Here is an 80,768-nt window from a genome sequence, read left to right as displayed (position 1 = left end):
TTAGCGCGGTGGTCCCACCTGACCCCATGCCGAACTCAGAAGTGAAACGCCGTAGCGCCGATGGTAGTGTGGGGTCTCCCCATGTGAGAGTAGGGAACTGCCAGGCAACAATTAGAAGAACCCCGTACCGAAAGGTACGGGGTTTTTTGCTTTTGTTTTTCCCTCTTCCCCTCCTTGAAACTTTCTCACCTTCTGCTTGCAGACTCGACATTCAAACTATTTCTGGGTATCGTTAGCTGTCTGGATGTCTAAACGTTTATACGTATGCTGTGAGGATATAAAGTTATGCCGATTCGGGTGCAGGACGAGCTACCAGCCGTCAATTTCTTGCGTGGAGAAAACGTCTTCGTTATGACGGCTTCGCGTGCGACAGGTCAGGAAATTCGCCCGCTGAAGGTGCTTATTCTCAATCTGATGCCAAAAAAGATCGAAACAGAAAACCAGTTCCTGCGTCTTCTGTCGAACTCCCCTCTGCAGGTTGATATTCAGCTGCTGCGAATCGATGCCCGTGAGTCACGTAACACGCCTTCTGAGCATCTGAACAACTTCTACTGTAACTTCGATGATATTCAGGGGGAAAACTTCGACGGACTGATCGTGACCGGCGCGCCGCTCGGTCTGGTGGAATTTAACGATGTCGCTTACTGGCCGCAGATCAAACAGGTTCTGGAGTGGGCAAAAGATCACGTTACCTCCACATTGTTTGTCTGTTGGGCGGTACAAGCCGCGCTGAATATTCTTTATGGCATCCCCAAGCAAACCCGTACTGAAAAGCTCTCCGGCGTATACGAACATCACATTCTTCAACCGCACGCGTTGCTGACGCGCGGTTTCGATGACTCCTTCCTGGCCCCGCATTCTCGCTACGCCGATTTCCCTGCCCAGCTGATTCGTGATTACACCGATCTGGAGATCCTGGCCGAAACGGAAGATGGAGATGCTTATCTGTTTGCCAGCAAGGATAAACGCATTGCTTTTGTGACCGGGCATCCTGAGTACGATCCGCATACCCTTGCGTCAGAGTATTTCCGTGATGTCGAAGCGGGTCTAAATCCGGATGTACCGTACAACTATTTCCCGAAAGACGACCCGCAAAACAAACCGAGAGCAACCTGGCGCAGCCACGGGAATTTGCTTTTCACTAACTGGCTCAACTATTACGTCTACCAGATAACGCCATACGATCTGCGTCACATGAATCCGACGCTGGAGTAATCTTCTGCACTAGACGATCCTAAAGCGTTTCAGCTATTCAAATCAGGCACCTTCGGGTGCCTTTTTTATTTTCGAAATGTCGCTCACCATTCAATAAAACTTTAATTCCAATAAAATCAGACAATTAATTGCAATTAACAATTAAAATGGAAATTGTTTTTGATTTTATAAGAAATATAGATAGTCTTAATTCTGCTGAGCGAAAACTACCCAACGATCTTTCGTTCGCATCGGGGGCGTGATTTTGGATCTTTGATGAGGAGCAGAGTAATGACTCAACAGGCAACGACGGTCGATGAACTGGCCTTTACCCAGCCGTATGGCGAACAGGAACAGCAGGTTTTGACGGCGGAAGCGGTAGAATTTCTGACTGAACTGGTGACTCGCTTTACGCCGCAGCGTAATAAGCTGCTGGCGGCACGCATTCATCAGCAGCAGGAAATTGACGATGGCAAGTTGCCTGGCTTCATTTCGGAAACCGCTTCCATTCGTCGCGGTGAGTGGAAAATCCGCGGCATCCCTGAAGATTTACAGGATCGTCGCGTTGAGATCACCGGTCCGGTAGAGCGCAAAATGGTGATCAACGCCATGAACGCCAACGTTAAAGTCTTTATGGCCGATTTTGAAGACTCACTGGCGCCTGACTGGCGTAAGGTCATCGAGGGGCAGATCAACCTGCGCGACGCCGTGAACGGCACCATCAGCTATACCAACGAAGCCGGCAAAATTTACCAGCTCAAACCGAACCCGGCGGTGCTGATCTGTCGCGTACGCGGCCTGCATCTGCCTGAAAAACATGTCACCTGGCGTGGGGAAGCCATTCCGGGCAGCCTGTTTGATTTCGCGCTCTATTTCTTTCACAACTACAAGAATCTGCTGGCAAAAGGCAGCGGCCCTTATTTCTATCTGCCAAAAACGCAGGCCTGGCAGGAAGCGGCCTGGTGGAGCGAAGTGTTCAGCTACGCGGAAGATCGTTTCAACCTGCCGCGCGGCACCATCAAAGCCACGCTGCTGATTGAAACACTGCCTGCCGTGTTCCAGATGAATGAAATTCTGCACGCCCTGCGCGACCATATTGTCGGCCTGAACTGCGGACGCTGGGACTATATTTTCAGCTACATCAAAACTCTGAAAAACTATCCCGATCGCGTACTGCCGGATCGCCAGGTCGTGACCATGGATAAACCGTTCCTGAGCGCCTACTCGCGTCTGCTGATCAAAACCTGCCACAAGCGCGGCGCCTTTGCGATGGGCGGCATGGCGGCTTTTATCCCGAGCAAAGACGCAGAGCGGAACAATCAGGTGCTCAACAAGGTGAAAGCCGATAAAGAGCTTGAAGCCCGTAACGGTCACGACGGCACGTGGATTGCCCATCCCGGCCTGGCCGATACGGCGATGGAGGTCTTCAACCGCGTTCTCGGCGACAATAAAAATCAGCTGTTCGTCACGCGTGAAGACGATGCCCCAACGGCTGAAGAACAGCTGCTGGCACCGTGCGCGGGCGAGCGTACGGAAGAGGGCATGCGTGCCAATATCCGCGTCGCGGTCCAGTACATCGAAGCGTGGATCTCCGGCAACGGCTGCGTACCTATCTACGGCCTGATGGAAGATGCCGCGACGGCGGAGATCTCACGTACCTCCATCTGGCAGTGGATCCACCATCAAAAAACGCTCAGCAACGGCAAGCCGGTGACCAAATCTCTGTTCCGCCAGATGCTGGCCGAAGAGATGCGGGTGATCCAGGACGAGCTGGGCGAACACCGCTTCAGCAGCGGACGTTTTGACGACGCTGCGCGCCTGATGGAGCAAATCACCACATCAGATGACTTAATCGACTTCCTGACCCTGCCGGGCTACCGCTTCCTGGCGTAACTCACCACATAACAATATGGAGCATCTGCACATGAAAACCCGTACCCAACAAATCGAAGAGTTAAAGAAAGAGTGGACACAACCTCGCTGGGAAGGCATCCGCCGTCCTTACAGCGCGGAGGAAGTGGTGAAATTACGCGGCTCGGTCAATCCGGAATGCACGCTGGCACAGAACGGTGCGGCGAAAATGTGGAAGCTGCTGCACGGTGGCTCTAAAAAGGGCTACATCAACAGCCTCGGCGCGCTGACCGGCGGTCAGGCGCTGCAGCAGGCGAAGGCCGGTATTGAAGCTATCTATCTTTCCGGCTGGCAGGTCGCGGCGGATGCCAACCTGGCGTCCAGCATGTACCCGGATCAGTCGCTCTATCCGGCTAACTCCGTGCCGTCGGTGGTGGATCGGATCAACAACACCTTCCGCCGTGCGGATCAGATCCAGTGGGCTGCCGGTATCGAACCTGGCGATCCGCGCTTTACTGACTACTTTCTGCCGATCGTCGCGGATGCGGAAGCAGGCTTCGGCGGCGTGCTGAACGCCTTCGAGCTGATGAAATCGATGATTGAGGCCGGTGCAGCGGCCGTTCACTTCGAAGATCAGCTGGCATCAGTGAAGAAATGCGGACACATGGGCGGTAAGGTGCTGGTTCCTACACAGGAAGCCGTACAGAAGCTGGTTGCCGCGCGTCTGGCTGCTGACGTGCTCGGCGTGCCGACGCTGGTGATTGCCCGCACCGATGCGGACGCGGCAGACCTGATCACCTCTGACTGCGACCCGTACGACAGCGAATTCATCACCGGCGAGCGTACCAGCGAAGGCTTCTACCGCACCCATGCCGGCATTGAACAGGCGATCAGCCGCGGCCTGGCGTATGCGCCTTACGCGGACCTGGTCTGGTGTGAAACCTCCACGCCGGATCTGGCGCTGGCAAAACGCTTTGCCGACGCCATCCACGCGAAATACCCGGGCAAGCTGCTGGCCTACAACTGCTCGCCGTCCTTCAACTGGCAGAAAAAGCTGGATGACAAAACCATCGCCAGCTTCCAGCAGCAGCTGTCCGACATGGGCTACAAATACCAGTTCATTACCCTGGCAGGTATCCACAGCATGTGGTTCAACATGTTCGACCTGGCGCACGCCTATGCGCAGGGTGAGGGCATGAAGCACTACGTTGAGAAGGTGCAGCAGCCGGAGTTTGCGGCGGGCAAAGACGGTTACACCTTCGTGTCTCACCAGCAGGAGGTGGGGACCGGCTACTTTGACAATGTGACCACGATTATTCAGGGCGGCACCTCCTCCGTCACTGCCTTAACGGGTTCAACGGAAGAAGCACAGTTCTAAACTTTTCCCCCTCTCCCCTCTCGGGGAGAGGGTTGGGGTGAGGGGGAATATATGTCGCGTGGCCTGGAATTGCTGATTGCCCAAACTATTTTGCAGGGCTTCGATGCCCAGTATGGTCGTTTTCTTGAAGTGACATCCGGCGCGCAGCAGCGCTTCGAACATGCAGACTGGCATGCGGTTCAGCAGGCCATGAAGCAGCGTATCCATCTCTATGACCACCACGTGGGTCTGGTGGTGGAGCAGCTGCGCTGTATTACCGACGGTAAAAGCCCGGACGCGGAATTTTTACTGCGCGTGAAGGAGCACTACACCCATCTGTTACCCGATTACCCGCGCTTCGAGATTGCGGAGAGCTTTTTCAACTCCGTCTATTGCCGGTTATTTGACCACCGCTCACTATCTCCTGAGCGGTTATTTATCTTCAGCTCCCAGCCCGAGCGACGCTTTCGAACCATTCCCCGTCCGCTGGCGAAAGATTTCTTTCCCGATCGCGGATGGGAAAAGCTCCTGCACCGCGTGCTAACGGATCTGCCGCTGCGCCTGCCCTGGGAGAATAAAGCCCGGGATATCGGTTATATCCACGCGCATCTCAACGAAACCTTCGGCGCGGAGGTGCTTAGCCATAGCCATTTGCAGGTGGCCAACGAGCTTTTCTACCGCAATAAAGCCGCCTGGCTGGTCGGCAAACTGGTTACGCCGACCGCCATTGTGCCTTTTCTGCTGCCCATTCACCGTACCGACGACGGGGAACTGTTTGTCGATACCTGCCTGACCACCGGCGCCGAGGCCAGCATCGTGTTTGGCTTCGCCCGCTCCTATTTCATGGTGTACGCCCCGCTGCCTGCCGCGCTGGTGGAGTGGCTGCGAGAGATCCTGCCGGGCAAAACCACCGCCGAGCTGTATATGGCCATTGGCTGCCAGAAGCACGCCAAAACGGAAAGTTACCGGGAGTACCTGCGCTATGTCACCACGGCCGATGAGCAGTTTATCGAAGCGCCAGGCATTCGCGGCATGGTGATGCTGGTCTTTACGCTGCCGGGTTTCGACCGGGTCTTTAAGGTGATTAAAGACAGATTCGCGCCGCAGAAAGAGATGACCGCCGCGCACGTTCGCGCCTGCTATCAGCTGGTCAAAGAGCACGATCGCGTCGGGCGCATGGCGGATACTCAGGAATTCGAAAACTTTGTGCTGGATAAACAGCAGATTGACCCAGCGCTCATGACGCTGTTAATGCAGGAAGCACCTGCGAAAATCACCGATCTGGGTGACAAAATCGTGATTAGCCATCTCTACATTGAGCGCCGCATGGTGCCGCTGAATATCTGGCTTGAGCAGTCCGAAGGCCAGGCGCTGCGGGATGCCATTGAAGAATACGGCAACGCGATTCGCCAGCTTGCCGCCGCCAATATTTTTCCGGGCGACATGCTGTTTAAAAACTTCGGCGTCACCCGTCACGGGCGCGTGGTGTTTTACGATTACGACGAAATTTGCTACATGACCGAAGTGAATTTCCGCGATATACCACAGCCCCGCTACCCGGAAGATGAGCTTTCAGGTGAGCCGTGGTACAGCGTCTCGCCGGGCGATGTGTTTCCGGAGGAGTTTCGCCACTGGCTGTGCGCCGACCCGCGCATCGGGCCGCTATTCGAAGAAATGCATGAGGATCTGTTCCGCGCCAGCTACTGGCGCGGGCTGCAAACGCGGATCAAAAATGGGCATGTCGAAGATGTGTACGCTTACCGCCGCAAGCAGAGGTTTTGCATTAGGTTTGCACCTTCTCTCGCAGGATGAGGACATCATGTTTGCACCCTCTCTCGCAGGGTGAGGGCATCATGTTTTCTCCCTCTCCCTGTGGGAGAGGGCCGGGGTGAGGGCATCAGGCCACAGTGTAACCCCATCGCCCGGTGGCGCTGCGCTTACCGGGCCTACGGTTCGAATGTTCGCCGGAACCCAACTTAGCGAATCCCACCATACGCCAGCGTTACCTCTTTCGCCGCCTTAATCACCAGCGCACCCAGCTCGGTCACGCGGTCGTCGGTCATCCGCGAAATCGGCCCGGAGATGGAGATAGCGGCAAACGGCTCGCGGTGCTCGTCAAAAATGCAGGCCGCGAGGCAGCGCAGGCCCAGGGCATGTTCTTCATCATCAAACGAATAGCCACGCTTGCGGGTCAGGGCCAGATCTTCTTTCAGATGCACGGGCGACACCAGCGTGGCGTGGGTGTAGGCGTGCAGCCCTTTACGGTGCAGCAGCCCCGTCACCTGCTCTTCGCTCAGCTGCGAGAGAAACGCTTTCCCCGCCCCGGAGGCATGCATCGGCAGCTTGCCGCCAATCGGTGCGGACATACGCATCAGCTGCGTGCACTGCACCTGGTCGATAATAATCGCCTGATGGTCGCTTTGGTCCAGCACCGCGAGGTTGACCGTCTCGCCGGACTCCTCCATCAGCTTGCGCAGAATCGGGTGCACAATCGCCAGCAGGTTGCGGCTCTGCAGGAAGCTGCTGCCGACGATAAACGCATGCGCGCCCACCGCCCAGTGCCCCAGCTCGCCGACCTGGCGGACAAAGCCCAGCTGCTGCATGGTGGTCAGCAGGCGATGCGTCGTGGAGTTCGGCAGGCCAGCCTGCTGGGCCAGCTCCGTCAGGGCCACGCTGCCGTGCGACTCGGCTATCCACTCCAGCAGCTTCAAACCGCGCGTGAGCGATTGAACCTGTCCGCCCTGTTGTGCGGCGGCGGCGGTGGCAGCAGGTTTTCTGCCGCGTTTAGCGGGAACGCTCGCGACCATGACGATCTCCTTTTTCTGTATCGTGGAAATCATTTTCGTTTTATTTGGTGAATTTGCAACCGTTATCCTGACTGATCGGAGGAGTGATGGTGAACATGTCTCATGTTACCGCTGTGCGGCTTTTCCACCCTGCGAGATTGTGCCAGTATGGAACGCAGCCTTTTGGCCTTGTTGAGCGTTGTCGGGAGCAAGTGTGAGCAGCAAAGTAGAGCAACTGCGTGCGCAGTTAAATGAACGAATTCTGGTGCTGGACGGCGGCATGGGCACCATGATCCAGGGGTATCGTCTGAGTGAAGACGATTTCCGCGGCGAGCGCTTTGCCGACTGGCCCTGCGACCTGAAAGGGAACAACGATCTGCTGGTGCTCAGCAAGCCGTCAGTTATTAAGGATATCCACAACGCCTACTTCGAAGCGGGTGCGGATATCGTTGAGACCAACACCTTTAACTCGACAACCATCGCCATGGCGGATTACCAGATGGAATCCCTGTCGGCGGAAATCAACCTGGAAGCCGCGAAGCTGGCGCGCGCCTGCGCCGACGAGTGGACGGCACGCACGCCGGACAAGCCTCGCTACGTTGCCGGGGTGCTTGGCCCGACGAACCGAACCGCGTCGATTTCACCGGACGTCAACGACCCGGCGTTTCGTAATATCACCTTCGATCAGCTCGTTACGGCCTACCGTGAATCGACCAAAGCGCTGGTGGAAGGCGGTTCCGATCTGATCCTGATTGAAACCGTATTCGACACCCTCAACGCCAAAGCCGCGATTTACGCGGTGAAAGAGGAGTTTGAGGCGCTGGGCGTTGACCTGCCGATCATGATTTCCGGCACCATCACCGACGCCTCCGGCCGTACTCTGTCCGGTCAGACAACCGAAGCGTTTTATAACTCTCTGCGCCACGCCGAAGCGCTCTCCTTTGGCCTGAACTGCGCGCTGGGGCCTGATGAGCTGCGCCAGTACGTGCAGGAGCTTTCCCGTATCGCGGAATGCTACGTCACCGCCCACCCGAACGCCGGTCTGCCGAACGCGTTCGGTGAATACGATCTCGATGCCGACACCATGGCGGCGCAAATCCGCGAGTGGGCCGAGTCTGGCTTCCTGAACATCGTCGGTGGCTGCTGCGGCACCACGCCGGAGCACATCGCGGCCATGAGCAACGCCGTCGCCGGACTGCCGCCGCGCAAGCTGCCCGAGCTTCCGGTTGCCTGTCGTCTGTCCGGCCTTGAGCCGTTGACCATCGGCGACGACAGCCTGTTTGTGAACGTGGGTGAGCGTACTAACGTCACAGGTTCTGCAAAGTTCAAGCGCCTGATCAAAGAAGAGAAATACAGCGAAGCGCTGGACGTTGCCCGCCAGCAGGTGGAAAGCGGCGCGCAGATTATCGATATCAACATGGACGAGGGGATGCTCGACGCCGAAGCGGCGATGGTGCGTTTCCTCAACCTGATCGCCGGTGAGCCGGACATCGCCCGCGTGCCGATCATGATTGACTCCTCCAAGTGGGAGGTCATCGAAAAAGGGCTGAAGTGCATTCAGGGTAAAGGCATCGTCAACTCTATCTCAATGAAAGAGGGCGTTGATATCTTTATTCACCACGCGAAGATGGTCCGCCGCTACGGTGCCGCCGTGGTGGTGATGGCCTTTGACGAGGTGGGCCAGGCGGATACCCGCGAGCGTAAAATTGAGATATGCCGCCGCGCGTACAAGATTTTGACCGAAGAGGTGGGCTTCCCGCCGGAAGACATTATCTTTGACCCGAATATCTTCGCCGTCGCGACCGGGATTGAAGAGCACAATAACTATGCCCAGGACTTTATCGGGGCATGTGAGGACATCAAGCGCGAGCTGCCGCACGCGCTGATCTCCGGCGGCGTATCGAACGTGTCGTTCTCGTTCCGCGGTAACGACCCGGTGCGCGAAGCGATCCACGCCGTGTTCCTCTACTACGCCATCCGCAACGGCATGGACATGGGGATCGTTAACGCCGGCCAGCTGGCGATTTACGACGATCTCCCTGCCGAGCTGCGCGACGCCGTAGAGGACGTGATCCTTAACCGCCGCGACGACGCCACCGAGCGCATGCTGGACCTGGCGGAGAAATACCGCGGCAGCAAATCGGATGAGGCGGCAAACGTTCAGCAGGCCGAGTGGCGTTCCTGGGACGTGAAAAAGCGTCTGGAATACTCGCTGGTCAAAGGCATCACCGAATTTATCGAGCTCGATACCGAAGAGGCGCGCCAGCAGGCAGACCGCCCGATTGAGGTGATCGAAGGCCCGCTGATGGACGGCATGAACGTGGTCGGCGATCTGTTCGGTGAGGGCAAAATGTTCCTGCCGCAGGTGGTGAAATCCGCCCGCGTGATGAAGCAGGCGGTAGCGTATCTTGAGCCCTACATCGAAGCCAGCAAAGAGAAAGGTTCCAGCAACGGCAAGATGGTTATCGCCACCGTGAAGGGCGACGTGCACGACATCGGCAAGAACATCGTCGGCGTAGTGCTGCAGTGTAATAACTACGAAATTATCGACCTCGGCGTGATGGTCCCGGCGGACAAAATCCTCAAGACCGCGCGCGAAGTGAACGCCGACCTGATTGGCCTCTCCGGCCTGATTACGCCGTCGCTCGACGAAATGGTCAACGTGGCAAAAGAGATGGAGCGGCAGGGCTTCACCATTCCGCTATTGATTGGCGGGGCGACCACCTCAAAAGCGCACACGGCGGTGAAAATCGAGCAGAACTACAGTGGCCCGACGGTGTACGTGCAGAACGCCTCGCGCACGGTGGGCGTAGTCTCCGCGCTGCTCTCCGACACCCAGCGCGACGATTTTGTGGCGCGCACCCGCAAAGAGTACGAAACCGTTCGCATCCAGCACGGCCGTAAGAAGCCGCGCACCCCGCCTGTTTCGCTTCAGGCGGCGCGCGACAACGATCTGGCCTTCGACTGGTCCAGCTATACGCCACCGGTGGCACACCGTCTGGGCGTGCAGGACGTGACGGCCAGCATCGAGACGCTGCGTAACTACATCGACTGGACGCCGTTCTTTATGACCTGGTCGCTGGCGGGCAAATATCCGCGCATCCTGGAAGATGAGGTGGTCGGCGAGGAGGCGAAGCGCCTGTTTAAAGATGCCAACGACATGCTCGACACGCTGAGCGCAGAGAAAACCCTCAACCCGCGCGGCGTGGTGGGCCTGTTCCCGGCGAACCGCGTGGGCGACGACATCGAAATTTATCGCGATGAAACCCGCACCCACGTGCTGGCGGTCAGCCGGCATCTGCGCCAGCAAACGGAGAAAGTGGGCTTTGCCAACTACTGCCTGGCCGATTTCGTCGCGCCGAAGCTGAGTGGTAAAGCCGACTATATCGGCGCCTTTGCGGTAACCGGCGGTCTCGAAGAAGATGCGCTGGCGGACGCGTTCGAAGCGCAGCACGATGATTACAATAAAATCATGGTGAAAGCGATTGCCGACCGCCTGGCGGAAGCCTTTGCCGAGTACCTGCACGAGCGCGTACGTAAGGTGCACTGGGGCTACGCGGCGAATGAGAACCTCAGCAATGAGGATCTGATCCGCGAAAACTACCAGGGGATTCGCCCGGCGCCGGGCTATCCGGCCTGTCCGGAGCACACCGAAAAAGGCACTATCTGGAAACTGCTGGATGTGGAAGCCCATACCGGCATGAAGCTCACCGAGTCGTTCGCCATGTGGCCAGGCGCGTCCGTCTCAGGCTGGTACTTCAGCCATCCGGACAGCAAGTACTTTGCCGTGGCGCAGCTGCAGCGGGATCAGATTGAAGATTACGCCCTGCGCAAAGGGATGAGCGTGTCTGAAGTGGAGCGCTGGCTGGCGCCAAATCTCGGCTACGACGCAGACTAAAATCACTTTTCCTTACAACAAACAGGGCGCTCATTGGGCGCCCTGTCTCTTTCTTACGTTTAAACCCTTATACTGGAAGAAGGTTCTTATCTTTTGCCCGGTGGCGCTGCGCTTACCGGACCTGCGCGTAGGCCGGATAAGGCGTAGCCGCCATCCGGCAAGACAATGCGCAACAAACCTCAGGAAAACACATAACGATAAGGAGGAAAAACTTCCGTGCTGACGTTGTTACACCTGCTCTCTGCAGTCGCACTGCTCGTATGGGGCACCCATATCGTCCGTACCGGCGTGATGCGCGTATTTGGCGCGCGCTTACGTACCGTTCTCAGCAGCAGCGTTGAGAAGAAGCCGCTCGCCTTCTGCGCGGGCATTGGCGTAACGGCACTGGTTCAGAGCAGTAACGCCACGACCCTGCTTGTCACCTCCTTTGTGGCGCAGGATCTGGTGGCGCTGGCCCCGGCGCTGGTGATTGTGCTGGGGGCGGATGTAGGTACCGCGCTGATGGCGCGTATCCTGACCTTCGATCTCTCCTGGCTGTCGCCGCTGCTGATTTTTATCGGCGTTATCTTCTTCCTCGGCCGCAAGCAGACGCGCGCCGGACAGCTCGGGCGCGTAGGGATAGGCCTGGGGCTGATCCTGCTGGCGCTGGAGCTGATTGTGCAGGCGGTCACGCCAATCACCGAGGCCAACGGCGTGCAGGTCATCTTCGCCTCCCTGACCGGGGACATCATGCTTGACGCGCTGATTGGCGCGGTGTTTGCCATCGTCAGCTACTCCAGCCTGGCGGCGGTTCTTCTGACGGCGACCTTAACCGCCACAGGGGCGATCTCCTTCCCGGTGGCGCTGTGTCTGGTGATCGGGGCCAACCTCGGCTCCGGCCTGCTGGCGATGCTCAATAACAGCGCGGCCAACGCCGCAGCCCGCCGCGTGGCCCTCGGCAGCCTGCTGTTTAAGCTGGTGGGCAGCCTGATTATTCTGCCGTTCGTTCACCCGCTGGCGAACCTGATGGACAACCTACCGCTGCCGAAGGCGGAGCTGGTGATCTATTTCCACGTGTTCTACAACCTGGTGCGCTGCCTGGCGATGGTGCCGTTTGCCGCGCCGATGGCCCGCTTCTGCGAACGCCTCATTCAGGACGAACCGGAGCTGGATGCGCGCCTGAAGCCGAAGCACCTGGATACCTCCGCGCTGGATACCCCGGCGCTGGCGCTGGCGAACGCCGCGCGCGAGACGCTGCGCATGGGCGACGCAATGGAAACCATGCTCGAAGGCTTGCAAAAGGTGATGCACGGCGAGCCGCGTGAAGAGAAAGAACTGCGCAGACTGGCGGACGATATCAACGTGCTCTATACCGCCATTAAGCTTTACCTGGCGCGTATGCCGCAGGACGAGCTGGCGGAGGAGGAGTCCCGCCGCTGGGCGGAAATTATCGAGATGTCGCTTAACCTTGAGCAGGCCTCGGATATCGTGGAGCGTATGGGCAGCGAGATCGCCGACAAATCCCTTGCCGCGCGTCGTGCGTTTTCAGGTGAAGGCCTGAAGGAGCTGGAAGCGCTGCACGAACAGCTGGTCAGCAACCTCAAGCTGGCGATGCTGGTCTTCTTCTCCAGCGACGTGCCGAGCGCGCGCCGTCTGCGTCGCAACAAGCATCGTTTCCGTATTCTGAACCGCCGCTACTCGCATGCCCACGTTGAGCGTCTGCACCAGCAGAACGTGCAGAGTATCGAGACCAGCTCCCTGCATCTGGGGCTGCTGGGGGATATGAAGCGTCTCAACTCGTTGTTCTGCGCGGTGGCGTACAGCGTGATGGAACAGCCGGATGAAGACGACGAGCGGGATGAGTATTAATCTCCGGAAGCGCCTCGCAAAACCGTTTTGCGGGGCGTGACACCTTATAAAGCGCCATTTACTCTTCAGACCTTACATTTTGAAGGGAATAGAAAATGCTCGTTTATTACGCTACACTTCGCCAATTCATGCGCATTCCGATGGGAGTTCTCATGCGCGCTACTCATGGCATCAAAAAATCAGTCAATGTGTCGTTAGCACCAGAAATCCTTGAAGAGGCGCGTCGGCTTAAACTTAATCTCTCTGCTGTACTCACGGCTGCGCTGCAAGAGCAGTTTCGGGCGCATCAGCGCGCAGAGTGGTTAGCAGAAAATAAAGCTTCTATCGAGGCCATTAACCAGTGGGTTGATGAAAACGGCTCCTTTAGTGATTCTCAGAGATCGTTCTGATGGAGCAATATTTTGCTTATGAGAATGAAGGTAAGGGGAAAACTGCCTATCCCTGGCTAATCAATATGCAGCATCCCGTGGCCAATGTGATGAAGCATGTCCTGGTCGCACCAGCAGTTGAGCTTAGCAACCTGGGAGGCATTCAGCCGCCTGCGAAAGTGTGCCCTGTCGTTGAGATAGCGGGTAAGCCCTGCGTGGTCATGATGCACATGATGGCTGGCATATCGCCAAAAGAGTTAGGTGAGCGTGTTGCCGATCTTACGCAAAACCGGGCTTCATTGCGGGATGCACTCGATTTTTTGATCAACGGCTACTAACACTTTTTTGTCAGCCGCAAGGTAAGGTATATTTCGCCCTTCACAGGAGAAACTATGCTGCCAACTCAATCAACCCGATTAAACAAATACATTAGCGAGAGCGGGATCTGCTCACGTCGCGAGGCTGACCGTTACATTGAACAAGGTAACGTGTTTCTTAACGGCAAACGCGCCACCATCGGCGACCAGGTGGTGCCTGGCGATGTAGTTAAAGTGAATGGTCAGGTCATCGAACCGCGTGATGCTGAAGACCTGGTGTTTATCGCGTTGAACAAACCGGTTGGGATTGTCAGCACCACGGAAGACGGTGAGCGGGACAACATCGTTGATTTCGTGAACCACAGCAGCCGTATCTTCCCGATTGGCCGTCTGGATAAAGACTCACAGGGGCTGATTTTCCTCACCAACCACGGCGATCTGGTCAACAAGATCCTGCGTGCCGGTAACGACCACGAGAAAGAGTACATTGTGACGGTGAACAAGCCGGTCACGGACGAATTTATTCGCGGCATGGGCGCCGGCGTGCCGATCCTCGGCACCGTCACGAAAAAGTGTAAGGTGAAGAAAGAAGCGCCGTTCGCGTTCCGCATTACGCTGGTTCAGGGCCTGAACCGCCAGATCCGCCGTATGTGCGAGCACTTCGGTTATGAAGTGACGAAGCTGGAACGCACGCGCATCATGAACGTCAGCCTGTCAGGCATCCCGCTGGGCGAGTGGCGCGATTTAACGGATGACGAGCTGATTGAACTCTTCAAGCTTATCGAGAATTCCTCGTCCGAAGCGAAGCCGAAGGCCAAAGCAAAACCGAAAACCCAGGCGATTAAGCGCCCGGTGGTGAAGGCGCCGCAGGCGGAAGATAAGGGGCGAGGCAAGCCGGGTAATGGAAAACGCTTTACCCAGCCGGGACGCAAAAAGAAAGGGCGCTGATTAGCGCCTTCCACGTGTAGACGTTGTGGCCGACCAGGAAAATGTCGCCTCTGCATCGGGTTTATAAGCCTGCTCTTTTTTCAGCTTGCGGGCTTTTTTCGCCGCGGCGTCACGCTGCGCCATCAGCTTATCGATGTACTCTTTTTTCACCTGATTGGTTTCGGCGTTCGTCAGCGTGCGGCCATGTGCGATACGGGCGCGGTCGAGAAGCGTTTTCAGTTCGCGCTGCTCGGCTTCCGTCATGTCTTTCTGGGTCAAACGTGGTGTAGCCATTGCTGAAGCCTCCTGATAGAGAGGCTTCAGTGTAAAGCAAGCCGCGCAAATTAACCCTGCTTCACCGCATCTTTTTTCGTTTGTTCATCAATCGGTTTGCCGGACCAGTATCCCGCCAGTAGCGAGCCGGAGAGGTTATGCCAGACGGAGAACAGCGCGCCAGGCAGGGCCGCCAGCGGGGAGAAGTAGATTTTACCGAGCGCCGCCGCCAGGCCGGAGTTCTGCATGCCTACCTCGATTGCCAGCGTGCGGCAGGTAGATTCGTCAAAACCGAACAGCTTCCCACCCCAGTAGCCGCCCAGCAGGCCAATCGTGTTATGCAGCACCACGGCGATGATCACCACAAAGCCCACGGAGGCAATGTGCGATGCGGAACCCGCCACCACGGCGCTGATGATCGCCAGAATGCAGACCATCGAAAACGCGGGCAGGTACGGCTCAACGGCCTTCACCACGCGCGGGAAAAGATGGTGAATGACCAGCCCCAGCGCAATCGGGATCACCACAATCTGCAGAATGCTGAGCAGCATGCCCATCACGTCCACCTGAATATGCGCGTCCACGTACAGGCGGGTTAACAGCGGTGTGGCAACGACGCCCACCAGCGTCGAAACGGACGAGATCGTGACGGAGAGCGCCACGTCGCCTTTCGCCAGGTAGATCATGACGTTGGACGCCGTGCCGCTGGCCACGCTGCCCACCAGCACCATCCCGGCCGAGAGATCGGGCGGCATCTTAAAGGCCATCGCCAGCAGCCACGCCGCAAGCGGCATCACCAGGTAGTGCAGGAAGATCCCTGCTGCGACGGGCGCAGGGCGAGACAGCACGCGTTTAAAGTCGTCAATTTTCAGATGCACGCCCATACCGAACATGATCAGCATCAGCAGCGTGGCGACCCACGGACCAATGCCCGTGAACGTGGCGGGGGTGTAATACGCGAGTACGGAGAGCAGCAGCGCCCATAACGGGAACAGCCGCGTAACGGCGGATAACATAGTGGATTCCTTGCAGTATTGTCGTGTTGTTTAGTTATGAAAAAGCCGGGTCTGTGCCCGGCTTATAGGTATTGTTTATCGTGCTAACGAATTTTATTCAAACAAATTCTGATGAAGTTTCTGCACGACCTGCTCGGCCTGATCGGCAGGCACCAGGAAGCAGAGGTTATAGCTGGATGCGCCGTAGCAGATCATGCGGATGCTGAACGGGTCGAGCACGCCGAACACCTCTTTACCCACGCCGCAGGCGCGCGACAGCTTGTTGCCGATGATGGCAACCAGCGCCAGGTCTTCTTCCACTTCCACGCGGCACAGCTCAGACAGCTCAATCAGCAGCGACTGCGTCAGCAGCGTGTCGCCGGTGGAGGTCGAGCCGGTGGTGTCCAGCGTTAGCGCAATGCTCACTTCAGAGGTGGTGATCAGATCGACTGAGATATTATGGCGCGCCAGAATGCCAAACACTTCCGCCAGGAAACCGCGGGAATGCAGCATATTGTGGCTGTGGAGCGTCACCAGCGTCTGACGACGGCGCAGGGCCAGGGCGCGGAACAGCGGTGGGTTTTCCGTTTTCTTGCAGACCAGCGTCCCGCCCGCTTTCGGATCTTTACTGGAACCCACGAAGACCGGAATATCGCTGCGCACTGCCGGCAGCAGCGTTGCCGGGTGCAGCACTTTCGCGCCGAAGGTGGCCATTTCCGCCGCTTCTTCAAAGGCGATCACATCAATACGTTTAGCCGCGGAAACGACGCGCGGGTCGGTGGTGTAAATGCCCGGAACGTCCGTCCAGATATCCACGCGCGTTGCATGCAGGGCTTCGCCCAGCAGCGCGGCGGTGTAGTCGCTGCCGCCGCGGCCAAGCGTGGTGGTGCGGCCTTTCGCTTCACTGCCGATAAAGCCCTGGGTGATCACGATACCGTCTGCCAGGCGTGGTGCCAGCTGCTGATTGGTCAGCTCCGCCAGCGCCTCAACGTCCGGCTCGGCACGACCAAAGCGATCGCTGGTACGCATCACTTTACGCACGTCAAACCACTGCGCCTGAACGTTACGCTCGCGCATGATTTCGACAAACAGCAGGGTGGACATCAGCTCGCCGTGGCTGACCAGTTCGTCGGTCAGGGCGGTGGAGGTGGCCAGAGAAGCCGCTTCTGCCAGAGTGGTAATATTTTCCAGCAGACGCTCCACTTCCTCGCGGATGACGTTCGGGTTCTGCAGACGCTCAAGAATGTCGAACTGAATTTTGCGCAGTGCATCCAGCTTCACGAAACGTTCTGTCGCTTCCAGTCCTTCAGACAGAGAAACCAGCAGGTTCGTCACGCCGGCGGATGCTGAGAGCACCACCAGGCGGGTATTCGGATCGGCCAGCACCACATCGGCGCTGCGGTTCATGGCATCGTAATCAGCCACACTGGTGCCGCCAAATTTGGCGACCACAAAACTCGTCATAACAACCTCGTGTCAGGGAATGAATAAGCGACCTTGGCACAAGAGTGAAACGAAAACAGGTGCAGGCGCAAAATACGGCCCTATAAATAAAATGCGGGGGAGGTCCTGTCAATGCTGGGATTATGCGGATTTTTTATGGGGGGGTACCCCTGAGAAACAGGACTTATAACAGGGCCAGATTTTATGCTCCGTTTTAGGGCATTTTGACCGACATTTATCCGCTCCGGGAGGGCGCTTCAGCAGCTATACTTTTCGGGTCTTTTCACCTGTGTTTGATGCAGGCCAGGGCAATGGCATAAAAACCATCACAATTTTTATTTGCAGGCGCTACAATCGACCGCAGTCACAATTCTCAAATCAGAAGAGTATTGCTAATGAAAAACATCAACCCAACGCAGACCGCTGCCTGGCAGGCACTCCAGAAACATTTTGATGAAATGAAAGACGTCACCATCGCGGATCTGTTCGCGAAGGATGCCGATCGTTTCAACAAGTTCTCCGCGACCTTCGACGACCTGATGCTGGTGGATTTCTCTAAAAACCGCATTACCGAAGAGACGCTGGCAAAGCTGCAGGATCTGGCGAAAGAAACCGAGCTGGCGGATGCCATCAAATCCATGTTCTCCGGCGAGAAGATCAACCGCACCGAAGACCGTGCAGTGCTGCACGTGGCCCTGCGTAACCGTAGCAATACCCCAATCATCGTTGACGGCAAAGACGTCATGCCGGAAGTGAACGCGGTGCTGGAAAAGATGAAAGCGTTCTCCGAAGCGATTATCTCCGGTAGCTGGAAAGGCTACACCGGCAAACCGATCACCGACGTGGTTAACATCGGTATCGGCGGTTCTGACCTCGGCCCGTTCATGGTGACCGAAGCGCTGCGTCCGTATAAAAACCACCTCAACATGCACTTTGTGTCTAACGTCGATGGTACCCACATCGCCGAAGTGCTGAAGAACGTGAACCCGGAAACTACCCTGTTCCTGGTTGCGTCTAAAACCTTTACCACTCAGGAAACCATGACCAACGCCCACAGCGCGCGCGACTGGTTCCTGAAAACCGCGGGCGACAACAAGCACGTGGCGAAACACTTCGCGGCGCTGTCTACCAACGGTAAAGCGGTCAGCGAGTTCGGCATTGATACCGCGAATATGTTCGAGTTCTGGGACTGGGTCGGCGGCCGCTACTCCCTGTGGTCTGCGATCGGTCTGTCCATCATCCTGTCCGTGGGCTTCGACAACTTCGTTGAGCTGCTCTCCGGCGCGCACGCGATGGATAAACACTTCTCCACTACCGCACCAGAGAAAAACCTGCCGGTGCTGCTGGCGCTGATCGGTATCTGGTACAACAACTTCTTCGGCGCTGAAACCGAAGCGATCCTGCCGTATGACCAGTACATGCACCGCTTCGCAGCCTACTTCCAGCAGGGCAACATGGAATCCAACGGTAAATACGTTGACCGTAACGGCAACGCGGTGGATTACCAGACTGGCCCAATCATCTGGGGCGAGCCGGGCACCAACGGTCAGCATGCCTTCTACCAGCTGATCCACCAGGGCACCAAAATGGTACCGTGCGATTTCATCGCCCCGGCTATCACCCATAACCCGCTGTCCGACCACCATCCGAAGCTGCTGTCGAACTTCTTTGCGCAGACCGAAGCGCTGGCGTTCGGTAAATCCCGCGAAGTGGTTGAGCAGGAATACCGTGACCAGGGTAAAGATCCGGCAACCCTGGACCACGTTGTGCCGTTCAAAGTGTTCGAAGGCAACCGCCCAACCAACTCCATCCTGCTGCGCGAAATCACGCCGTTCAGCCTGGGCGCGCTGATTGCCCTGTACGAGCACAAGATCTTCACGCAGGGCGCCATCCTGAACATCTTCACCTTTGACCAGTGGGGCGTAGAGCTGGGCAAACAGCTGGCAAACCGTATTCTGCCAGAGCTGGGTGACGATAAAGCGATTGCCAGCCATGACAGCTCGACAAATGGTTTGATCAACCGTTATAAAGCATGGCGCGCGTAATTAAAACGTCATGAAAACGTGCCGGCTTAATGCCGGCATTTTTTTATCGGATAATTCCTGATGTCTGTTAGTTAACTCAAATTCTGAATCTGAGTTTAATCCGAAAAAGACGCTTAACCCGTTAATTGCTGCGGTTTATTTTAAGAAAATACGCAGTAATCCATTAATATCTTTATATTATAAATTGTTGATTTTTATAATTTATGTATTAATGCTATTTGCCTTTCATTTCCATTTTAACCATTAGTCCGAAAACCCCCTCCCTATTTCCCCTTACGGCAAACCCACGGCACTAGTTGTGTATACTCGATTCCGCCTGAAATTCTTTTCGGGCAAATCTCCATTCATTCATTGAAGGGAAATTGTTATGAAGAAAGTACTGTATGGCATTTTTGCCATATCTGCGCTTGCGGCGACATCTGTCTATGCAGCTCCGGTTCAGGTCGGGGAAGCGGCAGGTTCGGCTGCGACGTCTGCGTCTGCGGGTAGTTCTACCGCAGCCAGCGCCAGCACCGTAAGTTCAGCCGTGGGTGTCGCGCTGGCGGCAACCGGTGGCGGTGATGGCTCCAATACCGGAACCACGACCACCACGACAACCAGCACCCAGTAATAGCGGGTGTTTTAATCATAACCACACTTCGGTGTGGTTATTTCGCCCCTTCGGAGAAGAGTCGTGAAGCGACCTGCAATCATTCTGATTTGCCTGCTGCTGCAGGCGTGCTCGGCCACCACCAAAGGGCTGGGAAACTCACTGTGGGAAAGCATGTTCGGCACGCCGGGCGTGCATCTGACCGATGACGAACTTCAAAACATGCCCTATGCCAGTCAGTACATGCAGCTTAACGATGGCCCGCAGCTGTTTGTGGTGCTCGCTTTCGATGAAAACGGGCAGCAGAAATGGGTGACGCAGGATCAGGCCACCATCGTGACGCAGCATGGCCGTATCGTGAAAACCCTGTTGGGCGGCGATAACCTGCTGGAGGTGAATAATATCGCCGACGACCCGCTAATCAAGCCGAACCAGATCGCCGACGGCGCAAGCTGGACGCGCACGATGGGCTGGACCGAACATAAGCAGGTGCGTTACGCCACGGCACGCTCGACCTTCCGCTGGGACGGCACGGACAGCGTGAAAGTCGGCAGCGACGAAACCCGTGTCCGCGTGCTGGATGAAGAAGTCACCACCGACCAGGCCACCTGGCACAACCGCTTCTGGATCGACGAGGAAGGGCAGATCCGCCAGTCCCTGCAGTATCTCGGTGCCGGATTCTTCCCGGTGAAAACCACCCTGATCAAGGCGGCGAAATCATGAAAACGCTCATCCACGTTGCGCTTCTCGCCAGCCTCGCCGCGCCGCTGGCATGGTCCGCAGGGACTGTGAAGGTCTACACGCCGGACAGTGAAAAACCCAAAACCTTAACTCACGCCGAGCATCTGCTCGATCTCGTCGGACAGCCAAGGCTCGCCAACAGCTGGTGGCCGGGGGCAGTGATCGCTGAACGTCAGAAGACCGCTGAAGCGGAACAACAGCACAAGGCGCTCCTTGCCAGGCTGACGGGGTTAGCGGAACAGGAAGATGGCGACGACGCGGCGGCGATTAATAGCGTTCGTCAGCAGCTGCAGACGCTGAAGGTGACGGGCCGTCAGAACGTGAACCTTGATCCCGACGAAGTGCGCGTTACGGAAAAGGGTAATCCCACGCTTGAAGGGGAGTATACGCTCTGGCTGCCGGAGAAGCCGACGACGGTGACCGTAATGGGGCTAATCAGCAGCCCGGGTAAAAAGCCCTTTACGCCCGGTCGTGACGTGGCGAGCTACCTCGACGAGCAGAGCCTGCTGAGCGGTGCCGATAAAAGCTACGCCTGGGTGGTTTACCCTGACGGGCACACGCAGAAAGCCCCCGTCGCTTACTGGAATAAACGGCATATCGAACCTATGCCAGGCAGCATCATTTTTGTCGGTTTTGCCGACCATTTCTGGACGAAGGCGTATGACGGGCTTAACGCCGATATCCTTCACTCCCTGATTCAGCGGATACCGGAATAATGAAAAAAACCTATCTCTACAGCATGCTGGCGCTCTGCGTGAGTGCCGCCTGCCATGCAGAAACGTATCCGGCACCCATTGGCCCGTCTCAGTCAGACTTCGGCGGCGTCGGTTTACTGCAAACGCCCACCGCGCGTATGGCGCGCGAAGGGGAAATTAGCCTTAACTACCGTGATAACGACCAGTATCGCTACTACTCCGCCTCGGTACAGATGTTCCCGTGGCTTGAAACCACGCTGCGCTATACCGACGTGCGTACGAAACAATACAGCAGCGTAGAGGCGTTCTCCGGCGATCAGACCTACAAAGATAAAGCCTTCGACGTCAAGCTGCGCCTGTGGGAAGAGAGCTACTGGATGCCGCAGGTGTCCGTGGGCGCCAAAGATATCGGTGGTACCGGTCTGTTTGATGCGGAATACATCGTGGCCAGCAAAGCCTGGGGACCGTTCGACTTCTCGCTCGGCCTGGGATGGGGCTATCTCGGCACCAGCGGTAACGTGAAAAACCCGTTTTGCTCCTACAGCGACAAATACTGCTATCGCGATAACAGCTATAAGAAAGCGGGCTCCATTAACGGAGACCAGATGTTCCACGGTCCGGCGTCGCTGTTTGGCGGCGTAGAGTATCAAACGCCCTGGCAGCCATTACGCCTGAAGCTGGAGTATGAAGGGAATGACTACTCGCAGGACTTCGCCGGGAAGATTGAGCAGAAGAGCAAGTTTAACGTCGGCGCCATTTATCGCGTCACCGACTGGGCCGACGTTAACCTCAGCTACGAGCGCGGCAATACGGTGATGTTTGGCTTCACGCTGCGCACCAACTTTAACGACATGCGGCCGCACTACAATGATAACGCGCGCCCTGCTTACCAGCCGGAGCCGCAGGATGCGATTCTGCAGCACTCCGTGGTGGCAAACCAGCTGACGCTGCTGAAATACAATGCCGGCCTGGCGGATCCGAAGATTCAGACCAAGGGCGACACGCTTTACGTCACCGGCGAGCAGGTAAAATACCGCGACTCACGGGAAGGGATCGAACGCGCCAACCGGATCGTGATGAACGATCTGCCGGAGGGGATCCGAACGATCCGCGTGACGGAAAACCGCCTCAACCTGCCGCAGGTCACAACCGAAACGGACGTTGCCAGCCTCAAGCGCCATCTGGAAGGCGAGCCGCTCGGGCATGAGACCGAGCTGGTGCAAAAACGCGTAGAGCCGATCGTGCCGGAAACCACCGAGCAGGGCTGGTATATCGACAAATCGCGCTTCGATTTCCATATCGATCCGGTGCTGAACCAGTCCGTCGGCGGGCCTGAAAACTTCTACATGTATCAGCTGGGCGTCATGGCGACGGCGGATCTGTGGCTCACCGACCACCTGCTGACCACCGGCAGCCTGTTCGGCAACATCGCCAACAACTACGACAAATTCAACTACACCAACCCGCCAAAAGACTCGACGCTACCGCGCGTGCGCACCCGCGTGCGTGAGTATGTGCAGAACGATGCTTACGTGAACAACCTGCAGGCCAACTACTTCCAGTACTTCGGCAACGGCTTCTACGGCCAGGTGTACGGCGGGTATCTGGAAACCATGTACGGCGGCGCGGGGGCGGAAGTGCTTTATCGTCCTGTCGACAGCAACTGGGCGTTCGGGGTGGATGCCAACTACGTCAAGCAGCGTGACTGGCGCAGCGCGCAGGACATGATGAAGTTCACCGACTACAGCGTCAAAACGGGCCATCTGACCGCCTACTGGACGCCGTCGTTCGCACCTGACGTGCTGGTGAAAGCCAGCGTCGGTCAGTACCTGGCGGGCGATAAGGGCGGCACGCTCGATATCTCTAAACACTTCGACAGCGGCGTCGTGGTGGGCGGCTACGCCACCATCACCAACGTCTCGCCGGACGAATACGGGGAAGGGGACTTCACTAAAGGGGTCTACGTGTCGATTCCGCTGGATCTGTTCTCGTCAGGCCCAACCCGCAGCCGCGCGGCGATTGGCTGGACGCCGCTGACGCGTGACGGGGGTCAGCAGCTTGGACGTAAGTTCCAGCTTTATGATATGACGAGCGATAAGAACATTAACTTCCGCTGATGCTTCACGCCGGGCGGCACCGCGTTTGCCCGGCCTGCTATTTTGTAGGCCCGGTAAGCGCAGCGCCACCGGGCGAATCACAAGCGGCGTAGTAGCCTCGCCGGGTTACCGGCATAGACACCTTTCTCGACGATCGATTTTGTTACCACGCTCCCTGCTCCAATCACCGCACCATCGCAGATGGATACCGCCAGAATGGTCGCTCCACTGCCTATCGAAACATCATTCCCCACGGTAATATGGCCCCAGCTCTCACGGTCAGCGTTCGGTTTCCCCTCCCGAAACATATCGTTGGCAAACATCACGCCATGGCCAACAAAGCAACGCTGACCAATAGTGACATACTCGCAGATGAAGGTGTGCGACTGGATTTTGCAGTCGTCACCGATGCGCGTATTGCCCTGGATTTCAACAAACGGGCCGACGAATACGCCGTTGCCCAGCACACAGTCGTAAAGGTTAGCAGGCTCATATACGATCACATTGTCGCCACAGGTCACGTTGCGAACCCCGGTTTGTTTACGCTCCATCGGTTTTCTTCCTACATAAAACATAATTAAAAAATATAGATCCCCGTCACATTTTTGCGTTATACAGGAACCTCGCCCTGGAGAATGAGGTGCTGTATGACATCCCTGACTCGCCCGCGCGTTGAGTTCATCTCAACTATCCTCCAGACCGTGCTGAACCTCGGTCTGTTGAGCCTTGGCCTGATACTGGTCGTCTTTTTGGGTAAAGAGACGGTGCATCTTGCGGATGTACTGTTCGCCCCTGAACAAACCAGCAAATATGCGCTGGTGGAAGGCCTGGTGGTCTACTTTCTCTACTTTGAATTTATTGCCCTGATTGTGAAGTACTTTCAGTCCGGATTTCACTTCCCGCTGCGTTATTTTGTCTACATTGGGATCACTGCGATAGTGCGGCTGATCATCGTCGATCATAAATCCCCGCTCGACGTGCTGATCTACTCGGCGGCGATACTGCTGCTGGTGATCACCCTCTGGCTGTGTAATTCGAAGCGGCTGAAACGCGAATAAAAAAATGGCGCTCCGAAGAGCGCCTAACAACAGTCACAAGTTTACTCTTCATATTTTACGCTGCTGATGCGTTGGCTGCGTTCGCTCACCCCAGTCACTTACTTTAGTAAGCTCCTGGGGATTCACTCACTTGCCGCCTTCCAGCACCGCAAAATATTTTGAGTATTGGGTCAATACAATACGTCTAAAGTTGAGGGTTGCAGTGGCATAACAAAATGAAACTTAACCTTTCACACCGCCCGCCGTCAGGCCGTTGACCAGCCAGCGCTGCGCCAGCAGGAACACCACGGTAATCGGGATGGCGGAAAGCACGGCCGCCGCGGCAAAGTCGCCCCACAGGTAGTTTTGCGGGTTGAGGTATTGCTGCATACCTACGGCCAGGGTGTAGCTGTTCACATCACGCAGTAACAGTGAGGCAACCGGTACTTCGGTGATCGCAGCGATAAACGACAGGATAAACACTACCGCCAGAATCGGCACCGACAGCGGCAGCAGCACCAGGCGGAACGCCTGCCACGGGGTTGCGCCATCCAGCGCGGCCGCTTCTTCCAGCGAGCCGTCGATAGTTTCGAAATAGCCTTTAATGGTCCATACATGCAGTGCGATACCGCCAAGATAGGCGAAGATCACGCCGCCGTGGGTGTTCAGGCCGATAAAGGGTACGTACTGGCCCAGACGGTCAAACAGGGCATACAACGCCACCAGCGACAGCACGGCCGGGAACATCTGGAAAATCAGCATCCCTTTCAGCAGCGTCGCTTTGCCCGGGAAACGCATGCGGGCGAAGGCGTAGGCGCAGGTGGTGGAAAGCGCCACGATACCGATGGCGGTAATACCTGCGATTTTCACCGAGTTCCACAGCCACAGCAGCACCGGGAACGGCGGCGGCGTGACGCGGCCATCCGCGTGTTCCACGCTGAAGCCCAGCGCGAGCTTCCAGTGCTCCCAGGAGATTTCGTCCGGGATCAGGCTCCCCGTCGCGAAGTTACCCGAACGCAGGGAGATGGCGATAACCATCAGCAGCGGGAACATGATCGCCGCGATGAAAATCAGCAGGCCTAAGTGCGTCGCCAGGAGGCGCAACTTCTGAGATTTGGGTTGTACCATAGCCATGATTGATGCCTTCCTTAATCAAATTTCATACGTGTGGCTTTCAGGTTCACAATCGCCAGAGCGCCTACCAGCAGGAAGATCAGGGTGGCAATCGCTGCCGCCAGACCGAAGTCCTGGCCGCCGCCGCCTTCGAAGGCGATACGGTAGGTGTAGCTCACGAGCAGGTCGGTATAGCCTGCTGGCGTCGTGGTGCCAAGGCGGTCCGGGCCGCCGTTGGTCAACAGCTGAATCAGCACGAAGTTGTTAAAGTTAAAGGCGAAGCTGGCAATCATCAGCGGCGTCAGCGGCTTAATGAGCAGCGGCAGCGTAATTTTAAAGAAGTTCTGGAACGGGCCCGCGCCGTCCATCGCTGAGGCTTCGTACAGATCGTCCGGGATAGCCTTCAGCAGGCCCATGCACAGGATCATCATGTACGGATAACCGAGCCAGGTGTTCACGATGATAATCATCGAGCGAGCGGTGGTCGGGTCGCTGAACCAGGCTGGTTTGATGCCGAACAGGGCGCTCAGCATCATGTTGATTTCACCGAAGCTCTGGTTAAACAGCCCTTTGAAAATCAGAATCGAGATAAACGACGGCACGGCATACGGCAGAATCAGCAGCACGCGGTAAATCGCTTTGCCCTTCAGGTATTCCCACTGGACCAGACAGGCCAGAACCATGCCCACGGCAACGGTCAGTATTACCGTCAGCACCGAGAAGACCACCGTCCAGACAAAGATGGCGAAGAAGGGTTTCTGAATGCCTTCGTCGGTAAATACGCGGGTAAAGTTGTCCCAGCCGATGGTGACTGTGTAGCCCGGGCTGAGCTTGTCATCACCCCATTTGCCGTCGGCAGTAATGGACTGATAGAAACCAATGTCGTTATTCGGACGGTACTTCACGCCGCTCTGGTTGTTGGTCAGCGTGCCGTCGTCCGCCAGGGTATACAGCGGCTGCGTGCCGGAGAACTGACGCAGCGAGCTCATGGTCACCTTGCTTTCGTCTGGCAGCACGGCGGTGAGCTGGGTCAGCGCCTGGCGGTTCTGGGTAATGACGCGCAGGTTGGCACGTTCACCTTCCGGCAGAGCCTGTGCCTCTTTTAAGGCCAGCTTCTGCTCGCCGCCAAATTTGAAGGCGTCAGAGACGAAGTATTTCCCGCTTGCTTCGTCAGTAAGCGCTAACTTCCACTCGTTCCCGGCAGGATAGAGGCCGAAGTTAAAGGTCTTGCCTGCCTGATATGAGCGATCCAGCAGGACCTGCTGCGCGCGTTCCTGCGCAAGCTGGTTGGTGCTGCTGTAGTTGGTGAACGCAATGGCGATGGTACAAATCAGCGGGAACAGAACAAACAGCCCCATCCCGGCCACGCCCGGGTAGACATAGCGCCAGGCATAGGCTTTACGATTAGCGAAAATATACAGGCCAGCAGAGCTTAAAATCAGCGTCATGATGGCAAACAGATATTCCCCTTGTACGTACATTAAAACAACAAGGTAACCCACCAGCAGACACAGCAGACCTATCGCTGACCACTTCAGCGCGTCGCTTTGCCACCAGCGTTTCTTTTTAATGACATCCATGGGGTTTTTCCTCTACAACGTTTGATCTTTTCTCCCTCTCCTGGGGGAGAGGGCCGGGGTGAGGGCGTGCGGATAGCGCCAACCCTCACCCTAACCCTCTCCCAAAGGGAGAGGGGACTACGTCATTACTTAGTAATACGACCCTGAGCATCTTTCAGCGCGGCATCGACAGTCTGACGACCGCTTGCAGCGTTGATGACCGCGGTACGCGTGGCGTACCAGAACGCGGCCATCTGTGGGATGTTCGGCATGATTTCGCCTTTCTGGGCGTTATCCATGGTGGCCGCGATACGTGCGTCTTTCGCCAGCTGATCCTGGAAGGATTTCAGCGCGACGGCGCCCAGCGGTTTGTCCTTGTTCACTTCATCCAGACCCTGATCGGTCAGCAGGTAGTTTTCCAGGAACTCTTTCGCCAGCTCTTTGTTCGGGCTGGCGGCGTTGATGCCCGCGCTCAGCACGCCAACGAACGGTTTAGACGGCTTGCCTTTGAAGGTTGGCAGCAGCGCTACGCCGTAGTTGACTTTGCTCTTGTCGATGTTGGTCCAGGCCCACGGACCGTTGATGGTCATCGCGGTTTCGCCTTTGTTGAACGCCGCTTCCGCGATGGAGTAATCGGTATCCGCGTTCATATGTTTGTTCTTGATGAGGTCAACCAGGAAGGTCAGACCCGCTTTCGCGCCAGCGTTGTCGACGCCCACGTCTTTTACGTCGTATTTGCCATTTTCAAACTTGAACGCGTAACCGCCATCGGCAGCAATGAGCGGCCAGGTGAAGTACGGCTCTTGCAGGTTGAACATCAGGGCGGATTTACCTTTCGCCTTCAGCTCTTTATCCAGTTTCGGGATCTCTTCCCAGGTTTTCGGTGGGTTTGGTACCAGGTCTTTGTTGTAAATCAGAGACAGGGCTTCAACCGCGATAGGGTAAGCGATCAGCTTGCCGTTATAGCGAACGGCATCCCAGGTGAACGGGAACAGCTTGTCCTGGAAGGCTTTATCTGGCGTCACTTCTGCCAGCAGGCCAGACTGCGCGTAACCCCCGAAACGGTCATGCGCCCAGAAGATGATGTCCGGGCCGTCGCCGGTTGCTGCAACCTGCGGGAACTTCTCTTCCAGTTTGTCCGGGTGTTCTACGGTAACTTTGATGCCGGTATCTTTTTCGAATTTTTTGCCCACTTCGGCAAGGCCGTTATAGCCCTTGTCGCCGTTAATCCAGATTACCAGCTTGCCTTCTTCAATTTTGGCGAGCGCTGGGGCGGAAACCATCATTGCTGCAAGGGCGGACAATGCGAAAACGCGTGCGCCAGTCTTGATATTCATATCTGCCATCCTTTTTGGTGATGTGCTCGTGGATACATAAGGTGGTTCAACGTGACTCAGTCTCCTTATTTGACATCCTCTTTCCATCCTCCCAACCCCTACGCCCCACCCCCCGTTTGTGTGATCTCCGTTGCATAAATTTAAGTTATGAGTGCTGGCGCACATAAAAACCCACCGAATTTTGCAGGCGGCTTCACGAATTTTGCCTCAGCCCGCCCGCGGCGGTCGCAGAGCCTGCTCCCTCATCCTCCCGCCTCCTCCCCCATAAAAAAGGCGGGGGGTGGAGGATTCGGGAAAGTAATGGATACCCCATAGTGAACTTATCTTGAATGTTTCTGTCGGTGACAGGTTGTAACGAAGGGAGAAGGGCATGGCGAGCGTACAGCTGCGTAATGTAACGAAAGCCTGGGGTGACGTTGTGGTGTCGAAAGACATCAATCTGGACATCAACGAAGGCGAATTCGTGGTGTTTGTTGGCCCATCAGGCTGTGGTAAATCTACTCTGCTGCGTATGATTGCCGGTCTTGAAACGATTACCAGCGGCGACCTGCTGATTGGTGATACCCGAATGAACGACATCCCGCCTGCCGAACGTGGCGTCGGTATGGTGTTCCAGTCTTATGCACTCTATCCACACCTTTCCGTTGCCGAAAATATGTCCTTTGGCCTGAAGCTGGCCGGCGCGAAGAAAGAAGTCATTAACCAGCGCGTGACGCAGGTGGCGGAAGTGTTACAGCTGGCCCACCTGCTGGAGCGTAAACCAAAAGCGCTTTCCGGTGGTCAGCGTCAGCGTGTGGCGATTGGCCGTACCCTGGTGGCCGAACCGCGCGTGTTCCTGCTCGATGAACCTCTCTCTAACCTGGATGCCGCCCTGCGCGTCCAGATGCGTATTGAAATCTCCCGTCTGCACAAGCGTCTTGGCCGAACGATGATTTACGTCACTCACGATCAGGTGGAAGCGATGACCCTCGCCGACAAAATCGTGGTGCTGGATGCCGGCCGCGTGGCGCAGGTGGGTAAACCGCTGGAACTGTACCACTACCCGGCTGACCGCTTTGTTGCGGGCTTCATTGGCTCGCCAAAGATGAACTTCCTGCCCGTCAAAGTGACCGCGACAGCCATTGAACAGGTACAGGTGGAGCTGCCAAACCGCCAGCAGGTCTGGCTGCCGGTCGACAGCGCCAACGTACAGGTCGGGGCAAACATGTCCCTCGGTATTCGCCCTGAGCATCTGCTGCCGAGCCACATCGCTGATGTGACCCTGGAAGGTGACGTTCAGGTCGTCGAACAGCTTGGTCACGAAACACAGATTCATATCCAGATCCCCGCCATCCGTCAGAACCTGGTCTACCGCCAGAACGACGTGGTGTTGGTAGAAGAGGGTGCCACATTCGCTATCGGCTTGCCGCCAGAGCGTTGCCATCTGTTCCGTGAGGATGGCACTGCATGTCGTCGGTTGCATAAAGAGCCAGGCGTTTAAGCAATCCCAAAAGAAGACACGAAACCGACAGGTCAAGTGTTCAAAGAAAAGCAATGATCTCAGGAGATAGAATGATGATTACTCTGCGCAAACAAGTCCCTCTGGCAATCGCCGTTGCGGCAGGCATCCTGTCTGCCCAGGCAGGCGCCGTGGACTTTAAAGGTTATGCTCGTTCCGGCATTGGCTGGACCGGGAGTGGCGGTGAACAACAATGTTTCCAGACCACCGGTGCGGATTCTAAATATCGTCTTGGTAACGAGTGTGAAACCTATGCGGAAGTTAAATTAGGCCAGGAAGTGTGGAAAGAAGCGGACAAGAGCTTCTATTTCGATTCCAACATCGCCTATAAAACTGCTCAGCTTAACGACTGGGAAGACAGTAACACGCCAGCAGTGCGTGAGTTTAACGTCGTAGGTAAAAACCTGATTGATTCACTGCCAGGGGCAAATATTTGGGCAGGTAAGCGTTTCTATCAACGTCATGACGTTCACATGATCGACTTCTACTACTGGGATATTTCTGGTCCTGGTGCAGGTCTGGAAAACGTTGATGTCGGTATAGGTAAACTCTCTCTCGCAGCAACTCGTTCTTCTGAATCCGGCGGCTCCTCGGCTTTTGGCGATCGCGATCCGAATACCGGTCTGCGTACCTATAACAACAAAGTGCCAAACGACGTGTTTGATGCGCGTTTAGCCGGTATGGAAATTAACCCGGGCGGTACTCTGGAACTGGGTGTTGACTACGGCCATACCAACATTCCTGACGATTACTACCTGCAGCCTGGTGCATCGAAAGATGGCTGGATGTTCACTGCAGAACACACCCAGAGCATGATGAAAGGCTTCAACAAGTTTGTGGTGCAGTACGCCACCGACTCCATGATTTCTCAGGGTAAAGGTCAGGCGCGTGGGGGTGCTGTTGATAATGACGGCAGCCTGATCCGTATCCTCGACCACGGTGCGATCACGCTGGCGGATAAATGGGACCTGATGTACGTCGGTATGTATCAGGATATCGATCGTGACAACAATCAAGGTACCACCTGGTACACCGTGGGCGTGCGTCCAATGTACAAATGGACGCCTATCATGAGCACCTTGCTGGAAGTGGGATATGACAACGTCAAATCTCAGCAAACCGGCGATCGTAACGACCAATACAAAATCACTCTGGCACAACAGTGGCAGGCGGGTGACAGCATCTGGTCCCGTCCAGCGATTCGCGTGTTTGCTACCTACGCCAAGTGGGATGAGAAATGGGGTTACGTGAAGACCGACTCTGAGGGTAACTTCTCTTCCACTGCTGCAAGCAACAGCACTGTAACTCCGTTCGGTACGACCAGCCGTGGTGACAGCGATGAGTGGACCTTCGGTGCTCAGATGGAAATCTGGTGGTAATTTTAGACGTTAATGTATTTAAAAGAGGGGCTTAGGCCCCTCTAACTCATAACGCATTTCTCGGAAAGTATGCGCTATTGCCTGGCTACCATGCTTTCGAATAATGAGGTCATAACGATGAAAAAAAGTCTCTTAGCACTCTGTCTGACGGCGGGCATGTTTGCTGCATTACCAGCAGTGAGCTTGGCTGATGTCAATATCGTTCCGCAGAACACGACTGCTGCGCCTGCGATCCCCTCTGCCACACTGCAAAGTCTGAACTGGGTGCCCGTGAATGTGGCACAAACCCAGACCATCGAGTTGGGGAATACAGGACAGACCCTGAATGTACCGGGAATTTCAGGACCGGTTGCTGCATGGAGTGTCCCTGCAAATGTGGGTGAGTTAACGTTAACGCTTGTCAGTGAAGCCGACAAAACACCCTCTGTATTTGCACCAAACGTGTTAGTGCTTGATCAAAACATGTCGCCTTCAGCTTTTTTCCCTAGCAGTTATTTTACCTATCAGAAACCCGGCGTCATGTCGGCTGACCGCCTTGAGGGCATACTGAAACTGACACCCGCTTTAGGCCAGCAAAAGATTTATATCCTCGCGTTTACTACGCCCGAAGATCTGCAGCGCACCACCAAAATGATTGATCCGGCAAAATCCTATGCTCAGGGGGCGGGTAACGCTATTCCTGATATTCCTGATCCGGTCGCACGCCATGTGACGAACGGTACGCTAAAACTCAAAGTTCAAACAAACACCAGCTCCAGTATTCTGGTCGGGCCGTTATTCGGATCCTCTGGCCCTGCTGCTGTCACCGTTGGCAACACTGCGGCACCTGCACCTGCCTATACCGCACCCGCTGCCACGGCAGCCGCACCGGTAGCGACTGCAGCGCCTGCCTCGGCGAAGAAAGCCGAGCCGGTACTGAACGACACCGAAGAGTACTTCAACAACGCCATTAAGCAGGCGGTGAAGCGCGGCGATGTCGATAAAGCGCTGAAGCTGCTTGATGAAGCCGAACGTTTAGGTTCAACCACTGCCCGTTCCACCTTTATCAGCAGTGTAAAAGGCAAGGGGTAACCGTTTCCCCACAGTGCTGATTTGTTAGTAGTTTGGTGCGCCTGAGTGGGCGCACTTTTTTTCGTATCGGCCAGGCTGTTGCGCCCATGTTGCGATCGTGATCGTTAAATAACGTTTGGCCCCCCTCAATCCGTGTTTCTGCGATACAATGCCATTACGTTATGTATCGGAGAGTCTGGCATGTCACACCCTGCGCTAACGCAACTGCGTGCGCTGCGCTATTTCGACCAAATACCTGCGCTTGATCTGCAGCAGCTCGACTGGTTGCTGCTGGAAGATTCCATGACGAAACGTTTTGAGCAACAGGGTAAAACGGTCACGGTGACCCTGATTCAGGAAGGGTTTGTCTCTGGCGATGAGATCGCCAGCGAGCTGCCGCTGCTGCCGCACGAGCCACGTTACTGGCTGCGCGAAATTTTGCTCTGTGCCGATGGCGAGCCGTGGCTTGCCGGACGGACGGTAGTGCCCGAGTCCACCCTTTCCGGGCCAGAGCTCGCGCTGCAACGTCTGGGGAAAACGCCTCTGGGGCGTTACCTTTTCACCTCGTCTGAGCTTACCCGGGATTTTATTGAGATTGGTCGTGATGCTGAACTGTGGGGGCGTCGTTCCCGCCTTCGCCTGAGCGGTAAACCGTTAATACTGACGGAGCTTTTTTTACCGGCATCACCGTTGTACTAAGAGGAAGAAAAAATGGAGTGGAGCCTGACGCAGAATAAGCTGTTGGCGTATCACCGCTTAATGCGTACCGATAAACCGATTGGCGCGTTGCTGCTGCTGTGGCCGACCCTCTGGGCGCTGTGGCTTGCCACGCCGGGCGTGCCGCCGCTGTGGATCCTGGGCGTGTTCGTTGCCGGCGTCTGGCTGATGCGCGCGGCGGGCTGCGTGGTGAATGACTATGCCGATCGTAAATTCGACGGTCATGTTAAGCGTACTGCCGGTCGTCCGTTACCCAGCGGGCAGGTCACCGGGAAAGAAGCCCGCGTGCTGTTTATTGTTCTGGTGCTGCTCTCTTTCCTGCTGGTGTTAACCCTGAACACCATGACCATTCTGCTTTCCATTGCGGCGCTGGCCCTGGCCTGGGTTTATCCGTTTATGAAGCGCTATACCCACCTGCCTCAGGTGGTGTTGGGCGCGGCGTTTGGCTGGTCGATTCCGATGGCGTTTGCGGCGGTTAGTGAGTCCTTACCGCTCAGCTGCTGGCTGATGTTCCTGGCGAACATTCTCTGGGCCGTGGCGTATGACACGCAATACGCGATGGTAGATCGCGACGATGACCTGAAGATTGGCATCAAGTCCACCGCCATCCTCTTTGGTCGTCAGGACAAGCTGATTATCGGTATCCTGCAGGTTGCGGTACTGGCGCTGATGGTTGCGATCGGTCGCCTGAACGGGCTGAACTGGGAGTTTTACTGGTCCGTGCTGGTGGCGGGACTGCTGTTTGCTTATCAGCAGAAGTTGATCGCCAGGCGTGAACGTGACGCCTGTTTTAAAGCGTTTATGAACAATAACTACGTTGGTCTGGTGCTGTTTTTAGGCCTGGCGATGAGCTATTTCTTATAAAAAAGTCGGGTGGCGGCTTCGCCTTACCCGACCTACGAGTTAGCAGGACATGGAGGCCCGGTAAGCGCTAGCGCCACCGGGCTTTTTTTATCGGCGACGCAGCAGCCGGAGCGCGTTCGCCGTCACCAGTACCGTTGCCCCGGTATCCGCCAGCACCGCCAGCCACAATCCGGTCATGCCGAGCAGGGTCGTCACGAGGAAAATTCCTTTCAGCCCGAGCGCAATGCCGATGTTCTGACGGATGTTGGCCCGCGTCGCGCGCGCCAGGCTAATCATCTGCGCCAGCCCGGTCAGGCGGTTGTGCGTCAATGCCGCGTCGGCCGTTTCCAGCGCCACGTCGGTACCGCTGCCCATCGCTATACCGATGGTGGACGCTTTCATCGCCGGGGCATCGTTAATCCCGTCACCGACCATTGCCAGCGGCGCGCGAGCGTTCAGCTCCGTCACGGCGCTGACCTTATCCGCAGGCAACAGTCCGGCTTTAAACTCCAGCCCCAGCTCACCGGCAATCGCTGCCGCCGCGCGAGGGTTATCACCGGTGAGTATAACGCCCTGCACGCCCAGCTTGTGCAGCGCCGCCACGGCTTCTTTGGCGTCATCGCGCAGGGTATCGCGCAGCGCCAGCATCCCTTTCGCGACGCCGTCCTGCATAACGGTCACGACGGTTTGTCCGGTCTGTTCTAACGCCTCAACCTCTGGATTAGAAGACTTGCCCGCCGCGACAATCAGCACCTTTTTACCGTCAACGATGGCCTCAATCCCTGACCCGACCAGCGCCCGCTGGGCGGTTGCCGGAGGGATGTCCAGCCCGCGCGCCTGCGCTTCACGCACAATCGCCTGCGCCAGCGGGTGAGTGGACCCCTGTTCAACGGCGGCGGCCAGGGTCAGCAGCTCATCTTCACTGATTTCCTGCGGATATACGCCGGTTACCTGCGGCTTACCCACGGTTAACGTACCGGTTTTATCGAAGGCGATATGCTGGACCTGGCTCAGCTGCTCCAGCGCCGCGCCGCCCTTAATCAGCGCGCCGCGCCGCGCCGCCGCCGCAAGACCTGAGGTAATCGCAGCCGGGGTGGAAATCACCAGCGCGCACGGGCAGCCAATCAGCAGCAGCGTCAGCCCTTTATAAATCCAGCCCTCCCACGGCGCGCCAAGTAACAGCGGCGGGACGACGGTGACCAGCAGGGCAACCAGCATGATGGCAGGGGTATAAATTCGGCTGAAGCGATCGATAAAGCGTTCGACCGGCGCGCGGCGCTCTTCGGCCTCTTCAATCAGCTTCAGGATACGGTCGATGGCGCTGTCGCCCGGCTCGGAAAGCACGGTGAGCTGCACCAGACGGTCGACGCTGGTGGCGCCAGCAGGTACTTTTTCACCCGCGACACGCTCTACCGGAATGGATTCCCCGGTCAGGGCGCTTTCATCAAAGCTCGCGGTGGCGCCAAGCAGCGCGCCGTCTGCGGGCAGACGCCCCCCTGCGGCCACCTCAATCACGTCGCCCGGGCGCAGCGTATTGATGGCGACCGTTTCACGCGTGCCGTTTATCACGCGAGTGGCGGTTTCCGGCTTCAGCGCCATCAGCGCGCTGACCCCTTTACGCGCCCGACTCGCCGCCCAGCCCTCAAGGCGTTCGCCGATTAAAAACAGCAGCAGCACCATCGCCGCTTCTGCCGTCGCGCCAATGAACAGCGCGCCGATTGCCGCCACGCTCATCAGCGTTTCGATTGCAAACCAGCTGCCGCTTTTCATCAGGCGCAGCGCCTGACGGGCAATCGGGAACAGGCCGACCAGCGTGGTGGCGATAAACGCCAGATTGCCGAACGGATGGTTAATCTGCTCCAGACCCCAGCTCAGGGCCATCATGATGGTGAGGGTAATGAGCGGCAGGTTTTCTTTCAGGGAGGAGGCTTTTTCAACGGGCGCCGTTTCGCTGCGCAGGGTATAGCCCGCCTTGCTGACGGCGGCTTCAATCTGTTTGCTGACGTCGCTATCGGCGCTGACCAGCAGCTTTTCGGTGGCGAACAGCACCTGAACGTGACTCACGCCCGGCACCTGCTTGACGGCGTTTTCCACCTTGCGGGCGCAGGCCGCGCAGTCCATTCCGTTGACGACCCAGCTGTAGCGGTTGCCGCTTTCAGGAAGGGGTTGAGTTGGCGTTTCGCACGCGCCTTCGCAGCAGCAGTCGTCTTTCGACGGAGCCGGGCTGAGCTTAAGTGCCGAGAATTGAGGAACTTTTTTAGGTATTTCTGGAGTCGACATGGCAGTCTCCGGCAATGATAATTTTCTCATTAACCGCAGCATACACTCTGGAGTCGACTCCAGAGTCAAGCGCTATTTAGATATACAGCGAACGCACAATCAGGAAATGCCCGGCAAAGTAACAGGCGGAGGCTATCGCGTTATCCGCCCGGAAGCGGCGGCGATAGTGGCTGCCCAGCCACACGATATTCCCGATCAGCAGAAGCGCGGCGCCGAAGAACGCGGACATCGCCGGAGCGGTCGGACGGAAGAACCACAGCTCGCCCGCCAGCCACACCATCACGAGCGTCATGGCGATAAAGGTACAGACCGGCAAACGCATCTCTTCCAGTCGTGACCAGATCACCGCAATCAGCAGCGCGCCAATCACCAGCAGCACCAGCGGCAGCGGCCAGAAGAAGGAGAGCGTCATCTGGCTGGCAAAGTAGATGGTATAGAGCAGATGCGACAGGAAGAACGCCCCAACGGCGTAGAGCAGGCGCTGGCGTGGCAGCAGGGTTAAGGCATCGCCAATCAGGGATGCACACAGTCCGGCTAGCACCAGATAGCTGACGGCGTTGAACATCGGCGCTTGCCAGGCCAGCAGCAGCAGGAGCAACAGCGTGACCGGTTTAAATAACCAGCGCTGCCAGGTGGGACCGCGGTACGACGCATCGACATAAAGCCATGCGGAAAAACAGACAGCGATAAATGACCAAAGCATATTAACTCCCTGTATCTGTTAAGTCTGAATAATCAGTTTCTGATCCAGTGTAGTGACGCGGGCGGGCGTTTGGCAATGGCGGGGGAGGCAAGGCATCCTGAATTCCGCAAAATCTGATGGGATTGTCGAATGAGCAAGATGCCGCTTTTTTTCATTATCGTGGTGGCGATTATCGTCATTGCCGCCTCGTTCCGTTTCGTGCAGCAGCGCCGCGAGAAGGCGGATAATGATGCCGCGCCGCTGATGCAAAAGCGCGTGGAGGTGACCAACAAACGCGAAAAACCGCTCAACGACCGCCGCTCGCGCCAGCAGCAGGTGACGCCTGCGGGCACAGCAATGCGCTATGAAGCGAGCTTTAAGCCGGAAGCGGGCGGCCTGGAGATAACCTTCCGCCTGGAGGCGCAGCAGTATCATCAGCTGACGGTGGGGGAGAAAGGGACGTTGAGTTACAAAGGGTCGCGGTTTGAAGGGTTTGAACCGGAGCGGTAATTTTCCCCTCACCCCGGCCCTCTCCCCTTGGGAGAGGGTTAGGGTGAGGGCATCAGGCCGCGCCTTACTTCTTCACCTGCGCCTTAAACTTCTTCATCCATACCAGCAGCTCAAACACGCCGAAAATAAACACGCGCAGCTGCTGCCAGCCCGTCATCTGCGGGCCGTCTTTCGGCAGACCGTTTTTCAGCATCACCATCTGCAGGGCGTGCATGAACGACGTGAAAATCAGCGCGACGTTAACGAAAATATTCATCGGGCGCGGGAACGGGTGCACCAGATTTAAAATCAAAAATGCCCAGACGCCCAGCATCAGCAAACGTCCCAGGTTAATCAGTACCGGCATCGGAGCCTCCTTGTGCCTGACGGTGATAAAGACGATAGGCCACCTGACCAGCGACCTTTTCGCGGTGCAGATCCCAGTGGGCGGGAACAGGTGGCAAACCGTTTTCCACTTCGCTTTCAACGTAAATTAGCGCGTCATCCGCCAGCCAGCCGTTTTGCTCCAGCAGGGATAACGTCTCTTCCAGCAGCCCCTTGCGGAACGGCGGATCGACAAACACCACGTTATGCGGCGTGCCTTTCTGCGCAAGAAAACTCAGCGTGTTGGTGTTCACGACTTTGGCGTTGCTCGCCTTTAGCGTCGCCAGATTTTGCTGCAGCGTCTGCGCAACGCCGCGCTCCATCTCCAGCAGCGTGGCGCTGGCGGCATAGCGCGACAGCGCTTCCAGCCCCAGCGCGCCGCTTCCGGCGAAGCAGTCCAGGCAGTGGGCGTCTACCATTGACGGGGCCAGCCAGTTAAACAGCGTCTCGCGCACGCGGTCGGTAGTAGGGCGTAAACCGGGGCTGTCCGGCACCGGTAATTTCCGGCCTCGCCACTGACCGCCGATAATACGAATTTGACCGGCCGGGGCGCGGTTGGGTTTCTTCATCTCAGGAAAGCTCTGTTAACAATTGGCCTGCGATTGCGGGCGGTGATGTCAATTAAGTAAAGTGTTAGACTATTTCATCATTTTTTTAGCTTCCATGTATATAGCGCCGCGAGGAGTGTAGTCGCAGATGGCAAAACAAAAAAAACGTGGCTTCTTTTCCTGGCTGGGCTTCGGTGAAAAAGAGCAAGAAACAGAACAAAAAACCGAAGAGCAACAAGCCGTTGAAGAGCAGTCGCAGCCTGAAACGCCTGTAGAAACCGCCGCGGTTGTCGAAGCGGAAGAAACGGCGCACAGCAAAGAAGAGATTGAATCCTTTGCACAAGAGGTGGTTGAGGTCACTGAACAGGTTCAGGAGAGCGAGCAGCCAGAACCGATTATCGTTGAGGACATTACCGAAGCGCCACAGGCCGTTATCGAACATGAAGAGCTGCCGCTGCCGGAAGAGGTGAAAGCCGAAGAGGTTTCTGCCGAAGAGTGGCAGGCGGAAGCGGAAACCGTTGAAATTGTTGAGGCGGTGGAAGAAGAAGCGGCACTCGAGCCAGAGCTGACCGACGAAGAGCTGGAAGCCCAGGCGCTGGCGGCAGAAGCCGCGGAAGAAGCGGTCATCGTCGTGCCGGTAGAAGAGCAGGCCGAAGAAGAGAGCGTCCAGGAGCAGGAAAAACCGACCAAAGAAGGTTTCTTCGCGCGCCTGAAGCGCAGCCTGCTCAAAACCAAAGAAAACTTAGGTTCCGGATTTATCAGTCTGTTCCGCGGCAAGAAGATCGACGACGATCTCTTTGAAGAGCTGGAAGAACAGCTGCTGATTGCGGACGTCGGCGTGGAAACCACCCGTAAGATCATCGCCAATCTGACCGAAGGGGCGAGCCGCAAACAGCTGCGCGACGCCGAAGCGCTGTACGGTCTGCTGAAAGACGAGATGGGCGAAATTCTCGCAAAAGTTGACGAACCGCTTAATATTGAAGGCAAAACGCCATTTGTTATTCTGATGGTTGGCGTAAACGGCGTGGGTAAAACCACCACCATCGGCAAGCTGGCGCGTCAGTTCGAGCAGCAGGGCAAATCGGTGATGCTGGCGGCAGGCGATACCTTCCGCGCGGCAGCGGTTGAGCAGCTGCAGGTCTGGGGCCAGCGCAACAACATTCCGGTGATTGCCCAGCATACCGGCGCGGATTCCGCGTCCGTGATCTTCGATGCCATCCAGGCGGCGAAGGCGCGCAACGTGGACGTGCTGATTGCCGATACCGCAGGGCGTTTGCAGAACAAATCGCACCTGATGGAAGAGTTGAAGAAAATCGTCCGCGTCATGAAGAAGCTGGACGAAGACGCGCCGCATGAAATTATGCTGACCATTGATGCCAGCACCGGACAGAACGCCATCAGCCAGGCGAAGCTGTTCACTGAAGCGGTAGGACTGACCGGGATCGCGCTGACCAAGCTGGACGGCACCGCGAAAGGCGGGGTGATCTTCTCCGTGGCCGATCAGTTCGGCATTCCTATCCGCTACATCGGTGTGGGCGAGCGTATTGAGGATTTGCGTCCGTTTAAAGCGGACGACTTTATTGAGGCATTATTTGCCCGAGAGGACTAACAATGATTCGCTTTGAACACGTCAGCAAGGCCTATCTCGGTGGGAGACAAGCGCTGCAGGGGGTGACATTCCACCTGCAGCCGGGCGAGATGGCATTCCTGACCGGCCATTCCGGCGCGGGGAAAAGTACCCTGCTCAAGCTTATCTGTGGGATCGAGCGGCCAAGCGCCGGGAAAATCTTTTTCGGCGGTCATGAGATCAGCCGCCTGAAAAACCGCGAAGTGCCGTTCCTGCGTCGTCAGATCGGCATGATTTTCCAGGATCACCACCTGCTGATGGATCGCACCGTTTTCGATAACGTGGCCATTCCGCTGATTATTGCCGGCGCCAGCTATGACGATATCCGCCGTCGCGTTTCTGCGGCGCTGGATAAGGTCGGGCTGCTGGACAAAGCGAAGAACTTCCCGATCCAGCTCTCCGGCGGTGAACAGCAGCGCGTGGGCATCGCCCGCGCGGTGGTGAACAAGCCTGCCGTACTGCTGGCGGATGAACCGACCGGTAACCTGGACGATGCTCTGTCAGAAGGGATTTTGCGTCTGTTTGAGGAATTTAACCGCGTAGGAGTCACCGTATTGATGGCGACGCACGACATCGGGCTCATTTCCCGTCGTTCGTACCGCATGCTGACCCTGAGCGACGGGCATTTGCACGGAGGCCACGGTGAATAAGCGTGATGCAATAAACCAGATTCGGCAGTTCGGGAACCGGTTTGACCGTTTCCGTAAGCCGCAGGGCGGTGGTGACGGCAATCGTAATGCGCCGAAGCGCCAGAAGGCCGCGCCAAAACCGGCCTCCCGTAAAACCAACGTGTTCAACGAGCAGGTGCGCTACGCTTTCCACGGCGCGCTGCAGGATCTGAAAAGCAAACCGCTGGCGACGTTCCTGACGGTGATGGTGATTGCCATCTCCCTCACGCTGCCGAGCGTCTGCTATATGGTCTATAAAAACGTCAACCAGGCGGCCTCACAGTATTATCCGTCCCCGCAGATCACGGTCTATCTGGATAAAGCGCTCGACGATAACGCGGCGGCCCAGGTGGTTGGGCAAATTCAGGCCGAGCAGGGCGTGGAGAAGGTCAACTATCTCTCACGTGAAGACGCGCTGGGCGAGTTTCGTAACTGGTCTGGCTTTGGCGGCGCGCTGGATATGCTCGAAGAGAACCCGCTGCCCGCCGTTGCGGTGGTGATCCCGAAGCTGGATTTCCAGGGGACCGATTCGCTTAACACCCTGCGCGATCGCATCACGCGCATTAAGGGCATTGATGAAGTGCGCATGGACGACAGCTGGTTTGCGCGTCTCTCTGCCCTGACCGGGCTGGTAGGACGCGTCGCGGCGATGATTGGCGTGCTGATGGTGGCGGCGGTCTTCCTCGTCATCGGTAACAGCGTGCGCCTGAGCATTTTCGCCCGTCGCGATACCATCAACGTGCAGAAACTGATTGGTGCAACGGATGGTTTCATCCTCCGACCGTTCCTTTACGGCGGTGCACTGCTCGGTTTTTCCGGCGCATTTCTTTCACTGATATTGTCAGAAATTTTGGTGATGCGGCTTTCGTCTGCCGTCACTGAAGTGGCGCAGGTTTTCGGAACAAAGTTTGATATCAGTGGCTTAGGCTTCGATGAGTGCCTGTTGCTGCTGCTGGTGTGTTCGATGATTGGGTGGGTGGCAGCCTGGCTGGCAACCGTTCAACATTTACGTCACTTTACTCCCGACTAATAAAAGCGTGATATAATCTTTCCCTGCACCGAGATGCTCGCTCTGCAGGGAAAGCGTCCCTGTTGTCGCTTCCCCTGTTATCATCTCCATGTCACAATTTGTGCGTAATTTATTCACCGTTGCACCTGGAACTTGTGGATAAAATCACTGTCTGATAAAAGAGTGAATGCTAATCTCGTTGCTCAAACGCTTTGGCATGGTTGTTGCCTGACGGGGACGACCAGGACCAGAAGAAACATTGAGAGGAATGAATGACCAAAGAAATGCAAACTTTAGCTTTAGCCCCTGTTGGTAACCTGGAATCTTATATCCGGGCTGCGAACACCTGGCCGATGTTAACGGCCGAGGAAGAAAAGGAGCTTGCTGAAAAGCTGCATTACCAGGGCGATCTGGAAGCAGCGAAAAAGCTGATCCTGTCTCACCTGCGCTTTGTTGTTCACATTGCTCGTAACTATGCGGGCTATGGCCTGCCGCAGGCGGACTTGATTCAGGAAGGTAACATCGGCCTGATGAAGGCTGTGCGTCGCTTTAACCCGGAAGTGGGTGTGCGACTCGTCTCCTTCGCTGTGCACTGGATCAAAGCAGAAATTCATGAATACGTGCTGCGCAACTGGCGTATCGTGAAAGTCGCCACGACAAAAGCGCAACGCAAACTGTTCTTCAACCTGCGTAAAGCCAAGCAGCGTCTGGGCTGGTTCAACCAGGATGAAGTGGAAATGGTGGCGCGCGAGCTGGGCGTAACCAGCAAAGACGTGCGTGAGATGGAATCCCGTATGGCCGCGCAGGACATGACCTTTGATATGTCCTCCGACGACGACGCATCTGACAGCCAGCCGATGGCACCGGTTCTGTATCTGCAGGATAAAACCTCGAACTTTGCTGACGGCATCGAAGAGGATAACTGGGAAGATCAGGCCGCGAACAAGCTGACCCATGCGATGGAAGGCCTCGACGAGCGTAGCCAGGATATTATCCGCGCCCGCTGGCTGGACGAAGACAACAAGTCCACGCTGCAGGAGCTGGCAGACCGCTACGGCGTTTCTGCGGAACGTGTCCGTCAGCTTGAAAAGAACGCCATGAAAAAACTTCGCGCCGCTATCGAAGCGTAATTTTCGCGAAGTACACCGAGAACCCCTGGATGAAAGTCTGGGGGTTTTGTTTTTTTAGCGCCCGCTCTGGCGAATTCCCTCCCCCTGGCAAACACTTACTGATGCGCTAAGCAGGCGACTTTCTCAGGGGGACAGGGTGAAAAATAACGAACTGAACGACCGGCGTTTACAGGCGACGCCGCGCGGCATCGGCGTAATGTGTAACTTCTATGCTGATAAAGCTGAAAACGCCACGGTGTGGGACGTGGAAGGCAACGAGTACATCGACTTCGCCGCCGGGATCGCGGTGCTGAATACCGGCCATCGCCATCCAAAAGTCATTTCCGCTATTGAAAAACAGCTCCACGCGTTTACCCATACGGCGTACCAGATTGTGCCGTACGAAGGCTATGTCGCGCTTGCCGAGCGCATCAACCAGCGCGTGCCCGTTGACGGTCCGGCCAAAACCGCGTTCTTCTCCACGGGGGCAGAGGCGGTCGAAAACGCGGTCAAAATTGCCCGGGCGTACACCAAACGTCCAGGCCTTATCACCTTTGGCGGCGCGTTCCACGGTCGCACCTTTATGACCATGGCGCTGACCGGCAAAGTTGCGCCGTATAAGATCGGCTTTGGCCCGTTCCCCGGTTCGGTGTATCACGCGCAGTATCCGAATGAACTGCACGGCGTCAGCACGGCGGAAGCGTTGAAAAGCCTGGAACGCATCTTTAAAGCGGATATCGCACCCGACCAGGTCGCGGCCATTATTCTCGAACCGGTTCAGGGAGAGGGCGGTTTCAACATTGCGCCAGCTGATTTTATGCAGGCGCTGCGCGCCCTGTGCGACACCCACGGTATTTTGCTGATTGCCGACGAGGTGCAAAGCGGCTTCGCCCGTACCGGCAAGCTGTTCTCGATGGAACACCACTGCGTGAAGCCCGATCTAATCACCATGGCGAAAAGCCTGGCGGGCGGGATGCCGCTTTCGGCGGTTTCTGGCCGTGCGGAAGTGATGGACGCACCCGCGCCTGGCGGGCTGGGCGGTACCTACGCCGGAAACCCGCTGGCGATTGCGGCGGCACATGCCGTGCTCGACGTGATTGATGAAGAGGATCTCTGCACGCGCTCGGCGCATCTTGGCCACCACCTGGTGGAAGTGCTGAATAAGGCGAAGGAACGCTGCCCGTATATCGCTGACATTCGCGCGCAGGGCTCGATGGTGGCGGTGGAGTTTAACGACCCGCAAACGGGGCAGCCTTCGCCGGAATTTACCCGCCAGGTGCAGGATCGCGCGTTGCAGGAAGGGCTGCTGCTGCTGAGCTGCGGCGTCTACGGCAACGTCATTCGTTTCCTCTATCCGCTGACGATTCCTGAAGCGCAATTCCGTAAAGCGCTGGACATTATCTCCGCGTCGCTGACACGTTAAAGCCATATGCCCGGCGAAAATCCCTGCCGGGCTTATCATATATTCATTTCAAATTAGCTATTCCAAAATCATAAAAATCGGGTATGTTTTAGCAGAGTATGCTGAAAAAGCGCGGACAGCACACCTATAACTGACATAAAGTGCTGCACAACAACATCACAACAATCGTAATAACCATAATAATGGGGAATCTCAGGATGAACATGAAGGGTAAAGCGTTACTGGCAGGATGTATCGCGTTGGCATTCAGCACCATGGCACAGGCAGACATCAAGGTGGCTGTGGTTGGCGCAATGTCCGGTCCGGTAGCACAGTACGGCGACCAGGAATTTACCGGCGCTGAACAGGCGGTTGCAGACATTAATGCTAAGGGCGGTATCAAAGGCGAAAAACTGCAGATCGTAAAATATGATGATGCCTGTGACCCGAAACAAGCGGTCGCGGTCGCGAACAAAGTGGTGAACGACGGGATCAAATACGTTATCGGTCACCTGTGCTCTTCCTCTACTCAGCCCGCGTCTGACATCTACGAAGACGAAGGTATTCTGATGATCACCCCGGCAGCGACCGCACCGGAGCTTACCGCGCGTGGCTACAAGCTGACCCTGCGCACCACCGGCCTGGACTCAGACCAGGGCCCAACCGCGGCGAAATACATCGTTGAAAAAGTGAAGCCGAAGCGCATTGCCATCGTTCATGACAAGCAGCAGTACGGTGAAGGTCTGGCGCGTTCAGTGCAGGATAACCTCAAGAAAGCGAATGCCGACGTGGTGTTCTTCGACGGGATCACTGCCGGTGAGAAAGACTTCTCCACCCTGGTAGCGCGTCTGAAGAAAGAGAATATTGATTTCGTTTACTACGGTGGCTACCACCCGGAAATGGGCCAGATCCTGCGCCAGGCGCGCGCTGCGGGCCTGAAAACCCAGTTTATGGGGCCGGAAGGCGTAGCGAACGTTTCCCTGTCCAACATTGCGGGTGAATCAGCCGAAGGCCTGCTGGTAACCAAACCGAAGAACTACGATCAGGTCCCTGCGAACAAACCTATCGTAGATGCCATCAAGGCGAAGAAACAGGATCCAAGCGGCGCGTTCGTCTGGACCACCTACGCGGCGCTGCAGTCGCTGCAGGCGGGCCTGAACCAGTCGGCCGATCCGGCTGAGATTGCCACCTGGCTGAAAGCGAATACCGTCGAGACCGTCATGGGACCACTCTCCTGGGACACGAAGGGCGACCTGAAGGGCTTTGAGTTCGGCGTGTTTGACTGGCATGCTAACGGCACGGCGACAGACGCAAAATAAAAGCAAAAAGGCAACGTAAGTTGCCTTTTTTAATGTTTTCTCCCTCTCCCCGTGGGTGAGGGCATCAGGCAGCACAAATCAGCCCTGGCGCTTCTCCCAACCGCTCTCCTGCGCCGTAAACCCTAACGCCTGCATAAACGCCGCCATCACGCCGCGGTCTTCCACGCCCACGTCAGCCATCCACCATGAGGTCACGCTCGGGTTTTCGCGGATCACTTCTTCAATTAAATACTGTCCCACACCGCGACGACGGGTGACGTCACGCACGCGCAGCGAGTCCAGCGCCCCTTCTGTACCGCTCAGGGTTACGCGAACCGCAGCCAGCAGGCGTTCGTTAAAACGCGCGGCATAAATGCGGTGGGTCTCATCAACGCGCAGCGACGAAGGGGAATATTCCGGCCAGATCTTGCCCAGGTCGATATGATCCTGGTCGCTAAAGGTCACCAGACGCACGATAGTCAGTTTCATTAGCCACTTGTCCAAATCAGATTGAGTAGGGGCAGTGTACTCAATTTATTCACTCAGCGGCTTCCTCTTTTTATTCTCATTAACCAGGTGATTAGTTTTTTGGCAACGCAATGGGCAGTTTGAAAACACATGGATCGAAAAATAAGCAGAATTTTAACCTGAACGGTAGTGATTTATTCGGCGCTTTGTACCGTTATTTTATGCTGCAAACTGCACTTTTATTTGTTTATCTCTGCCTGATTTCAGAATATTATCTTTGCTTAATCGCCTGAAAAATAGAGATTTTAGTCTTGTTTTTGACAAAAACCTGCGCTAAATCATTAAAGGCACTGGTAAAAATAGCGTTGTTCATTAAAAGTACAGAATGCTTTTTAACCATAATAAAACAAAATATAAACACGACATCACGAATGGGGATTCAGAGATGAAAAGGAACGCGAAGACGTTTATCGCGGGGATGGTCGCACTGTCGATCTCGCATGCCGCTATGGCAGACGACATTAAGGTTGCGGTAGTGGGGGCGATGTCCGGCCCTGTTGCCCAGTGGGGTGACATGGAGTTCAACGGCGCGCGCCAGGCCATCAAAGACATCAACGCCAAGGGCGGCATCAAAGGCGACAAGCTGGTGGGCGTGGAATATGACGACGCCTGCGATCCTAAACAGGCCGTCGCGGTCGCCAACAAAATCGTCAACGACGGTATCCAGTATGTGATCGGCCACCTGTGCTCATCCTCCACGCAGCCTGCGTCTGATATCTACGAAGACGAAGGCATACTGATGATCACCCCAGGCGCAACGAACCCGGAACTGACCCAGCGCGGCTACCAGCACATTATGCGTACCGCCGGTCTGGACTCCTCGCAGGGCCCCACCGCCGCCAAATACATCCTCGAGACCGTTAAGCCACAGCGCATTGCCATTATTCATGACAAACAGCAGTACGGCGAAGGCCTGGCGCGCTCCGTGCAGGACGGCCTGAAAAAAGGCGGCGCGAACATCGTCTTCTTCGACGGCATTACCGCCGGTGAGAAAGACTTCTCCGCGCTGATTGCCCGCCTGCAAAAAGAGAATATCGACTTCGTTTACTACGGCGGCTATTACCCGGAGATGGGGCAGATGCTGCGTCAGGCGCGCGCCACCGGTTTGAAAACCCAGTTTATGGGGCCAGAGGGCGTGGGCAATGCCTCCCTGTCAAATATCGCGGGGGATTCTGCCGAAGGCATGCTGGTAACGATGCCAAAACGCTATGACCAGGATCCGGCCAACAAGGCTATCGTGGATGCGCTCAAGGCGCAGAAGAAAGATCCAAGTGGTCCATACGTCTGGATCACCTACGCGGCCGTACAGTCTCTGGCCACCGCGCTGGATCGCTCCGGCAGCAAAGAACCGCTGGATCTGGTTAAAGATTTAAAAGCACACGGGGCGAACACCGTGATTGGGCCGCTGAACTGGGATGAGAAAGGCGATCTGAAGGGATTTGAGTTTGGTGTCTTTAAATGGCACGCCGACGGTTCATCCTCGGCCGCCAAATAATCATCCCACCGCCCGGCATGACGGGCGGGTATAAAAAGGTTTGCATATGTCCGAGCAGTTTCTCTATTTCCTGCAGCAGATGTTTAACGGCGTTACGCTGGGAAGCACCTACGCGCTGATCGCCATCGGCTATACGATGGTTTACGGCATTATCGGCATGATCAACTTCGCCCACGGCGAGGTGTACATGATCGGTAGCTACGTCTCTTTCATGATTATCGCCGCCCTGATGATGATGGGCATCGACAGCAGCTGGCTGCTGGTCGCCGCCGGGTTTGTCGGCGCGATTGTGATTGCCAGCGCCTACGGCTGGAGCATTGAGCGCGTGGCCTACCGGCCGGTGCGCAGCTCCAAGCGCCTGATTGCGCTGATTTCCGCGATCGGGATGTCGATCTTCCTGCAAAACTACGTCAGCCTGACCGAAGGTTCGCGCGACGTGGCGCTGCCAAGCCTGTTTAACGGCCAGTGGATTGTGGGGGCCAGCGAAAACTTCGCGGCCTCTATCACCACCATGCAGCTGGTTATCTGGGTCGTGACCTTTATTGCGATGCTCGCCCTGACGCTGTTCATCCGCTACTCGCGTATGGGACGCGCCTGCCGCGCCTGCGCGGAAGACCTGAAGATGGCGAGTCTCCTCGGCATCAACACCGACCGCGTGATTGCCCTGACCTTCGTGATTGGCGCCGCGATGGCGGCGGTGGCGGGTGTCCTGCTCGGCCAGTTCTACGGCGTGATCAACCCGTACATCGGCTTCATGGCCGGGATGAAAGCCTTCACCGCGGCGGTTCTGGGCGGTATCGGCAGTATTCCGGGCGCGATGATCGGCGGCCTGATCCTGGGCGTGGCGGAAGCGCTCTCCTCGGCGTACCTGAGCACGGAATATAAAGACGTGGTGTCGTTTGCCCTGCTGATTCTGGTTCTGCTGGTGATGCCTACCGGTATTCTGGGCCGTCCGGAGGTAGAGAAAGTATGAAACCGATGCATTTTGCAATGGCGCTGCTCTCTGCCGCCATGTTCTTCGTGCTGGCCAGCGTCTTTATGGGCGTCCAGCTTGAGCTGAATGGCACTAAACTGGTTGTCGATACCGCAGCTGACATTCGCTGGCAGTGGGTATTTATCGGTACGGCCGTGGTGTTCCTGTTCCAGCTGCTGCGTCCGCTGTTCCAGAAGACGCTGAAAAACGTCTCCGGTCCGAAATTCGTGCTGCCGGCAATCGACGGTTCTACGGTTAAGCAGAAGCTGTTCCTCGTGGCGCTGCTGGTGGCCGCCGTGGCGTGGCCGTTTGTGGTGTCTCGCGGCACCGTGGATATCGCCACTCTGACCATGATCTACGTGATTCTCGGCCTCGGTCTGAACGTGGTCGTGGGGCTCTCGGGCCTGCTGGTGCTGGGCTACGGCGGCTTCTACGCCATCGGCGCCTATACCTTCGCGCTGCTGAACCACTATTACGGCCTCGGCTTCTGGACCTGCCTGCCGCTGGCGGGGCTGGTCTCTGCCGCTGCTGGCTTCCTGCTTGGCTTCCCGGTGCTGCGTCTGCGCGGTGACTACCTGGCGATTGTGACCTTAGGCTTCGGCGAAATCGTCCGTATCCTGCTGCTCAACAACACCGAAGTGACCGGCGGCCCGAACGGCATCAGCCAGATCCCGAAACCAACCTTCTTTGGTCTGGAGTTCAGCCGTACCGCCCGCGAAGGCGGCTGGGACACCTTCAGCAACTTCTTCGGCGTGAAGTATGACCCGTCCGACCGCGTGATTTGGCTCTATCTGGTGGCGCTGCTGCTGGTGGTGATTACCCTGTTCGTGATCAACCGCCTGCTGCGCATGCCGCTGGGCCGCGCGTGGGAAGCGCTGCGTGAAGATGAGATCGCCTGCCGCTCTCTGGGCCTGAACCCGACCCGCATCAAGCTGACCGCGTTCACCATCAGCGCCGCGTTTGCTGGTTTCGCCGGAACGCTGTTTGCCGCGCGTCAGGGCTTCGTTAGCCCGGAATCGTTCACCTTTGCCGAATCCGCCTTTGTGCTGGCAATTGTGGTGCTCGGCGGGATGGGCTCGCAGTTTGCCGTTATCCTCGCGGCCATCCTGCTGGTGGTCTCACGCGAGCTGATGCGCGACTTTAACGAATACAGCATGCTGATGCTGGGTGGTTTGATGGTGCTGATGATGATCTGGCGTCCGCAGGGTCTGCTGCCGATGACCCGTCCACAGCTGAAGCTGAAGAACGGGCAAGCGAAAGGAGAGCAGGCATGAGTCAGCCATTATTATCCGTTAACGGCCTGATGATGCGTTTTGGAGGCCTGCTGGCGGTCAACAACGTGAATCTGGATCTGCACAAGAAAGAGATTGTCTCCCTGATTGGTCCGAACGGCGCGGGGAAAACCACGGTCTTTAACTGCCTGACCGGCTTCTACAAGCCAACGGGTGGCACTATCATGCTGCGCGATCAGCACCTGGAAGGGCTGCCTGGCCAGCAGATCGCCCGCATGGGCGTAGTGCGTACCTTCCAGCACGTGCGTCTGTTCCGCGAGATGACGGTGATTGAGAACCTGCTGGTGGCACAGCATCAGCAGCTGAAAACCGGGCTGTTCTCCGGCCTGCTGAAAACCCCGGCCTTCCGCCGCGCGCAGGATGAAGCGCTTGACCGCGCCGCCACCTGGCTCGACCGCATTGGCCTGCTGCAGCACGCCAACCGTCAGGCGAGCAACCTGGCCTACGGCGACCAGCGCCGCCTGGAAATCGTGCGCTGCATGGTGACGCAGCCGGAAATCCTGATGCTCGACGAACCGGCGGCAGGGCTCAACCCGAAAGAGACCAAAGAGCTGGACGAGCTGATTGCCGAGCTGCGCGACAGTCACGACACCACCATCCTGCTGATTGAGCACGACATGAAGCTGGTAATGGGCATTTCGGACCGTATCTACGTGGTAAACCAGGGCACGCCGCTGGCAAACGGCACGCCGGAAGAGATCCGCAACAACCCGGACGTGATCCGCGCATACCTTGGTGAGGCATAAGATGGAAAAAGCGATGTTAACGTTCGACAAGGTCAACGCGCACTACGGCAAGATCCAGGCGCTGCACGACGTCAGCCTGCATATCAATCAGGGTGAAATCGTGACCCTGATTGGCGCCAACGGCGCGGGCAAAACCACGCTGCTCGGCACCCTGTGCGGCGACCCGCGCGCCACCAGCGGGCGTATTGTGTTCGATGGTAAAGACATTACCGACTGGCAGACCGCCAGAATCATGCGCGAGGCGGTGGCGATTGTTCCGGAAGGGCGCCGCGTATTCTCGCGTATGACGGTGGAAGAGAACCTGGCGATGGGCGGTTTCTTCGCTCACCGCGATGAATACCAGACCCGCATCAAGTGGGTATACGAACTCTTCCCGCGCCTGTGGGAGCGCCGCATCCAGCGTGCGGGCACCATGTCCGGCGGTGAGCAGCAGATGCTGGCGATTGGCCGCGCGCTGATGAGCCAACCGCGCCTGCTGCTGCTGGACGAACCGTCGCTCGGTCTGGCGCCGATCATCATCCAGCAGATTTTTGACACCATTGAGCAGCTGCGCAAAGAGGGGATGACTATCTTCCTCGTCGAGCAGAACGCCAACCAGGCGCTGAAGCTCGCCGACCGTGGCTACGTGCTGGAGAACGGCCGCGTGGTGCTGGAGGATACCGGCGACGCGCTGCTGGCGAACGAGGCGGTGCGGAGCGCGTACCTGGGCGGATAGGTAAAAGCAAAAAGGCAACGCAAGTTGCCTTTTTTAGTGTTTGCTCCCTCTCCCCGTGGGAGAGGGTCGGGGTGTGGGCTCCAGACCGCACCTAACCCCCCCATCCCCCTTCACACAACCATCATCCCCCTGACGCCTGGCTGTCACTTATCTGTAAACAAACAGTTATTTTTCTGTAATTCGAGCATGTCATGTTACCTCGCGAGCATAAAACGCGTGATATCGCGCATCCGGCACAATAAGAGAGATGACAATGACATCGTTACGACACACAGCTTTGGGTCTGGCACTGGGTCTGGCTTTTGCGGCGAACGCAATGGCTGTGACCACCATTCCGTTCTGGCATTCCATGGAAGGGGAGTTGGGTAAAGAAGTTGACTCCCTGGCGCAGCGTTTCAACGACGCCCATCCGGATTACAAAATTGTGCCGGTGTACAAAGGTAACTATGAGCAGAGTCTGAGCGCGGGCATCGCCGCCTTCCGTACCGGCAACGCGCCAGCGCTGTTGCAGGTTTATGAAGTGGGTACCGCCACCATGATGGCCTCCAAAGCCATCAAGCCGGTCTATGAAGTGTTCAAAGAAGCGGGCATCAACTTCGATGAGTCGCAGTTCGTGCCGACCGTAGCGGGTTACTACACCGATTCCAAAACCGGCCATCTGCTGTCTCAGCCGTTTAACAGCTCCACGCCGGTGCTGTACTACAACAAAGACGCCTTCAAAAAAGCCGGTTTAGACCCGGAGCAGCCGCCAAAAACCTGGCAGGACCTGGCGGAGTACACCGCGAAGCTGAAAGCGGCGGGGATGAAGTGCGGCTACGCCAGCGGCTGGCAGGGCTGGATCCAGATTGAAAACTTCAGCGCCTGGCATGGCCTGCCGGTGGCGACCAAAAATAACGGCTTCGACGGCACCGATGCGGTACTAGAGTTCAACAAGCCGGAGCAGGTGAAGCACATCGCGCTGCTTGCCGATCTGAACAAGAAGGGCGACTTTAGCTACTTCGGGCGTAAAGACGAATCCACCGAGAAGTTCTACAGCGGCGACTGCGCCATTACCACCGCCTCTTCCGGCTCGCTGGCGGATATCCGCCACTACGCCAAATTCAACTACGGCGTGGGCATGATGCCGTACGACGCTGACGTGAAGGGCGCGCCGCAGAACGCCATCATCGGCGGAGCGAGCCTGTGGGTGATGCAGGGTAAAGACAAGGGCACCTACAAAGGGGTGGCCGAGTTCCTCGACTTCCTGGCGAAGCCTGAAAACGCCGCCGAATGGCATCAGAAGACCGGCTACCTGCCGATCACCAAAGCCGCGTACGACCTGACCCGCGAGCAGGGCTTCTACAGCAAGAACCCAGGGGCGGACATCGCGACGCGTCAGATGCTGAACAAGCCGCCGTTGCCGTTCACCAAAGGCCTGCGTCTGGGCAACATGCCGCAGATCCGCACCATCGTGGATGAAGAGCTGGAAAGCGTGTGGACCGGTAAGAAAACGCCACAGCAGGCGCTGGATTCTGCGGTAGAGCGCGGGAATCAGCTGCTGCGCCGCTTTGAGCAGTCGACGAAATCGTAAAAAAATGCCCGGTGACGCGCAGCGTTCCGGGCCTACGGATTAATGCGGCCTGATGCCTCACCCCAACCCTCTCCCCAGGGAGAGGGAGAAAACAGAAATCGCCAGGAACCAAATCTCAATGTCATCATCCCGTCCGGTGTTCCGTTCCCGCTGGCTTCCGTACCTGTTGGTCGCGCCGCAGCTGGTCATCACCGTTATCTTCTTTATCTGGCCTGCGGGCGAAGCGCTGTGGTACTCGGTACAAAGCGTCGATCCGTTCGGGCTCTCCAGCCAGTTTGTTGGCCTGGACAACTTTACCGCGCTGTTCCATGACAGCTACTACCTGGACTCCTTCTGGACGACGATGAAGTTCAGCGCGCTGGTGACCGTCAGCGGTCTGGTTGCCTCGCTGTTTTTCGCCGCGCTGGTGGACTATGTAGTGCGCGGCAGCCGTATTTATCAAACCCTGATGCTGCTGCCTTACGCCGTGGCTCCCGCCGTCGCTGCCGTGCTGTGGATCTTCCTGTTTAACCCCGGGCGCGGGTTGATTACCCACTTCCTGGCCGAACTGGGCTACGACTGGAACCACGCCCAGAACAGCGGCCAGGCGATGTTTCTGGTGGTGTTCGCCTCGGTGTGGAAGCAGATCAGCTACAACTTCCTGTTCTTCTTTGCCGCGCTGCAGTCCATCCCGCGCTCGCTGGTGGAAGCCGCTGCCATCGACGGGGCTGGGCCCATTCGTCGTTTCTTCAGACTGTCGCTGCCGCTGATCGCCCCGGTGAGCTTCTTCCTGCTGGTGGTTAACCTCGTGTACGCCTTCTTCGACACCTTCCCGGTGATCGATGCGGCGACCGCAGGCGGTCCGGTACAGGCGACCACGACGCTGATTTACAAAATCTACCGCGAAGGCTTTGCGGGGCTGGATCTCTCCGCCTCCGCCGCGCAGTCGGTTGTGCTGATGTTCCTCGTCATCATCCTCACGGTGGTGCAGTTCCGCTATGTCGAAAGTAAGGTGCGCTACCAATGATTGAGAACCGTCGCGGGCTGACGATTTTCAGCCATACCATGCTGATTTTAGGGATCATCGTCATCCTCTTCCCGCTGTACGTGGCGTTCGTCGCCGCCACGCTGGACACCAAAGCGGTGTTCGACACGCCGATGACGCTGCTCCCCGGCGGGCATCTGTTCGAGAACATGAAGACCATCTGGACCCAGGGAGTGGGCGCCAACAGCGCGCCGTTCTGGCTGATGATGCTCAACAGCTTCATCATGGCGTTTGGCATTACGGTCGGCAAAATTACGGTGTCGATGCTTTCGGCCTTCGCCATCGTCTGGTTCCGCTTTCCGCTGCGTAACCTCTTCTTCTGGATGATCTTCATTACGCTGATGCTGCCGGTAGAGGTGCGTATCTTCCCGACGGTGGAGGTGATCGCCAACCTGAAGATGCTCGACAGCTACGCGGGCTTAACCCTGCCGCTGATGGCCTCGGCGACCGCCACCTTCCTGTTCCGCCAGTTCTTTATGACTCTGCCGGACGAGCTGATTGAAGCGGCACGCATCGACGGCGCGTCGCCGATGCGCTTCTTCCGCGACATCGTGCTGCCGCTGTCGAAAACCAACCTTGCGGCGCTGTTTGTGATCACCTTTATATACGGCTGGAACCAGTACCTGTGGCCGCTGCTAATTATTCAGGACGTCAACCTCGGCACCGCCGTGGCGGGCATCAAAGGCATGATCGCCACCGGCGAAGGCACCACCCTCTGGAACCAGGTGATGGCGGCGATGCTGCTCACCCTTATCCCACCCGTAGTCATTGTTTTAGCCATGCAGCGCGCGTTTGTCCGCGGCCTGGTCGATAGCGAGAAATAAGATGGCAGGTTTAAAACTTCAGGCAGTAACCAAAAGCTGGGATGGTAAAACCCAGGTGATTCAGCCGCTGACGCTCGACGTGGCGGACGGGGAATTCATCGTGATGGTCGGCCCGTCCGGCTGCGGCAAATCCACCCTGCTGCGCATGGTGGCGGGGCTGGAGCGCGTAACCTCCGGGGATATCTGGATTGATCGTCAGCGCGTCACCGAGATGGAGCCGAAAGACAGAGGCATTGCGATGGTGTTCCAGAACTACGCCCTCTATCCGCACATGAGCGTGGAAGAGAACATGGCCTGGGGGCTGAAAATCCGCGGCATGGGCAAAGGCCTTATCGACGAGCGGGTGAAAGAGGCGGCGCGTATTCTCGAGCTGGACGGCCTGCTGAAGCGCCGCCCGCGCGAGCTCTCCGGCGGCCAGCGCCAGCGCGTGGCAATGGGGCGCGCCATCGTGCGCGATCCGGCGGTATTTCTGTTCGATGAGCCGCTGTCTAACCTCGACGCCAGGCTGCGCGTGCAGATGCGTCTTGAGCTGCAGCAGCTGCACCGTCGTCTGAAAACCACCTCTCTGTACGTCACCCACGATCAGGTTGAAGCCATGACCCTCGCCCAGCGCGTGATGGTGATGAACAAAGGCGTTGCCGAGCAGATTGGTACCCCGGTGGAGGTCTACGAGAAACCGGCCACCCGTTTCGTGGCGAGCTTTATCGGCAGCCCGGCGATGAATCTGCTGGAAGGGCGTATCAGCAATGCGGGCACGCACTTTGAGCTGGAAAGCGGGATGGCATTGCCGATCAACTGGTACTATCGTGGCCACGCCGGGCGTAAGATGACGCTTGGTATCCGCCCGGAACATATTGGTTTAACCTCTCAGGCGGAAGGCGGCGTGCCGCTGGTGATGGACACGCTGGAGATGTTGGGTGCAGATAACCTGGCGCACGGGCGCTGGGGCGAGCAAAAAATGGTGGTGCGGCTGGCACATCAGGAGCGCCCTAAAGCAGGCAGCACGCTTTGGCTACACCTGCCGGAAAATCATCTGCACCTGTTTGACGGTGAAACAGGACAACGAGTATGAGCAACTGGCCTTATCCCCACGTCGTCGCCCACCGCGGCGGCGGTAAGCTGGCGCCGGAAAATACGCTGGCGGCGATTGACGTTGGCGCACGCTACGGTCACACGATGATCGAGTTCGACGCCAAGCTGTCGAAAGACGGCGAGATTTTCCTGCTGCATGACGATAACCTCGAACGCACCAGCAACGGATGGGGCGTGGCTGGCGAGCTGCCGTGGCGCGATCTGTTGAAGGTCGACGCCGGAAGCTGGTACAGCGGCGAATTTAAAGGCGAACCGCTGCCGCTGCTGGCGGAAGTGGCCGATCGCTGTCGCCTGCACGGGATGATGGCCAACATCGAAATCAAACCGACCACCGGCACCGGGCCGCTGACGGGCAAAGTCATTGCCCTGGCCGCGCGCGAGCTGTGGGAAGGGATGACCGCGCCGCTGCTGTCATCATTTGAAATCGATGCGCTGGAGGCCGCACAGGCGGCCGTGCCGGAGCTGCCGCGCGGGCTGCTGCTTGACGAGTGGCGCGAGGACTGGCGCGAGCTGACGACACGCTTAGCGTGCGTTTCTATCCATCTCAACCACAGGCTGCTGGATGAGGCGCGGGTGAAGATGCTGAAGGACGCGGGTCTGCATATTCTGGTCTACACGGTTAACAAACCCCAGCGCGCAGCCGAACTGCTGCGCTGGGGCGTGGATAGCATCTGTACCGATGCAATCGACCTGATCGGCCCGGATTTTAGTTCTGCGGATTAAGCATACTGCCATTCGACTGCGGCGGCAGCATGTGCTGCTGTCCGCTGCCTGACGACGTCATTCCCCCTAACATCCCGCCGTTTTTATTCGGCAACGGCTGCTCGCGCACCTGACCCTGCTGTACGCGCTGGGTGTTGGCGTTCATCTGATTTTGCAGGCTTTGCTGCTGCATCTGGGTCTGCGTTTTAAGCTGCTGATTAAGCATCCCTTTCTGCTGCTGTTGCTGGCTCATCATCTCCGTCTGCATACGCTGCTGGCTCGGGATGACATAACCCTGCTGGTTTGGGTTGTTCATGGTGTTAAGCGGCTGTGCGAGCGCGGCAAACGGGATCAGCGCCGTAAGGATCCATAAGCGTTTCATTGTCATTTCCTCCTTTTGAGGTCTCTCTTAAGTTTACCCCGATTTCACCATGACGATGATTTTTTAGGAGTTGTGAACCAGGCTTAAGCGGGGAATATGGATCCCTTCACCTGGAGAACAATAATGATGAAACCAACGTTTTTGCGCTGGGTCGCCATCGCCGCGCTGATGGCAGGCGGTACATTTAGCGTGGCGGCCAACCCGCCAGCGGCGCCTCCGGTCTCTTACGGCGTGGAGGAAGATGTCTTTCATCCCGTGAGGGCAACCCACGGGATGGTGGCATCCGTGGATGCACTGGCGACCCGCGTGGGCGTCGACATTCTCAGGCAGGGCGGTAACGCGGTGGATGCAGCGGTCGCCGTCGGCTATGCGCTGGCGGTGACGCATCCGCAGGCGGGGAACCTGGGCGGCGGCGGTTTTATGATGCTGCGCACCAAAGACGGCAAAACCACCGCCATCGATTTCCGAGAAATGGCGCCTTCTCAGGCGTCCCGCGATATGTTCCTCGACGATCAGGGTAACCCTGACAGCAAAAAATCCCTGACCTCGCATCTTGCTTCCGGCACGCCGGGTACCGTCGCGGGCTTCTCGCTGGCGCTGGAAAAATACGGCACGATGCCGCTGAACAAGGTGGTGCAGCCTGCCATCAAGCTGGCGCGCGACGGCTTTGTGGTAAACGATGCGCTGGCGGACGATCTCAAGACCTACGGCAGCGAAGTCATTCCGAATCACGAAAACAGCAAGGCCATCTTCTGGAAAGACGGTGAGCCGCTGAAGAAGGGCGACAGGCTAGTGCAGAAGAACCTCGCCAAAAGCCTGGAGCTGATTGCGGAGCACGGTCCGGACGCCTTCTACAAAGGGGCGATTGCCGACCAGATTGCCGAAGAGATGCAGAAGAACGGCGGGCTCATCACCAAAGCGGATCTGGCGGAATACAAGGCGGTGGAGCGCGAGCCGATTAGCGGCACCTATCGCGGATACGAGGTCTTCTCCATGCCGCCGCCGTCCTCCGGTGGGATCCACATCGTGCAGATCCTCAATATTCTCGAAAACTTCGATATGCACAAGTTCGGCTTCGGCAGCGCGGACGCCATGCAGGTGATGGCGGAAGCGGAAAAACGCGCCTACGCCGACCGGTCGGAATATCTCGGCGATCCGGACTTCGTGAAGGTGCCATGGCAGGCGCTGACCAACAAGGCCTATGCCAAATCCATTGCCGATCAGATCGACATCAACAAGGCCAAACCGTCGAGCGAGATCCGCCCCGGCAAGCTGGCGCCGTACGAAAGCAACCAGACCACCCACTTCTCGGTGGTGGATAAAGACGGTAACGCGGTGGCGGTGACCTATACGCTCAATACCACTTTCGGTACCGGGATTGTGGCGGGCAACAGCGGCATTCTGCTGAACAACGAGATGGATGACTTCTCTGCCAAACCGGGCGTGCCGAACGTCTACGGGCTGGTGGGCGGCGATGCGAATGCGGTAGGGCCGAAGAAACGTCCGCTGTCGTCCATGTCGCCCACCATTGTCGTGAAAGACGGGAAAACCTGGCTGGTAACCGGCAGCCCTGGCGGCAGCCGTATTATCACCACCGTGCTGCAGATGGTGGTGAACAGCATCGACTTTGGGATGAACGTCGCCGAAGCGACCAACGCACCGCGTTTCCATCACCAGTGGCTGCCGGACGAGCTGCGCGTGGAGAAGGGCTTTAGTCCGGACACCATCAAGCTGCTTGAACAGCGCGGGCAGAAGGTGGCGGTGAAGGAGGCGATGGGCAGCACCCAGAGCATTATGGTCGGGCCGGACGGGGCGCTGTTTGGCGCGTCGGATCCGCGGTCGGTGGATGATTTGTCGGCGGGGTATTAACGATTCCCTTCACTCTAACCCTCTCCCCGCAGGGGAGAGGGGATTGCACGGTGCGGTCTTTTCTCCCTCGCCCCTGTGGGGAGAGGGCCGGGGTGAGGGGAGTGTGTCACTTCATTCTCGCCATATAATACGCATCCACATACTCACCGTTGCGCAGGGCAAATTTCCTGCCGGTCCCTTCGATTTCAAAACCAAAATTTTTATAGAGCGCAACAGCCGCTGGATTATCGGCAAAGACCGTCAGTTCGATACGTTCAATGCGTAACCAGTTGTCACACAGATTGATCATCTCGCTCATGAGCCTGCGGCCTACGCCGCGACCCTGCATATCCGCAGCCACGCTGATACCGAATGTGGCAACGTGGCCGCGACGCGGGTTTTCCATTACGTCCAGCGCCATATGTCCAATAACGCGCTGGTCCAGACAGGCAACAAGATGGCGCCGGCCTGGTTTTGTCGCAACGCGTTCGTGCCACATTTCCATAGAAGGATGAGGGAGCTGTAGCGTGTCGTGATACACATCAGGATGCGACATGATGTCGCGCAAAGCTTCTGCATCGCTGGGTTCGATGTGGCGTATCACTATCTCACTCATTCCTTATTCCTCAGTCATTTAAACGTCCCTTCCAACATCAATGACTTTAAAACTTGAGTCAACCGCTATTTTTTGCAAAAAGTATTGGACAAGTGCGAATGAGAATGATTATTATTGCTCTGCATTCAGGAAGACCGCTACGGGAACCTGAAAGCACGACATTGCTCACATTGCTTCCAGTATTACTTTAGCCAGCTTTTAGCTGGCTTTTTTTTTGTTATGGTTAGACTCAGTAACCTTCCAAAAGGACTGAGCCATGACACTACATTGCGCATTTATTGGATTTGGTAAAAGTACGACCCGCTACCACCTGCCGTATGTTCTCAACCGTAAAGACAGCTGGCACGTCGCGCACGTCTTCCGCCGCCGCGCGAAGCCGGAAGAGCAATCCCCGCAGTATTCTCATATCCATTTCACCAGCGATCTTGATGAAGTGCTTAACGACCCGCAGGTCAAACTGGTTGTCGTCTGCACCCACGCCGACAGCCATTTTGACTATGCGAAACGCGCGCTGGAAGCGGGCAAAAACGTGCTGGTAGAAAAACCGTTCACCCCGACCATCGCCGAAGCAAAACAGCTGTTCGCGCTGGCGAAAAGTAAAGGCCTGAACGTTACGCCGTATCAGAACCGTCGCTTTGACAGCTGCTTCCTGACGGCAAAAAAGGCGATTCAAAGCGGCAAGCTGGGCGATATTGTGGAAATCGAAAGCCACTTCGATTACTACCGTCCGGTAGCGGAAACCCAACCCGGCCTGCCGCAGGACGGCTCGTTCTATGGTCTGGGCGTGCATACTATGGACCAGATCATCTCTCTGTTTGGCCGACCGGATCATGTCACATACGACATCCGCAGCCTGCGTAATAAAGCCAATCCGGACGACACCTTTGAAGCGCAGCTGTTCTACGGCGACCTGAAAGCCATCGTCAAAACCAGCCATCTGGTGAAAATCGACTATCCGAAATTTATCGTTCACGGAACCCGAGGCTCGTTCATCAAGTACGGCATCGACCAGCAGGAGACCAGCCTGAAGGCCAACATCATGCCGGGTGAACCGGGCTTTGCGGCGGATGATTCCGTGGGCATGCTGGAGTACGTGAACGATGAGGGCGTGACGGTGAGAGAAGAGTTGAAACCGGAAATTGGCGACTATGGCCGCGTCTACGATGCGCTGTATGAAACTCTCACAACTAGCGCGCCGAATTACGTCAAGGAATCTGACGTTCTGACCAACCTGGAAATCCTCGAGCGGGCCTTCGAGCAGGCTTCTCCTGCCACGGTAACCCTCGCGAAATAAGCAAAAACGGCTCCTCTGCGCTTGTTCATAATTTTTGAACAGAGGAGTCAATTTTCACCCTCTATGATCCCAGGCGGTTTGCGTCCACACTTACTCCATCGAAACGAACTGAGGGTGAAAACAATGATCTACTTACGCAAAGCAAACGAACGTGGTCACGCGAATCATGGCTGGCTGGACTCATGGCATTCATTCTCGTTTGCCGACTACTACGACCCGAACTTCATGGGCTTCTCCGCACTGCGCGTGATTAACGACGACGTGATTGATGCAGGCCAGGGCTTCGGTACCCACCCGCACAAAGACATGGAAATCCTGACCTATGTGCTGGAAGGGGCGGTTGAGCACCAGGACAGCATGGGTAACAAAGAGCAGGTTCCGGCGGGCGAGTTCCAGATTATGAGCGCGGGTACCGGGGTGCGTCACTCCGAGTACAACCCGAGCAAAACGGAAAAACTGCACCTGTATCAAATCTGGATCATTCCAGAAGAGACCGGCATCACGCCGCGCTACGAGCAGCGCCGCTTCGACGCGAAACAGGGCAAACAGCTGGTGCTGTCCCCGGATGCGCGTGAAGGTTCCCTGAAGGTGCATCAGGATATGGAGCTGTACCGCTGGGCGCTGGCGAAAGACGAACAGTCTGTGCACCAGATTGCCGCCAACCGCCGCGTCTGGATCCAGGTGGTGAAAGGTGAAGTGTCCATCAACGGCACCAAAGCGACAACCGCCGATGGTCTGGCCGTCTGGGATGAGCAGGCGCTCTCCGTGCATGCCGACAGCGAAAGTGAAATTCTGCTGTTTGACCTGCCGCCGGTGTAATAAATCATAAATAAATGCCCATCCTTCCCTTTGACAGGGGAAGGATGGGCTTTGTCCGTGATAAACTGAGCAAATCTCTCACTTCAAGATTTCTCAGGACGATGAAAAAGAAACGCCCCGTACTTCAGGATGTCGCCGATCGCGTCGGTGTGACCAAAATGACGGTCAGCCGTTTTTTACGTAACCCGGAGCAGGTTTCCGTGGCGTTACGTGGCAAGATTGCCGCAGCCCTTGATGAACTGGGTTATATCCCCAACCGCGCGCCCGATATTCTCTCCAATGCGACCAGCCGTGCGGTGGGCGTCCTGCTTCCTTCCCTGACCAACCAGGTTTTCGCCGAAGTTTTGCGCGGCATTGAAAGCGTCACCGATGCTTTTGGCTATCAGACCATGCTCGCCCACTACGGGTACAAGCCGGAGCTGGAAGAAGAACGTCTTGAATCGATGCTTTCCTGGAACATCGACGGCCTGATTTTAACGGAACGTACCCACACTGCCCGCACGCTCAAAATGATCGAAGTGGCCGGTATCCCGGTGGTGGAGCTGATGGACAGCCAGTCGCCGTGCCTCGATATCGCCGTGGGGTTCGATAACTTCGAAGCGGCGCGTCAGATGACGGCGGCCATCATCGCCCGTGGGCATCGTCATATTGCCTATCTGGGTGCGCGTCTTGATGAACGTACTATCATCAAACAGAAGGGATACGAGCAGGCGATGCTCGACGCGAACTTAACCCCCTACAGCGTGATGGTGGAGCAGTCCTCTTCCTATACGTCGGGTATTGAACTGATGCGTCAGGCACGACGCGAGTATCCGCAACTGGACGGTATTTTCTGCACCAACGATGACCTTGCGGTCGGCGCGGCGTTTGAGTGCCAGCGTCTGGGGCTAAAGATCCCTGATGATATGGCGATCGCCGGTTTCCACGGCCACGACATCGGCCAGGTGATGGAGCCGCGTCTGGCGAGCGTCCTGACCCCGCGTGAACGTATGGGCCGCATTGGCGCAGAACGCCTGCTGGCGCGCATTCGTGGCGAGACGGTGACCCCAAAAATGTTAGATTTAGGTTTCACCTTGTCACCGGGTGGATCTATTTGAACTGACAAATTTGAAGTAGCTCACACTTATTCACTTCGCGCACGTTTGGATATTGCTTCTCTTTTGCCCCGGCAGGACAATGTTACCGATAACTGTTACCCGTAACAATTGACTGAGGGACACCCTTTGAGCACGACTAATCACGATCACCACGTCTACGTCCTGATGGGCGTTTCCGGTAGCGGGAAATCAGCCGTAGCCAGCGAAGTGGCGCATCAACTCCAGGCTGCGTTTCTTGATGGCGACTTCCTCCATCCGCGCAGCAATATCATGAAAATGGCCTCCGGCGAGCCGCTGAACGATGACGACCGCAAGCCGTGGTTGCAGGCGCTGAATGACGCCGCGTTCGCTATGCAGCGCACCAACAAAGTCTCCCTGATCGTCTGTTCCGCGCTGAAAAAAACCTACCGCGACCTGCTGCGCGACGGCAACCCGAACCTCTCTTTCATCTACCTGAAAGGGGATTTCGAGGTGATTGAAAGCCGCCTGAAGGCGCGTAAAGGTCACTTCTTCAAAACCCAGATGCTGGTGACGCAGTTCGAAGCGCTGCAGGAGCCGGGTGAAGACGAGAAAGACGTCTTAGTGGTTGATATCGATCAGTCACTGGAGGGTGTTGTTGCTAGCACCATCGAGGTCATTAATAAAAGGCAGTAAGTTTTGAGTACATTAACGCTAGTTTTGACAGCAGTGGGTTCCGTGTTGCTGCTGCTGTTTTTAGTGATGAAGGCGCGTATGCACGCTTTTGTCGCTTTGATGGTGGTTTCTATAGGTGCAGGTCTCTTTTCCGGTATGCCGCTCGACAAGATCGCCGCGACGATGGAAAAAGGGATGGGAGGCACGCTGGGCTTCCTGGCGATTGTGGTCGCCCTTGGCGCGATGTTTGGCAAGATTTTGCACGAGACGGGCGCGGTCGACCAGATTGCCGTCAAGATGCTGAAATCCTTCGGCCACAGCCGCGCGCACTACGCGATTGGTCTGGCGGGCCTGATTTGCGCGCTGCCGCTGTTCTTCGAAGTGGCCGTTGTGCTGCTGATAAGCGTCGCGTTCTCCATGGCGCGCCATACCGGCACTAACCTCGTGAAGCTGGTTATTCCGCTGTTTGCGGGCGTGGCGGCGGCCGCAGCGTTTCTGCTGCCTGGGCCTGCGCCGATGCTGCTGGCGTCCCAGATGCACGCCGATTTTGGCTGGATGATCCTGATTGGCCTGTGCGCGGCAATTCCGGGGATGATTATTGCCGGTCCGCTGTGGGGCAACTTCATCAGCCGTTACGTTGAGCTGCATATTCCGGATGACGTCACCGAGCCGCACCTGGGCGAGGGCAAAATGCCGTCCTTCGGCTTCAGCCTGTCGCTGATCCTGCTCCCGCTGGTTCTCGTGGGTCTGAAAACCATCGCCGCGCGCTTTGTGCCGGTGGGTTCCAGCGCCTATGAATGGTTTGAGTTCATCGGTCACCCGTTCACGGCGATCCTGGTGGCGTGTCTGGTGGCGATTTATGGCCTGGCGATGCGTCAGGGGATGCCGAAAGACCGGGTGATGGAGATCTGCGGCGCGGCGCTGCAGCCGGCGGGTATTATCCTGCTGGTGATCGGTGCAGGCGGCGTGTTCAAGCAGGTGCTGGTGGATTCCGGCGTGGGTCCGGCTCTGGGCGAAGCGCTGACCGGAATGGGCCTGCCGATTGCGGTAACTTGCTTTGTGCTGGCCGCGGCGGTGCGTATCATTCAGGGTTCCGCAACCGTGGCGTGCTTAACCGCCGTGGGTCTGGTGATGCCGGTGATTGAACAGCTGAACTACTCGGGTGCGCAGATGGCCGCGCTGTCTATCTGTATCGCGGGCGGTTCGATTGTGGTCTCTCACGTTAACGACGCGGGCTTCTGGCTGTTCGGGAAATTTACCGGCGCTACCGAAGCGCAAACCCTGAAAACCTGGACGCTGATGGAAACCATCCTCGGCACGACGGGTGCGATTGTCGGGATGATTGCTTTCACATTGCTGAGCTGAACGCGGTGATTTAACAAGGCTCAAAAATAAGGCCCGGTAGCGTTAACGCTTACCGGGCCTTTATATTATGCAGAACGCCAGGCCGGGTCAGGTGAAACCCCATCCGGCTTTTTTACATCACTCGCCCTGCGTCGCGCTCTCGATCGTCAAACGCACATCCGACGTAATGAGTTCGGCCAGCATCTGGTACACCTTCAGCGTCTCTTCCGGCTCGGCATCGCCCGTATCGCTGATGTAGCCTTCGTCACGCAGAGTCAGGACCAGAGAGCTGAAGACCGCTTTGTCGAAGAACTCCGGGGCGTTAATGCCGTGCAGAACGGACAGGCGCTGTGCCAGCGTCCGGCTCTCTTTCTCCAGCGTACCGCGGTTGATAGACGGGTTCGCACTCAGCAGCCAGAACGTAATGGCGTAGCGCTGCAGCGTTTCGCGCGCGCCGGCCGCCAGCAGTTGCAGGGTACGGGAACGCGACGGATTGATGTGCAGCTCGTCGTTTGAGACGGCGATCAGCCCCTGACGACGCAGCTCTTCCGTCAGTTTCTCCAGTTCGCCCGCCAGCTCATCCTTGCTCCAGCGCAGGAATAGTTCCGCTTTCAGCATCGGATAGAGCGTCTCAACGTGACGCAATAGCTCCTGACGCGAAATACTGCGGTGCTGGGTGATGATAGCCGCCATGAGCGACGGCAGCATCAGCATATGGGTGATGTTGTTGCGGTAGTAGGTCATCAGCACTGCCTGTTCGCGCGGCAGAATGATGATGTCGCCGATCGTGTCCTTTTCGACTTCAAACTTGTTCATCTGCAACGCGTGATCGATAAGCTCACTGGCGGTAGCAGAAGGCACGGTTGAATCAACGGAATACGGCACGTTGCGCATCATGTCCAGATAGCAATCCAGCTGCTCCGTGAGCTGTTCGCGGGTCAGCGAGCGCTGACGCGAGGCCAGAAGCGCCGTACAGCACAGGTTCATGGCGTTAGCCGCACCGGCGTTGTTAATGCGCACCATCAGCTCGGACGCGATGCCGTTAACCGTTGGCGTCAGCCAGGCTGGACGAATCGCTTCGATTGGATCGATGGATTCACGCCACTCGGGAACGTGATGGTTCAGATACGTCATCAGCGGCATCGGCTCGCCGAAGTTCACGTAGCCCTGACCGAGGTTGCGTAGCTTGCTCAAGCCGCGCAGCATCTGCGGCAGGCTTTCTTTCTCTTTGGTCGCACCGCGCAGCTCTTTCGCGTACGTGCCCACTTCCATTACGTGCTCATAGCCAATGTAGATTGGCACCAGCGTGATTGGACGGGTTCCTCCGCGCAGCATCGCCTGAATGGTCATCGACAGCGTGCCGGTCTTCGGATCGAGCAGACGTCCGGTACGGGAACGACCGCCCTCCACGAAGTACTCAACGGAATAGCCGCGGCTGAACAGCTCGCCCAGATATTCGCGGAACACGGTGGAGTAGAGCTTGTTGCCCTTGAAGGTACGACGGATAAAGAACGCGCCCAGGCGGCGGAAAATCGGACCTGCTGGCCAGAAATTCAGGTTGATACCGGCAGCAATATGCGGCGGTACCAGCCCCTGGTGATAGAGCACGTAGGAAAGAAGCAGGTAGTCCATGTGGCTGCGGTGGCAGGGAACATAGACAATCTCATGGCCATCATGCGCCAGCTGGCGTACGCGCTCGGCGTTATGAACGTTGATACCCTGATACAGGCGGTTCCAGGTAAAGCCGAGAATACGATCGGACAGGCGAATCATCTCGTAAGAGAAGTTCGCTGCAATCTCTTCCATCAGCGCAATGGCGTTCTGCTGGGCTTTCTCATGCGATATTTTCTTGCTGCGCGCTTCGTCTTCAACGGCGCGAGCAATCGCTTTGGAGGCCAGCAGCTTGTTGAACAGATCCTGACGCGCCGGAAGACGCGGCCCTACGGCAGCCAGGCGCTGGCGGGCGAAGTGCATACGCGCCACGCGCGCCAGTTTCTGCGCGATGATCTTGTCGGTTCCATGCTCGTCCGCCATTCGACGCAGCGAAACGGAAGGGGAAAAACGCACAAAGCTGTCGCGTCCCAGCCAGGAGACCGCGAAAAACTTCTGGATGCCGTTAAGCATGCGCAGCGGCGGGTTCTCTTCGCCTTTTTCACGGCCCGGACGACGACCAAACATCACCGATACCGGCACCATCTGCACATCCAGATCGGGGTTGCTGCGGTGCAGGTCGAGATAGTCGTGGAACAGCTTGATGGACTCTTCTTTTGGCGTGTAGTAGGTAAACACGCGCGGTCCACCGTGAATGAACACGTAGCGCGGCAGTAAAGTGCCGTCAACTTCAAGCGGTTCAAGCGGGTCAGGTAAGTCATGCGCCAGACACTGGGCGCGAAGCGTCAGTAAGTCTGCCTTCGAGTTATAAGGCAAAACGTACATAATAGGACGCGACGTATCGAGCCCCAATTCCAGCGCGGGTTCTGCTGGGATAGACTTGCTTTTTACCAGGATGCTTAATGGTAAATTAAGTAATTTGTAGTAAATTCGTGGCCAGCCGGACATAAACGATGTAAAGCCTCTGGTTAATAATGCAATTGCGGCGCAAGGATAACAGAAAGCGCGCAAAATTTCTGTTGTTACCCGTCATACTTCAGGCTGTAGCGAAACGCGCTACAGTTCCTGTTACTGACGCTTTTTTTCATAAAAGGTTCTTTTAATGGCCAATAATACCACTGGGTTAACGCGTATCATCAAAGCCGCCGGCTATTCATGGAAAGGTTTCCGTGCCGCGTGGATCAACGAAGCTGCCTTTCGCCAGGAGGGCGTCGCCGCAATCATCGCGGTGATTATCGCCTGTTTCCTTGATGTTGATGCTATTACCCGCGTACTTCTTATCGGTTCCGTACTTCTGGTGATGATAGTGGAAATTCTTAATAGCGCTATTGAGGCCGTTGTTGATCGCATTGGTTCAGATTTCCACGAGCTTTCTGGTCGCGCAAAAGACATGGGATCTGCTGCCGTGCTGCTGGCGATTATCACTGCCGTTATCACCTGGGTCACGCTGCTTTGGTCACATTTCCGATGAGCCTCGAGGAATAATTAAGTCCCTGGTTTTTTGTGCAGTTTTTGGTTCCAAAATCGCCTTTGACTGTATATACTCACAGCATAACTGTATATACACCCAGGGGGCGGAATGAAAGCGTTAACGACCAGGCAGCAAGAGGTGTTTGATCTCATCCGGGATCATATCGGCCAGACGGGTATGCCACCCACGCGTGCGGAAATCGCGCAGCGTCTGGGCTTCCGTTCTCCGAATGCTGCTGAAGAGCACCTGAAAGCGCTGGCGCGTAAAGGCGTGATTGAGATTGTTTCAGGCGCGTCACGCGGTATCCGCCTGCTGGTGGAAGAAGAGACGGGCATTCCGCTGATAGGCCGTGTTGCTGCCGGTGAGCCTTTACTGGCACAGCAGCATATTGAAGGCCACTACCAGGTCGATCCTAGCATGTTCAAACCGAGCGCTGATTTCCTGCTGCGCGTCAGCGGTATGTCGATGAAAGACATCGGTATTCTTGACGGCGATCTGCTTGCGGTGCACAAAACGCAGGATGTGCGTAACGGCCAGGTGGTTGTCGCGCGCATTGATGATGAAGTCACCGTCAAGCGTCTGAAAAAACAGGGTAACACCGTTCAGCTACTGCCTGAAAACAACGAGTTCTCCCCGATTGTGGTCGATCTCCGCGAACACAACTTCTCTATCGAAGGACTGGCGGTTGGGGTCATTCGCAACGGCGAATGGCTGTAACCTCTTCCTGACAGGCTATGGCGCCGCTGTAGCCTGCTTCATTCTCGACTCCCGGTATTTTTCATGTCACTGCTGACGGCATCCGATAAGGCATTGTGGCGTCTTGCTCTGCCGATGATTTTCTCCAATATTACCGTTCCCTTGCTGGGTCTGGTCGATACTGCCGTTATTGGCCACCTTGATTCGCCTGTTTATCTTGGCGGCGTGGCGATTGGCGCGACGGCAACCAGCTTCCTGTTTATGCTGCTGCTCTTTTTGCGCATGAGCACCACCGGGCTCACGGCCCAGGCTTATGGTGCAAAAGATCCGCTGCGTCTGGCGCGCGCGCTGGTCCAGCCGCTGATCCTTGCGCTCGGTGCAGGGGCGTTCATCGTTTTATTGCGGGCACCCCTGATCGATCTTGCGCTTCATATTGTTGGCGGCAGCGAGGCGGTACTGGCTCAGGCGCGACGTTTCCTTGAAATCCGCTGGCTCAGCGCGCCCGCCTCGCTGGCAAACCTGGTTCTGCTGGGGTGGCTCCTGGGCGTTCAGTACGCCCGTGCACCAGTGATTTTGCTGGTGGTAGGCAACCTTCTCAACATTGTGCTGGATGTCTGGCTGGTAATGGGCCTGCATATGAACGTGCGGGGCGCGGCGCTGGCAACGGCGATTGCCGAATACGGAACCTTTATTATTGGTCTGTGGATGGTCTGGCGCGTGCTGGCGATGCGCGGCATCTCCCTGGCGCTGCTCAAAACCGCATGGCGCGGCAATATCCGTAGGCTGCTGGCGCTTAATCGTGACATCATGCTGCGCTCGCTGCTGCTTCAGCTCTGCTTCGGCGCGCTGACGGTTTTCGGGGCGCGACTGGGGCCAGAAATCGTTGCGGTCAACGCGGTATTGATGACGCTACTGACCTTTACCGCCTACGCGCTGGACGGTTTTGCCTATGCGGTAGAAGCGCATTCCGGGCAGGCTTACGGCGCGCGCGAAAGCGGGCAGCTGCGGGACGTCTGGCGGGCAGCCTGCCGCCAGTCTGGGCTGGTGGCGCTGGCGTTCGGCCTGGTTTATGCCTGCCTTGGTGAGCAAATCGTCGCGTTGCTTACGTCTATCCCTGCGCTGCGCGAGCTGGCGAGTCACTATCTCATCTGGCAAGTCATCTTACCGGTGATCGGCGTCTGGTGTTATCTGCTGGACGGCATGTTTATTGGTGCGACGCGCGGAGCGGAAATGCGTAACAGCATGGCGGTCGCGGCGGCCGGGTTTGGCCTGACGCTGCTGACGCTTCCCTGGCTGGGTAATCACGGTTTGTGGCTGGCCCTGGCCGTTTTCCTCTCGCTGAGAGGGATATCGCTGGCTTTTATCTGGCACCGCCACTGGCAAAACGATACCTGGTTCCCTTCACGTCACGATATATCGTGATGGTTAAAGATTCCGAATATGAAATCAACTGCCGAATCCTTAACTACAATAATTATCACGTCCAGCAGAAAAGAACGTAACGGACGTTACGACCCGACGCTTAACTAAGAGGACACGATGATGAATAAAGACGAAATCGGCGGCAACTGGAAGCAGTTCAAAGGTAAAGCCAAAGAACAGTGGGGTAAGCTGACTGATGACGATATGACCGTCATTGAAGGTAAACGCGATCAGCTTGTCGGTAAAATTCAGGAACGTTACGGCTACGCGAAAGACCAGGCGGAAAAAGAAGTGGGCGACTGGGAAAAACGCAACGACTACCGCTGGTAACCGGGCTTTACCCGCAAGTACAAGGAAGTACACCCTGAGGGCGGCCATGAGCCGCCTTTTCTTTTGCCGTTAACGCGGTTTTTTCTTCACAAGAATAGAGTGGTCGTGCTGACACGCGTCCTGATGACGACAGGCTTCCACTTCCACGCAGGCAGAGCACAGTCCGTGCGCTTCAATCACGTTATGACGCAGGGCAAAACCCATTTTTGCTGCCAGCGTATGCATAATATCTTCCACACCTTCCGCAGCCTCTTCTTTCACCACGCCGCATCGGTCACAGATAAACATCGCCGATGTGTGGGTAGGCTGATCGAACAGATGGCACAACACATAGCTGTTTGTGGACTCAACTTTATGCACGAATCCTTGTTCCAGCAGGAAATCCAGGGCACGATACACGGTCGGTGGTTTCGCCTGCGGTTCGCTTTCGCGGAGCAGGTCGAGCAGATCGTAGGCGCTGATAGCACCCTGCTGCAGGCTCATCAGACGTAAGACTTCAAGGCGCTGCGGAGTCAGGCGCACATTGCGTTGCGCACATAGCTTTTCGGCCTGCGCTAACAGCTCTTTTGTGGACTTATCCATTTAGCACCCCGGATGTTATAGGACGGAAACCCCCACTTTATCATGTTCTGGTAAAAACGCCGAGATCCGCCAGTCTGTGCTATACCTGACCCATTACAAACCGGGAAATAAACAATGAAAAAACCTGACTGTATTCGGCACTGGCGCGACGTTGAAGGCGCGGATGATTCGACCTACCCAGATAGCGATGAGCGTTTTTCTATCGGCGCCCCGTTGGCTCGCAAGCTTGGGCTCGGGCGCATTGGTATCCATCATGAGCGTTTACCGCCCGGGCGCAGGACGTCCTATCCGCATGCGGAAAGCGATGAAGAAGAGTTCGTTTATGTGCTCGAAGGTCATCCAGAAGCGTGGATTAATGGCTATTTATGGAAACTTGAACCGGGCGACAGCGTGGGGTTTCCTGCCGGAACGGGTATTTGCCATACCTTTATCAACAACACGGACGAAGAGGTGCGGTTACTGGTCGTTGGCGAGGCCAACAAGAAACACAATCGCATCTACTATCCGCTCAACCCGGTGTATGCCGCTACCCGTGAGGATCGCTGGGTAGACCACCCGCCCCAGTTTTTTGGACCGCATGATGGAAAACCTGGGAAAAAATAATTTCCTCTTCTATAAATATTGAGGGCCGTCACAAAATATAACAGGCCGTAAGGAAGTTTTACTTAGGGATAGAAATAGCGGGTCTTTTACTACTTATTCACAGCAATAGTTCGTTCCTGTTTGGGTGATAACAGACAGGGGTTATTTCATAACAGACTATAACGGGCATACTGTGAAAAAATATTTTAAATTTTCGGTGGTGAGTATCGCTGTTTCCTTGTTTATGGCAAATCAGGCGGGAGCAGCCAATACCTGGACAGAATCACGGAGTGACGCAATGGGTGGCACTGGCGTTGCCTCCGGGAGCTATGGTAGCGGGGCGTTAATCAACCCCGCGTTGCTGGCAAAGGCAAAACCGGACGATGATGTGACGGTCATTTTGCCGGCCGTTGGCGTTCAGGTGACGGATGAGGACAATCTTCAGGATGAGATTGATACCATCAACGACAAAATTAATCACTATAAGGATGTGGTTGATAACCTTACGCCAATTCAGGTCATCACCAATCCGTTAGGTTCCATTAATCAATTCCAGGGCGCGGCCAAAGATCTGGCCGATGAGCTGGACTATCTCAAGGGCAAAACCGCACGCGCGACGGCAGGCGCAGGGCTTGCCGTGAGTATTCCTAACGATGTGCTTTCCGTGGCCTTTATGGCGAAAGGGTACGCCCATGGCCGGGTGAGTTCGTCTATCGATCAGCAAGATATTGATTATCTGCGCGGTATTCAACGAAGCAATGTGGTGGCTGCCGGTGTTGCCCTGGACGCTGCGCTGAACGGTACGGATCAGATCACTAAAAATCTCAACTCAACGGCGTCTGGCCGGGCAGCGATTGTGTCCGACTATGGTGTTGCCGTTGCCCGTCAGTTTGACCTCGGCGGCGTCCCGGTTTCCGTGGGCGTGACGCCAAAACTGCAAAAAACCTGGGTCTATAACTACACCACGTCAATCTACGATTACGACAGTAACAAGTGGAACGACAGCCGCTACCGCACGGACGACACGGGCTTCAACGTCGATGCCGGTATTGCGGCTGATTTCGGCGAACACTGGACCGTTGGCGTGAGCGGCCAAAACCTGATGTCGCGCGATATCGACACCAAAGATATCCGTATCCGCAACGGCCGGACGGGAGAAGTGGTGAGCTATAAAGACACCTACCAGATCCGTCCGCTGGTGACCGCCGGTGCCGCCTGGCACAACGACCTGGTGACGCTGACCGCCGATGGCGATCTGACGGAAACCAAAGGCTTCAAGAGCGAAGATACGTCGCAGTACGTGGGGGTCGGTGCCGAGGTTACGCCGCTCAGCTGGCTGGCGGTGCGTGCGGGTTATCGCGCGGACGTGAAGGGTAACGACAGCAATGTCTTTACCGGCGGTGTCGGTTTCGCGCCGTTCAGTACCGTACATGTTGACCTGATGGGTCTGTACGGCGAGGACGAAACCTGGGGTGCCGGGGCTCAGCTGAGCATGACGTTCTAAAGTCCACCGGAGGCGCTGCGCCTCCGGCTTTTCTTTGTGCTATAGTAGCGCCCCTTTTCCACCAGATGCTTAAAACTTCGCCATGTCGTCAGAATTACAGACCGCTTTCACTGCACACCGTTTCTCCATTGCGCCGATGCTCGACTGGACGGACAGACACTGCCGCTATTTCCTGCGCCAGCTCTCCCGCCATACGCTGCTGTACACCGAAATGGTGACCACGGGCGCAATCATTCACGGGAAGGGCGACTATCTGGCCTATAGCGAAGAAGAGCATCCGGTTGCCCTGCAGCTGGGCGGCAGCGATCCGGTCGCGCTGGCGCAGTGCGCGAAGCTGGCGGAAGAACGCGGCTACGACGAGATCAACCTGAACGTTGGCTGCCCGTCCGACCGCGTGCAGAACGGCATGTTTGGCGCCTGTCTGATGGGGAATGCACAGCTGGTAGCGGACTGTATCAAGGCGATGCGCGATGTGGTCTCCATTCCGGTCACGGTCAAAACCCGTATCGGCATTGACGATCAGGACAGCTACGAATTCCTGTGCGACTTCATCAACACGGTATCCGGGAAAGGCGAGTGCGAGATGTTCATCATTCACGCGCGAAAAGCCTGGCTCTCCGGCCTCAGCCCGAAAGAGAACCGTGAGATCCCGCCGCTGGACTATCCGCGCGTGTATCAACTGAAGCGTGACTTCCCGCACCTGACGATGTCCATCAACGGTGGCATCAAGTCGCTGGAAGAGGCCAAAGCGCATCTGGCGCATATGGATGGCGTGATGGTCGGGCGCGAGGCGTATCAGAACCCGGGCATTCTGGCGACGGTCGATCGCGAAATCTTTGGTATCGAAGGCGCGGACACCGATCCGGTTGCGGTCGTGCGTGCGATGTACCCTTACATTGAGCGCGAGTTGAGCAATGGTACCTATCTCGGCCATATCACCCGCCATATGCTTGGTCTGTTCCAGGGGATTCCGGGCGCGCGTCAGTGGCGCCGCTACCTGAGCGAGAATGCGCATAAAGCCGGTGCCGATATTGAGGTGCTGGAACATGCGCTGCGACTGGTGGCAGACAAGCGATAACTTTCGCTAAAAGTTCGTCAAATTCACCACGCCCTGCGAACGTTCGCGGGGCGTTTTGCTTTAATAACAACAGTTTAATACTGGCATGATTCTTGTAATGCTGACTGCATTACTCAGGAACTCGTGGGAGAGCACCATGCTGGAACTACTTTTTGTGATTGGCTTTTTTGTCATGCTGTTAGCGACAGGCGTTTCGCTGCTCGGCATTCTGGCGGCTATCGTGGTGGCGACGGTGGTCATGTTTATTGGCGGACTGTTTGCGCTGACGATCAAACTGTTGCCGTGGCTACTGCTGGCCATTGCGGTCGTGTGGGTGATTCGGGCGATTAAAGCGCCAAAAGTGCCCAGTTATCAGCGCAATAACCGCTTCCGTTACTAAGGTATTGAGGGGTTCGTCACATACTTGTAACTTTTCCGGCGGCATGGCTTAGAACAGAATAGGATTTAGTTATCGAATCTGTCACTATGACTGCCGTTAAAGAATTCATCGAGCTGTACCCTACATACAGCCGAACTAAAAAAAGAAAGGGCTTCCCACGGGAAGCCCAATTTCTTTTTGGGGCTCAGGGAATCAACAAGCTCGACCCCTGCGTCGCCCGGCTCTCCAGCACCTCATGCGCGCGCCGCGCATCGGTCAACGCGAATTTCTGCGCATCTGCCACATCCACTTTGATGACGCCGCTGGCGATCAACGAGAACAGCTCGTTGCTGGCTTCCTCAAGTTCTTCCCGGTTGGTGATGTATCCTTGCAGGGAAGGGCGAGTCACATACAGCGAACCTTTCTGGTTCAGTATGCCGAGGTTAACGCCGGTTACCGCGCCTGACGCATTGCCGAAGCTGACCATCAGACCACGGCGCTGCAGACAGTCCAGCGACGCTTCCCACGTGTCTTTCCCCACCGAGTCATACACCACGCGCACTTTTTTGCCGCTGGTGATCTCCTTCAGCCGCTCAACAATGCTCTCTTCACGGTAGTTAATCACCTGCCAGGCGCCCGCCTGCAGCGCGCGCTGCGCTTTTTGTGCATTTCCGACGGTGCCGATAAGCTTCGCGCCCAGTGCCTTTGCCCACTGACAGGCGATGAGCCCGACGCCACCCGCTGCGGCATGGAACAGGAACTGCTCGTCGGGTTTAATTTCATAGGTTTTGCGCAGCAGGTAGTAAACCGTCAGGCCTTTCAGGAACGAGGCCGCCGCCTGCTCAAAGGAGATGGCGTTAGGCAGCAGGGCGGCTTTATCCGCCGGAACGTTGTGGACGGAGCTGTAAGCGCCCAGCGCAGACTGCGCGTATACCACGCGATCGCCCTCTTTAATATGCTTAACCGCGCTGCCCACTTTAACGACGACACCGGCTGCCTCGGTGCCCAGGCCGCTCGGCATTGACGGCGGCGGGTAGAGACCGCCGCGAATATAGGTGTCGATGTAGTTAATGCCGATGGCTTTGTTTTCAACCTGCACTTCGTTTTCGCCAGGCGCGGTGGGGGTGAACTCCACCGCTTTCAGTACGTCTGGCCCACCGTGTTTCTGGAATTCAATGCGCGTTGCCATGCTCCCTCCGTAAGAAAAATATGGTAATCTTTCGACCCACTCTTTATCTCGGTAACTCCATTCACTATGGCAGGAAACAAACCCTTCAACAAACAGACTGAACCTCGAGAGCGTGATTTCCAGGTCGCAGGGTTAAAGGTCCCGCCGCACTCGATTGAAGCGGAACAGTCGGTGTTGGGCGGTTTAATGCTGGATAACGAGCGCTGGGACGACGTCGCCGAGCGCGTCGTGGCGGAAGATTTCTACACCCGCCCGCACCGCCACATCTTTACTGAAATGGCGCGCCTGCAGGAATCGGGCAGCCCGATCGACCTGATCACGCTCGCGGAATCGCTGGAGCGTCTTGGTCAGCTCGACAGCTGCGGCGGGTTTGCCTATCTGGCGGAACTGTCAAAAAACACGCCTAGTGCGGCGAACATCAGCGCTTATGCCGATATCGTGCGCGAACGTGCCGTCGTCCGCGAGATGATCTCGGTGGCGAATGAGATCGCCGAGGCCGGTTTTGATCCGCAGGGGCGCACCAGCGAAGACCTGCTCGACCTGGCTGAATCCCGCGTCTTTAAAATCGCCGAAAGCCGCGCCAATAAAGACGAAGGCCCAAAAAACATCGCCGATGTCCTCGACGCCACCGTTGCCCGTATTGAACAGCTGTTCCAGCAGCCGCACGACGGTGTGACCGGGGTAAACACCGGCTATGACGATTTGAACAAGAAAACCGCCGGCCTGCAGCCGTCGGATTTGATTATCGTCGCCGCGCGTCCGTCGATGGGTAAAACTACCTTTGCGATGAACCTCGTCGAAAACGCGGCGATGTTGCAGGATAAGCCGGTGCTGATCTTCAGCCTTGAGATGCCCTCCGAGCAGATTATGATGCGTTCTCTGGCGTCGCTGTCGCGCGTAGATCAGACCCGCATTCGTACCGGCCAGCTCGATGATGAAGACTGGGCGCGCATCTCCGGCACCATGGGCATTCTGCTGGAAAAACGTAACATCTATATCGATGACTCGTCCGGCCTGACGCCGACGGAAGTGCGCTCCCGCGCGCGCCGTATCGCCCGTGAACACGGTGGCATCGGCCTCATCATGATCGACTACCTTCAGCTGATGCGCGTCCCGTCGCTTTCCGACAACCGTACGCTTGAAATTGCGGAGATTTCCCGCTCGCTCAAGGCGTTAGCCAAAGAGCTGCACGTACCGGTAGTCGCGCTGTCGCAGCTGAACCGCTCTCTGGAACAACGTGCCGACAAGCGCCCGGTCAACTCTGACCTGCGTGAGTCTGGCTCCATCGAGCAGGATGCCGACTTAATTATGTTTATCTACCGTGATGAGGTTTATCACGAGAACAGCGACCTGAAAGGGATCGCCGAAATTATTATTGGTAAACAACGTAACGGCCCAATCGGGACGGTGCGTCTGACCTTTAACGGACAGTGGTCGCGTTTCGACAACTATGCCGGTCCTCAATATGATGATGAGTAATTTCTAAGGAATTCAAATGCAAGCGGCAACTGTTGTTATTAACCGCCGCGCTCTGCGACACAACCTGCAACGTCTGCGTGAACTGGCGCCTGCCAGCAAGCTCGTTGCAGTCGTGAAAGCGAACGCTTACGGACACGGTCTTCTTGAGACCGCGCGAACGCTCCCCGATGCCGACGCCTTTGGCGTCGCCCGTCTTGAAGAAGCCCTCCGCCTGCGCGCGGGCGGTATTACTCAACCCATACTGCTCCTCGAAGGCTTTTTCGAAGCCAGCGATCTGCCGACCATTGCTGACCAGCATCTGCACACGGCGGTACATAATGAAGAACAGCTAACCGCACTCGAAACCGCCGAACTGAGCGAGCCGGTGAACGTCTGGATGAAGCTCGACACGGGCATGCACCGTCTTGGCGTGCGTCCGGAAAGCGCGGAAGCGTTTTATCAGCGTTTATGCCGGTGCAAAAACGTGCGTCAGCCGGTGAATATCGTCAGCCACTTCGCCCGTGCCGATGAGCCCGAGTGCGGTGCGACCGAGCGGCAGCTGGATATCTTTAACACCTTCTGCGAAGGCAAGCCGGGGATGCGCTCGATTGCGGCATCCGGCGGGATTCTGCTGTGGCCGCAGTCGCATTTCGACTGGGCGCGACCAGGCATTATTCTCTACGGCGTGTCGCCGCTGGAGAACAAACCCTGGGGGCCGGACTTTGGCTTCCAGCCGGTCATGTCGCTGGTCTCTAACCTGATTGCCGTGCGTGACCATAAAGCAGGTGAGCCTGTGGGCTACGGCGGTACCTGGACCAGCGAGCGTGATACCCGTCTCGGCGTGGTGGCGATGGGTTATGGTGACGGCTATCCGCGCGCCGCGCCTTCGGCCACGCCAGTTCTGGTCAACGGTCGCGAGGTGAAGATTGTTGGCCGCGTGGCGATGGACATGATTTGTGTCGATCTCGGGCCTGAAGCCCAGGATAAGCCCGGCGACGATGTCGTGATGTGGGGGGAAGGTTTGCCCGTTGAACGCATTGCTGAAATTACGAAAGTGAGTGCTTACGAACTTATCACGCGCCTGACGTCAAGGGTGGCGATGAAGTACGTCGACTAACATTTCATTCCAGGGAAGGATAATGTCCCCTTCAGAAATCGCGGCTTGTCTGGCCTATGCGCTCTCCGTCTGGCTGGCCGCCAGAAATAACATCCATACGTGGTGGATTGGCATCATAGGCAGCGGGCTTTATGCCTGGGTCTTTTATTCTGTGCAGCTTTATGCTGACGTTACGCTTCAATTCTTCTTCATTGTTACGAGCATAACCGGCTGGTTGCACTGGCTTAAAGGCAACCATGGAGAGGTATTGCCTGTTCGTCGTACCAAACCGGGGCATTTCTTGATGCTCCTGGCCTGTGCCGTGAGCGTGGCGGCGGTGTATGGACTGATATTGCATCTCTATACGAATGCCTGGGCTCCCTGGCTGGATTCCATCATTTTGACATTCAGCGTTCTTGCTCAGTTTATGCTGATGGGACGACGTCTGGAAAACTGGTACGTCTGGATTGCCGTTAACACGCTGGCGGTACCGCTGTATGCGATGAGGGACCTGCATCTGACCGCCGGGTTATATTTGCTATTTTGGTTTAATGCATGGCATGGACTGTATCAGTGGCGTAAGGAGATCCGCGCGCAATGAAGCGTTATGCCAGCGGCCTGGTTGTGGGCAAATTTGCACCTTTGCATTCAGGGCATGAAGCGCTTATCAATGCGGCTCTTGAGCAGTGCGAGACGGTCTGTATCATCAGCTATTCGTCGCCGGAAATACGCGGTTACGAACCTGAAAAGCGGCTTAACTGGTTAACAACGCGCTTCCCGCAATGTCGCCACCTCGTGCTTTCGCCGCAAGTGTTGGCTTCATATGGCCTTGCGCCACATCCACCGAATGACGCTGATGACGATCTTCACCGGCATTATGTTGCAACGCTATGTGAGGACATTTTGCATTGTCAGCCAGAGGCGGTATTTACTGCCGAAGACTATGGAGACGGGTTTGCTAGTGTGTTGAGCCAACGTTTCGGACGACCGGTTGCGCACGTTCGTCTCCAGCGTCCACTGGGACCTGATGCCCCTTCGGGAACGCGCATACGTTCTGATGTTCATCGTTATCGTAAGATGATGTCCCCAGAGGTGTACCGAAGCTTTGTTTTTCGTATCTGCTTATTAGGTGGAGAATCGACGGGCAAAAGCACGCTAGCAAAGGCACTGGCGCAGACGCTAAACGTTCCGTACGTTGCAGAGTATGGTCGTGAACACTGGGAAGCGAAGAACGGCATCCTGGAGCTGGAGGATTTGCTGCATATTGCCCGCGAGCAAGTGCGCCGGGAAGCATTAGCCTGCACGGCGCCTTATCTGGTCTGTGATACGTCACCTTTAACGACCCTGTTTTACACACTCGATCAGTTTGGCAGCGCGCCGCAGGCGTTAAAGGAGTTAGCTGAACGAGACTATGCACTGGTCGTACTTTGCGGAGATGAATTTCCGTTTGTACAGGATGGCACCCGGCAGGGCGAGGCGTTTCGCCACAGACAGCAGGTATGGTATGAAGCAGAGCTATCGGCACGAAATATTCCTTTTCTGCGCGTGCAGGGCTCACTGCCTGAGCGAATCGATCAAATTTGCCGATATATCCAGGGGCTGGCCTGATATCGCTCTCGACCTTCTCCTACTTCCGGTTTATTGTTGAAATCCCTGCCTCATCGAATTCCGGAGAACCATCGCGTGTTTCAGAAAGTTGACGCCTATGCCGGCGACCCTATCCTCTCCTTAATGGAGCGTTTCAAAGAAGATCCTCGCAGCGACAAAGTGAACCTCAGCATCGGTCTGTATTACAACGAGGATGGCATCATTCCTCAGTTAAAAGCCGTTGCCGAAGCCGAAGCGCGTCTGAATGCTGTTCCACACGGTGCTTCTCTTTATCTGCCGATGGAAGGGTTAAACGCCTACCGCAACACCATCGCTCCGCTGTTATTCGGTGCCGATCACGCGGTGCTCGCGCAAAAACGCGTGGCGACCATCCAGACGCTGGGCGGCTCGGGTGCGCTGAAAGTGGGTGCAGACTTCCTGAAAAAATACTTCCCGGATTCAGGCGTGTGGGTCAGTGACCCGACGTGGGAAAACCACGTTGCGATCTTCGAGGGCGCAGGTTTCAGCGTGGCGACCTATCCGTGGTTCGACAGCGAAACGAACGGCGTGCGCGTCGAAGCACTGCTGGAAAAACTGAACACCCTGCCGGCGCGCAGCATTGTGCTGCTGCATCCATGCTGCCATAACCCGACCGGGGCGGATCTCACCAACGCCCAGTGGGATGCGGTGATTGAGGTACTGAAGGCCCGCGACCTGATTCCGTTCCTCGACATTGCCTACCAGGGCTTTGGCGCGGGCATGGAAGAAGATGCTTACGCCATCCGCGCCGTGGCCAGCGCAGGTCTGCCAGCGCTGGTAAGTAACTCCTTCTCTAAAATCTTCTCCCTGTACGGTGAACGCGTTGGCGGTCTGTCCGTGGTCTGTGAAGACGCCGAAGCGGCGGGTCGCGTCCTCGGCCAGCTGAAAGCGACGGTACGCCGTATCTACTCCAGCCCGCCAAACTTTGGTGCGCAGGTGGTGGCGACGGTTCTCGGTGACGAGCAGCTGAAAGCGTCCTGGCTTGGCGAAGTGGAAGCGATGCGTAAGCGCATCCTGTCTATGCGTCAGGAACTGGTTAACGTCCTGAAAGAGGCGGTGCCGGGACATAACTTCGACTATCTGCTCAAGCAGCGCGGGATGTTCAGCTATACCGGACTGAGCGCGGCGCAGGTCGATCGCCTGCGCGAAGAGTTCGGCGTTTATCTCATTGCCAGCGGCCGTATGTGCGTGGCGGGTCTGAATTCCAGCAACGTTCATCGCGTGGCGCAGGCGTTTGCCGCTGTAATGTAAGTACTCACTATTCATTTCCCCCTCTCCCTGTGGGAGAGGGTTGGGGTGAGGACATCAGGTCGTACAAG

At 56.7% G+C, this 80,768-nt stretch carries 74 protein-coding genes and 1 rRNA gene; 57 read left to right on the top strand and 18 right to left on the bottom strand.

Annotated features, from left to right (window positions below; all coding sequences use genetic code 11):
• The 5 genes from rrf to aceK form a co-directional block, all read left to right on the top strand.
• Positions 1–106, top strand: a 5S ribosomal RNA gene (gene rrf, locus ACOTZC_RS20765); the annotation flags it as partial.
• A gap of 179 nt (positions 107–285) precedes the next feature.
• Positions 286–1,215, top strand: a complete 930-nt coding sequence (metA, locus tag ACOTZC_RS20760; RefSeq protein WP_126304253.1) for a homoserine O-acetyltransferase MetA — start codon at positions 286–288, stop codon at positions 1,213–1,215.
• A 270-nt stretch (positions 1,216–1,485) separates the two neighbouring features.
• Positions 1,486–3,087: a malate synthase A gene (gene aceB, locus ACOTZC_RS20755; protein ID WP_023309985.1), complete on the top strand. Its 1,602-nt coding sequence runs from the start codon at positions 1,486–1,488 to the stop codon at positions 3,085–3,087.
• 31 nt (positions 3,088–3,118) lie between these two features.
• The gene (aceA, locus tag ACOTZC_RS20750) at positions 3,119–4,423 is read left to right on the top strand and encodes an isocitrate lyase (protein ID WP_023309986.1); all 1,305 of its coding nucleotides are present in this window, start codon (positions 3,119–3,121) and stop codon (positions 4,421–4,423) included.
• A 51-nt stretch (positions 4,424–4,474) separates the two neighbouring features.
• Complete coding sequence (gene aceK / locus ACOTZC_RS20745; protein ID WP_045402577.1) at positions 4,475–6,214, top strand: bifunctional isocitrate dehydrogenase kinase/phosphatase; 1,740 nt, start codon at positions 4,475–4,477, stop codon at positions 6,212–6,214.
• Positions 6,215–6,378: 164 nt separating this feature from the next.
• Here aceK and iclR read toward each other — a convergent pair whose 3' ends face one another.
• A complete protein-coding gene (gene iclR, locus ACOTZC_RS20740; protein ID WP_047173840.1) occupies positions 6,379–7,209 on the bottom strand; it encodes a glyoxylate bypass operon transcriptional repressor IclR in 831 nt (276 codons plus the stop codon).
• A gap of 193 nt (positions 7,210–7,402) precedes the next feature.
• Between iclR and metH the strand changes: the two genes are divergently transcribed.
• From metH to rluF, 5 genes are all read left to right on the top strand, one after another.
• Positions 7,403–11,086, top strand: a complete 3,684-nt coding sequence (gene metH, locus ACOTZC_RS20735; RefSeq protein WP_322408283.1) for a methionine synthase — start codon at positions 7,403–7,405, stop codon at positions 11,084–11,086.
• 216 nt (positions 11,087–11,302) lie between these two features.
• Positions 11,303–12,934 carry a Na/Pi cotransporter family protein gene (locus ACOTZC_RS20730; protein WP_023309990.1) on the top strand — a complete coding sequence of 544 codons (1,632 nt, stop codon included), beginning with the start codon at positions 11,303–11,305 and terminating at the stop codon, positions 12,932–12,934.
• Between the two features lie 95 nt (positions 12,935–13,029).
• Positions 13,030–13,323 carry a type II toxin-antitoxin system CcdA family antitoxin gene (locus ACOTZC_RS20725; RefSeq protein WP_032662656.1) on the top strand — a complete coding sequence of 98 codons (294 nt, stop codon included), beginning with the start codon at positions 13,030–13,032 and terminating at the stop codon, positions 13,321–13,323.
• Positions 13,323–13,640 (top strand): CcdB family protein, encoded by a 318-nt coding sequence (locus ACOTZC_RS20720; protein WP_023309992.1) that lies wholly within the window; start codon positions 13,323–13,325, stop codon positions 13,638–13,640. Before ACOTZC_RS20725 ends, ACOTZC_RS20720 begins: the two co-directional genes overlap by 1 nt.
• Positions 13,641–13,694: 54 nt before the next feature.
• Positions 13,695–14,567 (top strand): 23S rRNA pseudouridine(2604) synthase RluF, encoded by an 873-nt coding sequence (gene rluF, locus ACOTZC_RS20715; protein ID WP_023309993.1) that lies wholly within the window; start codon positions 13,695–13,697, stop codon positions 14,565–14,567.
• Here the strand turns inward: rluF and ACOTZC_RS20710 are convergent, their stop codons facing one another.
• The 3 genes from ACOTZC_RS20710 to lysC all read right to left on the bottom strand — a co-directional run bounded on the left by ACOTZC_RS20710 (position 14,568) and on the right by lysC (position 17,278).
• Positions 14,568–14,840, bottom strand: a complete 273-nt coding sequence (locus ACOTZC_RS20710; RefSeq protein ID WP_023309994.1) for a DUF3811 domain-containing protein — start codon at positions 14,838–14,840, stop codon at positions 14,568–14,570.
• A 50-nt stretch (positions 14,841–14,890) separates the two neighbouring features.
• A complete protein-coding gene (gene panS, locus ACOTZC_RS20705) occupies positions 14,891–15,835 on the bottom strand; it encodes a ketopantoate/pantoate/pantothenate transporter PanS (protein WP_029740629.1) in 945 nt (314 codons plus the stop codon).
• Between the two features lie 93 nt (positions 15,836–15,928).
• Entirely contained in the window at positions 15,929–17,278 is a 1,350-nt protein-coding gene (gene lysC / locus ACOTZC_RS20700; protein ID WP_023309996.1) for a lysine-sensitive aspartokinase 3, read from the bottom strand.
• A 374-nt stretch (positions 17,279–17,652) separates the two neighbouring features.
• On the opposite strand from lysC, the gene pgi reads away from it, so the two are divergent.
• The 5 genes from pgi to ACOTZC_RS20675 all read left to right on the top strand — a co-directional run bounded on the left by pgi (position 17,653) and on the right by ACOTZC_RS20675 (position 23,444).
• Positions 17,653–19,302, top strand: coding sequence for a glucose-6-phosphate isomerase (gene pgi / locus ACOTZC_RS20695; protein ID WP_421635981.1), 1,650 nt, complete (start codon positions 17,653–17,655; stop codon positions 19,300–19,302).
• 367 nt (positions 19,303–19,669) lie between these two features.
• A complete protein-coding gene (gene yjbE, locus ACOTZC_RS20690) occupies positions 19,670–19,912 on the top strand; it encodes an exopolysaccharide production protein YjbE (RefSeq protein WP_008503423.1) in 243 nt (80 codons plus the stop codon).
• Positions 19,913–19,975: 63 nt separating this feature from the next.
• Positions 19,976–20,614: a YjbF family lipoprotein gene (locus ACOTZC_RS20685; RefSeq protein ID WP_023309998.1), complete on the top strand. Its 639-nt coding sequence runs from the start codon at positions 19,976–19,978 to the stop codon at positions 20,612–20,614.
• Positions 20,611–21,348, top strand: coding sequence for a capsule biosynthesis GfcC D2 domain-containing protein (locus ACOTZC_RS20680; protein ID WP_045402563.1), 738 nt, complete (start codon positions 20,611–20,613; stop codon positions 21,346–21,348). Before ACOTZC_RS20685 ends, ACOTZC_RS20680 begins: the two co-directional genes overlap by 4 nt.
• The gene (locus tag ACOTZC_RS20675; protein WP_059445335.1) at positions 21,348–23,444 is read left to right on the top strand and encodes a YjbH domain-containing protein; all 2,097 of its coding nucleotides are present in this window, start codon (positions 21,348–21,350) and stop codon (positions 23,442–23,444) included. Before ACOTZC_RS20680 ends, ACOTZC_RS20675 begins: the two co-directional genes overlap by 1 nt.
• 77 nt (positions 23,445–23,521) lie before the next feature.
• On the opposite strand, the gene ACOTZC_RS20670 is transcribed toward ACOTZC_RS20675, so the two are convergent.
• Positions 23,522–23,974, bottom strand: coding sequence for an acyltransferase (locus ACOTZC_RS20670; protein WP_045355214.1), 453 nt, complete (start codon positions 23,972–23,974; stop codon positions 23,522–23,524).
• 96 nt (positions 23,975–24,070) lie between these two features.
• Between ACOTZC_RS20670 and psiE the strand changes: the two genes are divergently transcribed.
• Positions 24,071–24,481, top strand: a complete 411-nt coding sequence (gene psiE, locus ACOTZC_RS20665) for a phosphate-starvation-inducible protein PsiE (protein WP_000202963.1) — start codon at positions 24,071–24,073, stop codon at positions 24,479–24,481.
• Positions 24,482–24,703: 222 nt separating this feature from the next.
• Here psiE and malG read toward each other — a convergent pair whose 3' ends face one another.
• From malG to malE, 3 genes are all read right to left on the bottom strand, one after another.
• Positions 24,704–25,594, bottom strand: coding sequence for a maltose ABC transporter permease MalG (gene malG, locus ACOTZC_RS20660; RefSeq protein ID WP_023310002.1), 891 nt, complete (start codon positions 25,592–25,594; stop codon positions 24,704–24,706).
• A 14-nt stretch (positions 25,595–25,608) separates the two neighbouring features.
• Entirely contained in the window at positions 25,609–27,153 is a 1,545-nt protein-coding gene (malF, locus tag ACOTZC_RS20655) for a maltose ABC transporter permease MalF (protein ID WP_421635980.1), read from the bottom strand.
• Positions 27,154–27,278: 125 nt separating this feature from the next.
• Entirely contained in the window at positions 27,279–28,469 is a 1,191-nt protein-coding gene (gene malE / locus ACOTZC_RS20650; protein ID WP_047174688.1) for a maltose/maltodextrin ABC transporter substrate-binding protein MalE, read from the bottom strand.
• Between the two features lie 370 nt (positions 28,470–28,839).
• On the opposite strand from malE, the gene malK reads away from it, so the two are divergent.
• The 5 genes from malK to ubiA all read left to right on the top strand — a co-directional run bounded on the left by malK (position 28,840) and on the right by ubiA (position 33,977).
• Positions 28,840–29,949 carry a maltose/maltodextrin ABC transporter ATP-binding protein MalK gene (gene malK, locus ACOTZC_RS20645; protein ID WP_023310005.1) on the top strand — a complete coding sequence of 370 codons (1,110 nt, stop codon included), beginning with the start codon at positions 28,840–28,842 and terminating at the stop codon, positions 29,947–29,949.
• Positions 29,950–30,020: 71 nt separating this feature from the next.
• Positions 30,021–31,346 (top strand): maltoporin, encoded by a 1,326-nt coding sequence (locus ACOTZC_RS20640; protein ID WP_045402550.1) that lies wholly within the window; start codon positions 30,021–30,023, stop codon positions 31,344–31,346.
• Positions 31,347–31,457: 111 nt separating this feature from the next.
• Positions 31,458–32,417 (top strand): maltose operon protein MalM, encoded by a 960-nt coding sequence (malM, locus tag ACOTZC_RS20635; protein WP_045402588.1) that lies wholly within the window; start codon positions 31,458–31,460, stop codon positions 32,415–32,417.
• 180 nt (positions 32,418–32,597) lie between these two features.
• Positions 32,598–33,095: a chorismate lyase gene (gene ubiC / locus ACOTZC_RS20630; RefSeq protein WP_421635979.1), complete on the top strand. Its 498-nt coding sequence runs from the start codon at positions 32,598–32,600 to the stop codon at positions 33,093–33,095.
• 12 nt (positions 33,096–33,107) lie between these two features.
• On the top strand, positions 33,108–33,977 hold the full coding sequence (gene ubiA, locus ACOTZC_RS20625) for a 4-hydroxybenzoate octaprenyltransferase (RefSeq protein WP_047173658.1): 870 nt from the start codon (positions 33,108–33,110) through the stop codon (positions 33,975–33,977).
• A gap of 87 nt (positions 33,978–34,064) precedes the next feature.
• On the opposite strand, the gene zntA is transcribed toward ubiA, so the two are convergent.
• Together zntA and ACOTZC_RS20615 are read right to left on the bottom strand one after the other, a co-directional pair.
• Positions 34,065–36,236, bottom strand: coding sequence for a Zn(II)/Cd(II)/Pb(II) translocating P-type ATPase ZntA (gene zntA, locus ACOTZC_RS20620; RefSeq protein ID WP_348941711.1), 2,172 nt, complete (start codon positions 36,234–36,236; stop codon positions 34,065–34,067).
• A 76-nt stretch (positions 36,237–36,312) separates the two neighbouring features.
• Positions 36,313–36,939 carry a lysoplasmalogenase gene (locus tag ACOTZC_RS20615; protein WP_023310011.1) on the bottom strand — a complete coding sequence of 209 codons (627 nt, stop codon included), beginning with the start codon at positions 36,937–36,939 and terminating at the stop codon, positions 36,313–36,315.
• 129 nt (positions 36,940–37,068) lie between these two features.
• On the opposite strand from ACOTZC_RS20615, the gene ACOTZC_RS20610 reads away from it, so the two are divergent.
• Positions 37,069–37,428, top strand: a complete 360-nt coding sequence (locus tag ACOTZC_RS20610) for a DUF2500 domain-containing protein (protein WP_045402536.1) — start codon at positions 37,069–37,071, stop codon at positions 37,426–37,428.
• A 64-nt stretch (positions 37,429–37,492) separates the two neighbouring features.
• Here ACOTZC_RS20610 and ACOTZC_RS20605 read toward each other — a convergent pair whose 3' ends face one another.
• Together ACOTZC_RS20605 and rsmD are read right to left on the bottom strand one after the other, a co-directional pair.
• Positions 37,493–37,774 carry a DUF1145 family protein gene (locus ACOTZC_RS20605; protein WP_010436509.1) on the bottom strand — a complete coding sequence of 94 codons (282 nt, stop codon included), beginning with the start codon at positions 37,772–37,774 and terminating at the stop codon, positions 37,493–37,495.
• Positions 37,758–38,360 carry a 16S rRNA (guanine(966)-N(2))-methyltransferase gene (gene rsmD, locus ACOTZC_RS20600; RefSeq protein WP_023310014.1) on the bottom strand — a complete coding sequence of 201 codons (603 nt, stop codon included), beginning with the start codon at positions 38,358–38,360 and terminating at the stop codon, positions 37,758–37,760. The genes ACOTZC_RS20605 and rsmD overlap by 17 nt, the downstream gene beginning before the upstream one ends.
• Before the next feature lie 127 nt (positions 38,361–38,487).
• Here rsmD and ftsY point away from each other — a divergent pair, with 127 nt between their 5' ends.
• From ftsY to livJ, 6 genes are all read left to right on the top strand, one after another.
• The gene (gene ftsY, locus ACOTZC_RS20595; protein WP_252041434.1) at positions 38,488–39,948 is read left to right on the top strand and encodes a signal recognition particle-docking protein FtsY; all 1,461 of its coding nucleotides are present in this window, start codon (positions 38,488–38,490) and stop codon (positions 39,946–39,948) included.
• Positions 39,949–39,950: 2 nt separating this feature from the next.
• Complete coding sequence (gene ftsE / locus ACOTZC_RS20590) at positions 39,951–40,616, top strand: cell division ATP-binding protein FtsE (protein ID WP_025758973.1); 666 nt, start codon at positions 39,951–39,953, stop codon at positions 40,614–40,616.
• Positions 40,609–41,664, top strand: coding sequence for a permease-like cell division protein FtsX (ftsX, locus tag ACOTZC_RS20585; RefSeq protein ID WP_045909157.1), 1,056 nt, complete (start codon positions 40,609–40,611; stop codon positions 41,662–41,664). The genes ftsE and ftsX overlap by 8 nt, the downstream gene beginning before the upstream one ends.
• A 251-nt stretch (positions 41,665–41,915) precedes the next feature.
• On the top strand, positions 41,916–42,773 hold the full coding sequence (gene rpoH, locus ACOTZC_RS20580) for an RNA polymerase sigma factor RpoH (protein WP_023310018.1): 858 nt from the start codon (positions 41,916–41,918) through the stop codon (positions 42,771–42,773).
• A 136-nt stretch (positions 42,774–42,909) separates the two neighbouring features.
• Positions 42,910–44,175 carry a 4-aminobutyrate--2-oxoglutarate transaminase gene (locus ACOTZC_RS20575; protein ID WP_045402525.1) on the top strand — a complete coding sequence of 422 codons (1,266 nt, stop codon included), beginning with the start codon at positions 42,910–42,912 and terminating at the stop codon, positions 44,173–44,175.
• Between the two features lie 197 nt (positions 44,176–44,372).
• Positions 44,373–45,473, top strand: coding sequence for a branched chain amino acid ABC transporter substrate-binding protein LivJ (gene livJ, locus ACOTZC_RS20570; RefSeq protein ID WP_021242735.1), 1,101 nt, complete (start codon positions 44,373–44,375; stop codon positions 45,471–45,473).
• 78 nt (positions 45,474–45,551) lie between these two features.
• On the opposite strand, the gene panM is transcribed toward livJ, so the two are convergent.
• A complete protein-coding gene (gene panM, locus ACOTZC_RS20565; RefSeq protein ID WP_023310021.1) occupies positions 45,552–45,941 on the bottom strand; it encodes an aspartate 1-decarboxylase autocleavage activator PanM in 390 nt (129 codons plus the stop codon).
• Between the two features lie 424 nt (positions 45,942–46,365).
• On the opposite strand from panM, the gene livK reads away from it, so the two are divergent.
• The 10 genes from livK to ugpQ all read left to right on the top strand — a co-directional run bounded on the left by livK (position 46,366) and on the right by ugpQ (position 56,434).
• Positions 46,366–47,475: a high-affinity branched-chain amino acid ABC transporter substrate-binding protein LivK gene (gene livK / locus ACOTZC_RS20560; protein ID WP_063408489.1), complete on the top strand. Its 1,110-nt coding sequence runs from the start codon at positions 46,366–46,368 to the stop codon at positions 47,473–47,475.
• Positions 47,476–47,521: 46 nt separating this feature from the next.
• Positions 47,522–48,448: a high-affinity branched-chain amino acid ABC transporter permease LivH gene (gene livH, locus ACOTZC_RS20555; protein ID WP_008500099.1), complete on the top strand. Its 927-nt coding sequence runs from the start codon at positions 47,522–47,524 to the stop codon at positions 48,446–48,448.
• Positions 48,445–49,722, top strand: a complete 1,278-nt coding sequence (livM, locus tag ACOTZC_RS20550; RefSeq protein ID WP_023310023.1) for a branched chain amino acid ABC transporter permease LivM — start codon at positions 48,445–48,447, stop codon at positions 49,720–49,722. Before livH ends, livM begins: the two co-directional genes overlap by 4 nt.
• Complete coding sequence (gene livG, locus ACOTZC_RS20545; RefSeq protein WP_023310024.1) at positions 49,719–50,486, top strand: high-affinity branched-chain amino acid ABC transporter ATP-binding protein LivG; 768 nt, start codon at positions 49,719–49,721, stop codon at positions 50,484–50,486. The genes livM and livG overlap by 4 nt, the downstream gene beginning before the upstream one ends.
• Position 50,487: 1 nt before the next feature.
• On the top strand, positions 50,488–51,201 hold the full coding sequence (gene livF / locus ACOTZC_RS20540; RefSeq protein WP_008500102.1) for a high-affinity branched-chain amino acid ABC transporter ATP-binding protein LivF: 714 nt from the start codon (positions 50,488–50,490) through the stop codon (positions 51,199–51,201).
• Between the two features lie 253 nt (positions 51,202–51,454).
• Positions 51,455–52,771: a sn-glycerol-3-phosphate ABC transporter substrate-binding protein UgpB gene (gene ugpB, locus ACOTZC_RS20535; protein ID WP_226483398.1), complete on the top strand. Its 1,317-nt coding sequence runs from the start codon at positions 51,455–51,457 to the stop codon at positions 52,769–52,771.
• 118 nt (positions 52,772–52,889) lie between these two features.
• Positions 52,890–53,777, top strand: coding sequence for a sn-glycerol-3-phosphate ABC transporter permease UgpA (ugpA, locus tag ACOTZC_RS20530; RefSeq protein WP_023310026.1), 888 nt, complete (start codon positions 52,890–52,892; stop codon positions 53,775–53,777).
• Positions 53,774–54,619: a sn-glycerol-3-phosphate ABC transporter permease UgpE gene (ugpE, locus tag ACOTZC_RS20525; protein WP_045402515.1), complete on the top strand. Its 846-nt coding sequence runs from the start codon at positions 53,774–53,776 to the stop codon at positions 54,617–54,619. Before ugpA ends, ugpE begins: the two co-directional genes overlap by 4 nt.
• 1 nt (position 54,620) lies before the next feature.
• Positions 54,621–55,691, top strand: a complete 1,071-nt coding sequence (locus ACOTZC_RS20520; RefSeq protein ID WP_045355230.1) for a sn-glycerol-3-phosphate import ATP-binding protein UgpC — start codon at positions 54,621–54,623, stop codon at positions 55,689–55,691.
• Complete coding sequence (ugpQ, locus tag ACOTZC_RS20515; protein WP_045355232.1) at positions 55,688–56,434, top strand: glycerophosphodiester phosphodiesterase; 747 nt, start codon at positions 55,688–55,690, stop codon at positions 56,432–56,434. Before ACOTZC_RS20520 ends, ugpQ begins: the two co-directional genes overlap by 4 nt.
• Here the strand turns inward: ugpQ and ACOTZC_RS20510 are convergent.
• The gene (locus tag ACOTZC_RS20510) at positions 56,418–56,795 is read right to left on the bottom strand and encodes a DUF2756 family protein (protein WP_033144399.1); all 378 of its coding nucleotides are present in this window, start codon (positions 56,793–56,795) and stop codon (positions 56,418–56,420) included. The two genes, ugpQ and ACOTZC_RS20510, sit on opposite strands and share 17 nt — an antisense overlap.
• Positions 56,796–56,918: 123 nt before the next feature.
• Between ACOTZC_RS20510 and ggt the strand changes: the two genes are divergently transcribed.
• Positions 56,919–58,664, top strand: a complete 1,746-nt coding sequence (gene ggt / locus ACOTZC_RS20505) for a gamma-glutamyltransferase (protein ID WP_072254533.1) — start codon at positions 56,919–56,921, stop codon at positions 58,662–58,664.
• Positions 58,665–58,770: 106 nt separating this feature from the next.
• Here ggt and yhhY read toward each other — a convergent pair whose 3' ends face one another.
• Positions 58,771–59,259 carry an N-acetyltransferase gene (gene yhhY, locus ACOTZC_RS20500; protein WP_045402502.1) on the bottom strand — a complete coding sequence of 163 codons (489 nt, stop codon included), beginning with the start codon at positions 59,257–59,259 and terminating at the stop codon, positions 58,771–58,773.
• 256 nt (positions 59,260–59,515) lie between these two features.
• Here yhhY and ACOTZC_RS20495 point away from each other — a divergent pair, with 256 nt between their 5' ends.
• The 5 genes from ACOTZC_RS20495 (at position 59,516) to gntU (ending at position 64,467) form a co-directional block, all read left to right on the top strand.
• Entirely contained in the window at positions 59,516–60,553 is a 1,038-nt protein-coding gene (locus ACOTZC_RS20495; RefSeq protein WP_045402500.1) for an oxidoreductase, read from the top strand.
• 123 nt (positions 60,554–60,676) lie between these two features.
• Positions 60,677–61,372, top strand: coding sequence for a pirin family protein (locus tag ACOTZC_RS20490; RefSeq protein WP_003861565.1), 696 nt, complete (start codon positions 60,677–60,679; stop codon positions 61,370–61,372).
• Positions 61,373–61,473: 101 nt separating this feature from the next.
• Positions 61,474–62,469: a gluconate operon transcriptional repressor GntR gene (gene gntR / locus ACOTZC_RS20485; protein WP_021242747.1), complete on the top strand. Its 996-nt coding sequence runs from the start codon at positions 61,474–61,476 to the stop codon at positions 62,467–62,469.
• 126 nt (positions 62,470–62,595) lie between these two features.
• Positions 62,596–63,123, top strand: a complete 528-nt coding sequence (gntK, locus tag ACOTZC_RS20480; RefSeq protein ID WP_008503362.1) for a gluconokinase — start codon at positions 62,596–62,598, stop codon at positions 63,121–63,123.
• Positions 63,124–63,126: 3 nt separating this feature from the next.
• Positions 63,127–64,467: a gluconate transporter gene (gene gntU, locus ACOTZC_RS20475; protein ID WP_023310036.1), complete on the top strand. Its 1,341-nt coding sequence runs from the start codon at positions 63,127–63,129 to the stop codon at positions 64,465–64,467.
• A 117-nt stretch (positions 64,468–64,584) separates the two neighbouring features.
• On the opposite strand, the gene plsB is transcribed toward gntU, so the two are convergent.
• Positions 64,585–67,005, bottom strand: a complete 2,421-nt coding sequence (gene plsB, locus ACOTZC_RS20470; protein ID WP_126304279.1) for a glycerol-3-phosphate 1-O-acyltransferase PlsB — start codon at positions 67,003–67,005, stop codon at positions 64,585–64,587.
• Between the two features lie 154 nt (positions 67,006–67,159).
• Between plsB and ACOTZC_RS20465 the strand changes: the two genes are divergently transcribed.
• The 4 genes from ACOTZC_RS20465 to ACOTZC_RS20450 all read left to right on the top strand — a co-directional run bounded on the left by ACOTZC_RS20465 (position 67,160) and on the right by ACOTZC_RS20450 (position 69,976).
• Positions 67,160–67,528 carry a diacylglycerol kinase gene (locus ACOTZC_RS20465; protein ID WP_023334158.1) on the top strand — a complete coding sequence of 123 codons (369 nt, stop codon included), beginning with the start codon at positions 67,160–67,162 and terminating at the stop codon, positions 67,526–67,528.
• A 108-nt stretch (positions 67,529–67,636) separates the two neighbouring features.
• Positions 67,637–68,245, top strand: coding sequence for a transcriptional repressor LexA (gene lexA, locus ACOTZC_RS20460; RefSeq protein WP_126304281.1), 609 nt, complete (start codon positions 67,637–67,639; stop codon positions 68,243–68,245).
• Positions 68,246–68,308: 63 nt separating this feature from the next.
• Positions 68,309–69,646 carry an MATE family efflux transporter DinF gene (gene dinF, locus ACOTZC_RS20455; protein ID WP_045402492.1) on the top strand — a complete coding sequence of 446 codons (1,338 nt, stop codon included), beginning with the start codon at positions 68,309–68,311 and terminating at the stop codon, positions 69,644–69,646.
• A gap of 120 nt (positions 69,647–69,766) precedes the next feature.
• Positions 69,767–69,976 (top strand): CsbD family protein, encoded by a 210-nt coding sequence (locus ACOTZC_RS20450; RefSeq protein ID WP_014830284.1) that lies wholly within the window; start codon positions 69,767–69,769, stop codon positions 69,974–69,976.
• A 69-nt stretch (positions 69,977–70,045) separates the two neighbouring features.
• On the opposite strand, the gene zur is transcribed toward ACOTZC_RS20450, so the two are convergent.
• Positions 70,046–70,558, bottom strand: coding sequence for a zinc uptake transcriptional repressor Zur (gene zur, locus ACOTZC_RS20445; protein ID WP_008503369.1), 513 nt, complete (start codon positions 70,556–70,558; stop codon positions 70,046–70,048).
• Positions 70,559–70,672: 114 nt separating this feature from the next.
• Here zur and ACOTZC_RS20440 point away from each other — a divergent pair, with 114 nt between their 5' ends.
• The 4 genes from ACOTZC_RS20440 to pspG all read left to right on the top strand — a co-directional run bounded on the left by ACOTZC_RS20440 (position 70,673) and on the right by pspG (position 74,101).
• Positions 70,673–71,161: a cupin domain-containing protein gene (locus ACOTZC_RS20440; protein WP_023310041.1), complete on the top strand. Its 489-nt coding sequence runs from the start codon at positions 70,673–70,675 to the stop codon at positions 71,159–71,161.
• Between the two features lie 223 nt (positions 71,162–71,384).
• Complete coding sequence (locus ACOTZC_RS20435) at positions 71,385–72,644, top strand: conjugal transfer protein TraF (RefSeq protein ID WP_126304323.1); 1,260 nt, start codon at positions 71,385–71,387, stop codon at positions 72,642–72,644.
• Between the two features lie 82 nt (positions 72,645–72,726).
• Positions 72,727–73,722 carry a tRNA dihydrouridine(20/20a) synthase DusA gene (gene dusA, locus ACOTZC_RS20430; protein ID WP_045620061.1) on the top strand — a complete coding sequence of 332 codons (996 nt, stop codon included), beginning with the start codon at positions 72,727–72,729 and terminating at the stop codon, positions 73,720–73,722.
• Between the two features lie 136 nt (positions 73,723–73,858).
• Positions 73,859–74,101: an envelope stress response protein PspG gene (gene pspG, locus ACOTZC_RS20425; RefSeq protein WP_023310044.1), complete on the top strand. Its 243-nt coding sequence runs from the start codon at positions 73,859–73,861 to the stop codon at positions 74,099–74,101.
• A 184-nt stretch (positions 74,102–74,285) separates the two neighbouring features.
• On the opposite strand, the gene ACOTZC_RS20420 is transcribed toward pspG, so the two are convergent.
• A complete protein-coding gene (locus ACOTZC_RS20420) occupies positions 74,286–75,269 on the bottom strand; it encodes a quinone oxidoreductase (protein ID WP_047173674.1) in 984 nt (327 codons plus the stop codon).
• Positions 75,270–75,335: 66 nt separating this feature from the next.
• Here ACOTZC_RS20420 and dnaB point away from each other — a divergent pair, with 66 nt between their 5' ends.
• The 5 genes from dnaB (at position 75,336) to tyrB (ending at position 80,700) form a co-directional block, all read left to right on the top strand.
• Positions 75,336–76,748 (top strand): replicative DNA helicase, encoded by a 1,413-nt coding sequence (gene dnaB, locus ACOTZC_RS20415; RefSeq protein ID WP_023310046.1) that lies wholly within the window; start codon positions 75,336–75,338, stop codon positions 76,746–76,748.
• Positions 76,749–76,764: 16 nt separating this feature from the next.
• Positions 76,765–77,844, top strand: a complete 1,080-nt coding sequence (gene alr / locus ACOTZC_RS20410; protein WP_421635978.1) for an alanine racemase — start codon at positions 76,765–76,767, stop codon at positions 77,842–77,844.
• A 22-nt stretch (positions 77,845–77,866) separates the two neighbouring features.
• A complete protein-coding gene (gene pnuC, locus ACOTZC_RS20405) occupies positions 77,867–78,424 on the top strand; it encodes a nicotinamide riboside transporter PnuC (protein ID WP_045402482.1) in 558 nt (185 codons plus the stop codon).
• The gene (locus tag ACOTZC_RS20400) at positions 78,421–79,431 is read left to right on the top strand and encodes an AAA family ATPase (protein WP_126304287.1); all 1,011 of its coding nucleotides are present in this window, start codon (positions 78,421–78,423) and stop codon (positions 79,429–79,431) included. Before pnuC ends, ACOTZC_RS20400 begins: the two co-directional genes overlap by 4 nt.
• Before the next feature lie 75 nt (positions 79,432–79,506).
• On the top strand, positions 79,507–80,700 hold the full coding sequence (gene tyrB, locus ACOTZC_RS20395) for an aromatic amino acid transaminase (protein ID WP_126304289.1): 1,194 nt from the start codon (positions 79,507–79,509) through the stop codon (positions 80,698–80,700).
• Positions 80,701–80,768 lie beyond the last annotated feature (68 nt).

This window comes from Enterobacter cloacae complex sp. SHL009, from assembly GCF_049237205.1.
In the GTDB taxonomy this organism is placed as follows: Bacteria; Pseudomonadota; Gammaproteobacteria; order Enterobacterales; family Enterobacteriaceae; genus Enterobacter; species Enterobacter cloacae_M.
The sequence above is the reverse complement of the archived record's forward strand: the minus strand, read 5'-3'. Positions and strand labels throughout refer to the sequence as shown.

Excerpts from the sequence above, each read along its gene's own strand:
- metA (WP_126304253.1), top strand. The coding sequence starts at position 286 with ATGCCGATTCGGGTGCAGGACGAGCTACCAGCCGTCAATTTCTTGCGT.
- aceB (WP_023309985.1), top strand. The coding sequence starts at position 1,486 with ATGACTCAACAGGCAACGACGGTCGATGAACTGGCCTTTACCCAGCCG.
- aceA (WP_023309986.1), top strand. The coding sequence starts at position 3,119 with ATGAAAACCCGTACCCAACAAATCGAAGAGTTAAAGAAAGAGTGGACA.
- aceK (WP_045402577.1), top strand. The coding sequence starts at position 4,475 with ATGTCGCGTGGCCTGGAATTGCTGATTGCCCAAACTATTTTGCAGGGC.
- iclR (WP_047173840.1), bottom strand. The coding sequence starts at position 7,209 with ATGGTCGCGAGCGTTCCCGCTAAACGCGGCAGAAAACCTGCTGCCACC.
- ACOTZC_RS20725 (WP_032662656.1), top strand. The coding sequence starts at position 13,030 with ATGCTCGTTTATTACGCTACACTTCGCCAATTCATGCGCATTCCGATG.
- ACOTZC_RS20720 (WP_023309992.1), top strand. The coding sequence starts at position 13,323 with ATGGAGCAATATTTTGCTTATGAGAATGAAGGTAAGGGGAAAACTGCC.
- rluF (WP_023309993.1), top strand. The coding sequence starts at position 13,695 with ATGCTGCCAACTCAATCAACCCGATTAAACAAATACATTAGCGAGAGC.
- ACOTZC_RS20710 (WP_023309994.1), bottom strand. The coding sequence starts at position 14,840 with ATGGCTACACCACGTTTGACCCAGAAAGACATGACGGAAGCCGAGCAG.
- panS (WP_029740629.1), bottom strand. The coding sequence starts at position 15,835 with ATGTTATCCGCCGTTACGCGGCTGTTCCCGTTATGGGCGCTGCTGCTC.
- lysC (WP_023309996.1), bottom strand. The coding sequence starts at position 17,278 with ATGACGAGTTTTGTGGTCGCCAAATTTGGCGGCACCAGTGTGGCTGAT.
- pgi (WP_421635981.1), top strand. The coding sequence starts at position 17,653 with ATGAAAAACATCAACCCAACGCAGACCGCTGCCTGGCAGGCACTCCAG.
- yjbE (WP_008503423.1), top strand. The coding sequence starts at position 19,670 with ATGAAGAAAGTACTGTATGGCATTTTTGCCATATCTGCGCTTGCGGCG.
- ACOTZC_RS20680 (WP_045402563.1), top strand. The coding sequence starts at position 20,611 with ATGAAAACGCTCATCCACGTTGCGCTTCTCGCCAGCCTCGCCGCGCCG.
- ACOTZC_RS20675 (WP_059445335.1), top strand. The coding sequence starts at position 21,348 with ATGAAAAAAACCTATCTCTACAGCATGCTGGCGCTCTGCGTGAGTGCC.
- ACOTZC_RS20670 (WP_045355214.1), bottom strand. The coding sequence starts at position 23,974 with ATGGAGCGTAAACAAACCGGGGTTCGCAACGTGACCTGTGGCGACAAT.
- psiE (WP_000202963.1), top strand. The coding sequence starts at position 24,071 with ATGACATCCCTGACTCGCCCGCGCGTTGAGTTCATCTCAACTATCCTC.
- malG (WP_023310002.1), bottom strand. The coding sequence starts at position 25,594 with ATGGCTATGGTACAACCCAAATCTCAGAAGTTGCGCCTCCTGGCGACG.
- malF (WP_421635980.1), bottom strand. The coding sequence starts at position 27,153 with ATGGATGTCATTAAAAAGAAACGCTGGTGGCAAAGCGACGCGCTGAAG.
- malE (WP_047174688.1), bottom strand. The coding sequence starts at position 28,469 with ATGAATATCAAGACTGGCGCACGCGTTTTCGCATTGTCCGCCCTTGCA.
- malK (WP_023310005.1), top strand. The coding sequence starts at position 28,840 with ATGGCGAGCGTACAGCTGCGTAATGTAACGAAAGCCTGGGGTGACGTT.
- ACOTZC_RS20640 (WP_045402550.1), top strand. The coding sequence starts at position 30,021 with ATGATGATTACTCTGCGCAAACAAGTCCCTCTGGCAATCGCCGTTGCG.
- ubiC (WP_421635979.1), top strand. The coding sequence starts at position 32,598 with ATGTCACACCCTGCGCTAACGCAACTGCGTGCGCTGCGCTATTTCGAC.
- ubiA (WP_047173658.1), top strand. The coding sequence starts at position 33,108 with ATGGAGTGGAGCCTGACGCAGAATAAGCTGTTGGCGTATCACCGCTTA.
- zntA (WP_348941711.1), bottom strand. The coding sequence starts at position 36,236 with ATGTCGACTCCAGAAATACCTAAAAAAGTTCCTCAATTCTCGGCACTT.
- ACOTZC_RS20615 (WP_023310011.1), bottom strand. The coding sequence starts at position 36,939 with ATGCTTTGGTCATTTATCGCTGTCTGTTTTTCCGCATGGCTTTATGTC.
- ACOTZC_RS20610 (WP_045402536.1), top strand. The coding sequence starts at position 37,069 with ATGAGCAAGATGCCGCTTTTTTTCATTATCGTGGTGGCGATTATCGTC.
- ACOTZC_RS20605 (WP_010436509.1), bottom strand. The coding sequence starts at position 37,774 with ATGCCGGTACTGATTAACCTGGGACGTTTGCTGATGCTGGGCGTCTGG.
- rsmD (WP_023310014.1), bottom strand. The coding sequence starts at position 38,360 with ATGAAGAAACCCAACCGCGCCCCGGCCGGTCAAATTCGTATTATCGGC.
- ftsY (WP_252041434.1), top strand. The coding sequence starts at position 38,488 with ATGGCAAAACAAAAAAAACGTGGCTTCTTTTCCTGGCTGGGCTTCGGT.
- ftsE (WP_025758973.1), top strand. The coding sequence starts at position 39,951 with ATGATTCGCTTTGAACACGTCAGCAAGGCCTATCTCGGTGGGAGACAA.
- rpoH (WP_023310018.1), top strand. The coding sequence starts at position 41,916 with ATGACCAAAGAAATGCAAACTTTAGCTTTAGCCCCTGTTGGTAACCTG.
- livJ (WP_021242735.1), top strand. The coding sequence starts at position 44,373 with ATGAACATGAAGGGTAAAGCGTTACTGGCAGGATGTATCGCGTTGGCA.
- panM (WP_023310021.1), bottom strand. The coding sequence starts at position 45,941 with ATGAAACTGACTATCGTGCGTCTGGTGACCTTTAGCGACCAGGATCAT.
- livK (WP_063408489.1), top strand. The coding sequence starts at position 46,366 with ATGAAAAGGAACGCGAAGACGTTTATCGCGGGGATGGTCGCACTGTCG.
- livH (WP_008500099.1), top strand. The coding sequence starts at position 47,522 with ATGTCCGAGCAGTTTCTCTATTTCCTGCAGCAGATGTTTAACGGCGTT.
- livM (WP_023310023.1), top strand. The coding sequence starts at position 48,445 with ATGAAACCGATGCATTTTGCAATGGCGCTGCTCTCTGCCGCCATGTTC.
- livG (WP_023310024.1), top strand. The coding sequence starts at position 49,719 with ATGAGTCAGCCATTATTATCCGTTAACGGCCTGATGATGCGTTTTGGA.
- livF (WP_008500102.1), top strand. The coding sequence starts at position 50,488 with ATGGAAAAAGCGATGTTAACGTTCGACAAGGTCAACGCGCACTACGGC.
- ugpB (WP_226483398.1), top strand. The coding sequence starts at position 51,455 with ATGACATCGTTACGACACACAGCTTTGGGTCTGGCACTGGGTCTGGCT.
- ugpA (WP_023310026.1), top strand. The coding sequence starts at position 52,890 with ATGTCATCATCCCGTCCGGTGTTCCGTTCCCGCTGGCTTCCGTACCTG.
- ugpE (WP_045402515.1), top strand. The coding sequence starts at position 53,774 with ATGATTGAGAACCGTCGCGGGCTGACGATTTTCAGCCATACCATGCTG.
- ACOTZC_RS20520 (WP_045355230.1), top strand. The coding sequence starts at position 54,621 with ATGGCAGGTTTAAAACTTCAGGCAGTAACCAAAAGCTGGGATGGTAAA.
- ugpQ (WP_045355232.1), top strand. The coding sequence starts at position 55,688 with ATGAGCAACTGGCCTTATCCCCACGTCGTCGCCCACCGCGGCGGCGGT.
- ACOTZC_RS20510 (WP_033144399.1), bottom strand. The coding sequence starts at position 56,795 with ATGAAACGCTTATGGATCCTTACGGCGCTGATCCCGTTTGCCGCGCTC.
- ggt (WP_072254533.1), top strand. The coding sequence starts at position 56,919 with ATGATGAAACCAACGTTTTTGCGCTGGGTCGCCATCGCCGCGCTGATG.
- yhhY (WP_045402502.1), bottom strand. The coding sequence starts at position 59,259 with ATGAGTGAGATAGTGATACGCCACATCGAACCCAGCGATGCAGAAGCT.
- ACOTZC_RS20495 (WP_045402500.1), top strand. The coding sequence starts at position 59,516 with ATGACACTACATTGCGCATTTATTGGATTTGGTAAAAGTACGACCCGC.
- ACOTZC_RS20490 (WP_003861565.1), top strand. The coding sequence starts at position 60,677 with ATGATCTACTTACGCAAAGCAAACGAACGTGGTCACGCGAATCATGGC.
- gntR (WP_021242747.1), top strand. The coding sequence starts at position 61,474 with ATGAAAAAGAAACGCCCCGTACTTCAGGATGTCGCCGATCGCGTCGGT.
- plsB (WP_126304279.1), bottom strand. The coding sequence starts at position 67,005 with ATGTCCGGCTGGCCACGAATTTACTACAAATTACTTAATTTACCATTA.
- ACOTZC_RS20465 (WP_023334158.1), top strand. The coding sequence starts at position 67,160 with ATGGCCAATAATACCACTGGGTTAACGCGTATCATCAAAGCCGCCGGC.
- lexA (WP_126304281.1), top strand. The coding sequence starts at position 67,637 with ATGAAAGCGTTAACGACCAGGCAGCAAGAGGTGTTTGATCTCATCCGG.
- dinF (WP_045402492.1), top strand. The coding sequence starts at position 68,309 with ATGTCACTGCTGACGGCATCCGATAAGGCATTGTGGCGTCTTGCTCTG.
- ACOTZC_RS20450 (WP_014830284.1), top strand. The coding sequence starts at position 69,767 with ATGAATAAAGACGAAATCGGCGGCAACTGGAAGCAGTTCAAAGGTAAA.
- zur (WP_008503369.1), bottom strand. The coding sequence starts at position 70,558 with ATGGATAAGTCCACAAAAGAGCTGTTAGCGCAGGCCGAAAAGCTATGT.
- ACOTZC_RS20440 (WP_023310041.1), top strand. The coding sequence starts at position 70,673 with ATGAAAAAACCTGACTGTATTCGGCACTGGCGCGACGTTGAAGGCGCG.
- ACOTZC_RS20435 (WP_126304323.1), top strand. The coding sequence starts at position 71,385 with ATGGCAAATCAGGCGGGAGCAGCCAATACCTGGACAGAATCACGGAGT.
- dusA (WP_045620061.1), top strand. The coding sequence starts at position 72,727 with ATGTCGTCAGAATTACAGACCGCTTTCACTGCACACCGTTTCTCCATT.
- pspG (WP_023310044.1), top strand. The coding sequence starts at position 73,859 with ATGCTGGAACTACTTTTTGTGATTGGCTTTTTTGTCATGCTGTTAGCG.
- ACOTZC_RS20420 (WP_047173674.1), bottom strand. The coding sequence starts at position 75,269 with ATGGCAACGCGCATTGAATTCCAGAAACACGGTGGGCCAGACGTACTG.
- dnaB (WP_023310046.1), top strand. The coding sequence starts at position 75,336 with ATGGCAGGAAACAAACCCTTCAACAAACAGACTGAACCTCGAGAGCGT.
- alr (WP_421635978.1), top strand. The coding sequence starts at position 76,765 with ATGCAAGCGGCAACTGTTGTTATTAACCGCCGCGCTCTGCGACACAAC.
- pnuC (WP_045402482.1), top strand. The coding sequence starts at position 77,867 with ATGTCCCCTTCAGAAATCGCGGCTTGTCTGGCCTATGCGCTCTCCGTC.
- ACOTZC_RS20400 (WP_126304287.1), top strand. The coding sequence starts at position 78,421 with ATGAAGCGTTATGCCAGCGGCCTGGTTGTGGGCAAATTTGCACCTTTG.